Source organism: Tenacibaculum litoreum (assembly GCF_964513915.1).
In the GTDB taxonomy this organism is placed as follows: domain Bacteria; phylum Bacteroidota; class Bacteroidia; order Flavobacteriales; family Flavobacteriaceae; genus Polaribacter; species Polaribacter litoreum.
The window spans coordinates 692,058-807,400 of the sequence record NZ_CAZEQS010000002.1 but is presented as its reverse complement, the minus strand read 5'-3'; the positions used below and the strand labels follow the sequence as shown (position 1 = coordinate 807,400).

Sequence of the window (115,343 nt, the reverse complement as noted above, 5' to 3'; positions counted from 1 at the left end):
TACAATTGTTTCTCATCTTCTGAAAAAGCATTTTCTCGTGTTACGTTTATAATCAGCATTACACCTTTTATCAGTAAAAACAAACCACTTAAAACATTTAATTACAGATAATTAAAATTTTTACTCAACTTTAATGTATAACTAATCGGGTTTGATTTATCAACTCCTCAAAACTTTATTATCATGAGTAAAACTTTTTATTTTTATAAAGGAGACATTAATTCTGTCTCTTACGACTTTGACCCTAGCACGAAATTAAACGATATAAGAAAAGAATTGGTAGCCAAGGGATTTATGACTGCTTCTGAAAGCACAAACAATTTTCGTTTTATCAATTACCAAAACTCAGGCCTTAAATATGAAGATATGGTTGTAGGTATTGGAACCGAACAATATATCCCTCTGAATGCCATCAGTGGAATAAACGATCAGGCATATCTTACTAATGTAAATAAAACGAAAGCAGTAGACCTTATTGGATTTAATACTAATTGGTGGTTTGATAGGTATATGTCTTGCAAAATGACTCTTAACACTATTGACCCTGAAGCTCAAACCGCTAACAAAGGGAAATTCCAGCCATTTATGTTAACAAACGTAAAAACAGCAAATCCTAATTTACCTGGAGTTACTATGGACAATGTAGTAGTATGTGAAAAAGATAGTATTGTTCAATTCAATATTAGTTCTTGGGGCTCGGCTGGATATGGATACAAGATTAAACCTATTTCAGGTGCTCCTATTAATAATGAAAACCTGTACATAACATTTACCTCATGCCCTACAAACGGAGGGAATTATGGTAGTAGTAGTTTGCGTCGTTATTTTTCAACAAACGAAAGTCAAAACAACAGTACTATCAAAGTTGTTGCCACTGAGAGCCTTAATTTAGGAGGAAAGACTCTTAATTACATGAAGTTTTCAATTAAAACATGGAAAGTTACTAGCTATAAATCGGGAGGAAAAACCTACAACTGTAATCTTCCTTTGCCTGTACCACAACAACAAAAAGCTCCTTCTAATTTAATGGCCAGATCTATTAAGACTGATGTAGGAACAGGATCTATTACCCCTTACAACAAACTGGTAAATGCAGATGAGTCTGTAGTACCTGGAGGCACAATTGAACCAGGAACTACAGTGCCTTCAGGGCAACAATCTACCCAAAACATCGGTACAATTTACAATGTAAAAGATAGTCAAGCCCCAGAAAATATAATAGGAGAAGTAATCTTCTACATTTTTGTTTTCAAATCTCATGAAGATGCTGTAGCTGTATTTGGAAAGATGAATGATATAAACCCATCTGTTTGGGGAAGTTAATACCTCTATTTATTTCTTTTTTTAACTTTTAAAACAAAAAAAATGACAACCAAGACTTTAACAAAAAAAAATGAAACAAAATTAATTGTATTTCAAAAATCAGGATCCACTTCAATTTCATATCCTTTTGATGTAAGTGACACTCTAGCTCAGGTAAGAAAAACTTTAGAGTCACCCAAGGCTGATAACTTTATGAATAAAGATGATTATTTTTTAAATCATGGAAGCAAGGTTTTAGTTTCTTCTGAAAAAACAATCACATTAAGCGTATTATTAGATGGTAGTAATACCGTAAACATAGGATCTCCCGAACATTCTGACCCTTTAGACCCAAAAGATGGTGTACAACACTATATGAATTTAAGTGACACAGAAAAAAACTCTCTTTTTAACAATGTTCAAATTTTTAATGGGTTAACTTTTGATCCTATAAGCGGGTTTCAAAAATCTTTTAAAAAGATATTCTCTTGGAAAAACGGTCAATTTCCAGATGCTGTAATCCCTAGAGTATTAACTGAAGTTGTATATACCGATTCTTTCTCAAAAGTTACACATTCGTTACAAGAAACAAGTACTGATAGTGGTTCTGTATCTCTGAACACTCCTTATGGTGGTGGAGAGGCTGAATTTAAACACGAAAAAAGCAAGGAAACTTCAAGTAGTAAAGTCACAGAATATATCACTGGAAAATACTTAGTTAGAAAGGTAGCTCTTCAAATGGATTTATCAAAATTCCAAAGCTCAGATGATTTTAATCAAGCTATTGACCAAGCGCTTCACGATCATATGGATAATGACTTTCAAGCTTGTAAAGCTGTACTAGAAGTACTGAATGAATACGGGTACTATGTTCCAAAACAATTTAATTTAGGAGGAGCTCTTTTTTCAAGTGATACCACCACTATAACCGAGTACAGCGAGTCAGAAACCAATAAACAAGAGTTTGGAGGTTCTTTTAAGGCTGCTTTTGATGGTATTGGAGGCGGAGCATCATACAACCACGCGCAAGGAAGCACCGAAAAAACAACGAAGTCTGACAAATTTCAGATCACCTCTTTTTCTCAAGTAGGCGGAAGAGCTGGTACTTCAAACGATTTTAATGAATGGGCTAAATCTTTAGACAAAGCTATTTATTGGGGAGTAGCAACTTTTGATAAAATGCTACCTTCTGTAGCCTTAATTAGCAATGTTCCTAACATGAATAAAATAATTCAGTTATTTGATAAATATAGCTCATACCCGGGTGTTATAGAAGTTCAACCTTATGTTAACTTACTAGACTACGCTACGTCTGTTCAAGACCTTTTTAATCCTTGGGGGTAATTACAAATCTTTAAGAGGCAGGTTATAAAGTATAACCTGTCTTTTTATACTTTAATTTTATGAGCAAATACACAATTTATATAGGCTATACGAATTGGTTACAACATTCCTTTCAACCCAACACTTTATTGAAAGATGTTAGAAAAGCACTTGGCAGTTCTATTACCAACAATCATCGCTTTTTAAACTATCAAGACACAAGCGTCAATTATACAGATATGATAGTAAGTCTTAGTGATGAAAATTTTTTGCCAATTTCTGCTATTACAGGACTTCTTAATCAAGTTTACCTTACAAATATAACTGCTACTATAAACACAGATATGTTAGGATTTAGGACCCCATGGTTTTGGGATCGAAAATTAGGGGTACAAATAGGATTTAATACAGAACAAAGCGCCAGAAATAGTAATAAAGGAAAAATGCCTCCTTTAATGCTTACAAATGTAAAGTTAGCCAATCCAGACATAAGAGGTATGGGAGCTATGAAAAATGTTTTGGTTTGCGAAAAAAACACTGTCATTCAGTTTCTCTTAAACTCTCCTGGTTCAATGGCATATGGCTATGATATAAGACCCGTATCTGGAACTCCTATAACACAAAACCCTTTATATATCTGCTTTAAATCTTGTAATTCAGGTAATAGGTCGACAGGATTACTTAGAAAATATTACACCCCGAATAGCTCTAGTGATGGAAAAATGATTCAAATCGTACCTACTACTAGTGTAAAATTGAGTAATCGAACTACATTATCTTACATGAAATTCACTGTAAAATCATGGAATGTGACGAGTTATACTGAAAAAAATGGAACGACTCATACTTGTAATAAAATACCATCTAAACTCTTGAGATCTTCAAAAGTTTCTCCTGGAACATCAACACCACATACTAAAGCTTCCGGGCAAGTTTTTAATGGTCCTATTCACCATGTAGTTCAGAACACTAGTCCAACTGGTATTTTTGGTGAAGTTGTTTTTTATGCTTTTGTATTTGATACACATGCTGATGCCATGAAAGCATTTACTGCCATTAACACTCCTGACCAAAGTTTATGGGTAGTATAGTATTAGTTACAATAATAGTTAAACTTTAAAATAAAACTTTTACCACTGGAGTTTTAAGGTAATAAATGTATTTTTGTCTCCTTGAAAACAGCAATTGTCATATTAAACTGGAACGGAAAAAAATTGCTTGAGCAGTTTTTACCTTCTGTCGTGAATTTTAGTTCTGAAGTAGCGGAAGTGTATGTAGCAGACAATGCTTCTACGGACGATTCTATTGCGTTTATCAAGCAACATCTTCCTTCTGTAAAAATTGTACAGAACTCAGAAAATGGTGGTTATGCTAAAGGCTACAACGATGCTTTAAAGCGTATTGATGCCGATGTATATTGTTTAGTAAACTCTGATATTGAGGTTACTAATAACTGGTTAACTCCTATTATTGATACTTTTAAGAAAGAAGCTAACACAGCTATTATTCAACCTAAGATTTTAGATTTTAAAGATAAATCGAAGTTTGAATATGCAGGTGCTGGTGGTGGATTTATCGATGCTTTTGGATATCCGTATTGCCGAGGTCGTTTGTTTAACGACTTGGAAACTGATAACGGACAGTTTAACGATACTACAGAAATATTTTGGGCTTCTGGAGCTTGTTTTTTTATACGTTCAGAAGTTTTTCATCAACTCAATGGTTTTGACGAAGATTTTTTTGCACATCAAGAAGAGATTGATTTATGCTGGCGTGCTAAAAATAGTGGACATATTATAAAATACGTTGGAGCTTCAACTGTCTATCATGTTGGTGGGGCTACATTGGACACTTTGAATCCGAGAAAAACGTTTTTAAATTTTAGGAATAGTTTACTCAACTTAGTTAAAAACTTACCTTCTGCTAAATTGTTTCCAATTATTTTTTCTCGTTTAATCTTAGACGGATTGGCAAGCATTAAATTTTTACTAGAAGGGAAACCTAACCACTTGTTTGCTATTTTAAAAGCTCATTTTAGTTTTTATGCGCACCTTTTTAAGTTCATAAAAAAGAGAAAAGAATCTCCCAAAAAATCAAATTACTACGAGCATAAATCTGTCGTTTGGCAGTATTATGTTAAAGGAAGAAAAAAGTTTACCGAATTACGTTAATTCTTGCTCGTCTTTATAGATGTAATAGAGTAAAAAGAAAACTGCTATTCCGCCAAAAGTATGCCATAGCCAATGTGTACCCATAGGTAATAACTCTACTTTTTTATCTAGAGTTCTAAATAATAAAGCTATTCCAAAAACCACTCCTCCGTATGCTATGTATTTTACATTTCTCCAATGTGTCTTATAAGCATACCATATTAACGGAGTTATTACAGCAAGTGCTGTTACTGCATACCCAAATGAGGTTTTATATCCTGAAGGAATTGGTAAAAATCTTGGTAAAATAGATATTAAAAGTATAGCGACAACTATTGCTGTTCGTTGCCACCATTTCTTTTTAATTTTTCCTATGAAATAAATAATAGCTCCTAAACATACAATCATGATAGGAATCCAATCTAACAACAACCAAAACTCATGACTTCTTGTACCGTGAAACATGGTACCTCCTATCCAGCTAATAAATATAACAGGAATGGCAAACAGAAAAAATGGGTGCTGTTTAGGTTTTTGATAAATTCTTCTTCCGAAGTAAATCAGTAGTGCAATAAAAATTAAGTTACTAAAAGTATTGAAAGGCTCTACAGGCAATCTGCCTGCTATGGTTTCTTGATATATTGGTCCGCTGTCGTTGGGAAATCTATCCAGTAAAAACATACATCCTTTTTCTATTCTTATACTATACTAAGATAGGAATTGTGTTTTTAATTAAAAAGTGGTTTTTAAGATTTCAACTAAGCTTACTATTATAAAATATCTAAGTTTCCTTTTCCTTCACGAATTACTTCTGGTTCATCGGTTGTTAAATCGATTACAGTAGATGCGTGGTTATCTCCGTAACCTCCATCAACCACTACATCAACAATATTTTGCCATTTTTCGAAGATTAATTCAGGATCAGTTGTATACTCTAATACTTCATCTTCATCATGAATAGATGTTGATACAATTGGATTTCCTAAAGCTGCTACAATGGCTCTTGCTATATTATTATCTGGCACACGAATACCTACTGTTTTTCGTTTTTTATAGGCTTTTGGTAGAGAATTACTACCTGGTAACACAAAAGTATATGGTCCTGGTAAGGCTCTTTTTAAAATTTTATAGGTTGTAGTATTAATTTGCTTTACGTAATCAGATAAATGACTTAAATCGTTACAAACAAACGAAAAATTGGCTTTTTCTGGCTTTACTTTTTTTATTCTTGCTACTTTTTCTAGTGCTTTAGTATTGGTTATATCGCAACCTAAACCGTATACAGTATCAGTTGGATAGATAATCAACCCTCCATTTTGTAAAACTTTTACAATTTTTTCAATCTCTTTTGGATTGGGATTGTCGTTATACAATTTTATAAATTGTGCCATAGCTTAGTAATTATCAAAGTCAAAATCGTCTAGGCTTTCAAAGTTATTAAATTCATCATCAATTTCATCATCTATATTTTTTGAAATATCTTCTGCCTTAAATTCTTTTTCTGGGGCTTGCTCTGGGATTTCTCCTACAGATAAAACCATTTTCGTTTCAGTTATCACTTCGTTTGATTGCTCTATCAATTCAACATAAAACGTCCACATTTGTAAGAAATCGTACACATAAATTAACTTATCGTGTTGGTTTGGTAGGGTTTCATGTAAAATACATGTTGCCATTGAAATTCCTTCTCCTGCTTCTGACATATTGAATAAAGGAATTTCTTCACCTTGATTCCAATCTTCATCGGTACGGTAAAAAGATGCCATTTCTTGTCCATTAAAACCAAACGCTTTTGCGATATCAAAGTGTAAGTTTTCTAACGAAGCTTTTTCGTTTACTAACAGGGTTCGTATTACATCTTCTTTCGTATCTAAAATTACGCGTACTTTATACATTCTATCATTTTTTGTCAGTACAAAAATACGTATTTTTGGGTGATAATTTTTAGTTCCCATGAATAAGCAAGCATCTCTTACAGTCTTAAACAATTACAACAAAAATACCTTGATGGAAACTTTAGAAATAGAGTTTGTTGATGTAGGTGATGATTTTATTACTGCTAAAATGCCTGTAACACCTAAAGTACATCAACCTTATGGACTACTACATGGTGGAGCAACGGCTGCTTTGGCAGAATCGGTTGGTAGTTGTGCTTCTGCATTTTTTTTAAGAGACTCTAATAAAATTATTAAAGGAATTGAGCTCAGCATCAATCATGTAAAAAGTAAGAAAGAAGGACATGTTTTTGCTACTGCAAAAGCGATTCATAAAGGTAGAACAACACATTTATGGGAAGTGAGAATTGTTGATGAAAATGATAATTTAATTTCACTTTGTAAGATTACCAATATTGTTTTAGACAAACAATAGCATGAAATTGCTAAAAAAAATCTTGAAATTTGTTGGAATTGCTTTCTTTGTGCTTTTCCTTGTTTTATATTATTTATTCTGGAATTTTTCTGCTCCTAAATCTGACATAAAAGTACTTGAAAAATTTTCGGGCAGTTCTGTTACTCCTATCCTCACTTATGAAAACTTTAAAGGGTTTGAATACAGAAAACTTTCCATTATAAAAGATACTACTTTACCTACACTTGTTTTTGTTCATGGGACGATAGGTTCTTCTACCGATTTTGTAAAATATATGAAGGATAGCGCATTGCTTAGCAAAGCTAATATGATTTCATATGACAGAATTGGCTACAATTATCAAGACAAAAATCCGGTTCAAGAAAGTATTGCTTTTGAACGTGATATGTTGAAGAATATTTTCAAAGATATTAAACCCAATAAAACGATTCTTGTAGGTTATTCTTATGGCGGCCCCATTGCCTTAGCTATACAAGAAAAAGTTAGAAAAGTAATTTTGCTGGCTCCTGCTGTGTACAGTAAGGTAGAACCCATGCCATGGTCTTTAAATTTATACAAATGGAAAGTTACTCGATGGTTGGTTCCTCCAATATGGCAAGAAGCAAGTAAAGAAAAGTTATCTCATAAACAAGATTTACAAGTTTTTGAAAACAATTGGAAGTCTACACCAAACACTATAGTAAGTATTCATGGAACTAATGATTGGATTGTACCTTTTGAAAACTCTTTATTTTTAAAAGAACAGTTTCCTAAAAATCAATTTGAGTTAATTAGCATTCCTGATGCTGGTCATGGATTTATTTGGAGTAAATTTGACACGATTAAAGAACATTTAATACAACAATTAGATTGAGTATTTTTTCAAACATAAAAGAAGCTTTAAACAAAGAATTACCTTTTGTTACTTACAGAAAACCTAACTGTTCTAAAATTAAAGGATGGTTTCAACAAAACAATGACTTAATTACCTCTGAAAATTATGATGAGAGTGGATTTATTTTTGCTCCGTTTGACAGCAGAGAAAAAGCTATCTTAATTCCTAAAAATCAATCTACCTATATTGAAGAAGAAATTACTGTTGGAGATGCTCAAACTAACAATACTAATCATGCTCCTGATATAGCTTCTGAAGAAATCCACATTCAGCTGGTTGAAAAAGGAATAGTCGCTATTAAAAATCAACAGTTTAAAAAAGTAGTTCTTTCTAGAAAAGAAAAAATTGAGTTATCAGATTTCAGCCTTATTGATACTTTTCAAAAACTTTTGAGTAACTACCCTACTGCTTTTGTATATATTTGGCATCATCCTAAAATTGGGTTATGGTTAGGAGCTACACCAGAAACTTTAGTTAGTATTAAAGATAAAAGTTTTACAACTATGGCTTTGGCGGGAACACAAGTTTACAATGGCACAACTAATGTCACTTGGCAGCCAAAAGAATTAGAAGAACAACAATTTGTAACTGACTACATCACTGACAGGTTATCTGATATTTCTTCAGAGATTACAGCATCTGGTATTGAAACTATAAAAGCAGGAAAATTACTTCATTTAAGAACCATTCTTAATGGGAAATTAAAAACTAATACTGCTTCTTTAATCAAAAGCTTACATCCTACTCCTGCTGTTTGTGGAATGCCTTTAGAGGCTTCAAAACAATTTATTTTAGATAACGAAAACTATCATAGAAGCTTTTATACAGGTTTTTTAGGAGAATTAAACACTAATGATAAAGAAAGTAATTTATTTGTTAATCTTCGCTGTATGGAGGTTTCTAATAATACTGTATATATTTATGTTGGTGGTGGAATTACACACGACAGTAATGCTATAAAAGAATGGCAAGAAACGGTAGCAAAAACTACTACTATGAAAAAAGTTTTATAGGAAAAACACCTATCTTACAAAATACTTCAACCCAAAACATATATAACTCACTGAAATTCAGTTTTTTTTACTATATTTAGATAAACTCAAAACTCGCTTTCCTATGAAACAAAAATTACTTAGGATTAACCAGCGTGAAGATAAACTTAATAGTAGAGTAGGTAGAACTTTAACTTATAAGCAGCTGGTTGAATTCGCATCAAAACTACCAAACAAAATAAAATCACTTATATAAAGATTAAAAAACCACCAATTGCTGTGCAACAACTGGCGGTTTCTCTAGTGTAAATTGAATTTGAATTGATTTTTTTCTGCACAATCTAGTCTCTAAACACAAATTGTACAATTTGTGTTTAGAGCTATGCAAAACAGTTTCTTCTGTTTAAATATCGTCGAAAGAAACGTCAGTAAAACTTTCTGTTGAAGTTGCTTCTGTTGCTACGTTCTCTTCCTTTTTATAGTCTTTTTGATGGCGTTCACTGATTACCTCAGATCCTTTTTCGTTTACAATAAAGTCTGTTGCTTTATTCAACATTTCTTTAAAGTCACTAAAATCTTCTTTATATAAGTAAATTTTATGTTTTTGATAGTGGAAAGAACCATCATCGTGAGTAAACTTCTTACTCTCTGTCACTGTTAAATAATAATCATCTGCCTTTGTAGATCTAACATCAAAAAAATATGTTCTTCTTCCTGCTCTTAAAACCTGTGAAAAGATTTCTTCTTGTTCTACTCTCTCGCTCATAATTCGCTACTTAAAATAATAGTTGTTTACTTAAATTTTCTCAACAAATCTAACAAAATATTTGACTTGACAATACGAAATGCTATATTTCTTTTTCTAAAAGCTGCTGCTCATATAACTCTTTGTAATAACCTTCTTGTTTTACTAATTGATTATGAACACCTTGCTGAATTATCTTTCCGTTATCTAGTACAATTATTTTGTCTGCATTTTTTGCTGACGATACTCTATGACTTATTATTATTGTTGTTTTATCACTAGAAACTCGTTCTAAATTTGATAAAATTCTTTCTTCAGTCTCAGTATCAACTGCTGAAAGGCAATCGTCAAAAATTAAAATTTTAGGATCTTTTATAATGGCTCTTGCTATAGAAGTTCTTTGCTTTTGCCCTCCTGAAAGTGTAACACCACGTTCTCCTAAAATAGTTTTATAACCTTGTTTAAAATCGATAATATTATCGTGTATAACCGCATTTTTTGCTGCTTCAATAATTTCTTCTTCTGTAGCATCTTCTTTTCCAAATTTTATATTGTTTTCAATGGTATCTGAAAACAAAAACGGTTCTTGCGGTACAAAACCAATTTGGTTTCTTATATCATATAAGTTGCAAGTTTTAATATCTTTTCCGTCCATTAATACGGTCCCTCCTGTAGTATCATACAAACGTGAAACTAGGTTAATTATAGATGACTTACCACTTCCTGTTTTTCCTAAAATCGCTAATGTTTCTCCTTTTTCTACCTTAAAGCTTACATCTTTTAACGCAGTAATATTTGTATCTTCATAAGTTAAAGAAACATGATCAAACTCAATACCTCCTTCTATAATAGTTTCTTCTTCATTTGCATTTTCAATTTCGGGAACTTGCTCTAAAAATTCATTTATTCTTTCTTGAGAAGCTTCTGCCTGTTGTACCATTGAAGTTACCCAACCAACTACTGCTACTGGCCATGTTAAAATATTTACATACATAACAAAGGCTCCAATAGCTCCAACTTGAATTTCTCCATTAATATATAGTGTACCTCCTACATACAAAACGATGATATTACTAATACCTATTAATAAAATCATTAAAGGAAAAAACAACGCTTGTACTTTATATAGGTTAATGTTTTTATCTTTACTAGCATCAGCCAACGTATCAAAGTTTTTAATCACAGCACCTTCTATTGCATACGATTTCACCACATTAATACCAGAGAAAAATTCCTGATTAAACGTTGTTAGTTTTGAGAGGTATTGCTGAACTACTGTGCTTCGTTTGTTAATTTGCTTACTCAAAATAAATACTGATACTGATAAAACGGGAAAAGGTATCATTGTATACAAAGTAAGTTTTGGTGATATTGCATACATTTGAGTAAATCCAACAGCAAAAGAAACCAACATATTTAATGAATACATAATAGCTGGTCCAAAATACATACGAACTTTAGACACATCTTCGCTAATACGATTCATTAAATCACCCGTTCTATTTTGTTTATAAAAATTAAGTGATAATCGTTGGTATTGTTGGTAAATCTCATTTTTTAAATCAAACTCTATTAATCGAGACATTACAATTATAGTTTGACGCATTAAAAATGTAAAAAAACCACCTAACAGTGTTACTGCTACTATTAGTAAAATATTTGTTAAAAGAATACTTTTCACCTCTGACATTTCAGTTATTTTACCTAACTGATAATCTTCCACAACATTTAGTGAGTCTCCTACAAAATTTGGAATTTTAAGTGTTAATATTTTTGATAATATTGTAATTAAAATTCCTAGTAATAACCTCCATTTGTATTTAACAAAGTACTTGTTTAAGTATTGTAATGCTTTCAATTCTATCTTATTATAAAAATTAAACTTTATAAAGGGCTCTTGTTAAAGATACCTTAATTAAGACCTCTTTTTTTGCTTATGTTTTAACGATTTCTTATTTTTGCCCTCGAATTTTTGAGATTGTCCAAATCATCTCAAATTAAAAAACAAAACAAATGACATCAGAAATCATTGATACTAAAGATCTTAAGAATGACCCAGTGTTTGGTCAGTTATCTTTTGACAATCACGAGCAAATCGTTTTTTGCAACGACGAAGATACAGGTTTAAAAGCAATTATCGGTATCCATAACACAACTTTAGGACCTGCTTTAGGTGGTACTAGAATGTGGCAATATAAAAGTGAATGGGAGGCTTTAAATGATGTATTACGTTTGTCTCGTGGTATGACATACAAATCTGCTGTTACTGGATTAAATCTTGGTGGTGGTAAAGCAGTTATTATTGGTGATGCTAAAACTCAAAAGAACGACGCTTTAATGCGTAAATTTGGTGAGTTTGTTAATTCTTTAAGTGGAAAATATATTACTGCTGAAGATGTTGGTATGGAAACTCGTGACATGGACATTATCCGTGAAGTTACTCCACACGTAACAGGTGTTTCTGAAAGTATTGGAGGTTCTGGGAATCCTTCTCCTGTAACCGCTTATGGTGTTTACATGGGAATGAAAGCTGCTGCTAAATATAAGTTTGGAACTGACAACTTAGATGGGAAAAAAGTACTAGTTCAAGGTGTTGGTCATGTTGGAGAAACTTTAGTGAAGCACATAACTGATGAAGGAGCTCAAGTTATTTTAAATGATATTAACGAAGCTCGTTTGGAAGAGTTAAGTAAAAAATATGGTGCCAACGTAGTATTAGGAAATGACATTTTTGGATTAGATGTTGATATTTATGCTCCATGTGCTTTAGGTGCAACTATTAATGATGAAAGTATCGCTCAATTAAAAGCTAAGGTAATTGCAGGTGCTGCTAACAACCAATTAGCCAATGAGTTAAAACACGGTACAATGTTAAAAGATAAAGGAATTGCTTATGCTCCTGACTTCTTAATTAATGCTGGTGGAATTATTAATGTATATGCTGAAGTTGTTGGTTACGATAAAGCTGAGAGCTTAAAAAGAACTGAAAACATTTACAATACTACATTAGAGATTTTCAATTTATCAGAAAAAGAGAATATCACTACACATCAAGCTGCTTTCAATATTGCACAAGCAAGAATTGATGCTCGCAAAAAAGAGCAAAATAGCTAGATAAAAAATAAAAAAGTTTTACTTTTGCAGAGCGTTAGAAATAGTTTCTATCGCTCTTTTTTTTAAAGTTCTTTAGAATGATTAACAGAAGACATATTCGTGTTAAAGTAATGCAATCGGTTTATGCGATGCAACAATCGCATAGCGATGATTTAGTTAAGGAAGAAAAATTCTTAAAACATAGCATTCAAAAAATGTACGATTTGTACGTTTTAAACCTTCAATTATTAGTTGAAGTACAAAAATTAGCTCGTAAGAGAATAGAGCTTTCTAAAAAGAAAATACTAGCTACAAAAGAAGAACTCAACCCAAATACAAAATTTATAGACAATAAACTTTTAAATTCACTTAATGAAAGTGTAAGTTTAGAAGGCTATGTTGAGCTTAACAAGCTAAATTATTGGGATCTTGATGATGAGTATGTAAAAATCTTATTAGATGAATTACAAAAAAGTGACATTTACAAAAAGTACATGGACACTGTTGAAGATTCTTATAATGTAGACAGGGCGTTTGTTATTGACTTTTTTAGAGAAATAGTAGCCCCTAATGAAAAGCTAGCTGACTATTTTGAAGATAAAATGATTTCTTGGGTAGACGATATTCCATTTGTTAACACTTGGATTCTAAAATCTTTAAACAAACAAAAGGCTAGTAAACCTTTCATTTTAGGTAGTTTGTATAAAGATAATGACGATAAAACATTTGTTTCTGATTTATTTACAAAAACAGTGTTGCATCAACATAAGTACGAAGAAGATATTAAAGAAAAAACTCCTAACTGGGAAGCTGATAGAATTGCCGATATTGATATGATTATTATTAAAATGGCTATTACTGAGTTTTTACACTTCCCTTCTATTCCAAGTAGAGTTACCATTAATGAATATATTGAATTAGCTAAAGACTATTCAACTAATAAAAGTGGTTATTTTATTAATGGAGTTTTAGATAAATTAGCCAAAGACTATCTAAGTTCGAACAAGATGGTAAAAATTGGTAGAGGTTTATTATAATAAATTAGTATTTTTACAACAAATTAAAAATATTTTTACAATGAAGAAAATAGCAGTAGTAGTAGCATTTGTTGTTTCAGCAGGAATGTTAGTTTCTTGCGGGCAAGGAAATGCTTCATCAAAAGTTAAAAAAGAAAATGTTGAAAATGCAGAAAAAAGGGATAGCTCTATTGGTTTAGGCGCTCCTGTTATTTCTTTTGACAAGGAAGAGTTTGACTTTGGTACTGTTAACGAAGGAGACGTTGTTAAAACTACCTTCGTAGTAACAAATACTGGTAAAAGCGATTTAATCATTACAAATGCGCAAGCATCTTGTGGATGTACTGTTCCTGAATGGCCAAAAGAAGCTATTGCTCCTGGTAAAACAGGAGATATTAAAGTTAGTTTCAATACTAATGGAAGAGTTAATAAACAATCTAAGTCTATTACTTTAACTACTAATACTGAAAAAGGTAGAGAGGTTATTAAGATTTCTGGAATGGTAACCCCTAAAAAGACGAACTCATAATGTTTACAACCATTTTTTTACAAGCTAGCTCACAAGAAAGTTTAATGAACATGCTTCCTTTCGTGGCAATGATTGCTGTTTTTTACTTTTTAATTATTCGTCCACAAATGAGACGTCAAAAAAAGGAAAAACAATTTCAAACAGAAATTAAAAAAGGAGCTAAAGTAATTACAACTAGCGGTATTCATGGTAAAATTGTAGAAATCAACGATACCGACAACACTGTTACTATTGAAACAGGTGCTGGTAAGATAAAGTTTGAACGTTCTGCCATTTCTATGGAAATGAGTAAAAAATACACTACTGAAACTAAAAAATAACAGTATACAATTTTATAAAAAAGTGAGCTCATGGGCTCACTTTTTTGTTTTTTACGTAGATTGCATCAATAAACTATTTCTTGAAAACAAAATTTAACATACCTAAAACTTTCTTTGGTTTTTTAACTGCTTCTATATTTTTTTGGTTACTTATTAACCTATCAAAAGAATATGACACAACAATAGTATATGATGTTGAATATACTCAACTACCACAACAAAAAACATTAATAGAAACACCTATTAACACCCTCTCTTTAAAGCTAAAAAGTAGTGGATATAACTTACTAGTTACAAGTATAACACATAAACCTATTAAATTGGACCTTAATAAGGCTTCTAAAAAAACTGGGAATAGTTATTATTTTTTATCTAAAAACCTAACTTCAGAAGTTCAAGAACAACTAAAATCTAGTATTGAATTACTTAAGATTGAAGAAGATACCATTCCTTTAAAAATTGGTACACTTAGTTCAAAAAAAGTTCCTTTAAAACCTAACCTTAGCTTGTCTTTTCAGCTAGGTTATGATCTTTCAAAACCAGTAACTATTATTCCTGATAGTGTTTTAATTTCTGGTGATGAAGCCTATATTGCTAAAACCGATTTTTTAAATTTAGAGAGCACTACTTTAGAAAACTTATCAAAAAGCACAAATATCTCCATTCCTATTGTTTTTCCAGAAAACACTCAGCTTAAATCAAGTCATTCTACAGCTGAAATTAATATTGACGTTGATAAGTTTACAGAAGGGGAAATAGAAGTGCCTGTATTTGTTAAAAACGCTCCTAAGGGAATTAATGTTTTCCCTAAAAAAGTTAAAATTATTTACAAAGTAGGTTTACAAAACTTTAATGAAGTAACCCCAGATTTATTTAAAGTAGAATGTGATTACTTGCAATCTAAAAATAAAGAAGTTAATTACCTTACACCACAAATAAAAGGTCTTCCTGACATGGTAACCTTAGTAAGAATAGTTCCTAATAAGATTGATTTTTTAATATATAAATAAAATGGTAATAGGTTTAACAGGAGGAATTGGTAGTGGAAAATCTACTGTAGTTAATATATTTTCGGAATTTGAAAATATTGCCATTTATATTGCTGATGATGAAGCTAAAAAGTTAATGAACACATCGGCTAAAATAAAAACTCAATTAATTACTGAATTTGGTGAAGAAGCTTACATCAATAATGAACTGAACAGACCCTACTTAGCTTCAATCGTTTTTAATAACAAAGAAAAATTAACTACTCTTAACGCCATTGTACATCCTATTGTTAATGAACATTTACAACGCTTTATAAAAGAAAACAATGGTAAAGATTATGTATTATATGAAAACGCAATTCTTTTTGAAAACGGAAGCGATTCTTTTTGCGATAAAATCATTACAGTTACCGCTCCTGAAAATGTAAGAATCAACCGAGTTATAAAAAGAGATAACTCAACAATTGAAGATGTAAAAAGTAGAATAAAAAACCAATGGAGCGAAACAAAAAAAACACTTCAATCAAACTACTTAATTGAAAATCTTACACTTACAAAAACAAAAGAACAAGTCTTAAAAATCCACAATTCTTTAACAAAAAAGAGAAGCTAATTTACGCTTTGTTAATGTTTTCTGTTAAAATTATCTTAATTTTATAGTAACTTTGTTAATCTAAGTTAAAAGATTATACCCCTAAATTTTATTAATTTATTTTTGAATAATGGGTAAGAAAATTTTTATTCTCATTGTTGTTTTAATGAGCATTTCTTTAATTGGAATCATCTCTATTCAAGTATATTGGATTAACGATGCTATTAAAAATAAAAAGGAACAATTTAAAAACAATGTAAAAATTGCTTTAGCTCGTACCTCTGAAAATATAAAAGAGAGAGAGTATCTAGAGTTTCAGCAAAACTATAAAGACTATTTTGAAAACGACAAGTTTAGAACTGATGCAGAAATAACAACTTTTCTTTTTCAGCAAGTTGATACAGTAAGTAAAAAAAAGTTTTCTTTTGGTAGTACCATATTAGAAGAGAGTATTAAAATGCCCAATGAATTCGTTGATAATGACTCCATCATTATAAAACGTTACTCTGGAAAAGAAGACATTTACTTTTCCCAAATAATAAAATCTGAAAGTAAAGATTTTAAGCCTTTTTTAGATGAAAGCCGCCATTCTTCTTTCAGAATATACAGTACATGGAATGACGAAGTAATGGAACATGCTTTTAGACGAAGTAAAGCTGTGTTTCCTATTAATCAAAGAATAAGTAATAAAGAATTGAGTAATACACTTAAAGAAGAGTTTGCTAAAATGAATATTACACAAGATTTTAAATATGTTGTTTATGAAGATGGATTAGCAACACAGTTAAAGTCTGGATATTTTAACATACAGCCACAAGATATTAACTATCCGTTATTGGAAGATGAAAATGGAAATAGTAAATATAAATTGTATGTTAAATTTCCTAACGAAAAAAAGAACCTGCTATCAGGTATGATGAAAGTACTAATACTTTCTTTATTTTTTATAGGAATTATCATCGCTGCTTTTTCAACATCGTTATATCAGCTTATTCGTCAAAAAAAGATCTCTGAAATAAAAACAGACTTCATTAACAATATGACACATGAGTTTAAAACACCTATTGCTACCATAAACCTAGCCTTAGATGCAATTAAAAACCCAAAAATCATATCAGATGAAGAAAAGGTTAAAAGATATGTTCAAATGATTCGTGATGAAAACAAGCGAATGCATGGACAGGTAGAAAATGTGTTACGAATTTCAAGACTTGAAAAGAACCAGATTGAAATTAGTAAGGATGCTGTGGATATGCACGACATAATTGAGGAGGCCATTGAACACATTCAACTCTTAACCGATGATAAAAAAGGAAGTGTTACAACTCATTTTGAAGCTATTTCAACAGAAGTTCTTGGAAATCAGTTTCACCTAACAAATGTTGTTGTTAATATGCTAGAAAACGCATTAAAATACTCAGAAAATGCACCTAAAATAGATGTATTTACTGAAAACACAAATAAATACTTTATCTTTAAGATTAAAGATGAAGGGATAGGAATGAGCAGAAATGCTCAAAAGTATGTGTTCGACAAATTTTATAGAGAACATAAAGGGAATATACACAATGTAAAAGGTCATGGGTTAGGCTTAGCTTATGTAAAAGAAATTATAGACAGTCACCAAGGTACCGTTTATGTTGAAAGTGAAAAAGGTAAAGGAAGCACATTTACAGTTAAATTACCATTAATATAAAATATTAAGAAATGGGGAGTAAAAAAATATTATTAGTAGAAGATGATCCTAATTTTGGAACAGTTCTGAAAGATTATTTAGCATTAAATGATTATAATGTTACACATGCTAAAGATGGAATAGATGGTTTAATTATGTTTAAAAATGCAGAATACGACTTATGTATTTTAGATGTAATGATGCCTCGTAAAGATGGTTTTTCTTTAGCTGAAGACATTCGTGCAACTAACAAAGAAATTCCTATCATTTTCTTAACAGCTAAAACACTAAAAGAAGATGTTTTAAAAGGATACCAAGTAGGAGCTGATGATTACCTAAATAAACCTTTTGACTCAGAGGTTTTATTACATAAAATCAAAGCTATTTTACAACGTAAAGAAACTGAAAAGACAAACGACAGTGACGAGTTTGAATTTAAAATTGGAGCTTTTGATTTTAACTCAAAACTACGTCATTTGACCTATAAAGGAGGAGAAGCTCAAAAGTTATCTCCAAAAGAAAGTAAACTTTTACGAATGTTAGCTATTCATAAAAACGACTTAATGCCTCGCGAATTAGCTTTAACTAAAATATGGAGGGATGATAATTATTTCACTTCTCGTAGTATGGATGTTTACATTGCAAAACTTCGTAAATATTTAAAAAGTGATGAAAATGTTGAAATCTTAAACATTCATGGTGAAGGGTTTAGATTAATAGACAATAAATAAAAACACACATACATTCTTAACAACAGTAAAAGACTTCTTGAATTCAAGAAGTCTTTTCTTTTTTATACATTGTAACAATAATTTATATCAATCGTCAAATACATATAATCAACAAAAACCAAAATAGCTTGGAAACAATTTTATCTATTCGAAACCTCGATAAAAAATACGGAAAAGTTCATGCCGTAAACAATCTTTCTTTCGATATTCAAAAAGGCACTGTTTATGGAATTTTAGGTCCTAACGGAAGTGGTAAATCTACTACTTTAGGTATTATTTTAAATGTAGTAAACAAAACCTCTGGGAGTTTTAGCTGGTTTAATGGAAACTTATCTACCCACGAGGCATTAAAAAAAGTAGGAGCTATTATAGAACGTCCTAATTTTTACCCATACATGAGCGCTGTTCAAAACTTGCAGTTAATTTGTAAAATTAAAGGAGTTTCGTACGATAAAATTGAAGAAAAACTTAAGACTGTTAATCTCTTTGAGCGTAGAAACAGTAAGTTTAAAACTTACTCTTTGGGAATGAAACAACGTTTGGCCATCGCTTCTGCTCTATTAAATGATCCAGAAATTTTAATTTTAGACGAACCTACAAACGGACTTGACCCACAGGGAATACACGAAATTCGTCAAATAATTAAAGAAATTGCCCAAAACGGTACTACAATTTTACTAGCCTCTCACCTACTCGATGAAGTAGAAAAAGTGTGTTCGCATGTAGTCGTTATAAGAAATGGTATAAAGTTATACAGTGGTAGAGTTGATGAGATGACTGCTTCTAATGGATTTTTTGAGCTTCAAGCAGATAATCAAGAAATACTTACTCAGCTATTAGAAAATCATCCAGCAATAGGGAATATCAAAGAAGAAAATGGAATTTTAATAGCTAATCTTGACTCTGAATTGTCTGCTTCTGAAATTAATACATTTTTATTTAACAAAGGAATTTCTCTTTCTCACTTAGTAAAACGTAAACCTAGCTTAGAGCAACAATTCTTAGACCTTACCAACAACCAATAAACTTACACCATGTTACGACTTTTAAATATAGAAATTCATAAATTAAAATATAACAGAGCTAGTAAAGTTCTTTCAATTATCTACTTCGCATTATTAACCTCTATTGCTTTAATTGCAGCAATAAAGTTTGATATTGGTCCCATTAAATTTCATTTAGCTGAACAAGGAATTTTTAATTTTCCATATATCTGGCACTTTAACACATATATGGCAGCCATATTTAAATTCTTTTTACTATTAGTTATTGTTTCTATGATGGCAAACGAGTACAGTTATAAAACTTTAAAACAAAACTTAATAGACGGTTTAAGTAAAAAAGAATTTATTCTATCAAAATTCTATACTGTTATAGCCTTTGCTTTTATTTCAACCATCTTTGTTTTTGTTGTCTCATTAATTCTTGGAGCTATATATTCTGACTTTAATGAAATAGCTATCATATTTTCAGACTTAGATTATTTATTCGCTTTCTTCATTAAGTTATTAGGCTTTTTCTCTTTCGGATTATTTTTAGGTGTCCTAATTAAACGGTCTGCCTTTGCTGTAGCTGCTATGATTGTTTGGCTAATTGTAGAAAGTTTAATTAAAGGATATTTATACTGGACTTTTAGAAATGTAAAAACAGGTGTTGATGAAGCTGTAAATTCAATCATGCAGTTCTTTCCTCTAGAATCTATGGCTAATTTAATTAAAGAACCATTTACAAGGTTAGGTGCAGTAAAATCAGTAGCCAATCAAATAGGAGAAAACTTCACTAAAGATTATTCTGTTAGCCTCTTCAATATAACTATTGTATTAATTTGGACTGCTATTTTTATTTACTCATCATATGCCTTGTTAAAAAAACGAGATTTATAGAGGGTTTTATGTAGTTTAGTTGTTTTATTTGTATAAATAAATTCATTTTAATGAAAAAACAACTACTTCTAGCATTTTTAATTACAGCCTCTATTTCTCTTTATAGCCAAAAGGAAGCAAATGTTTGGTATTTTGGAAATAATGCAGGTCTTGATTTTAACTCAGGAAATGCAGTAGCTTTGAATGAGGGGGTATTGAGAACTCAAGAAGGTTGTTCATCTATTTCTGACGAAAACGGGAACCTATTATTTTATTCAGACGGAATTAATGTTTGGACAAAGAAGCATGAACTAATGCGTTACTCGAATGGTAATCTAGCTAATGACTTACAAGGTAATCCCTCAAGTTCACAATCTGGATTAATTGTTCCAAACCCTGAAGATAAAAACCTTTACTATATTTTTACAGTAGGTACTGATTTTATTGGCTATCAACCTTATCCTAATAACCCTGGGTTTAAATTTTACACTATTGATGTTTCTAAAGGAAATGGAGGTGAGGTTATTTCTGGGCCAATTAACCTTTCCAATGGGCGAGATAAAGAATGGTCTGAAAAAGTTACTGCTGTTCAAGGAAAAGACTGTAAAGAAATATGGGTTTTGTCTATCGTACAAGATACTTTTTACGCCTATAAAATTGATAAAAACGGAGTGGATTCAACAACTCCTATAACCTCATCTTCATCTTACTATTTAAGAGACAAAAGAGGGTATTTAAAAGCATCTCCTGATGGAAGTAAAGTAGCACTCGCTGACTTTACTAATGACGGAATTGGAAGATTAGTTTTATACGATTTTGATAATGTTACAGGTAAAGTAAGCTCTAACGGTATAACTCTTACAGATGAGCCTACCGATGGTTCTCCTTATGGTGTTGAATTTTCACAACAATCAACAAAACTGTATACTTCTTTATATCATGAAAACAGTAATTCTTTCAGAGTTTTTCAATACAATTTATTAGATGCTAACATCGCACAAACTAAAACTCAAGTTCATCAAGAGCAAGGTTATAGAGGAGCTTTACAATTAGCTCCAAACGGAAAGATATATGCTTCCATTCCAGATAGAGCTTATTTAGGAGCTATAGAGAATCCAGAAGATAATGCTACTGATATTCAATTTACTTCAAACGCTGTAGACCTAAGTGGAGCCATGTCTTCACAAGGATTACCACCTTTTATTCAGTCATTTTTTGCACCTGTTAAATTAGTCAACCTCGCTAATAATGAAGTTCTAAACAATAGCAACCAGATTTTTTGTATTGGAGAAAGTTACCAAATTCAACCAGAAAAAAACAACCCTAACGATACCTATACATGGTTTAAAGAAAGAAAAGAAATAGCCAAGACAAGAATATTAACTGTTGATAACACTAATTTTGGTAGTGGTTTATATGAAATAAAAATAGAATCTAATTCTTATTGTAAAAAAACATACACTGGTAAAGTTCAAATTACGTTTGAACCAAAACCTACAATCAATTCAATTCAACCTTATATACAATGTGATTTCGACAGTAATCCTATTGACGGTTTTACAACTTTTAACCTAGAAGTATTAGAAAATGCTTTGGTAAATAACCTTTCTGAAGTTACAATTGATTTTTTTGAAACGTATGACACTAGTTTTTCATCACCAATTAACAAAAATAATTACACTAATTTAACGGCAACAAATCACTCTATAACTGTAAAAGTTACAAATAACGCTACCCAATGCTATCAAACGGACACTATTAATTTACAAGTAAACCCAACAGGATTAACTTCCTATAGCAATGAATACATCCATGAATTAGATCAAAATGCATCCAACCCTGGTGCTAAATTTAGCATTGGTACTAACAACGGTTTTCTTGACTTCTCTTTGAAGACGCAACAAATAATTAATAATTCAGGAGGATCGCTATCAGAAATTACTCACGATTTTCAATACTACAGAACAGCAGAAGATGCTTCCTTACAAATAAATCAAATTATTCCCCCATACGAAGATGACTTATTTACCAACAATTCTGATGTGTATGTTAGAATTTCAAATAAAGGAGCTGCATCTTGTGAAGCAGTAGGTAATTTTAAAATTTTTGTAGAAAAAATCCCTATCCCTCAAGGTAACTTAAATAACATTATCCTATGTGTTGATAACCCAAGGCTAAGCCCTCAACCTCATACAACTCCTTTAAATGCTGATACAGGAAATGTTACTGACACATATAAATGGTATCTAGATGGTAAATTAATACCTAGAGAAACATCAGCTATTTACTATGCTAATACGACAGGTGAATATAAAGTTGAAGCTTATAGAACTCATCCAAACATCACTTCCCTTTTTATGGGATATAATACATTTTTTGTTAAAGAATCTAACCAAACATTAATTGTAAATATTAAATCAGTAGATGACCAAGATAATCCAAACAATAATAAAATTGAAATTGTAGTAGACGGAATTGGGGATTATGAATATGCCTTAAATAGTACAAACCTTAGTGACTTTACTAAAGGAGACGAAAATTTCTCATATACCTTCACTAACATTCCTCCAGGATTAAATTCTATTTCGATTAGAGATCGTAACGGTTGTGGAATTGTAACATCCAACCAAATTTCAACTATTTATTTTCAACGTCACTTTACACCAAATGGAGATGGGCATTTTGACACATGGAAAGTTTTAGGGGTAAACAACAATTATTATGATGTGATCAAGGTTCAGATATTTAATCGTTTTGGAAAATTGATTAATGAGATTACCGATAAAAATCATTCAGGTTGGGATGGTATTTATAATGGTACTTCCCTACCTTCTAACGATTACTGGTACAATGCTGAGTTAATAAATTCCAATGGAAAAATCCGAAAAAAAACTGGGCATTTCTCTTTACTGAGAAAATAATTTACACATTATGAAAAAGACATTTTTTTTTATTTTATTTTTTACTTGCTTACACGTATTTGCTCAAAATGATTGCTCAGATGCAATCGTAGTTTGTGGTAACAGTGGTTTTCAAAACTTAAATGCTACCGGTGTAGGTATTCAAGAGCTTTCAGGCTCAAACACATGTTCTAGTCAAGAAAATAATAGTTTATGGGTTAAAATTAAAATTGACAAAGGAGGAACATTAGGTTTTACACTTACTCCTACCAACTCAGATGGTAGTCATAATACAGACATTAATATCGATTTTGATTTTTTTATATTTGGTCCAAATGTAAACTGTGCCAACATCGGTCAAGCTATTCGCTGTTCAACTACAAATCCAGCTGCCAGTAACCAAGGAAATAACTTGACAGGACTTAAAAATTCTGAAACTGATATTTCTGAAGGTCCAGGTCCTCAAGGCAATAGTTTTGTTCGTTCATTAAATGTAAACGATAACGATTCTTATTTTCTGGTTATTGATAGACCTATAGGTAATAGTAGTTTTAAAATCGATTGGACAGGTACTGCTACTTTTAATAATCCTCCCGCAATTAATCCCCCAACTTATGGTCAGTCTTATGACTTAAAAGAATGTGATAGTGATGGTATTTTTGATGATAGTACACTCTTTGACCTAACCACTAACAGCAATTCAATACTAAATGGACAAACAGATGTAAAAATTAGTTACCATCTAAGCAATAATGATGCTCAAACCAATACAAACCCTATAGTAACTCCAAATGCTTTTAAAAACACAAGTAACCCTCAAAAAATATTTGTACGATTAACGAACATAAACTCTGAATGTTTCTCTGTAACCGATTATGATATTATTGTAAACAATAATATTAATATTACTCAACCATCAGATTATGTTGTATGTGATGATACTGATAGTGGAAGTAATACTGATGGTTTATATAGTTCTTTTTTATTTTCTTCAAAAGACAGTGAAATTTTAGGTACATTAGATTCAAATACGCATATCGTAAACTACTATCAAAGCCTTTCAGATGCGCAAAACGACTTAAACCCTATTAACAAAAATTCTCTTTTTACTAATGTTACAAAAAATACTCAAACTGTTTTTGTTAGAGTTGAGAATAATGTTGGATGCTTAAATACATCAACTAGTTTTAATCTAGTTATAAATCCTGTTCCTTCATTTATTATGTTACCTCCTTATCAGCAATGTGATTTTGACAACAATCCTACTGATGGTTTTACTACATTTAACTTACAGAGTAGAGAAGCAGAATTATCAAATAACGATACAAATGTGACTGTTCTCTTTTTTAAAAATCAAACTGATTTTGACAATAACATATCAATAACATCACCACAAAACTACACTAACACTTCACCTTTCAACCAAACACTACTTGTAAAAATTATAAATAATACAACACAGTGTTTTAATACAGGAAGCATAGATTTAACTGTTAACTCATCTGGTCTAGATACTTTTGACGACATGTATTCTTGTGAACTAGACATTAATGCTTCTATCTCTAATGCTATTCAAAGTATAGGTAGTCAAAACACATTCTTTGATTTTGATATAAAGAGGGATGATATTATTACAAAATCTAATGGAGCGTTAACCAATAACACCCATTCTATTGAGTTTTATAGAACAGCTAACGATGCCTCATTACAAACAAACAAAATTCTACCTCCATATGATGATGACTTATTTACTGATAACACAGAAGTATTTGTAAGAATTATATCAAAAAATAACAACGCTTGTGAAAGTGTCGGTAAGTTTAATCTACATGTTATAGATTTGCCTGTTCCTCAAGGAAACCCCGATAATATTATTCTTTGCGTTGATAACCCTAGGCTAACCCCTCAACCTTATACAGTTCCCTTAAATGCTGATACTGGAAATCCAACAGATACTTACAAGTGGTATTTAAATGGTAGTTTACTCTCTGGAGAAATATCTTCTATTCATAATGCTAACACTGAAGGAGAATATAAAGTTGAAGCTTATAGAAGTCATCCTAATCTTTCGGAAGATTGTATGGGGTATAATACGTTTTTTGTAAAAGAATCGAATCATGCGTTAATTGTTAACATAAAATCTGTTGATGATCAAGATAACCCTCAAAACAATAAAATCGAAATTACAATTGACGGAATTGGTGACTATGAATATGCCTTAAACAGTACTGACCTTAGTGATTTTGTAAAAGGTAATGAAAACCTTTCGTATACCTTTACTAATATTCCTCCTGGGTTAAACGCTGTTTCAATTAGAGACCGAAATGGTTGCGGTATTGTAACATCTAATAAGATTTCAATTATTTACTTCCAACGCCATTTTACTCCTAACGGAGATGGACATTTTGATACATGGAAAGTTTTAGGTGTTGATAATGATTTTTATGATGTTGTTAAAGTTCAAATTTTTAATCGTTTCGGAAAACTAATTAACGAAATTACTGATAAAAACAGCCAAGGTTGGAATGGTATCTACAACGGTACTGACCTTCCTTCTAATGATTATTGGTACAATGCTGAATTAATTGATAAAAGTGGAAGAACCCGAAAAAAGACAGGGCATTTTTCTTTACTGAGGAAATAACTCTCTTTTTAAGAAAAAACTTTAACATATAAATTCCATAGTTTTTCCTAAATTGCATGTTAGCAAATAGTTAATAAGCTATGAATAAATTACTACCTTGTTTTTTCTTTTTTATCTCTCTTTATTGCTTTTCACAAAGAGAAACTGATAACTGGTTTTTTGGAAATAAAGCAGGGCTTAACTTTGGTATTGATGTAGTCAATACTCTTACCGATGGTCAAATGATTGCTCCTGCAGGTTGCTCTAGTATATCCGATAGTAATGGAAAATTATTATTTTACACCAATGGTAGTACTGTATGGAACAGCAACCATGAAATTATGAAAAATGGTGAAGGCTTAGTAGGTGAAGTTGATTTAGCACAATCTTCAATTATCATACCTAAGCCTAACAATGATAATATATATTATATTTTCATGAATAGGAAAACCAAAACTAATAGCCCTACTTTATTTTCCGGGATTTATTTTTCTGAAGTTGAAATCTCTAGTGAATACCCTTTAGGAAAAATAATTAGGAAAAATACTAGACTTGCAAACTCAACGGCTCAAAGAATTACTGCTGTACATCACAAAAACGGTAAGGACATTTGGGTAATAACATATGGAAGTAACTATTATAATGGTCCAGATAATATTTTTTTTGCATTTAAAGTGACTCAAAAAGGTGTTACGTTCACTCCTATAAAAACTAAACTAAATAAAATAGACAAAAACTCATACGGAGGGGAGATGAAAGCCTCTCCTGATGGAAGTAAAGTTGCTTTATCTATAGGCTCTAAGCTTTATATCTATAAATTTGATAATACAGTAGGAACCTTTTCAAGATTTAAAGCTTTTAACTTACAACTTAATTTTACTGATGGGTACATCTGTAATGGATTAACTTTTTCTCCTAACTCTAAAATCTTATACTATTCTGCTTTTTATTATGAAAGCGGAAATAATGATAGTTATAATATCATGCAGTTGAATATAGAAAATGCTCCTCGTTTTTTTTTAGGAACTCCTATTTTTACCATTCCTCCTAGCAGAGCTAGTGCTTCTGCTCAATTAGCATCTGATGGTAAAATTTATATTGCTCAAATAAACTCAGACGGAAGCCCTACCAAAACTTTGGGAATTATTCAAAACCCTAATAAAATAGGAGTTGAATGTAACTATACACAGGATGTAATAAACCTAGAAAATGGATTGTCTTATTTTGGTTTACCCAATTTTATTCAATCCTATTTTAGAAATAGAATTATTACCGAAAATCAATGTGTCTTTGACATGTTTAACTTTGCTCTTGATTCGTATGCTCCTATTGATAGTGTAACGTGGGATTTTGGTGATGGAAACACAAGCAACCTAATCAATCCTGAACACGCATATACTGCTCCAGGAGATTATATTGTCACTGCTACTATTAACATCAATAATCAAGACATTCCTCTTTATAAAAAAGTTACTGTTTACCCTCTACCCAAATTGATACCTAACCAAGAAATTATTCAATGTGACGATGATAATGATGGCGTAAACTTATTTAACCTATATACTATTGCTGATAAAATTACTACCGATACTACACATATCTATAAGTTTTACAGAAGTTTAACCGACGCTCAAAATGATACCAATCAAATATCGGATCCAGAAAACTTCTACAATGAAACAAATCCTCAAACCATTTATACAAAGGTTACCTCTGTAAATGGTTGCTCTGATATCGAAAGCTTTTCTATTGAAGCCTTATTTAGACCTGCACTTACCATTAACCCCATAACTGTTTGTAGAAACCCCGAAAATAGTATAGATGAAGATAAAGGTCTTTTTGACTTGAGGGTTAAAAAAAGTCAAATAATAAGTGATTTAGGCTTAAGCAAACTTGAAAAAGTATCTTTTTTTGATTCGGTAGAAAATGCTCAAAAATCAATCAACCCTCTTCCTTTTGAATACATTTCAGGTTCTACTACTATTTGGGTAAAAATAGAAAATGAAAACGGATGCTTTGGTATATCTCCTATCGATTTAATTGTTAACCATCCTCAAATTAATCTACAGGACAATTATACTATTTGTATTAGCCCTTCAGATCACCCCGCTATTATATTAAATGCAGACTCTTCTAACGATCGGTTTGAATGGAAAGATGAAAACAACAATACAATTAGTACCAGTAATAGTTTCACTTTAACCAAAGAAGGTGGGTTTTCTTTAACCATTTACAAAATAGTAAACGGTATAGAATGTTCAAACTCTAAAAATTTTACAGTTAACTATCCTCCACCTCCAGAGATTTTAAATGTTGAAGTAAATGTTCAAAGTGAAACCGACAACAGTGTTTATATTAGTATTGATGGAGATAGTAGTTATGAATTTTCTTTAGATGATACTACTTATGTTGGAAATGGAACCTCTCACTCTTTCAACAATGTGCAACCTGGTATTGCCACTATTTATATAAGAGATATTAATAAATGTGAAACTCCTACTAAAGCCTCAGCTAGTATAATTGGCTACCCTAAGTTTTTAACTCCTAATGCTGATGGATTTAACGATTATTGGAAAGTTTATGGAGTAAGCTCTAATTTCTTTAAAGAAATAGATATTAAAATATTTAATCGCTTTGGTAAAATTCTATATGTCATAAATGATAATAATTCGGAATTTGGTTGGGATGGAACTTATAACAACATTAAACTCCCTTCTAATGACTACTGGTTCCATGCCAAACTAAAAGACCTTAATGATAATACAATAGATAAAAAAGGACATTTTACACTCAAAAGAAATTAAAATTCATCACATAAATAACTATCCGTATTTTTGTTGAATGAACTTCGAATTAAACTCAGAATTTAAACCAACAGGGGATCAACCTCAAGCAATTAAACAACTTTCAAATGGTATTTTAGCCGATGAAAAGTATCAAACACTTTTAGGTGTTACAGGTTCTGGTAAAACATTCTCGGTAGCTAATGTTGTAGCCGAAGTACAACGACCAACACTTGTTTTGGCTCATAACAAAACCTTAGCTGCCCAATTGTATTCTGAGTTCAAACAGTTCTTTCCAAACAACGCTGTAGAATATTTCGTTTCATACTATGATTACTATCAACCCGAAGCCTATATTCCTGTTACAGGAACGTATATTGAGAAAGACTTATCCATCAACGATGAAATAGAACGCTTACGAATTAGCACCTCCTCTTCCCTACTTTCAGGACGTCGAGATGTATTGGTTGTAGCATCAGTCTCTTGTTTATACGGTATTGGTAACCCCACAGAGTTTAAAAAGAATGTGATTACTATTGAAGTTGACCAACAAGTTTCTCGCACAAAGTTTTTACATCGTTTAGTAACGAGTTTATATGCCCGTACCGAAGTTGAAATAAAAAGTGGAACTTTCAAAGTGAAAGGTGATGTGGTTACCATTTATCCATCCTATGGAGATAACGGATATAAAATTCACTTTTTTGGAGATGAGATAGAAGAAATTGAAACCTTCGATATTGAAACCAATCAAACGATTACTCGATTAGAAAAGCTAAATATTTATCCTGCCAACCTTTTTGTAACTTCTCCTGACATATTACAAAATGCCATTCATCAAATTCAAGAAGATATGGTAAAACAAGTAGATTATTTCAAGGAAATCGGGAAACATTTAGAAGCAAAACGTTTGCAAGAACGTACTGAATTCGACTTAGAAATGATTCGAGAATTGGGCTACTGTTCAGGAATTGAGAACTACTCTCGTTATTTAGACGGACGTGAAGCGGGTACACGACCGTTCTGCTTATTAGATTACTTTCCTGATGATTACTTAATGGTGATTGATGAAAGTCACGTAACCGTACCACAAGTTCATGCGATGTACGGTGGAGATAGAAGCCGTAAAGAAAACTTGGTGGAATACGGATTCCGTTTACCAGCTGCAATGGATAACCGTCCGTTAAAGTTTGAAGAATTTGAAGCGCTACAAAATCAAGTAATTTATGTTTCAGCAACTCCTGCGGATTACGAATTACAAAAAACGGAAGGGTTGTTTGTAGAACAAGTTATTCGACCTACTGGACTATTAGATCCAGAAATTGAAGTTCGACCTAGTTTGAATCAAATTGATGATTTAATTGAAGAAATTCAAATTCGTGTAGAAAAAGATGAACGTACCTTGGTTACTACCTTGACCAAACGTATGGCTGAAGAATTAGCTAAATACTTAACTAGAATTCAAGTACGTTGTAGATACATTCACTCAGATGTTGACACATTAGAACGCGTTGAAATCATGCAAGATTTGCGTAAAGGCTTGTTTGATGTACTGATTGGAGTTAACCTACTTAGAGAAGGATTAGACCTTCCAGAAGTATCGTTAGTGGCTATTTTAGATGCTGATAAAGAAGGTTTTTTACGTTCACATCGTTCATTAACACAAACCGTAGGTCGTGCTGCACGTAACGTAAATGGTAAGGCAATTATGTATGCGGACAAAATTACCAATAGCATGCAACTCACCATTGACGAGACCAATCGTAGACGTGAAAAGCAAATTAATTACAATACCGCTCACGGAATTACTCCAACACAAATCAATAAAAAGATAGACAATACGTTATCTAAAAACGCGATTACTTCATATCATTATGACAATGCTACGCAAAAAGCTGCGGAACAAGAGTTAGAATACTTACCTAAACAAGAAATAGAAAAACGCATACGTACTAAACGCAAACAAATGGAAGAAGCTGCTAAAGCACTAGACTTTTTAGTAGCTGCACAATTGCGTGATGAAATTGAAGTTTTGAAAGAGAATTTGTAAATAAGTTTGGTTTGACTCTTATATTCAAAATCAGTAACTTCGTTATCAAATGATATCCAACATTAAAATAATGGATATTTTAACCCTCTTTTAAAATTAATATGACGCAGGTTTTAAAACTATGGACTATTTCTTAAAAAGCTTAATTGATTTCATAATTTCTAATCCCGAAAAACAGATTTGATTCTAAATAAAAATTAATTCTCACTTCCCTAGGGAGCAGTTGGAGCCTCTATTTCCCTAGTTAAATCAAACTTTACAGAAAACAATCTATTCGTTCCTATTCTACGTAAATTATATGTAAAACTTGTTTCATCAATCGTAACCCACCAAACATTATTAGAAGCATACGAAATTAAATCGGCTGTATATTTATCCGCAGGAAAAAACTGAATATTAGGTAATCCCATATTAGGGTTGATTCCTCCGTATTGCGTAACTTTATCCTCAGTACCATCTTTATGTCGGTGATCGTGTTTTAGCTTAATTAATTTATCGGTACTTATAGTAAAAACCCAAGTACGAGATTTATCTTCACCTACAAAAAAAGGTATTCTAATCGTATTCTCTTCACAAGAGCGAATATGCATTACTAATTTTTCTCCTGTAAAACCATCTCCTTCTTTTCCTCCTGCTAGTATTGTTCCTTCAAAAGCTTTTCCACAATAAGTTTTTAGTTTATTCCAAAATAATTCAGAATTCGTTTCTTCTTGTGCTATTAACTGTAAAGGAAGTAAAATAAGGATTAATAATTTTCTCATTGTATGCTATTTATCTTTTAGCAAGATAAAACAAAAAACCTCACTATAACAGTGAGGTTTTTTAAATATATTACTAAGAATTAATTAAAAAAAGTTTTAAGCACTTAAAACTTCTCCTACTTTATCAGCAGCCTCTTGGAACTCAGTAGCTGAGATAATTTCCATTCCGCTGTTGTCAATTAATTCTTTTGCTTCTTTAGCGTTTGTTCCTTGTAAACGACAAATAATAGGCACATTAATTTTGTCTCCCATATTTTTATAAGCATCTACAACACCTTGAGCAACACGATCACAACGAACGATTCCTCCAAAAATGTTTACTAAGATAGCTTTTACATTAGGATCTTTTAAAATGATTCCGAAAGCAGTTTCAACACGTTGCGCATCTGCAGTACCACCAACATCTAAAAAGTTAGCTGGATCTCCACCTGCTTGCTTAATTAAATCCATAGTTCCCATTGCTAAACCAGCTCCGTTTACCATACATCCAACATTACCATCTAAGTCTACATAGTTTAATCCTGCAGCTTTAGCTTCTACTTCAATTGGATTTTCTTCACGTAAATCACGCATTGCAGCATAATCTTTATGACGGTATAATGCATTCTCATCTAACGATACTTTAGCATCTACTGCCATAATTTTATCATCAGATGTTTTTAATACTGGGTTAATTTCAAACATCGAAGAATCAGACTTGATGTATGCAGTATATAAAGCAGTAACAAACTTTACCATTTCTTTTAAAGCCCCACCGCTTAAACCTAAGTTAAAAGCAATTTTACGAGCTTGGAAAGGTAATAATCCTGTTCCTGGATCAATTTCTTCTGTAAAAATTAAGTGTGGAGTTTCTTCTGCCACAGTTTCAATATCCATACCTCCTTCTGTAGAATACATAATCATGTTTCTACCTGTAGCACGGTTTAATAAAACTGACATATAAAATTCATCTGGCTCACTATCACCAGGATAATATACATCCTCAGCAATTAACACTTGGTTAACTAACTTACCTTCTGCTGAAGTTTGAGGTGTTACTAACATCATTCCTAAAATGTCATCAGCAATACTTTTTACCTCATCTAAGTTTTTAGCTAACTTAACACCACCACCTTTTCCACGACCACCTGCGTGTACTTGAGCTTTGATTACATGCCAACCAGTACCTGTTTCTTCTGTTAATTTCTTCGCTGCTTCAACAGCTTCTTCTGGAGTATTTGCAACAATTCCACGTTGAATACGAACGCCAAAACTGCTTAATATTTCTTTACCTTGATATTCGTGTAAGTTCATTAGATATGAATTTTTAAAGTCGAACAAAAATACAAATTCAATTCATAATACCTTATAAATTGTACTTTAATTTATAATTAAAATCAATTTTATTTAATTTCTATTTTTACATTTTTTTAACATTTAAACGTGTAACATTCTTTTTTTTAACAGGTCTTTACCGTAATTAACATGATTTTGTGATTTATTTATCCTAATCATAATAATTTAGCCCAACAACTAATACTATATCTCAATCAACTATGCTTAAAGTTTTAGCATTTATTACAACCTGTTTCTTCTTTATAGGAGTTACAAATGCCCAAACCATTAACCAAAACAGAAAAAAACTAGACGTAATACGTGTAGATTCACCTCCAAAAATTGACGGAAAATTAGATGATGCTGCTTGGAAAAATGTTCCTGCCGCAAAAGATTTTGTGATGATGCGTCCCGACAATGGAAAAGCGGAACCTGACACCCATAAAACAGTAGTTAAATTAGTATACGATAATAATGCTATTTACATCAGTGCTAAAATGTACGATCCTGAACCTTCAAAAATACCTGCTGAGTTTACTAACAGAGACAATATTGGTAACAGTGATTTCTTTTTAATAACTATTAACCCTAACGACGACGGACAAAATCCTTTTGAATTTATTGTAACCAGTTCAGGTGCACAAGCAGACTCAAAAGTATCTAACGGAAATGAAGATTTTAATTGGAGTGCCGTATGGGAAAGTGATTTTAGCATTAATGAAGACTCTTGGGTTGTAGAAATGAAAATTCCATATAGAGCTTTACGTTTTGCTAATGTACCTGTTCAATCGTGGGGAATCAACTATCACAGAAAAGTACTGAATTTAAATGCTCAATTCACTTGGAATCATATTGATAATCAACAAGGAAATTGGACTCAATATGATGGCTTGTATGAAAACTTCACCAACATAAAACCTCCTACTCGATTAAACTTTTATCCGTATGCATCCGCAACGACAACCACTAAAGATGGTAATACTGACTTTGATTGGAGTGTAGGTATGGATGTAAAATATGGAATTACCGAAAACTTTACGTTAGACGCTACCTTAATTCCTGATTTTAGCCAAGTAGGTTTTGACAATGTTACCTTAAACTTGGGACCTTTTGAACAGCAATTTACAGAACAACGTCAGTTTTTTACTGAAGGAACTGAACTATTTAGTAAAGGACGTTTATTTTATTCAAGAAGAATTGGAGGAAGACCAATAGATCAATTTTCTGGTGAACGAAAAGATGATGATGAATTTATTGATGGTAAGAAAGTAAATGATGAAGTTATAGATGTTCCTGATAAAGTTCAAATGCTAAATGCTATAAAAGTATCAGGAAGAACCAAAGGAGGTTTAGGGGTAGGATTCTTTAATGCTATTACCGAAAAAACAGAAGCTACGGTTGAAAGAACTGAGCAAACAATTAATGGCTTAGATACTATTAGCAATGTCAGTACTTACAAAACTACGGTTAATCCATTTTCTAACTATAATATTATGGTACTAGATCAGCAGTTCAATCAAAACTCATCTATTACCTTAATCAACACCAACGTAACTCGTGACGGACGATTTAGAGATGCGAATGTTACTGGATTACTATGGCATGTTGAAGATAAAAAAAGTAGGTATAATATCGACGGAAGTTTTAAAACGAGTAATATTTCTGACGACGAAGATGATCCAAATACAGGATACACTTTTGATACCAGTATAGGAAAGCAATCAGGAAATTGGCGTGGAGAAATTGGGTATAATTTTGAAAACAAAGATTTTAACCCTAACGATATGGGAATTCTCTTTCGTAACAATCAACAAAGAATTTATGGTTTTGTTGGTTATCGATTGTTAAAACCTAAAGGAATATTCAACAACTACGGAGCTAACATATACTATAACTTTAACTTCTTGCACAACCCAGGAACCTATGTAGGTACTAATACTGGTTTATCTTTTTGGGCTGATACCAAAAAACGTTTCAGCTTTGGAGGAAACTTAAATTATAGTACTGAAAGAAGAGATTTTTTTGAACCAAGACAAGGAACTACTAGTGGTATTTACTTTAACAACCCTGAAAGGCTAAACATAAATCATTGGGGGTCGACCGATTATAGAAAAAAGTTTGCAATAGATTATGGTTGGTATTATACCTTTTATAATGACAACCCTAAAGAAGACTATGGCTTTAGATTTTCACCTAGATACCGTTTTACCAACAAATTTTCTTTAATTTATGGTTTCAGGTATGGAAAAACCAATAACGATCAAGGATATGTTACAAAAGTTGATGAAGACGACGTAGAAGAAAAACCTTCATTGGCTCCTTTAAAAGATCATATTATTTTCGGACAGCGCGATTGGGCTACTTACGACAATTCTTTAACAGGAAAATATACTTTCAGTACAAAATCGGCTGTATCATTATCATTTAGACATAACTGGAGTAAAGTTCCATATCAAGGAAAATATTTTAGCTTAAATGAAGAAAATGGAGAACTTACAGAAAATAACTATCAAGGAGAACACGACAGAAACTTTAATAGTTGGAACTTAGACCTAAACTACCAATGGCAATTTGCTCCAGGTAGTCAATTAATCTTTTTCTATAGAAACTCTATAAGACCAGATCACGATTTTGCCCCTGCAAATATTGATTTTAAAAACAACATCTCAAAACTTTTTGATCAAAGCATGCAACATAGATTTTCTGTTCGATTAGTTTATTTTATCGATTACAACAACATCAAAAACATAATTTAAATACACGTTTATTTATTGTTTGAAATCAGGTAAGCATTAAAGTTTATCTGATTTCTTTTTTATACATTCGTTACTTAGAAAATATCACTATGATTGTTGCTAAAAATATCCACAAACATTACGGAGAGGTAGAAATTTTAAAAGGCGTTGATCTTCATATAAAAAAAGGAGAAATTGTAGCTATTGTTGGACCTTCAGGAGCAGGAAAAACAACCTTACTACAAATTTTAGGAACCTTAGATAAGCCCTTAAAAGATCAGAGCTACGAATTATTAGTTGATGGTGTTTCTATCAAAGATTTAAACGATACCAAAGTTTCTGCTTTCCGAAATAAACACATCGGATTCATTTTTCAATTTCACCAGTTATTACCAGAATTTACAGCATTAGAAAATGTTTGTATTCCTGCCTTTATAGGAGGAAAAACAAAAGCAGAAACTGAAAAAAGAGCCAAAGAATTACTAGCCTTTTTAGGATTGTCACACAGAGAAAACCATAAACCTAACGAACTTTCTGGAGGAGAGCAACAACGTGTTGCCGTTGCTAGAGCTTTGATTAATGAACCTTCTGTTATTTTTGCCGATGAACCTTCAGGAAATCTAGATTCTACTTCGGCTAAAAACTTACATGAGTTATTTTTTAAGCTACGTGATGAATTTGGGCAAACCTTTGTACTAGTTACACACAACAAAGAATTAGCTAAAATGGCTGATAGAACACTTACAATGAAAGACGGAATTATTGTTGAATAGTGTAACTATTTAAAGTTTCTAGCTACTAACTAATAAATCATTTCCATGAAAGAAACTTTTCAAGAACTTGTTACCTATTTAAAAAATCCCGTTTTAGAAAAAGATACCAACCAAAACATTTCGTATCGTTTTCAAAAATTCTTTCACCTCCTTTTTATAAGTATTATTACAGGAGCTTTATTATCTCCCCTTTTTCTTCTTGTTGAAGAGTTAGGTTTAATAAATATGAATGAGCACGCTGTGGAAGATTTACTAAAGGCTCATACCAAATGGTTCATTGCTTTTCTTACCATTATTTTAGCTCCTTTGCTTGAAGAGCTGTTTTTTAGAGCGCCAATTACCTTATTTCATGGGAAGAAAAACTTCAAAATAGCATTTTATGTGTTTGCACTACTTTTTGGCTTAGTACATTTAACTAACTTTACTATTACTACTAATGTACTTTTATTAGCCCCAATACTAGTAGCTCCACAAACTATTTTAGGTGGTTATTTAGGGTTTATTAGGGTTCGTTTTGGGCTCGAATGGAGTATCTTATTACACGCTTGCTATAATGCTTTCTTTGTTTTGCTTAGTTTTGCAGGAGATTTAGCATAAAATGAACAAAAAGGAGCTTAAAGAGTTTTTAGACGAAAAAGTAATACAGTACAATAACCCTGATTTTATTGATAGTGATCCTATTCAAATTCCACATCAATTTTCGGTAAAAGAAGATATTGAAATCGCTGGCTTTTTAGCAGCAACCATTGCTTGGGGAAATCGTAAAATGATTATTAACAACTCTCATAAAATGATAGATTTAATGGGGAATTCTCCTTATGATTTTGTTCTCAATCATTCTGAAGAAGATTTAGCTAATTTTGACGGATTTGTGCACAGAACATTTAATGCAGATGATTTTAAGTTTTTTGTTCAATCATTAAAAAACATCTATCAAAATCATGGTGGATTAGAAGCTGTTTTACAACCAAAAGATAAAGCAAATAATTACCAACATGCTATTCATCATTTCAAACAAATATTTTTTGAAATTCCTCACCAACCAAGAACATTAAAACATGTTTCTGACCCTTTAAAAGGTTCTGCTTCCAAAAGGATTAATATGTTTTTACGTTGGATGGTTCGTGATAATACTACTGGAGTCGATTTAGGTATATGGAAAACACACTCACCTGCACATTTACATTGTCCGTTAGATGTACACACAGGAAACATTGCCAGAAAACTAAAAATACTTACTCGAAAACAAAATGATTGGAAAGCGATTCAAGAACTTGATCTAACTTTAAGAAAATTTGATAAAAAAGACCCTGTTAAATATGATTTTGCCTTATTTGGTCTAGGTGTTTTTGAAAAATTTTAATTTCTCTAAAAAAAGTAGTTACTTAGTAGGTATGAAAAATAGCTTTGATAAAATGATGTCTTTAGATATTTATATATCAAATTTAGACAAAGAAGAATACACCAAAATTGCTGATGACCTTAAACTCATTTCAAAAAAAAGTGTAAACCTTTTAAGTTGGGGAATCCAAGATTTGTTTACTGAAAAAGAACTATACAGTGATTTAAAACTTATAAAAACATTTTCTAAAAACTTCAACTGGAAAAATAACATTACATCTATTATAGAAGAAAACGACTATGAATCTTTAGTCCTTACCGATGCACAAAAGAAAATAATTTGGGTAAGCGATGGTTTTACAAAAATGACTGGCTACGAAAAAGAGTTTGCTTTAAACAGAACCCCACGCTTTTTACAAGGAGAAAAAACTAAGGAAACAACTAGAAAAAGAATTCAATCAAAACTTTTAAAAGGAAAACCATTTAAAGATGTAATTATTAATTACAGAAAAGATAAATCTACCTACAAATGTGAGCTGTACATAATTCCGCTGCAAAACAATGATAGTTCAGAAATCACACATTTTTTAGCTTTAGAAAAAGAAGTAGTTTAATCGTTAGATAAATGCAAACATTTACTCACTACTTTTTACATTTTGGCTTTCCTATAATTTTAGCCTATTTATTTTTTAGAAAAAATTGGAAAAAAGTTTCTCTAATACTACTCGCTACCATGCTAGTGGATATAGATCATTTATTGGCTACCCCTGTATTTGATCCTAACCGATGTAGCTTTGGTTTTCATATACTCCACTCCTACTACGCAATAATATTGTATACTATCTTGCTCTTTTTAAAAAGACCTTATAATATTATAGGGTTAGGGCTCTTACTACACATGCTAACCGATTTTATCGACTGTTTATTTATGTACAACACATGTAATTCTTGCCTAGAAAATGCTCCTGCTAAAGGATTATTAGAATCAATAAGTAAGTTATTTTTTTAGCTGTAAATCACAGTACCAAAAACTTCTATCGTAGTTTTTAGTGGTCGTTTCTTCTGATTTCTTAGTTTTCTTTGAATCTTGATAACAGTTATCATCATCACTTTTATGTAAAGTATATGATTTTAACACCTTCTCTCCTATTTCAAACTCCACAGGTTTCTTAAAAATAGGACCATCATAGCAAAACGTATGAAACTCACCATTCTCTCCACAAACATCTACTCCTTCAGGAAGCTCATTGATAAAATCTTCATCAATAACTCTCCCTACAAATTCTTCTCCTAACAATTTTGCATTCACACAAACAGTTATTGTTTTAAAACCTAGGGCTAAAAACTCACGAAGTAACTCTTTAGTATCTTGCTTCCATAACGGATATACTCCGGTAATCCCAACCTCTTGTAATTTCGAATCACGATACGCTCTTAAATCCTCTAAAAAGATATCACCAAAAATGCCATTTACAAGTCCTGCTTCTTTTAACTCAGCAGTTTTTTCTTTCATTCTTTGGTTATATAAATCCATCGTAACCTCAGCCGGAAAATATATTTTTTCTAACGGAATACCAATGCTTTCTGCCTGTGCATCCAGTAAATCCTCATGTAAACCATGCATTGAAACACGCTGGTAATCTTGATTTACATTCGTAATCAATTTTTGTACATCGTACTCTTTTTGTTGTAATATTTTATACAATGCTAACGACGAGTCTTTTCCTGAACTCCAGTTAAAATAGGCTTTTTTCATGTGACAAATATGCATAAAAAAAACTGCATTTTGCAGGTTTGATTTTATTTCCTCTTCTGATTTAAAGGAACTGGTCTTTCTTGTTTTACTACAGGCTTTCCATGTAAGTCAAAATCACCCGCGTCAAAAATTTCGATATCTATAAATTCTCCTAGTTTGATATAATACTCACGAGCATCTACAATGACATCGTTATCTACATCTGGTGAATCAAATTCAGTACGTCCGTAATAGTACTCTCCATCTTTTCTATCAAACAAACATTTGAATGTCTTTCCTATTTTTTCTTGATTCAATTCCCAAGAAATTTGCGATTGCACTTCCATGATTTCATTTACTCGTCTGAACTTAACATCTGCAGGCACATCATCTTCTAAAACATATGCTCCTGTGTTCTCTTCATGTGAGTATTCAAAAGCTCCTAAACGTTCAAAACGCATCTCCTCTACCCAATCTTTCAACTCTTGGAATTGCTCTTCTGTTTCTCCTGGATATCCAACAATTAACGTTGTACGGATTGCCATATTTGGCACAGCCTCACGGAATTTGTGAATCAATGCAGTCGTTTTCTCATGTGTCGTACCACGCTTCATCGATTTTAAAATCTCGGTATTGATGTGCTGTAACGGAATGTCTAAATAATTACAAACCTTTGGTTCGTTTTTCATGACTTCCAACACATCCATTGGGAAACCTGTTGGGAAGGCATAGTGCAAACGAATCCATTCAATTCCATCAACTTTTGCCAATTCTTTTAATAAATCTGCTAAAGCACGCTTTTTATAAATATCTAACCCATAATAAGTTAAATCTTGCGCAATTAGCATGATTTCTTTAATTCCTTTTTCTGCCAGCTTGGTAGCTTCTGTAACCAAATCTTCAATTGGAGTAGAAACATGTTTACCACGCATTAACGGAATAGCACAAAATGAACATGGACGGTCACAACCTTCAGCTATTTTTAAATACGCATAATGATCTGGAGTCGTTGTTAAACGCTCACCTATTAACTCATGTTTATAATCTGCTTCTAAAACTTTTAACAAGTTTGGTAAATCGTGTGTACCAAAATACTGATCTACATTGGTAATTTCAGCTTCTAAATCTGGCTTATAACGCTCGCTTAAACAACCGGTTACAAACACTTTATCTACTTCACCTTCCTCTTTCTTTTGTGCGTAGTGTAAAATAGTTTCCACACTTTCTTCTTTCGCTTTACCTATAAAACCACACGTATTGATTACTACAATATTTCCATCGTCATTTTCATCTTCATGAACTACTTCTTTACCATTGGCTTTTAACTGCCCCATTAACACTTCACTATCGTAAACGTTTTTAGAGCAACCTAAAGTAACTACATTGATTTTGTTTTGTTTTGTTGTTTTAGTACGCATATTCTTGAAAAAATTCGGAGTGCAAATATACGCTTTAATTCAGCTTTTTAGCTAGTTTATGCCCTTAAAAATTAGTTTGATTTTTAAGCTTTAAAAAGTTAACTTCGTTATTAGTAAACTTGTATGTTTACAAACTACATTAATCATTATTAAAAAATGACCGAACTCAAAAGATTGCTAAACGACTTAATTGGACTTACTGAAAATGAGTTTCAAATATTTTACAATCAATTAGAAAGAAAAGAATACAAAGCAAAAACGTTAGTAATTGAAGAAGGAAAGACCACTAAGGATTTATACTTTATAGAATCTGGTTTTTTTAGAACATTTAAAAATATTGAAGATAAAGAGTTTACCACCTACTTTGCTTGTGACAAGCAGTTTATAACAGTTTTTGATAGTTTTATATACCAAATCCCTTCTCACGAATTTTTAGAAGTTATTGAAGATAGTACTGTATATAAAATATCTTTTAAAAGTTTAACCCAATTATATAAAGAATCTCCCAATTTTGAGAAGTTTGGAAGAATTTTAGCAGAGAGAAATCATCTTTGTGCACAACAAAGAGCTTTAACTATGCAAACAAAATCCGCCAAGAAAAAGTATTTAGATTTTATAAAGAACTACGATAAAAAAATTGTTTTAAGAGCTCCTCAATACCAAATCGCTAGCTTTCTTGGTATAGCTGCTGAATCACTCAGTAGAATTCGAAAAGAAGTTGTCATTTCCTAACATTTGTCAAGATAAAAATAGTTTCCTCTCATTTTCTTTGTCCTTATAAATTATAAAATAAATACAATGAAAATCGTATCGATAGCAAAATATGCTATTCTCTTATGCTTGGCTATTTTTATAGCTAGTGTTACATTTAAATCTTGTTCAATTAGCCCTGAAGCTTGGTCTCCAGCAGCTCCTCCAAAATTAGAAGGTGTGCTCCTTGAAAATGAACTACTAAGTTCCACCAAACATATCAATTTAGACGGTTGGTATGGTCCTGAGGACATTGCAGTAGATAATCAAGGAAATCTATATTGTGGAGTTCATATTTCTGAAACAGATTTTTCAGATGGTCGAATTTTAAAGATTGACCCATCAGGAAAAGTTTCTGTCTTTTGTAATACGGGATCTTGGGTTGCTGGACTGCATTTTGACAGCAATCAAAACCTAATTGCATGTGACTTAGAAAGAGGTTTAATTAGTGTTGACAAAAACGGAAAGATCACAACTTTAGCAAGCGAAGATGAAAACGGAAACAAATTTCTTATCCCCAATGATGTAGACATTGCTTCGGATGGAATTATATATTTTACCAATACTTCTTCAAAAATACCTTTTAGCAGAACACATATTTGGAAGCTTTTAATGGAATCGAAACCCGATGGAGGTCTTTATAGTTACAATCCTAAGACCAAGCAAATTAAAACACTTATAGATGGTACTTATTTCGGAAACGGTGTTGCTGTTTCTCAAAATGATGACTTTGTTCTAATGGTAGATTTAGTGAAATACAGAATACTAAGATACTGGTTAAAAGGAAGTCAAAAAGGAACAACAGATGTATTCTTAGACAACTTACCTGGTTTTCCTAATGGAGTTTCTAGAAGGTCTGATGGTAGCTTTTGGCTTGGTTTTTCAACTAAAAGGGATTCTTCTTTGGATGAAATACATCCTAAACCACTTGTAAAAAAGTTAGTTTATGGTCTCCCACTATTTTTACAACCTAAAGTAGCTCCTTATGGAATGATAATGCATTTGAGTAGTGATGGGAAAATCTTAAAAACTTATTATGATACTACTGGTAAAGTTGTATCAGAAGCAAGTTCTGTTGAAGAACATAATGGATATCTTTATCTTGGTGGAGATGTATCTGGTTATATTGGAAAATACAAGTTAGAGAATTAAAATAAAAACTCCCAAATTGGGAGTTTTTCATATATTGTCTATTAGTTATAATCAACTGGTGCCTTTCTTACTTTCTTTATTTGTTCAAATGCATGTCCTAGTTCTAGTAACTCTTTTTCTGTAAAAGGTTTTCCTATAAATGTTAAACTAACAGGTTCGCCAGAACTTTTATACCCCATAGGAACTGTTAAAGTTGGGTATTTCGCTACCGCTGCAATACCAGAATGATAATTATTAATCGATAAAATAGCATCTAAATTTTGAGTCTTTAAATCTTGTAAAAATTTCTTTCCATTAAAACTTAGACTATCTTTTACCACCTCTAACTGTGTTAAACTAGTAGTGTCTTTTAATATTCCTTCAAATAACTGTTGTCCGTAAGAAGCTCTTTTTGTAGAATCTTTTTTATTAAACTCAACTACATCTTGTATATTTTTCACTGTTAGCTTTTTGTTTCCGTAAGTAGATAAGTATTTAGGTAAATCATGTTTCATATCTATATTCAACAGCGTAATAAATCCATCAAACGAAATTTCTGGTGGAGTTATCTCTATAATTTCTGCACCAGCTTCTTGTAACTTTTCTACACTTGCTTTATAAATAGAATCTGTTAGAATAGGTTTTAGTACTCCTATTCTTTTTCCTTGAATTGTATAGTTTTTATTGAGTAATTCTTTAGGATTAAAATCTTCTATTCCTAAAGAAGAAGCGTCCTCATTATCTTTCCCTAGCATAGCTTCAAACAAAATAATATTGTCTATAACACTTTTAGTCATCGGACCTGGAGTATCTAATGTACTTGAAATAGGAACAATTCCTGATCGACTTAAAACACCAATCGTTGGTTTTAATCCAACCACCGAGTTTTGGCTAGAAGGTGATGTTATTGATCCTGCTGTTTCCGTACCCACTGCAGCTACTGCATAATTTGCCGCAACTGATACTCCGCTACCAGAACTAGAGCCTCCTGTTTCAAAAACCTTTCTACCATAAGGGTTTAAGGTTTGTCCTCCAGTAGCACTATAACCTAACGGACAATCTTCACAAAAGAAGTACGCCCATTCACTCAAGTTTACTTTTCCTAAAATTAATGCTCCCGCTTCTCTTAATTTTTTGACGATAAAAGCATCGTTATCAGTTGAATTATCTTGTAAAGCTACAGCTCCTGCAGTAGTTATCATTCCAGCTGCATCAATATTATCTTTTATCAAAATTGGAATTCCATTCAAAGAGAACTCTTTTACCTCTTTTGATTCTTTATCTTTTGCTCTCGCCTCTTCTAACACCTTTGGATTTAGAGATATAATTGCATTCAAATACTTTGTACTATCACTTTCAAACTTTCGTATTCTGTACAAATAAAACAAGGTTAATTTTTCGTAACTAAGTTTCTTTTCTGCAATGCTCTTTTGAATAGACGGAATATCTTTTTCTAACACCAATGGTTTTAATTCATTATACTGCTCTTCAGAAAAATTTGATAATTCCTTTTCAAAAGGCTTAAACTCTTTGTTTAAATCTAAATATTTAGATTGAAGTAGTTTAAACTGCATTCTCTTTTTCTCGTGATCTTGCTGTTTTTGTATTTCTGATGATTCATCATAGATTTTAAAATATACCTTTACAGCTTTTTGCTTACATGCACTTATAAATAGAACAGTTAATAATAAAAATATTGCTTTTCTCATTGGTCAAATATTTGATACTCAAATGTAATTATAAAAATTGAAAAGCTTCTTTTAGCATAACAAAACTACCCTGCTGTCTAAACTCTAATTGCTAATCACGCGCAGGCACTATTATTTGGAATGATTTTTTACAGCAAAATCTCCCCAGTCTGCGATAGACTGAATTATAGGAATTAAACTTTGTCCTAAATCAGTTAAAGAGTATTCTACTTTTAAAGGTGGTTTTGATGTGTATACTTTTCTTTTAATTACACCATCTTCTTCCAGGGCTTTCAACTGTAAACTTAAAGTTCGTTCTGTAACCATTGGAATCTCTTTTCTTAATTCGCTATAGCGAAGTGTTCCTTTTATTAAATGAAAAAGAATTACTGTTTTCCATTTCCCCCCAATGACTCCCATAGTAAGACTTGTACAGCAAGGAAACTCTCTTCCTTTAAATTTAAATGTTTTAGATGTTTGTGTTTCCATAATTTATACTATCCTTTTTGACCGTTATTGCAAAGATAAAACACTATACTTACTTTTGTTACTATAATTTTTATAGTTTAATTAAAAAAATAAAATATGAGCTTTATAACATCAATGCAGCAACGTTATACAACTAAAAATTACGATGCTTCGAAAAAAATTGAATCTGAAAAAATTAAAGAGTTACAACAGATTTTACAATTAAGTCCTTCTTCAATCAATAGTCAACCATGGAAATTTATTTTTGTTTCTGACTCCAATACTAAAAAACAACTTTCAGAAGTATCTTGGTTAAATACTAGCAAGGTTCTTGAGAGTGATACTATTGTAGTTTTTAACCGAATTAATAACATCGCTTTATTTGAAAAACAAATTGAAGAGGAGCTCCCTGAAGGGGCCGTTGGTTATTATAAAGAATTTATAAAACCCAAATCTGAAAAAGAGATTAAAGCTTGGTTCGACAAACAAGTATATTTAGCATTAGGGATATTTTTAAGTGCTTGTGCAGAAATGGGAATAGACGCAACACCTATGGAGGGAATTGAACCTGCGAATTACGATAAAATTTTAAAAAACAAAGAATATGCTACCCTCGTAGCTGTGGCTATTGGTTATAGAGATAACGAAGATTTTAATCAACCAGACAGAAAACCTAAATCGAGATTAGCTTTTGATAAGGTTATTGAAACAGTTTAAAAATAAAAAACTCCCAAATTGGGAGTTTTTTATTATATTTTTTATTTAAAAAACGAATCTACAAATTCATGTTTATTAAATACTTGTAAATCATCTATACCTTCTCCTACTCCAATATATTTTACAGGTATTTGAAATTGATCTGAAATTCCGATAACAACTCCTCCTTTTGCAGTACCATCTAATTTTGTTACTGCTAATGAAGTTACCTCTGTTGCTTTAGTAAACTGTTTTGCCTGTTCAAAAGCATTTTGACCTGTAGAACCGTCTAACACTAGCAATACATCATGTGGTGAATCTGGTACTACTTTTTGCATTACTCGTTTAATCTTTGTCAACTCATTCATTAAGTTAACCTTGTTATGCAAACGTCCTGCTGTATCAATAATAATTACATCTGCATCTTGATTAACTCCTGATTGTACCGTATCAAAAGCTACTGAAGCAGGATCAGACCCCATTTCTTGTCGTACTATCGGTACGTCTGTTCTATCTGCCCAAACTTGTAATTGATCAATTGCTGCTGCTCTAAACGTGTCAGCAGCTCCTAAAACAACTTTTAAACCTTTCTTTTTAAATTGTGAAGCTAACTTACCAATCGTAGTTGTTTTTCCTACTCCGTTAACCCCAACAACCATTAACACATAAGGTTTAGTATTTGCTGGAATAGTAAAATCTGTTTCATCACCAGTATTTGTTTCTGATAATAAACCAGCAATCTCTTCACGTAAAATTTGGTTTAGCTCTTCAGTTCCTAAATACTTGTCACGAGATACACGCTCTTCAATTCTATCTATTATTTTCAGGGTAGTTTCTACTCCTACATCAGACGACACCAATACTTCTTCTAAATTATCTAACACATCATCATCAACCTTTGCTTTACCTGCAACTGCCTTTGATAATTTAGAGAAAAAACTTGATTTGGTTTTTTCTAACCCTTTGTCTAAGGTTTCCTTTTTCTCTTTCGAGAAGATTTTCTTAAAAAAACTCATTCTTAAATATTATAATCGCTTACATAGGTTAAAAACTATACCGTTTTACAAATACGGTCAAATTGTCATTATACCATAACTTTTGCGTTAGGGATTGAGGCATTTGTTGAAGCTCTCCCGATACTTCGGGAAGCGACTGCTGAAAGCCCGACCTGCTAAGGTAACGCCCAAATTTTTAAATTCAACTAAAAACTTGAGACTGTCAAATATAAAAAAAGCTACTCTCTAATGAAAGTAGCTTTTCTTTAAACTGTATACAAGAATTACTTTTTTGCTAAAAAGTCGCTTACTTGTGTTGGATCCATAATAGCTTCAACAAATGTATAAGCTCCAGATTTAGGAGACTTTACCATTTTGATAGCTTTGGTTAATCTTTTCGAACCTGTTTGTAACGATGCTACTGATTTCTTTGCCATTTTATATTAAAGTTTACGCCGTAGCTTATTATTTAATTTCTTTATGAACTGTCATCTTCTTTAAGATTGGATTAAATTTCTTTAATTCCATTCTATCAGGAGTATTTTTTTTGTTCTTTGTTGTAATATAACGAGAAGTTCCTGGTTGACCAGAAGCTTTGTGCTCAGTACACTCTAAAATTACTTGAACTCTGTTTCCTTTTTTTGCCATCTCTCTAAAATTTTATCTAGTAAGGAATTATTTAGTTAAGAAACCTTTTTCTCTAGCTTCTTTAATAACCGCAGAGATTCCTTTTTTATTAATATTTTTTAATGCAGAAGCAGATACTTTTAAAGTTACCCATTTATCTTCTTCTGGAATATAAAAACGCTTATTCATTAAATTAGCGTTAAATCTTCTTTTAGTTCTATTTAAAGCGTGAGATACATTGTTACCTACCATCGCTTTTTTTCCTGTTAATTCACAAACTCTAGACATCTTCTTGACAGTTTTTAGTGTTATTTCTAAACGAGGTGCAAATTTATGCATTTTAATTTACTGCACAAAAATATTCTCGATTAAATTTTTAATTAATTTTAATCTTTTCAAAACTAGGTTCAGCATCTAACCTATTTGGAAGCGTAACGGCGGCAAAAATACTAATTTATTTTAATATTACAGCCTGTAGTAGTTCTAAAGATTTGGTTACCGTTCTATTAATCACCTTTTCTCTTGGTTGTCCGAAGTTAAACTCATGAACCTCTACTCCGCTTTTTGTTGCTATACCGATGTACACCAAGCCTACACTTTTATCGTTATGATCAGTTGTTGGCCCTGCGTTTCCTGTAACTGCTATTGCATAATCTGTTTGTAGCTTTTCCCTACATCCTTTTGCCATTGCTAAAGCTACTTCTTTACTTACTACCGTATATTGATCAATAGTTTCTTTAGAAACATCTAGTAATTGTTGTTTTAAAGCTGCTGTATACGTAACAAATCCCCCCATAAAGTATGATGATGCTCCTGGAACGGAAACAATTGTTGATGCTATTTTTCCTCCTGTTAAGCTTTCTGCAGTGGCAACTGTTTTTCTATGTTCTTTTAACAATTTACCTACTTCTTTTTCTAATGATGTTTCTTTATCATCTCCAACGATAATCTCTGGAATTAGCTTATATAGTGCTACAACTTGCTTTTCCATCTCTTTTGCTAACAATTCTTCATCATTTCCTTTTGCAGATAATCGTAAACGGACACTTCCGTAAGATGGTAAATAGGCTAGTTTTATAAAATCAGGTAAGTTATCTTCCCAATCAGAAATTCTTTCTGCAATAATTGTTTCCCCTGTACCTACCGTCATAATTGTCCTATGCAAAATAAAAGGCAATTTAAAAGTAGATTGAAGCTTTGGCAATACGTCATACTTCATCAATCCTTTCATTTCGTAAGGAACTCCTGGAAGTGATACAAAAACAGTATTATTTTCATAAAACCACATTCCTGGTGCTGTTCCTAAACGATTCATTAATAGTATTGCTTTAGAAGGAAGTTGCGCTTGATACTTCTGAATTTCGTTAAATGGATGATTAACTTTTTTGAATAAGTATTTGATATTATCAATCACCTCTGGATACTCAATAATCTTTTCGTCTTTGAAATATTCGGCTATTGTTTTTTTAGTGATATCGTCTTTCGTAGGCCCTAATCCTCCTGTAACAATAACAATATCTGCTCTACTTTCTGCTTCTTTTAACGCATTTAAAATGTGTTGTTTTTCGTCTTGTATTGATGATATTTGATAGACTGAAATACCTATTTTATTTAATTCTTGACCAATCCATTGTGAATTAGTATCTACAATTTGTCCGATAAGAATTTCATCTCCTATCGTAATGATTTCTGCATTCATTTATATATCTAAAAAAGAATCCCGCCGAAGCGGGATATATTTTATTTTACTTTAATTTGAAAAGCTTGCTTTCCTTCAATAGTTCCTGTTAAAATGTCATTTTCTGCTACTTTTCCAACTCCTGCTGGTGTTCCAGTAAAAATAATATCTCCTTTTTTCAAAGTAAAATATTGTGACACATAACTAATCAACTCATCAATTTTCCACAACATACTTGAAGTATTTCCATCTTGTACAACCTCATCATTCTTCTGTAATTGAAATGATAAGTTTTCTAAGTCAAAATCTTCCTTTGGAAAAAACTCTCCAACAATAGCACTACCATCAAAGGCTTTCGCTTTTTCCCAAGGCAATCCTTTTTCTTTACATTGTGCTTGCACATCACGCGCAGTAAAATCAATTCCTAAGCCTATAGTGTCATAATATTTATGGGCAAATTTTGGAGAAATATGTTTTCCTACTTTGTTTATTTTTACCAATACTTCAACCTCATAATGAATATCATTTGAAAACGGAGGAATAAAAAATGGCATTTTTTTAGGAAGAATAGCTGAATCTGGCTTTAAGAAAACTACTGGATTTTCTGGTTTTTCATTTGCTAATTCTTCTATATGTTTTGCGTAATTACGCCCTATACAAATTATTTTCATTTCTTTAATTACGAATTATGATTTTAGATTTACGAATTAAAAAATCTCCAATTCGTAATTCTTAATTTATCAATCTGTTATGGTATCCAAGTTTTAGGGAAGTTTGGTTTACGTTTCTCTAAAAACGCATCACGTCCTTCTTTAGCCTCATCAGTCATATATGCTAAACGAGTAACCTCACCTGCAAATACTTGTTGACCAACCATTCCATCATCCGTTAAGTTCATTGCAAACTTTAACATTTTAATTGATGTTGGTGATTTTGCTAAGATTTCTTGTGCCCAATCAAAAGCTGTTTGTTCTAATTCATCATGAGGAATTACTGCATTTACCATTCCCATTTCATAAGCTTCTTGTGCTGAGTAATTTCTTCCTAAGAAAAAGATTTCACGAGCTTTTTTTTGTCCCACCATTTTAGCTAAATATGCTGAACCGTAACCTGCATCAAACGAAGTAACATCGGCATCTGTTTGCTTAAAAATAGCATGTTCTTTACTCGCCAAGGTTAAATCACAAGTTACATGTAAACTGTGTCCTCCACCTACTGCCCAACCTGGAACAACACAAATTACTGCTTTTGGCATAAAGCGAATTAAACGTTGTACTTCTAAAATATTTAATCGGTGATACCCGTCTTCTCCAACATATCCTTGGTGTCCACGTGCATTTTGATCTCCTCCGGAACAAAAACTCCAAACTCCATCTTTAGTTGATGGTCCTTCAGCAGATAATAATACAACTCCAATATTAGTATCTTCATGTGCGTCATGAAATGCATCTAATAACTCTGAAGTAGTTTTTGGTCGAAACGCATTACGTACATTAGGTCTATTAAATGCTATTCTCGCAACGTTGTGTGACTTTTTATAAGTAATATCTTCGTACTCTTTGGCAACTTTCCAGTCTGGTTGTATCATAATTTTAAAATATTGTCGTTATTTAGTTGTACAAAAATAACATAATAACTTTATTTTTCTTTTCTATATTTGAACGATATAATTTACCCCTAATATGAAACAAGTATATTTATTATTTACCTTATTAATTAGCGCTAGTCTTTTTTCTCAAGAAGTTGTTACTCAAAAAGTCAACTCGAAGGAGTTAGGAAAAGATAGAAACATTAAAGTCTACCTTCCTAAAGGATATGATGTAGATGAAACCACTAATTATCCTCTAGCTATTGTTTTAGGTGATGAGTACCTTTTTGATTTATATGTAGGAAATGCTAAGCTTTATGCTAATGTTGATAAAGCCCCAAGACAAATTGTTGTAGGTATTGATATGAAGAACACTTACGGAAAAGATATTTCTATTATACCTTCTAATAATTCCTTAACAAGTTCTGGAGTACATTTTTTTAATTTTATTAAACATGAATTGATTCCTTTTATGGAAGGGAACTTTAGGACTTCTCCTTTTATGACAATTGTAGGTGAAGGGAAAGCTGCTAATTTCATCACTCATTATTTAAAAGATGAAAAGCCTGTTTTTAACTCATATATCTGTATTACTCCTGATTTTCCGCAATTTGCTCCTGCAATTATGGAGTCTTACTCTCTTAACAGACTTGGCTCTATAGATAACACTTACTTCTTGTATACAAGTAATAATAAAAAGTACATTGACACTAATCAATATAATAGATTTAGTGATATTAGAACTTTGTTAACATCATATGAAGCTAAAAACTTTAATGTCATTTTTGATGAGTTTGATTCTTCTCCAAGCTATTTAGCTATGATTGGAGAAACTATTCCTAGAGCTTTTACACAAATGTTTAGTTTATACTCTAAAATTACTAAGGAGGAATATGAAGCTAATGTTAAAGATTTAGCTCCTTTAGATGCTATTAAGTATGTGGAGAAAAAGTATTTAGATATTCAGTATTTATACGGTTCTAACTTAAATGTTCGTTTGGATGATATTTTTGTTATTGAAGATATTGTAATAGACCGACAAGATGGTGATTACTTAAGAGTTTTAGGTGATTTTGTAATGATAAAATACCCTGATTCTCATATGGGTGACTTTTACATAGGTAAATACCATGAACTAGGAAAAGACTACGAAAAAGCAGACTTTTATTACAAAGCTGCTTACGGTAAAATGGATCCTTCTGATCCTAACGCCAATGCTTTTTACGAAAATATTAAACGTGTAAACGATTTAATGGGAAGTAAAAAGAAAGAAGAAATTAAGACTAAGACTAATGATGAGGAGATTATTGAAAAACAAGATGAAGAAGGACAAGAATAGGTTATTTTAACACTATTCTGTCTTCTTGTAATTCTATTTTTTTACTCTTATACAAGCTGCCAATAGCTCTCTTGAATGCTTTTTTACTCATTTGTAAGTGAAATTTAATTGATTCAGGAGAGCTTTTATCTGTTAATAATAAAAAGCCTTTTTCTTCTAACTTTTTAAGTATTTTATCTATATCTGAATCAATTACATTTTTAAATCCTTGTGGACGTAGTGATACATCTATTTTTTCGTCTTCACGTATCTTTTTAATATAGCCTACCGTTCGCATTCCTTCTTCTACATCACTAAAAACTTCATTGTTATACAACAAGCCTTCATATGCTTCATTAATTAATACTGAATAACCTAAAGCGGTTTGAACCCCAATTACTAAATCTACCTTATCACCTTCTTTTAATTCCATCTTATAAGTTTTTAAAATAGTTTTTTAAAACTACGTCATTTATTTCTTTTGGAGTAAAAACCTCCATTATTTTTGGTTGATTTGATTCTTCATAAAACGAAGTCAAACTATTTTGTAAGTTCTTTAAATCTTTTGTTTGAACATATTCAAAACCATACATTTTTGATAAATGTTCTGCAGTTAAACCATGCGGTGTTTCAAAGTACTCCGCAGCATTTGTTGTTAAAGGTCCTGGGATGTATCTAAAAATACCACCTCCTGCATTGTTTAAAATAATAATTCTAAAATTCTTCGGAATATTTGTATTCCACAACGCATTGCTATCGTAAAAGAAACTTAAATCCCCTGTTATAAATATTGTTTGATTTTCTGAAGCGTATGCTGCTCCTACAGCTGTACTTGTACTTCCATCAATTCCACTTGTCCCTCTATTACAAAATACTTTCAAAGTAGGGTTCACATCAAACAATTGTGAATATCGAATGATTGAGCTGTTACTTATTTGTACTTGCGAATTATCTGGAATACTTTCTAAAATAACTTCAAAAGATTTTAAATCCGAATATTCACAACTTTTCAAATACTCTTCGTGTTTTACAGCTCTTTGTTCTTTTTCTTGTAACCATGCTTGTTGATAATTACTTTCAACATTTTTCTTCTCCTTAGAAAGACTTGTTAAAAAAGGTACCGGATTTATTTGTAAAAATTCTGACAAGCAGTGATACGTATCCATTGCCTTTAACTCATCAACATGCCAGTGATGTTTTGGCTGTAATTTTCGTAAAAACTGTTTAATTCTTTTAGAAATCACCATTCCTCCTAAAGTAATTAATACTTCAGGTTGCAACTCTTTATATTCTTCTTCAGTTAATTTAGATATTAATTTATCAATGCTACTGATAAACTTAGGGTGATATATATTTGAAGTAGTTTCTGTTAACACTAAAACAGAAGTATCTTCCGAATATACATTCAATATTTTTTGAAGTTCAGTATCTGGAAAATGACTTCCTACCAAAATCATTTTTTTGATTGAAGAATTCCAAACAGGAATTAACTCATCTAAATTAATAGGCTTTTTTGCTTTACTCGCTATGACACTTGAAAAATCAAAAGGCTTTAGTTTTTCTACTGTTTCATATAAAGGTTCATCAAACGGAACATTGATATGGACTGGTCCTTTTTGAGTGATTGAAGTTTGTAATGCCTCTATTAATAAACTGATATTATTTTTTAACTGACTCTCTTCTTCTATCAAATTAGCCGAGAACAAAATATGGTTCTCAAACACATTCTCTTGACGAATGGTTTGTCCGTCTCCAATATCAATCAGGTGCTTGGGTCTGTCTGCTGAAATTACAACTAGCGGAATATTACTATAAAAAGCTTCTGCTATCGCAGGATAATAGTTCAACAAAGCCGAACCAGAAGAGCATACAATAGCTACAGGTTGTTGCTTTTGTTGTGCTATTCCCATTGCAAAAAAGGCTGCACAACGCTCATCTACCACACTTAATGTTTTTATTTCTGGGTGATTTGAAAATCCGACAGTAAGTGGTGCATTACGAGAGCCTGGAGAAATTACAACAGTATCAATATTGAATTGATTACATGCTGAAACTACTAATTGCGCGAGTTCTTTTTTTGGGAACATTTCTTTTTAAGTTAAAAAATGTCATTTCGAAAAAACGAAAAACCTTTTTGATTAAGTAGGTTTCTCACTTCTGTCGAAATGACATTGTATTTTTTCCAACTAAAGTTGGTTAGTTTCCTTTTTTATAATCTGCTAAAAATTTAGCTAAACCGATATCTGTTAAAGGGTGTTTTAATAATCCTTCAATAGCACTTAGAGGTCCTGTCATAACATCAGCACCAATCTTAGCACAATCAATAATATGCATAGTGTGACGTACAGATGCTGCTAAAATCTCTGTTTCAAATGCATAGTTATCAAAAATCTGACGGATTTCAGCTATTAGATTTAAACCGTCTGTAGAAATATCATCTAAACGACCAATAAACGGAGACACATACGTTGCTCCTGCTTTTGCTGCTAATAATGCTTGACCCGCTGAGAACACTAAAGTTACGTTTGTTTTAATTCCTTTATCAGAAAAATATTTACATGCTTTTATTCCATCTTTAATCATAGGTAATTTAACTACGATCTGAGGATTTAAAGCAGCTAACGCTTCTCCTTCCTTCACCATTCCGTCAAAATCAGTAGAGATTACCTCAGCAGAAACATCTCCCTCTACTATTTCGCAAATTGCTTTATAGTGATTGATAATCTTATCTTCTCCTGTTATTCCTTCTTTAGCCATTAATGACGGGTTTGTTGTTACCCCATCTAAAATACCTAAAGCCTGCGCTTCTCTAATTTGATCTAAGTTAGCTGTATCAATAAAAAATTTCATCTGTATATTTATTATGTAGTTGTGTTCTAATTCTTGAATTCTACGAGAGTACAACTCTCTTTAAAACAACGCATAAAACAATATTTTATGCCGTAATTTTCTTTAATTACTAATCTTCTGCGAATTTACAATTTATAATGATTCATTAGTAATTTTTCATAAACTTTATCAGGCAATATTCTTTTTAATACAATTGAAAATTTCTCCATAAATCCACCTACTTTATAGTGAATTTTAGGGTTCTTATTTTCAATAATTTTATAGATTGCTTCTGCCATTAGTATTGGATCTGCTCCAGAATCAACATGATCATCCATCAACGCTAAGTTTTCAGCATATTTTTCTTTGTAGGCAGAATCTTCAAAAACAGGTGTATGGTATCTTCCTGCTGCAATATTCGTAGCAAAATCTCCTGGAGCTACGTTCACAACTTTAATACCGAAGTTTTTTACCTCCATACTCAATGCTTCTGTCACCAACTCTAACGCTCCTTTACTTGCAGAATAAATTCCTCTAAAAGGCAATCCCATGTATCCTGCTATTGAAGTTGTATTGATAATCGTACCCGATTGTTGCTTTCTCATGTGAGGCAATACTTCTTTAACAACATCAATTACTCCAAAAAAGTTTGTATTAAAATTATCTTTCATTTCTTTTGTTGGAGTATCTTCAATTGGACCAGTAATTCCTTTTCCTGCATTATTTATCAACACATCAATCTTTCCTTCAGCAGTGATTACTTCTTCTATAGCTTTCTTAATAGACTCTTGATTGGTTACATCTAATGCTACCATTTGAAATGGAGTAGTTACTTTTTGTGGATCTCTACTTGTTCCGTAAACTTTAAACCCTCTGTCGTGTAAATAGGTAGCTATTGATTTCCCTATTCCTGAAGAAGCTCCTGTAATGAAAACTGTTTTTGACATTGTTCTTATTTTAAGCAAATATCTTAAAGTTAGCTTCAATAAAAAAACTTTAAAACTTATCTTAGCATTTTATCTTTCAAGAACAAATACTATGCATAAAAAAACATTTTCTTTATCTGTTTTTATGACATCTTTAGCAATTTTAATTGCTGGATGTTCTTCTTCAACTGCTCAAAAAAGCACCTCATTATTTTCAAAAAGTGAAACGTTTACGCGTCAAGATTCTTTACGTGGATCTATCACTCTTGAAAGATCTTGGTGGGATTTAACGTATTACCATCTTAATGTAACCGTTAATCCTGACAAAAAGTTTATTAAAGGAAAAAACACAGTACAATATAAAGTTTTAAAACCTCATCAGGTTTTACAAATAGACTTACAACCTCCTTTAAAAATTACTAAAGCCACTCAAAACAATAAAGAACTGCAAGTTATCTCTGAAGGTAATGCACACTTTATTCAACTACAGTCTCCTCAAAAGAAAGGAGCCATAAATTCTGTTGATGTATATTATGAAGGAAAACCTAAAGAAGCCATCAGAGCTCCTTGGGATGGTGGTTTTTCTTGGAAAAAAGACAGTAATGGAAATCATTTTGTTGCTACTTCTTGCCAAGGATTAGGTGCTAGTGTTTGGTGGCCAAATAAAGACCATATGTACGATGAAGTAGATAGTATGGCGATTAGTGTTCGTGTACCTAAAAACTTAATGGATGTTTCTAATGGTCGTTTACGTAACATTGAACAACATAATGATAACACGACTACCTACCATTGGTTTGTAGACAATCCAATTAACAACTACGGGGTAAATGTTAACATTGGAGATTATGTACATTTTTCTGAAAAATATAAAGGTGAAGATGGAGTGTTAGACATGAATTATTATGTGCTACGTGACAACCTTAAAAAAGCCAAAAAGCAATTTAAAGATGCTCCTAAAATGATGAAAGCATTTGAACATTGGTTTGGCAAATATCCTTTTTATGAAGATGGTTTTAAACTAGTAGAAGTTCCATATTTAGGAATGGAGCATCAAAGCTCTGTTACTTATGGAAATCAATATAAAAATGGGTATTTAGGTAGAGATTTGTCTGGAACTGGTTGGGGATTAAAATTTGATTTTATTATTATTCACGAAGCTGGTCATGAATGGTTCGCTAACAATATTACCAATGTAGATATTGCTGATATGTGGATTCATGAAAGCTTTACAGCTTATTCTGAAAATTTATTTTTAGATTATTACTATGGTAAAAAAGCTTCTGCTGAATATGTTATTGGAACACGAAGTTCTATTCAAAATGACAAACCAATTATTGGTCATTACGATGTTAATAATGAAGGTTCTGGAGACATGTATTACAAAGGAGCTAATATGCTACATACGATTCGTCAATTAGTAAACAATGATGAAAAATGGCGTCAAATTTTACGTGGTTTGAATGCTGATTTTTACCATAAAACAGTAACTACTCAAGAAATTGAAAAATATATGATTGAAAAATCAGGTATTGATTTAAGTAAAGTATTCGATCAATATTTACGTACAGTGAAGATTCCTGAGTTAGAGTATACAATTGAAAACAACACCTTAAAATATCGTTGGAATAATGTTGTAAAAGGTTTTAATATGCCTATAAAAGTAACTATTGATGGAAAAGATGAATTATTAAATCCTACTGAGAATTGGCAAACAAAAACTATTAAAGGAAATTCTATTGAAGTTGACCAGAATTATTATGTTAACTCTAAATCCGTTTAAAATAACTGTATCCTATCTTTTATGATTAAACGGTTACTAAAAAGTTTTACACTTAATCCTAAGAAACTGTTCTTAATTGACGGATTAGGAGCAGTTCTATCAGCTTTTTTATTAAGTGTTGTATTAGTAAACTTTGAAAGTATTATTGGGATACCTACTTCTTCCCTTTATTTACTAGCTATTTTTCCAATAATTTTTACCTTCTATGATTTTTACTGCTATCAAAAAACACATCACAAACTAAAACCTTTCTTAAAAGGAATTGCGATGGCAAATCTGCTCTATTCTTGTTTTTCTATCGGACTAGGATTCTATCATTCAAAAACCGTCACTAATTTAGGCTGGGCTTATATTTTAGTTGAAGTTTTAATTATTATTATTCTATCAATTTTTGAACTTTTAGTAGCGAAACAACTTGCTAAAAATTAAATAAAAAAAAACTCGAACCTTAAAAGGTTCGAGTTTTTAATGATTATTATATAATTTTTAATAATCTAATCTTTTTAAGTAGTCTAGTTTTTCTTGCCAAAGGTCTAATTGGTCTTTAAACTCTTGGATTCCTTTACGTACATTTTGCACTAAAGGATTATCTTTTGTAGCGTTTGAAATAAAACTTAAGTTATTTTCTAACTGTTGCATTTCTCGTACAGTTTCATCTATTTTTTTTCTAATAAAGAACTGCTCGCTATCTAACTTTCTATAGTCTTCTTGTACTAAATACGTATCTATAACACCTTTAAACTTCATCATTTCAATATCAATTCTACTCATATCTAGTTTATCTAAATGAGCATCCATTGCTTTATTGAACTTTTCATCTAAGTAACGTGCATTCCTTGGTAATGCCCCTAGAGCTCTCCAGTCAGCTAACGTCTTTTCTACATCTTCTTCTGTAGAAATTTCAGCAGTTTTAATTTGCTCTATAAAATCTTTTTTAGCTTCTACTACTGCTAACTGCTCTTTATTTTCCTCATTTTTACGAGCATGTAATCTATCAAAAAAATGATTACAAGCATTTTTAAATCGTTTCCAAATATCATCAGAAAATTTTCTAGGTACGTGTCCTATTTTTTTCCAATCTGCTTGGATACGTTTCATGGTATTGGTAGTTTCACTCCAATCTTCACTATCCTTTAAGCTTTCTGCAAGCTCTACCAATTCCATTTTCTTTCTTAAGTTCTCATTTTGTGCACTTTTTTCATGCTTGTAAAAAGCATTTTTTGCTGAGTTAAACTTTTTGGTAGCTGCCTTAAACTCTTGCCAAACAGCTTCACTTTTACTGTAAGGTAACTTTCCTATATCAAAGTATTTTTTACGTAGTTTTTCTATCTCTACAATACTTTTTTGCCAGTCGTTGTGTGTTTTATTGTTTGATGTATCGTATGCGCTTATTTCTGCAGCAACTGCTAGTTTTGCATCAATCATTTCTTGATGCTTTGACTTTAATTCTCTGTAGTGCTGATGACGTCTGTCATGAATCTTTTTTGTTGCTTCACTAAATCTACCCCAAACATCTTCTCTGTGCTCTCTTGACACTGGGCCAATGTCTTCTTTCCACATACGATGTAATTCTTGCAACTCTTTAAAAGCTACATTAACATCTTCTACATCATTTAAAGCTTCTGCTCTTTCAATTAATCGTAATTTTTCTTCTAAATTATGTTTGAAGTCTAACTCTCTAAAATCTTTATTTAAGTGTAGTAAATCGTAAAAACGTTCTACGTGATGATGGTATGTTCTCCAAGTATCATTATACTTTGTTTTAGGTACAGCCCCTACACTTTTCCAACGATTTTGAATTTCTTGAAAATCATTATACATCGTTTTTGGGTCGGCTTCTTTAATTAAAGTCTTTAATTCTTCAATTAAATTATTTCTTCTATCTAAGTTTTCTTTTAATTGTTTTTCTAACTGAGAATAGTATGCGTCACGTTTAGTTTTATACTCCCCTAATAACTTATTGTATTCTGTTTTTATTGGGCTTGAGAATTGAAAGTCTATAGAATTTCCTCCATCTGCTAAAAAAGCCTCTTTTTTCTTCGCTAATAAAGCTCCAAACTTTGAATTAAATGCTGTTTTAATAGCATCTACATTTGACTTTAATTGTTGAATTGGATGGCTTTTTAGTAATTTTTTTAATTCATCTACCAATTTTTCTAACTCCATCGAAGCATAATCAAGCATAGGAATTTCGTGCTTTTCATCCGCTTTTTCAGATTCATTGGCTACTTCATTTTCAACCTCATTAACAGCATTTTCGGTTTCCTTACTTGTATTCGTTTGTTCTTCTGTAATTGGTTTTTCTACTTTCTCTTCGTTGTTTTCTAACATATCTACAATGTTTAAGTTCCTTTGATTTAGATTATAAAGATAAGGATTCTTAGAGAATAGCAAATTTTATTTTAGTTTTTAAAATTTTAGCTATTGTTCCATATTTTCCAAGCTTTTTCTGCTTGTAGCTCCAACATCTCTAATCCATTTTTTATAGTTGCTCCTTGCTCTTTCCCTCTACGTAAAAAAGTGGTTTCTGACGGATTGTATATTAAATCATACAATAAATGTTTGTCCGATAAAAATTTATACGGAATATCTGGACAATTCTCTACATTTGGATGTGTACCTAGTGGTGTACAATTTACAATGACAGAGTATGATTCGATAAGCTCCTTGTCAATATCTTGATATGAGATTTGCTTTTTTCCTTCAGGGGTTCTAGATACATATTTATATTTCACTCCCAAACTTTCAAGCACATAAGCTACTGCTTTTGACGCTCCACCTGTTCCCAATATCAAGGCTTTTTTGTGATGCTTTTTCAATAATGGTTTTAGTGATTTTTTAAATCCATATACATCAGTATTATATCCTTTTAACCTTCCTTTCTTGGTTATTTTAATAGTATTAACTGCTCCTACCTTTAGAGCTTTCTTATCTATTCTGTCTAAAAAATTAAAAACATCTAGTTTATATGGAATCGTAACATTCATTCCTTTTAGTTGTTTTTTATTTTCTTTTATTCTTTGAGGAAGTTCTTGTATTGATTGAATATCAAAATTAATATACTCATGATTTTTTAAGTCTAATTTTTCAAACTTTTCGGTAAAATATCCACGAGAAAATGAGTACGAAATGTTCTTTCCTACTAAAGCATATAAATGCTTATTTTCTTTTTTGGTCATAAAAATCAATAATTAGTATTAATGCAATTCCAATAATAATGAATCCTATAGAAACCCATGTTTCTTGATTGTTAAAATTGGGTATAAATCTCTGGTAGTTTTCTATAATTTTGTTTCCGCTTTGATCTAGCAAAAACACACCTTCTTCTTTTTTATAAATGGTTTCTTTCCATGGCCAAACAACACCCAATGACCCAGTAATAAAACCTATAATAATTGCTGTTACAATTTGATGCCATCTTTTTAAAACATACCCTAAAACATGTGAAATAGACACAAGCCCAAAAGCTGAACCTGCTGTAAAAACTCCTATAATTTTTAAGTAACGAACTTTTACTTGATCAGTCAGTACTTCAAAGTTTCCAGACAACAGATTTGTAATTACATTTCCTAACACGTTTACACTGTCTACTAACAACAAAACATAGTTCCCTAACAATATGAGAATAAATGAACCCGAAAGCCCTGGTAGTGTCATTCCAGAAACCCCAATAATACCACACAAGAACACAAACCAAAGGTTATCATTTTCTGTAGCGGGTGTCATAAAACTAATAGAAATACCCACTGAAGCTCCAATAACCAGTCCTAAAATAGTTTTAGGTTTCCAATCTCCAAAATCTTTTGAAATATAATAGATAGAGCCTATAATCATTCCAAAAAACCATGACCACACATATAGTTGGTAGTTTCTCAAGAAGTAATCTAAAATAAGAGACACACTGAAGTAGCTAAACATACTTCCTGCCATTACCCAAACTAAAAATTGTAAGTTGGTATAGCTCGCAAAACTTTTAAAACGCCCATTAAATAACAACTTAAAAGCTTTACCATTTATTCTTTGAAAAGTATAAATAAGTTCTTCGTAAAACCCCATCACAAAAGCCACCATACCACCTGAAACTCCTGGTACTTTATTAGCTCCTCCCATTATTAATCCTTTTAAAAAAAGGTTTATCTTTTGTGATAGCGTGCGCTCTTTATACATGCGGTTTGATTAGAACGCTAAGTTAGTTATTTTCTAGTGCTTTTTTACCGCTAATTTTTCAAGTAATAAAATAAGTGCGAAACCAATTAAGGCTAACATAGTTGCATACATTAATTGAGGATTTCCATCGTAAGAAAATGGTGAAATAGATAACTCATTAAAAGGAACTTGTTCTCCGTGTGAATTGGTTCTGTATGTCAATACTTTCTTCCATGGCCAAATTTTATTTAATGAACCTATTATAAATCCTGTTAACACAACAAGAGTATAGTTTTTATAATTTTCAAATAGGTATTTTAAAACTCTTGAGAACGTTAACAAACCTACTATTGCTCCTAAACCAACGAATGCTATAGTTGTAAAATCACGGTTATTTACAGCTGCTAAAACTGGTTTATAAGCTCCTAATAAAACCAAAATAAAAGACCCTGAAATACCAGGTAAAATCATAGCGCAAATTGCTATAGCCCCTGCTAAGAACATAAATGACATTGAAGAGTGTTCTGAAACCAATGGATTTAGCGTTGTGATATAATAAGCTAGTATAGCTCCTAATATTAGTAAAATTCCTGAAGTGAGATTCCATTGAGTAACTTGTTTTGCTATATAAATAACGCTTGCTAATACCAACCCAAAGAAAAAAGACCATACTAAAATTGGGTGGTGTATTAATAACCAAGAAATCATTTTTGCTAATGAAACGATACTAATGAAAATCCCAACAAAAAGAGCTGCTAAAAAATTACCATTTACTTGTTTCCAAGCTGATTTAAGACCTTCATTTTTTAAAGCTTTAAGCAACTTTAAATTAATATTACTAATAGAACCTAATAGCTCTTCATAAATTCCTGAAATAAATGCAATAGTACCTCCTGAAACACCTGGAACTACATCAGCAGCTCCCATAGCCATTCCTTTCAATGTGATTACAAGGTAATCCTTATTTGTTCTATTCATAAAATAGTTTGGTTATTATTTTTCTTCTTTAGATTTAAAGTTTATCAGCCCCTTCTTTTTCTTTAGTTTTAGCGTGTCTTTTTTAACTTCTTTCTTCTTTTCTTTTTTATTTAAGCCTAATTTTTTTCCTAAGTCGCGTAAGTTATTAAAATTAACTTGATATGAAATACCTACTCCTTGTGTATAACCTTCCTCTTCAGTAGAATATTGCACTTCATTTTGACGGTTAAAGACTGTACCTCTTAGACTACCTTCTTCATTTAAAAGCACCTCTACTTTAACTTCTCCAACTACACTGGTTTGGGTGTTAGTACCCACTGGAACTCCTACTTTTCCATTAACCAATACTCTATCACTTAACTGTGTTGATACAGATACATCTACTTGGTCGTCTGAGTTAAGATTATCTACATTTCCTCTATCTCCTTGCGTATAACCTACTCCTAACTGAAATTTATTCCCATCACTATTTAACATGTTTGTTAAAATACTTGAAGCTATTTCAGAAGCTGTTCCTGTAATTCCTGAACTAGCACTGCTACCAATGGCATCTGGATTATAAAATGTACCAAAGGCTAATAAGAAAGAGAAGTGCTGCATTTTGGTGTTTAAATCATTCTCATTCAAAATAAACTCTAACTCAGAACTTACTGTTGAGTTTGCGTTTGGTATTTTAATATCAAATTCTTGTTTTGAACTAAATAATCCTCCCGTAATTTTCGTGTATAAATCAATTGGAATCTTTCGATTTGAATTGATATTGTCTAGTAACTGTGCTGGGTTTGCTTTAGTTCTATATACTGCAGTTATATCTAAATCGGCTTCATAAGGATCTCCATTCCAAGAAATAGTTCCTCCTTTTTGTACAATAAAAGGTTTTGTTATTCCTGCATATTTAAAGTTATAGAAACCATTATCTACGGTAAAGTCTCCAAACATATTAAACTTTCCTCTTGTATCAATATCTATTCTAAGGTTTCCTTCTCCACTCCCTTTTAACTCACTTCCTGAAACCTTGTCAATTACAACTTGAGCTACAGCATCTTTTGTTACGGCTAAATTAAGTCTTAAGTCAAGACCTTTAATATCTCCTATAACTTTTCCTTTTGTTTCCTCTTCTTCCTCCCCTGTTTTAAATCTGATTAACTTGTAATTATCTATTGTTTTAACATCACTTAACGGAATTACAAATAAGGTTCCTTTGTTTGTTTTTCCGTTAACCTCAATATCTAAATAACTTGTAAGTCCTCTAATTTTAGCTTCTCCATTTAAAAAACCTGTTCCGTAGTATTGAGATTCTTCAGTTTCTTGTGTGTCTAAAATCAGTAAATTCTGTGTATTAATATCAAAGTTTAAAAACCAGTCTTTAAAGTTTTGATGTACAATACTTCCTGATAAGTCTCCTTGTGTAAGGTATTTTGTATCCTCCAGAATTATGTCTTTAAAAATAAATTCTTGTTTGTCTAAAACAACACTTGTATTTCCTTTTAAATCAAAATCAACATTTAAATATGGAAAGGCTAATCCTGCATTTTCAAAATTTAAAACTCCATTAAAATCAGGATTTCTCAAATATCCTTTTGCTGTAAAGTCTCCTGTTACTTTCCCTCTTAGTTTAGACAATACATCTTCTCCTAGTGGACTGAAAGCAGCAATATCATACTCTTTTAAATAAATATCTAAATCTATTATTGGTCTTTCTTCTGAAAAATCAATTTCCCCTGTAGCAGATATATTTTTTGCGTTTTCATTTTCCAGAGATAAGTTAACATTATATTTTTCGTAAGAATTATCTCCTGTAACATTCAGCGCTAAATTACCTTGTGAGTAATCATTAATGTAAAAATTCTCCACATATAAATTTCCTTCTGGTGCTACAGTTTCATTTTCTTGCTTAAATTCTAATCGCCCATTTAATTTCCCATCTAATTTTAAACTATCGATAGGAGGTAAAAAGCTAGCTAGTTTAACTTTATTAAAATCTGCTTGAATATCTTTATAAGTACTATCTCTTACAATTCCTTTAAAATCGATTCTTTGCTCTCCAGATTTAAAAACAAATGGACTAATTGTAAAATCATCTTTTTGTAAATCAAATGTTACCTTATTATTTTTATCATCGTTAGGATTTACCACCCAATCAAAACCTTTATAATGCAGCTTGGATTTTTGAATTCCTACAACAGATTTTTGAAACTCATTAATTGTGTAAAAGAAATCTAAACTAAAGCTCTCTGCATAATCTTTTCCTCCCTTAAAAAGGGATTTAAAAAATAGTGTATCATTCTGTGTACGGTTTAACAAGTTTAATTTTTCAATGTTATAATACTTTGTATTAACTTTATTTGCTGTTAAGTGAGTGCTATATAATGGGTTTTTATTATCCAACCTTAACACTACTCCTTCTATTATATTTTTATACGCATTTATTTGTGGAGACTCAAATGTAAGTTTTAACGAGTTTTTATCTGAGTTAATACGTCCCTTTAATCGTGTGTTTTTTCCAATTGAAATACTTGGTAAAAAAACATCTATAATTTGGTTATAAATTGTGAAATCAAAATCTAAAAACTGATTTGGTGCTACTTCATGCGGACGATAGTTTGTATACACACTACCTAAAGCGTTTTGAGTAATTGGTAACAATTCTTCAAAAGAAAACTTACCTTTTAAATATCCTTTTACAATATCTGATGAATTTACTTCAATAGTTTTTATACTATCTTTTACTGATGAGTTTACTTCAAAACTTTTGAAAGGATAGCTTTGTTTTTGATTTGTGTAGATTAAGTTTTTAAACGTTGCTTTTCCAATGATATCATCAAATGTATTTCCTGAAATATTTAAATTGATATTCCCTTTTAGTTCAGAAATACTATCACGGGTAAATAAATTTGTCTTTTTTAAGTCAATTCTATCAACATCAGCGATAAAATCAAATTTGTTAATCTCTGATGAAAAATCTGCTAATCCCTCAAATTTCAACTTGAAGTTATCATCATCTGCATTTAATAAACCGTCAAACTTTTTATTTTGAAACTGTCCGTTTACTTGTAAATTTTTATACTCATATTTATTAAAAAATAAACTATTTACTCTTCCTATAATTATGGTATTAACATTATCTACATTAAACCCACTACCATTAACATCAGCTTTTAATGAAACAGTTCCTAATACAGGGTCATTTGCAAAAACACCAAGATCAAAGTTTTTAAACTCTACCTCTCCTGTATACTCTGCTTTATCTATATTATCAATATTTGTTAATTGAAGATCAGAAATTGCAGTTCCGATTTCTGATTTTACTGATACAGTAGCATCCATTTGTTGTGGAGTCACTCTCACTATTCCATTCAAAGTAAAATTGCCTAATCTTTGAAATTCCGTTGGTAATGTTCTCCCTAATAAGTTTGGTAGTACATTTCTTAATTGATAGTAATTTGCTGTAAGGTTATCTAAGTCTGCATCGAACACAAAACCTCTACTGGTTTTAACGGCATTAACAAATCCCATATTTCCAATAATTCTCATCCCTCCCCTTGAATGTACTCTTACATTATTGACACTAAAGTTATTCAAAACACCATCAATATCTCCGCTTATATACAGAAAATCATGCCCTCCTATTTCGTTGTATAACTTATTTAAATCTTTTACTGAAACTACACTTTCTTGAAACTTAGCCTTGATCCTAACCTTATCATTAAAATTAACAAAGTCTTTTCGGTTATAAGTAAACTTAATTTTAGCTTGAAGTTTTGTTTTATTATCTGTTTCTAACGTTGTATTTTTAAAATCCATAAAGGATTTTGTGTACTTAAAATCAGTTGATAAATTTGACACATTAACACCTCTATTTCCTGTAAAAAACATATTCCTTATTTTCATAGAAACATCAGGTCCTATGATAGAGAAATCGTTTAATTCAGCTCCTGCTTTATACGCTGCAAACTCAAGAGGATCTTGCTTGTTTTCATCCATTAACTTAAAAGTTAAATCATCTAAAGAAATTTTATCACTTTTAAGAATAAATGGTGTAGCTAAACTATCTTTAGGTTTTCCATCTTCAAAACTATCTACAAAAATAGACATGTTATCATTCTTTTCACCTTTATATGTTTTCATATAAAAATGAACTCCACTTAAAGAAGCCTCTCCTAAATCTACTCTATTTTCTAATATCCGTTTGGCATTCTCTAAGGAAGTAGTTAGGTTATTTACAAATATTAAGGTGTCTTTATGGTGATCTCTAATCTCTATTTCTTTTAGTTGGACACTTCCTAACCAAGACAAATCAATTTTTTTTACAACAATATTGGTATTAAACTCTTTATTTACCCAATTCGTTGCTTGTTTGGCAAGTTGACTTTGTACAAAAGGTAGTGATAATAAAAGAAAAAGCAATAGCAGAAAAAGTACTGCGTACTTTATTATCCTACCTATTATGTTCCCTAATCTTTTAATAACTTCCCTTATTTATAATCCTATTAACAAAAGTAATCAGCAAACTGCAAAAATGCTGCCTTATTTTAAAGAAATGTTATTTTTAACGAAAATCTAACGTAATATCAATATTTTTGTAACCTAAATCCGAAAAGATTTGAGTACAGAAAACATCTATATTTTAGGTATTGAGAGCTCTTGTGACGACACAAGTGCTTCGGTAATTTGTAACGGAAAAGTGTTAAGTAATGTTGTAGCAAACCAAGAAGTGCATGCTAAATATGGTGGTGTGGTTCCTGAGTTAGCTTCAAGGGCACATCAACAAAACATTGTTCCTGTTGTACAACAAGCTATTGAACAAGCTGGTATAACTAAAAACAATTTAAATGCAATTGCTTTTACTCGTGGCCCAGGGTTAATGGGCTCATTATTAGTTGGTACTTCATTTGCTAAATCTTTAGCCTTAGGGTTAAACATTCCTTTGATAGATGTTAACCACATGCAAGCACATATTTTAGCTCATTTTATTGATGAAGAAGGAAGCAAAATACCTCCTTTTCCTTTTGTTTGTTTAACCATTAGTGGTGGACATACACAAATTGTAAAAATCACCAATCATTTTGAAATGGAAATCTTAGGTGAAACGATTGACGATGCAGTTGGTGAAGCTTTTGATAAATCTGCTAAAATTTTAGGTTTGCCTTACCCTGGTGGACCTTTAATTGATAAATATGCGCAATTAGGAAATCCTAAAGCTTTTAAGTTTACCAAGCCTAAAGTAGGCGATTTAGAATTTAGTTTTAGCGGATTAAAAACTGGAATCTTATACTTTATTCAAAAAAACGTAAAAGAAAACCCTAACTTCATTAATGAAAATCTCAATGACATCTGTGCTTCTATTCAATATACTATTATTGAAATTTTGATGGATAAGCTTAAAAATACTGTAAAACAAACTGGTATTAAACACATAGCTATTGCTGGTGGAGTTTCTGCTAACTCAGAAATACGAAAACGTTTAACTTTAGCAGAAAAACATTGGGGGTGGACAACTTACATTCCAAAGTTTGAGTATACCACAGATAATGCTGCAATGATTGCCATTGCAGGATATTTAAAATATTTGAACAACGATTATTCTGATATTTCTGTAACAGCTAAAGCTAGATTAAAAGTTACAGAATAAATCTCTTTTATACTACAATGACTAACTTTAAAAACAGATTTCTTTTTAGCATTACATATTACTTTTTATGGGTAGTATATTTTTTACTTGCCCGCTTTTTGTTTTTAATATATTACTTTGATAAAACTTCTGAATTAAGTTTTTTTACTGCTTTAAAAACATTTGTATACGGTATTCAATTAGATTTTTCTTTTGCTGCATACTTAGCTGCTATCCCTTTTTTAGTCATTTTGCTTTCAATATGGATTCCTAAAAAAGTTATTGGTTATATTATTAAAGGTTATACTTTCCCTGTTCTTTCAGTAATTAACCTGTTTATGCTAACGGATATTTCTTTGTATAAATTTTGGGGAGTTCGTATAGATGTAACAGTCTTAAATTATATTAATACACCTAAAGCAATGTTAGCTTCTGTAAGCACTTTACAATTAATTGGTGGACTATTTGCTTGGGTATTACTTTCTGGTATTGCTATTTACTGTTTTAATAAAGTTTTGAACAAAGCCCTTAATAAATTAAACAAAAGACATTTTTTAGAAGCTCCTATATTTTTACTGTTAATTGGTAGCTTAATAATTCCTATGCGAGGTGGTTTTGCTAACATTCCTATTAATCAAAGTAACGTATACTTCTCAAAAAACATGTTTGCTAATCATGCTGCTGTAAACTTTATTTGGAACTTTGCAAATACAATTAGTCATAAAACTGACGGTAAAAACCCGTACATTCACTATAAAAAAGAGATTGCTAAAAACATCATCAATAAAACTAAAAATCAACTTTTAACAGCCAATACAGATTCTATCTTAAATACTAAAAAACCTAACGTTATTTTACTTATTTGGGAAAGTCTCTCTGCTAAAGCGGTTGGTGCATTAGGAGGTGAACCTGATGTTACCGTAAACCTAAACAAACTAGCTAAAGAAGGTATTTTGTTTACTAATTTCTATGGAAATGGAGATAGAACAGACAAAGGGGTTCCTGCTATTTTAAGCGGCTATTACCCTCAGCCTACAAAAAGCATCATGAAAATTCCATATAAAGCAAGAAAGTTACCTATACTTACCAAAGAAATGAAAAGGCTAGGATACAACACTAGTTTCTATTACGGAGGTGATAGTAATTTTGGAAACATGATTACCTATTTGCGAAACGGTAAAATTGATAAAATTGTAGATGGAGCTGAATTTGACAAAGAAAACTGGAACTCAAAATGGGGAGCACATGATCACATTTTTTTAGATCGATTTATGAATGATTTATCTTCCCCTACCCTAAAAAAACCTTTTTTTGAGGTGGCTCTAACATTAACCAGTCATGAACCTTACGAATTCCCTGGTAAATATAAATTTGGTAAAAGCTCTGTAGAGAATTTATACAGAAGTGCACAAGCCTATACAGACAAAGCTGTAGGAAAGTTTATTGAAGAAGCTAAAAAACAACCTTGGTGGGATAATACATTAATCATCATTTTATCTGACCATGGACATCCATTACCTAAACACAAAGGTTACTTTAACTCCCCTAAAAGATTTCAAATTCCAATGGTTTGGTTAGGCGGTGCTCTTAATAAAACAGGAATTACTATTGATAATTTTAGTGCTCAAAGTGATTTAGCTTATACTTTAACTGACATTCTAGGAGGTGACCCAGAGCAATTTCAGTTTGGAAAAAATATTTTTAACGCCTCTGAAAATCAATATGCACATTATGTATTTAATAAAGGATTTGGTACAGTTTCTAAAAACGGAACCTTTGTATACGATTATGTAAGCAAAAAACCTGTAATACAAGAAGGTAATTATCAACCTTTAGATTCTTTAGGAAGAGCTATTAGTCAGGACGCTTATCAAGATTTTTTAGATAAATAAAAGTTAATCTTTCTTTAAGAAAGAAACTGTTAAAATCCATTTCATTACTTTTACCCTATGAAATGGATTTTAACGTTATTTTTACTTACTTCTTTAGCTATTCAATCTCAGAAATTACCTAAAGGTTTTTCATATATCAAAGACGTATCTCCTACAATACAAGGTGAATTAAGATACTGTTATAACAACAATTTTTTGGGGGTTCCAGTTAATGGATATGAAGAAAATATTCTTATAGTTACCACCCCAACTGCTAAAGCTTTAAAAAAAGTTCAAGATGAATTAGCTACTAAAAAATTAGGCTTAAAAATTTATGATGCTTATCGCCCGCAAACAGCAGTAAACCATTTTGTAAAATGGGCTCGAGTAATTAACGATACATTAATGAAACAACAATATTATCCTGAAGTTAATAAACGTCATTTGTTTAAACTAGGATATATTTCTTCAAAATCTGGTCATTCAAGAGGAAGTACTGTCGACTTAACAATTATACACTTAGAAACAGGTGAAGAATTAGACATGGGGAGTCCATATGATTTTTTTGGAGTTTCATCTCATATTACTTATGAAAACCTTACAGAACAGCAAAAAAAGAACAGACAATTACTACAAAAAATAATGCGTAAACATGGTTTTAGACCTTATAGTAAAGAATGGTGGCATTTTACCTTAAGAGGTGAGCCTTTTCCTAAAACCTTTTTTGATTTTCCTGTAAAATAACTAGTTTTAGTCCTTTATTTTAAAATCACTCAAAAATCGGCATTATATTTGCTTAGATTTATTTACAATGATGAAAATAATACCAACACTTGTAATCGTTTTTTTATGTAGCATAACATCCAATGTTTTTGCACAGATGGATGGTTCAATTGGTGGTAAAAAAAAGGGAAACTCTGCTTTTGGTATTATTACTGCACCTGCAAAAGAAGTAAAAAAACCTAAAGCGTTAGATTTTGACAATAACAATGGTTTTAAAACTGCGCATAAAGAACAACAAAAAGAACTTCAAAAAAAGCAAGCTCAAAAAGATTTAGAAAATAAAGGGATTTTAACTAAAGCTAAAATAGCAGAAGAACAATACTTAAAAAATTTCAAGCAAATTAATGGTATGTATCAATATCCTGTTATTGATCAGGATTTAGGTAGTTTCAGTACTAAATCAAAAAGTGTTAATATTATTTGTAGAGACTATCAATACCCAGATGGAGACAGGGTCACTATTTATATAAATGAAATACCAGTTGTTAGCAACCTTACACTGAAACAACGATATCAATCTTTTAATCTTCCTTTAGATGAAGGTATAAATACCATAAAAATTGTAGCCTTAAACCAAGGAACCTCTGGTCCTAATACAGCTGCTTTTAAAATTTATAATGATGCTGGTATGTTAATTTCATCTAATGAATGGAATTTAGCTACAGGCGCAAAAGCCACAATTATTGTAGCTAAAGAACAGTAATTATATCTCTTTTTTCAATATAAAACCTTTCTTCAACTTTTAGTAATAAGTTTTTTTAAATTACTAAAAACTACTTATTTTTGTAGCTACGTTTTGCTACAGGTAAAACAAACAAACATTTAAATAAACAACTAAAGTATATAATGAAGAAAATCACCAAAGAAACCTATATCAATTGGTATAGAGATATGCTATTTTGGAGAAAGTTTGAAGACAAGCTAGCAGCAGTTTACATTCAACAAAAAGTTAGAGGTTTTTTACACTTATATAACGGTCAAGAGGCTGTTTTAGCAGGTTCATTACATGCAATGGATTTGACTAAAGATAAAATGATTACTGCTTATCGTAATCACGTTCAACCAATTGGTATGGGAGAAGACCCAAAACGTGTTATGGCAGAATTATATGGTAAAGCTACTGGTACTTCTCATGGTATGGGAGGTTCTATGCATATCTTCTCTAAAGAATACCGTTTCTATGGTGGTCACGGAATTGTAGGAGGTCAAATTCCTTTAGGTGCTGGTATAGCTTTTGGAGATAAATACAAAGGTAGCGATGCTGTTACTTTATGTTATTTTGGTGATGGAGCTGCGCGTCAAGGTTCTTTACATGAAACTTTTAACATGGCTATGAACTGGAAATTACCAGTGGTATTTATTGTTGAAAATAACGGATATGCCATGGGAACTTCTGTTGAAAGAACAGCAAACCATACTGATATTTGGAAATTAGGATTAGGGTATGAAATGCCTTGTGGACCTGTTGACGGAATGAATCCTATCAAAGTTGCTGAAGCTGTAGATGAAGCTATTCAAAGAGCTCGTCGTGGTGACGGACCTACTTTCTTAGAAATGAAAACGTATCGTTATAGAGGTCACTCTATGTCTGATGCTCAACATTATCGTACCAAAGAAGAAGTTGAAGAGTACAAAAAAATAGATCCTATTACTCAAGTTTTAGATGTCATCAAAGAAAAAGAGTATGCTACAGAAGATGAGATCAAAGTAATTGATAAAGAAGTAAAAGATATGGTTAAAGAATGTGAAAAATTCGCAGAAGATTCTCCATATCCAGAGCTAAATCAATTATATGATATGGTATACGAACAAGAAGATTATCCATTTATAAAATCTAAGTAAACTATGGCTACAATTATAAACATGCCTCGCTTAAGCGATACGATGGAAGAAGGAGTGGTAGCTTCTTGGTTAAAAAAAGTAGGTGATAAAGTTGAAGAAGGTGATATTTTAGCTGAAATCGAAACTGATAAAGCTACTATGGAATTCGAATCTTTCCACGAAGGTACTCTATTACATATAGGTGTTCAAGAGGGTGAAACAGCTCCTGTTGATAGTTTATTAGCTATTATTGGTGAAGAAGGAGAAGATTTTTCAGCATTATTAAACGAAAATAATTCTGCTCCTGCTGAAACAAAATCAGAAGCTCCTAAAGCTGAAGAGTCAAAAGCAGCATCTACAAACACTTCTATTCCTGAAGGAGTAAAAGTGGTAACTATGCCTCGTTTAAGTGATACAATGACTGAAGGCACCGTTGCTTCTTGGTTAAAAAAAGTAGGTGATAAAGTTGAAGAAGGTGACATTTTAGCTGAAATCGAAACTGATAAAGCTACAATGGAGTTCGAATCTTTCAACGAAGGAACTTTATTACATATTGGAGTTCAAGAAGGTGAAAGTGCTCCTGTAGATAGCTTATTGGCTATTATTGGTGATGCTGGTACTGATGTTTCATCATTGGTGGAAGCTCATAAAGCCGGTACTTTGACAAATGCTGATGCATCTGAAAAACAAGAAGAAGCTCCTAAAGCTGTAGAAAACAAAACAGAAGCAGTTGCTACTCCAGTTGAAACAGTATCAAATAATAAAGGTGGTCGAATTTTCGCTTCACCTTTAGCTAAGAAAATAGCTAAAGACAAAGGAATTAATTTAGCGGATATTAAAGGATCTGGAGAAAATGGTCGTATCATCAAAAAAGATGTTGAAAACTATACTCCAGCTGCTAAAGTTGAAACTCGAGCTACCAGTACTACTACTCCATCAGCAGTAACTAATTTTGCAATTGCTGGAGAAGAAAACACTTCTGAAGTTAAGAATTCTCAAATGCGTAAAGCTATTGCTAAGGCATTAAGTAATTCTAAATTTTCTGCTCCTCACTTCTACTTAAATATCGAAGTAGATATGGATAATGCAATGGCTTCTCGTAAAACCATTAACGCAATTCCTGATACTAAAATATCTTTTAATGATATGGTTGTAAAGGCATGTGCAATGGCTTTGAAAAAGCACCCACAAGTTAATACTAGCTGGACAGATAACGACACTTTATTCCACAGTCACATTCACGTAGGTGTAGCTGTAGCTGTTGATGAAGGCTTAGTTGTACCTGTAGTAAAACATACAGATGCTTTAAGTTTAACACAAATTGGTGCTGCTGTACGTGATTTAGCTGGTAAAGCTAGGAACAAGAAAATTACTCCTGGAGAAATGCAAGGAAGTACCTTTACCGTTTCTAACTTAGGAATGTTTGGTATTGAGAGTTTTACTTCAATTATTAACCAACCTAACTCTGCAATTTTATCAGTAGGTGCAATTGTACAAAAACCAGTAGTTAAAAATGGAGAAATCGTTGTAGGCAATACAATGAAACTAACCTTAGCATGTGACCACAGAACGGTTGACGGTGCTGTTGGTGCTCAATTTTTACAAACATTAAAAACCTATATTGAAAACCCAGTTACAATGTTAGCTTAGTATTCAATAAAGTTATAAATAGAAAAAGCTCGCAATTTGCGAGCTTTTTTTGTTAATTAAATTAAGTGTTATTTTGAATTAATGATTTTGATTACCTCTTTTACCAATTTAGGAACCGATGCAGGATTTTGTCCTGTTACCAATCTTCCATCCACTTCAACATGTGCTTCAAGGGGAGAATTTGAGTGAAAGAATTTTCCACCGTGCTTTTCTATTGTTTCTCCAATTAAAAAAGGGAAACTTTTAAAATATGCTCTATCTTTTTTTTCATAATCTTCAGGAAACCCATTTACTCGTTTATTTTTTACCACATATTCTCCATTACTTTTCTTTAAAAAAACAATTCCAGCTGTACCATGACACACTGCACTGATAACACCATTTTGCTTTTCATAAATATTCATAGCTATCTTTTGAATTTCTTTATTTTTAGGTACGTTAAACATAGCACTTCCACCTCCTACATAGTAAATAGCTTTATAATCAGACGGACGAACTTGTTTTGGTGTTTTAGTATATTTTAAAGCATACATAAAATCACTATCATATAAATATTTCTTCTTCTTTTTCTCTGAAGTATTCAAATATTTTAAAGGAATATCGCCTCCTTCAGGACTTATAATATCTATGTTAAAACCAGCTTCTTTAAACATTTCATAAGCCACTATTATCTCGTCAAAACTATTACCTGTAGGAATATCAGTTCCTATATAATAATCAGTATTAGAGACAACAAATAAAATTTTATTCCCAGTTTCCTTTGATAGCTCTCTCGTTGCTGTTTTACTGATAATTTTCCATTCCTTAGCAAACTTCTTCAACAAAAAGAGGTCTATAAATCTCCATTTGCGATTAGGTATTAAAATTTCAACTTTAGCTGTAGCAATATCATTTGTAATATCTATTGAAATGATTTCTCCTATCCTACCATTAAACTCTCCTTTTTTATCAGATGAAAAAAAGCTTGTATACTGTTCTGGGGAATAACGCTTAAAGCCATCCTTTACAGTTAAATAAAGCGTAGCATCTTTTGAAAAAGAGTTTTTTAATATATGGAGTCTATTATATGAACTTCCTTTAATATAACTTTTAAGAGTTTCTTCTATAAGCTCTTTATCAGAAAGAGGTAAATTAGTATCTGGACGATCTAAACTTTCATAAAACAATCTATCGTCAGACACAAAACTTTTATCGTAATTAATTACTTTTTGTTGTTTGCCTCCATAGATATTAATTAGGAGTTCTTGTTTAACATCTTCTTTATCTTGTGAAAAGCACGATAAAGAAAAGAGTACTGAAATTAATGTCGCTATAATTTTCATATATATAAAAGATTTAAATTTTACTTCAAATCTCTTAAAACAACCTTCTTTCTTGATGAAATCTTATAATTTAGGTGTCCTAAATTATAATTGTGTACTAGTTACTCTTCTAAAAACTTCTTTTGATACTGAGCTGGCGTTAGCCCTACAACTTTCTTAAATGTAGCGTAAAAGTTTGATTTTGAAGAAAAACCAGCTTCAAAACCAATACTTTCTAAAGTAATTTTATGATTTTCTTTTAATAGTTTCTTCGCTTCCTCAATTCTATATTCATTCAAGAATGTTGCAAAGCTTTTTCCAAGATTATCATTTAGAAATTGTGATAATTTATGAGAAGACACCCCTATTTTAACTGAAATATCAGACAATTTTACATCGGTCTTTTTATACAATTCTTGTTCTTTCATTAAAACATCTAATTGCAATTTTAAAGAATCTGCTTCATCATTTTCAATCTTTTTTGCAGAGTATTTTTCTGGCAAGTCTCTAAAAATAGATTCTCTATTTTTCTTAGAAAGAAATAACAATATCAATCCATAAAAAACAATAGAAAAAGTAACAGTTCCTACAAAATAGAAATAAAAATAACCAATTATGTATGCCAAATAAATTAGTAGATTACTTACATAAACAGCCACCAACCATACTTCTGAAGTAGTAAAAGTTTCTTTTTTTGAAAATAGTTTTTTGAAAATATCTTTTAAGACTACCCCTGATAACACAACATAAATACCCCAAACCAAATAAATAAACTTAACAAAATAGGTATTCCAAAAAAGCATATCTATTGCATATGGCTTTATGATTCCTACTATAAGTAGTACTAGGAATAATATTAAAAAATGAATTTTCCAGTTTAACGGAATTTTCTTCGTTTTTGTAACAGATGATTTTAAATAGTAATACAACGAGATTCCTATTAAAAAACAAGCTGATAGTCCTATTTGTATAATCCATAAATTTCTCTCTTCCCTAGGGGTAAATATTGTGTAAACGGACTTCCCTATTCGTACTGTTAAAAAGAAAGTTAACAGCCCAAACAAAAAATTAGGGACTCTTGTCGTTTTATCTAGCAATAAAAAATATATACTCACCAAGAGACCATTAAAAACACCTAAAGAACATATGAAAAATAAAACTGCATTACCTAAACTCATTCTGTTTTTTATAAGACGTAAAGATTAAAAAACAAATTTCAATGTACAAATCTTCTTTACCCTAAAACTTCTTAAATTATTTAGTTATTTAAGACTCATACAACAACTATTAAAAGATATAAATCATGTTACCCTATAAAGAGTTTTAAAATAGTTTATTCCTCTTTTATTTACTTTCTTAAGGCTTTATAGAATATAATCTACCTCCTCTGTAAGAATTTAGGAGGTTAAAAAATTAGGTATAAAAAAAACCTCAATCTAATAAAAGATTGAGGTTTAAAAGAAAGGCAACGACCTACTCTCCCACCAGTGGCAGTACCATCGGCGCTAATGGGCTTAACTTCTCTGTTCGGAATGGTAAGAGGTGAGCCCCATTGCGATAATCACCTTAAATCGTTTCAGTATATTTCAACTGTATAAGTTAACATATTAGTAAAATCATATCATAAATTATCAAAGAGTTTGCTCCCGGCCACTAGGACCGGGATACGTACATAAGCCTATGGGTTATTAGTACTACTCAGCTACATACATTACTGCACTTACACTTATAGCCTATCAACGTGGTGATCTTCCACGACCCTTTAAAGAAATCTCATCTTGTGGTGGGTTTCGCGCTTATATGCTTTCAGCGCTTATCCCTTCCCGACGTAGCTACTCTGCAGTGCCCCTGGCGAGACAACAGATACACTAGAGGTCAGTCCAACTCGGTCCTCTCGTACTAAAGTCAGATCCACTCAAATTTCTAACGCCCACAGCAGATAGAGACCGAACTGTCTCACGACGTTCTGAACCCAGCTCGCGTGCCACTTTAATGGGCGAACAGCCCAACCCTTGGGACCTTCTCCAGCCCCAGGATGTGACGAGCCGACATCGAGGTGCCAAACCCCCCCGTCGATGTGAGCTCTTGGGGGAGATCAGCCTGTTATCCCCGGAGTACCTTTTATCCTTTGAGCGATGGCCCTTCCATGCGGAACCACCGGATCACTATGCTCTACTTTCGTACCTGATCGACCTGTATGTCTCTCAGTCAAGCTCCCTTATGCCATTGCACTCTACGCACGGTTACCAAGCGTGCTGAGGGAACCTTTAGAAGCCTCCGTTACTCTTTTGGAGGCGACCACCCCAGTCAAACTACCCACCACGCACTGTTCTCATTGCTGAGTTAGGCTCTAGATAAGCAAAGGGTGGTATTTCAAGGATGACTCCACAACGCCTAGCGACGCTGCTTCAAAGTCTCCCACCTATCCTACACATTACTTATCCAAAGTCAATACGAAGCTATAGTAAAGGTTCACGGGGTCTTTTCGTCCCGCTGCGGGTAATCGGCATCTTCACCGATACTACAATTTCACCGAGCTCATGGCTGAGACAGTATCCAGATCGTTGCACCATTCGTGCAGGTCGGAACTTACCCGACAAGGAATTTCGCTACCTTAGGACCGTTATAGTTACGGCCGCCGTTTACTGGGGCTTCATTTGATTGCTTCGCCGAAGCTAACAACTCCACTTAACCTTCCAGCACCGGGCAGGTGTCAGGCCTTATACATCATCTTTCAATTTAGCAAAGCCCTGTGTTTTTGATAAACAGTCGCCTGGATCTTTTCACTGCGGCCCTACCGGAGTAGGGCGACTCTTCTCCCGAAGTTACGAGTCTATTTTGCCTAGTTCCTTAGCCATGAATCTCTCGAGCACCTTAGAATTCTCATCCCAACTACCTGTGTCGGTTTACGGTACGGGTTCTTATAATCTGAAGCTTAGAGGTTTTTCTTGGAAGTTTTTAGGCACACTATCCACGCATCCGAAGACTTGTGGTACTATCACACTTCAGCTAAACCGGCGGATTTGCCTACCAGTCTAATACCTAAATGTTTCAACGAACTATTCCGTCAGTTCGCGGTGCTTTCACTACTCCGTCACCCCATCGCAATTATAAGAAGTACAGGAATATTAACCTGTTGTCCATCGACTACTCCCTTCGGATTCGCCTTAGGTCCCGACTAACCCTCAGCTGATTAGCATCGCTGAGGAAACCTTAGTCTTTCGGTGAGGGGGTTTCTCGCCCCCTTTATCGTTACTTATGCCTACATTTTCTTTTCTATACGTTCCAGCATGCCTCACAGCACACCTTCAGCACATATAGAATGCTCCCCTACCACTTTAATAAGTCCATAGCTTCGGTAATATGTTTATGCCCGATTATTATCCATGCTCGACCGCTCGACTAGTGAGCTGTTACGCACTCTTTAAATGAATGGCTGCTTCCAAGCCAACATCCTAGCTGTCTGGGCAGTCAAACCTCGTTTTTTCAACTTAACATATATTTGGGGACCTTAGCTGATGGTCTGGGTTCTTTCCCTCTCGGACATGGACCTTAGCACCCATGCCCTCACTGCTGAGAAACATTTTATAGCATTCGGAGTTTGTCAGGAATTGGTAGGCGGTGAAGCCCCCGCATCCAATCAGTAGCTCTACCTCTATAAAACTTTGTCTCAACGCTGCACCTAAATGCATTTCGGGGAGTACGAGCTATTTCCGAGTTTGATTGGCCTTTCACCCCTACCCACAGGTCATCCAAAGACTTTTCAACGTCAACTGGTTCGGTCCTCCACTATGTGTTACCACAGCTTCAACCTGCCCATGGGTAGATCACTCGGTTTCGCGTCTACTACTACTAACTATAGCGCCCTATTCAGACTCGCTTTCGCTACGGCTCCAGACCTTAAATCTTTAACCTTGCTAGCAACAGTAACTCGTAGGCTCATTATGCAAAAGGCACGCCGTCACACAGTAAATGTGCTTCGACCGCTTGTAGGCGTACGGTTTCAGGTTCTCTTTCACTCCCTTACTTAGGGTTCTTTTCACCTTTCCCTCACGGTACTAGTTCACTATCGGTCTTTCAGGAGTATTTAGCCTTACCGGATGGTCCCGGTGGATTCATACAGGATTACACGTGTCCCGCACTACTCAGGGTACTGCTATATTATCTTCGATTACCTATACGAGACTATCACTCTCTTCGGTTCGTCTTTCCAAACGATTCTAGTTCTCTAAGACTCTAATGTCGCAGCCCTACAACCCCAATATTGCCGTAACAACATTGGTTTGGGCTAATCCGCGTTCGCTCGCCACTACTAACGGAATCACTTTTGTTTTCTCTTCCTATGGTTACTTAGATGTTTCAGTTCACCACGTTTGCTCACCCGAAGGTGTGACATGTCTTCAACATGCCGGGTTGCCCCATTCGGAAATCTACGGATCATAAAATATGTGCTTCTCCCCGTAGCTTATCGCAGCTTATCGCGTCCTTCTTCGCCTCTGAAAGCCTAGGCATCCTCCATACGCCCTTATTTAGCTTATTGTACTTTTTGCTGTAGTATAAATACTACAACGAGCTCTTTATAATTCTTGTTCTTATAAAAATATTTTGTTAGATTTAATCTAACTCTCTATCTTGATTCTTTACGATATCATTTTACCAATATGTCAATGAACTTGTGGACCTTAGTCCTTGTGGAGAATATCGGAGTCGAACCGATGACCTCTTGCGTGCAAGGCAAGCGCTCTAGCCAGCTGAGCTAATCCCCCTTTTCTTTTCAGTAGTCGGTATCAGTTAACAGTTATCAGTTAATTGATGACCTATACGTCAACTTGGGATACCCAACTTCTAAAATTTCCTTTCAACTATTTATCTTAAAATTGTAGTCTCGGGCAGACTCGAACTGCCGACCTCTACATTATCAGTGTAGCGCTCTAACCAGCTGAGCTACGAGACTTTTTTTAGCCTCTAGACTTTAGCTCTTAATTATTAGATATAACACTAACAACTATCGACTAAATACTATTGACTTCTTAAGATCTTAGTCTATTTTTTTAAAATTAACAGCAAAGAGTAAAATAAAACCTCTTATGTAACTCACCATCTTTCTCTAGAAAGGAGGTGTTCCAGCCGCACCTTCCGGTACGGCTACCTTGTTACGACTTAGCCCTAGTTACCAGTTTTACCCTAGGCAGCTCCTTGCGGTAACCGACTTCAGGCACCCCCAGCTTCCATGGCTTGACGGGCGGTGTGTACAAGGCCCGGGAACGTATTCACCGGATCATGGCTGATATCCGATTACTAGCGATTCCAGCTTCACGGAGTCGAGTTGCAGACTCCGATCCGAACTGTGATATGGTTTGTAGATTCGCTCCAACTCGCGTTGTGGCTGCTCATTGTCCATACCATTGTAGCACGTGTGTAGCCCAGGACGTAAGGGCCGTGATGATTTGACGTCATCCCCACCTTCCTCACGGTTTGCACCGGCAGTCTCGCTAGAGTCCTCAGCTTTACCTGCTAGCAACTAACGATAGGGGTTGCGCTCGTTATAGGACTTAACCTGACACCTCACGGCACGAGCTGACGACAACCATGCAGCACCTTGTAAAGTGTCCGAAGAAAAACCGATCTCTCAGTCTGTCACTCTACATTTAAGCCCTGGTAAGGTTCCTCGCGTATCATCGAATTAAACCACATGCTCCACCGCTTGTGCGGGCCCCCGTCAATTCCTTTGAGTTTCAATCTTGCGATCGTACTCCCCAGGTGGGACACTTATCACTTTCGCTTAGTCACTGAATATAAACCCAACAACTAGTGTCCATCGTTTACGGCGTGGACTACCAGGGTATCTAATCCTGTTCGCTCCCCACGCTTTCGTCCATGAGCGTCAGTATATACGTAGTAGACTGCCTTCGCAATCGGTATTCTAAGTAATATCTATGCATTTCACCGCTACACTACTTATTCTATCTACTTCCGTATAACTCAAGTCAACCAGTATCAAAGGCAGTTCCATAGTTAAGCTATGGGATTTCACCTCTGACTTAATTGACCGCCTGCGGACCCTTTAAACCCAATGATTCCGGATAACGCTTGCACCCTCCGTATTACCGCGGCTGCTGGCACGGAGTTAGCCGGTGCTTATTCTTACAGTACCGTCAGTTAGTTACACGTAACTAAGTTTCTTCCTGTATAAAAGCAGTTTACAACCCATAGGGCAGTCTTCCTGCACGCGGCATGGCTGGTTCAGAGTTGCCTCCATTGACCAATATTCCTCACTGCTGCCTCCCGTAGGAGTCTGGTCCGTGTCTCAGTACCAGTGTGGGGGATAATCCTCTCAGACCCCCTACCTATCGTTGCCATGGTAAGCCGTTACCTTACCATCTAGCTAATAGGACGCATAGTCATCTTGTACCGATAAATCTTTAATTAAAAAATGATGCCATTTCTCAACATTATGGAGTATTAATCTTCATTTCTAAAGGCTATCCTCCTGTACAAGGCAGATTCTATACGCGTTACGCACCCGTTCGCCGGTCGTCAGCAAAAAAGCAAGCTTTTCCCTGTTACCCCTCGACTTGCATGTGTTAAGCCTGCCGCTAGCGTTCATCCTGAGCCAGGATCAAACTCTTCATTGTATAATCTTTAATATTATAAATGTTAAGTTCCAAAAGAATTTTTAACTTCGTAGAAGTTATGGTTATTCTACTCTTTGTTTTACGCTGTCAATTTCAATATTTTCAATGAACTTGGTGAATCTCTAACAATAAGCGTTAACTCATCTTTTCAATCCAACCTTTTGTAGAAATACTAGACTCGAACTAGTGACCTTACCGTCTTCCAAAATTTCTGTGATCGTGTCGCTTTCTCAAAGCGGATGCAAAACTACAAACTCTTTTTAATCTGACAAAACTTTTTTTAAAGTTTTTTTTCGTTTGTTTCGCTACACTATTTTAATGAACTGTTTCCCTAAAAATCGGACTGCAAAGATACTCACTTTATTTCTTATTAAACAAGAAAAATTTAAACTATTTTTTAACCTTTTCTTTAAATATCTTAAACCCTATTTTAATGAACTCTTACTAACTTCTTAGCTTACCGCTTCTCCGTTTGCGGGTGCAAATATAGATACCTTTTTCTTTACAACAATGACTTTTTTTACCTTTTTTCCAAACCTTTTTTTAACTCTTTGTCTTATACCTCTTTATACCTGAAAGTTTTTTCTAACCAATCAAAACAATACCTACTCTTGTACTCTAAATACATCTTTTAACTACTTCCCTTAACACTGAAGTGGCTTGTACATACTATATATATGGTAGCAAATCGCGTTAGGGATTAAAGCGAATAGGCTATTTAATTCTTTGTTTCGTTGAGTGTACTGCATTTAAAGCGACATCCTTTTACTTTTATTGAATTGTAATAGCAACCCAAAAGCAAAAGATACAACGAAAGGCCCGACTCTTTACAATGTTATTGCCTAGCGATAACTAAATTACAAAGTGAAACACACAACTAATAAAACCATATTCGAAATACATTATATATATTGTAGGTAATTGCCTTTTACAATATATTATTTAGAACAGTGTTGTTTGATTTGTTTGGTACTTATCAAATTTGGTATAATCTAGCGGAGGTAGTGTTTTGTCTTTTAAATATAGTTTTCTTGCTAGCTTGAATTGTGTATTTATTTGCTCTGCTATTTTTCCTTCTCCCCTCATTCTACTCCCATAACGTGAATCATTCAGCGAGCCTTTATGTGTGTCTTCTATTTGATGTAGTATTTTGTTTGCTCTATCGGGATAGGTTTTTCTTACCCAATTGGTAAAAATTTCTCCTATCGCTCCATTCAAACGCACTATTGTGTATGCAACTGATGTTGCTCCTAACTCACTTACTTTTTTTACTAATGGTAATATTTCGTGACTATTAATTGAAGGTATAATTGGCGCCATCATAACATTAACTGGAATATTATTTTCTGCTAACACCTTAACTGTTTCTAGTCTTTTTTTGATTGTTGTTGTTCTTGGCTCGACTACTCTTCTTGTTTCCTCTGATAACGATGTGATTGATATACTCACCCTCACTAAATTCAAAGCTGCCATTTCTTTTAAAATATCTAAATCACGAAGTATTAATGCATTTTTTGTTATCATACTTACTGGATGTTTTAATTTTAATAGCACTTGTAGCATTTTTCGTGTGATTTCAAGTTTCTTTTCTATCGGTTGATAACAGTCTGTATTTCCTGAAAACATAATATTTTTGGGGTGCCAATTACGACTTCGTAACTTTTTCTCTAATAATTCTGGTGCATTGGCTTTGTACAATATCTTTCGTTCAAAGTCTAACCCTGCTGAATACCCCCAGTATTCGTGCGTATTACGTGCATAGCAATATATACACCCATGTTCACAGCCTTGGTACGGATTCATAGAGTATGAGAACCCAATATCAGGACTCGTTACTTTATTCAAAATTGTTTTGGGGTAAATTTCCAAATAAGTTGTTTTATTATTGTCTGCTAATTCATTTTCAGCTTCGCAATAATTTAAAAAGTCATCTAACACCTCATGCTGATGCTGTATAAATTTATTATGTGTGTTGTGTTGTGCACCACGCCCTTTAATGTAGTCCATAATCATATCTAAATAAATATTATAAAATTGTCTTTAGAATGACTTTATCGAGAACAGGTTTGTATAAACTTCTCGATACAATTTCGATAGAGTATCGAAATCATCCGAAGTGACTTTGTAAAATTACAAAAAGTAACACAAAAGTTTTAACCTTAATCTTACTAATTAAAAAAACTTAAGGTTTTACTAGTATTTTCTTTACTGCTATTTGTTGCCCTTCTTTTAGTATACGAACAAACAGTAAACCTGTTTTAAAGTTGGGTATAGGAATGGTTTGCCTAATTTTTTGAATTTTGTTTGTATAAATTATTCTTCCTGCAACATCTACAATTTCTATTTCTAAATTATTCCCTCTTGAATACACAAACATTCCTTCTGAAGCTATTACAGGATTTGGATATATTTTTAAAGTATCATCAAAAGGGAACTCTATTTTTATACTGTCTGTATAAATCTCTGTTCCATCATCAAGAATAATTTTAGCCCTGTATTCATTTTCTCCACCTAAAACTTTTTCATCTTCTGTTTGAAGATCTTCTAAACTAGGCATTGTAAATGTTTCAATTACTTCTGTTTCTCCGTTACGTGTTTTTTCAAAGACAACTGAAGCTACATTGGTTAAAGTACTTAAACTTAATCGAACATCTACTACATTTTCATTTTTTACAAAGGCTAAAAAATTCTTGTAATAACAATTTACTCCTTGTGAATTGTAGTTTATTGTTTGCCCTTTAACCCCTACTCCACTATTAAAAACTGGCGTTACTGATATATAAGGTGTTTTAAATGTATTTTTTGGAATTACAATATTTGTTTCACTTACTGTTGAGTTGGTGTACATATAAGTATCTTCTAATAATTGTACATTATATGCTGTTACATTTGGAACTGACTCCCAGCTAAATTGAATATTTTCATCACAGTTAAAATCGACAATTGGTGTAATAATCTCAGAAATTATAAATTCTTCAGATATATAATACACTCCATTTACCAAAGCTCTTAATTGAGCTACCCCATTAACATCTGGAGTATTCCAAAGAAAAAATGGTTTTGTAATATTTGTAGCGTTTGCTATCTCTGTCCAACTTCCATTATTAATAGAATATTCAATTTTATTTACAGGAAAATCTAAGTTATTGGTCCATCGTACATATTTATCTGTTACTGCTGGTAGCTTATCCTCTTTATTAGGATAATTCCACATAAAGGTATCTTTGGGCTGATAGAAATAAGCGACAGAAAATGCTTGCGCCGCTGTTGCTAATGAATTTGCTTTTATCTTTATACTATAGGTTCCTATTTCAGGATTTTCAATTGTAATTAATTCTACATTATTTAAGTGATCTTCTCCTAGTGTAGCTTCCTTTTCTAACAAACTTTGAGAGGGTGACGCATCCAAAACCCAAGGTAACCACGAATTTACTCCGTTACTTATTTCTAAATCTAAATCGTTTACTAATGCTTTATCTTCATTAACATTAGCAGGAACATCATTCCAAACTAACACTACTCGTATTTCTTTTGCTGTCGTATTTATAGGAATTGAATATTCTTTTATTTCATTACTTGAGATTTCATCATTAATATACCTTCCGTTTTCTAAAATACTCATGCTTTGAAAACCGTTTATATTACCGTAACCACTTTTAAAGTCAATTCCTTTTGGACCAATATCGTCAGCTCCCGCAATTAATAGGGATTTTAATAATGCCGAAGATGGAGATTTGTTTGTTTTCTCTTTATATTTATGCTGTAGTAACGTTGCTACACCAGAAACTATCGCCGCTGCATCTGATGTTCCATCTGGACCGTGTGCTACCAGTTCTGGTTTTATTCTACCGTCATAAGTAGGTCCTTTTGAACTTCTCGTATTTACCATCAATTCTTTATTCACTCCTCCAACAACTAAAACATTTTTAGCCATTTTATAGTTTCCTGTCATATTAGCATATCCTTCTATTCCTTGGTAGGCTCCTTCATTAGATGCAGCTTCTCCTCTATTTCCGGAAGAAAAAACATGAAGTAGTTCAGGTATATCAATTGTACTTTGGTCGTAAGCATTTGCCTCTGCTCCATAGAAGTTTTCTATTTCTGTTCCGTAAGAATGGTTTTGAACAAATATATTATTGTTATTATAATAAGTATCATTATCAGGCAGCAGTGTACTGAAGTCTGAAGAAGATAAATGACTATGGTTAGCTACTCCTTTAGAGTTATACGCACTATTCCCTGCTCCTCCTATTATAGTGGCCATTGATGTTGCATGGCTAGAAACATCTTCTGCTTCACTTCCATATAATTTTACTCTATTTCTTAAATCTATATCTTCTACATCAAACAACAATTCTTTTACAGAAACAGTTACTCCTTCTCCATTGATAGTTTTGAAGTCATTTTGAAGCTTATATATATTATTGACACTTAAATCTACTTTTTCAATCGGTACTTTTTCTGGACGGGGAGCTATTTGAACATCTACATAAACAACCTGATACATGGAGGTTAATTTACTTATATCTGCCGAAGATACTTTAAGAGTTAGAATGTCCTTGTACTTATGTTGTACTTTAATACTTATATTTTTTTCTTTTGCTTCTTCTAAGAATAGTTTTGAATTAATTGTTTTAACAACAACCTTTACCAGTTTATTCTTTTTCTTTGACAATCGTGAAACTCTATATGATTGCTTCCAACTATCATTTATATCAAATAACTTTCCTTTAAAAGAAAAAGGTTTTTCTTTTTTTGTTATTATAAAAAAGTTTTTATCTAATTTTCGTACTACATTAATTTCTTTCTCATTGAAAATCAGATCTTTTTTATAAATTAAATAATATTTTTTTTTCAACTCTTTTTCCTGATTTTTTTTTGGTTCTATTTTTTTTACATAATCAGGAAAATCAACTTGCGAGTACATTTTTAATGTTAAAAACATTCCAAAAACAAAAAGAAAAAACAACCTCATAAAAATATATTATTAACGCAAATAAAACACTTTTTTTGCATATTCCATGATAAAAACATACATTCGTTGAAATTTTTTAATAAAAATCCTTTCAAAAAAATGAAAAATTTAAATTCACAACTATTAAGCCTTTTGGCTTTCGCAGTTATTTTATTTACTGCATGTAACTCTTCAGAAGAGACTATTCCAAACAACGAAACTAGCGAAATTACGCCTGAAATAGTTTCAAAACTACAAGCTGCTTATTTCGAAACTTCTTCAGCTAAAGTAACTACCTTTATGGGAGAAAAAGGTGTAGCTGTAGAAGACATGTTCTTTACTTTTGCTCAAATTGATGAGTTAGGTGAAGGGGCTAACATCCCTAACACTGAACATTACCGAACTACTAACTTAGTAACTGGTTTACCTAGAGTTATTACAGTAAGTGTTTCTCCTGATTTAGGAACTTTAGGTTCTGATGCTTTAGACAAAACTATTGTTATGTTAAACAATTTAGGTTCTCAATTAACTTACCAAAGAGTTTCTTATGGTGGTAAGGGTAAATCTAAAGCTGATATTGAAGTTAATGAGTTTTACGAATTAGAAAGTGGTGGATTTATCACTTTAGGTAGAGCTGCTGGTTTCCCAACTAGAAGAGGAGATCCTGCTAAAGGTTTCGGTATTAACAGTAGATGGTTTGAATTGTCTATTGCACCTACTTCTAGCGAGCTTGCTGGAACTATGGCTCATGAAATTGGACACTGTATTGGTTTCCGTCATACTGATTATCAAACACGTGAAAGCTGTGGACAAAATGTTAATGAAGGTAGTGCTGGTGTAGGAGCTATTCATATTGCTGGTACTCCAACTGGATCTGACAACACTTCAATTATGCAGTCTTGTGGACCTGCTACCACATTCAACAATAACGATAAAAATGCGATGTTAACTCTTTACTAGAAAGAGTCGTGTTTTTAAGATATTTAAAAGCCCAGATATATCTGGGCTTTTTATTTTTTATTTTTTTCTAGTTTTATTCATTAACCAAAAATCAGCAAGTACTAAAGCTGTTAATGCCTCTACAATGGGTACAGCTCTTGGTACTACACAAGGGTCGTGTCTTCCTTTTCCGTGTATCTCGGTAGCTTCACCTTTTGAGTTTGTCGTAGCTTGATTTTGCATTATTGTAGCTACAGGTTTGAATGCTACTCGAAAATAGATATCCATTCCGTTAGAAATCCCTCCTTGAATTCCTCCTGACAAGTTAGTTTGTGTTGTTCCATCTGGATTAAAAATATCATTATGTTCAGAACCTTGCATTTTTGCTCCACAGAAACCACTTCCAAATTCAAACCCTTTTACAGCATTGATAGACAACATGGCTTTTCCTAACTCTGCATGTAATTTATGAAAAATAGGTTCTCCTAAACCTACAGGTACATTTTGTGCTACACATGTTATTGTTCCTCCAATAGTATCACCTGCTTTACGTATTTCATGAATCTTATCAATCATCTTTTCAGCTGATGCTTCATCAGGACAACGGACAATGTTACTTTCAATTTTAGAAAAGTCTAAATCTTGATATGGCTTTACCATAAAAACATCTCCTACTGATGATGTAAATGCATTTATATTAATGTGATTGATTAATTGCTTTGCTAGAGCTCCTGCTACAACCCAATTGGCTGTTTCTCTTGCTGATGTTCGTCCACCACCTCTATGATCTCTAATTCCGTATTTTTTATCATACGTATAATCGGCATGTGAAGGACGGTACACATCTGTATTATGGTTATAATCTTTACTTTTTTGATTTGTATTCTTTATTACAAAACCTATTGATGCTCCAGTAGTCACCCCTTCAAAAATACCCGACAAAAACTCAACCGTATCTGGTTCTTTACGTTGTGTTACTATTTTAGATTGCCCTGGCTTACGACGATCTAATTCTTGCTGAATAGCATCAAAATCAACTTTTACTCCTGAAGGGAATCCATCAATCACACCTCCAATTGCTATTCCATGAGATTCACCAAACGTAGTTAGCTTTAAAATATTTCCAAATGAATTAAACATACCTTACTATTTAATAGGACGAAGGTAGAATTTATTTACTAAAAAATGATAATTTTCATTCTTATAATTATCGGTTAATCCATTATCACACCCTATTATATGTTTAGTTTATTTTTTTATTTAAATTTTTTAAAATTTTATTTTACACCAAACTTATTGATAGCAAAAGCATTACGTTTCACAACACTTTTAAAGCTTAAATTTTATTAAAAAAAGTATCAAAAAACTTTTTTTGAATTGAAAAAAGGTCATATATTTGCACCCGCAATCAGGAAATATCTGATGAGGCACTCAGGAGAAATGGCAGAGTGGTCGAATGCGGCGGTCTTGAAAACCGTTGTCTGTAACAGGACCGGGGGTTCGAATCCCTCTTTCTCCGCAAGTCCGAAGCGAAAGCTTCGGATTTTTTTTTAGGGGATTAAAGAAAAAAAGCTTACAAAATTGTAAGCTTTTTTTATTGATTAGAAACAGTAACGTTTCTTATAACCTTAACACTACTCTTTCCCTAACCTAATTCTCTTCTCTAGAGCTAAGTATCCAAAATAAAATAATGCTCCTAAAATTACACCTGAAACATACCCTGTAGTGACGTCTACTGGAAAATGCACACCTAGATATATTCTACTATACCCAAAAATTAAAGGAAATAAAATCATTAAGTAAATTAATCTAATGTGCTTTCTTAACAACAGAATCATAAAAGTTGTTATTGTAGTAGATAACGAAGCGTGACCAGACCAAAAACTATATCCTCTAGGCTTATATGTAAAATCTCTCAAATACTCTTTTAAACCTTCAGTATTACAAGGTCTAATTCTTTCTGTAGTATTTTTTATCAAGTTTGTAAATTGATCAGAAAAAGCAACAATAACCGCTATAAATAACACCGTAAATATTCCTTTTTTCCATCCAAACTGTTTAAACACTAAAAACAACACAAAAGCAAACAGTGGTGTCCAAGTAAATTGATTGGTTATTGTTAACCAAAAACTATCCCATTGCTCGCTTCCTAAATTGTTAAGATAAATTAAAAGCTCTTTATCTTTTTGTATAATATTTTCTATCACAATTACTTTCCTACTTTTAATACTTCTATTTCAAAAATTAAATCCGATTTTGGAGGTATTGGCCCTACTCTACGATCACCGTAACCTAAATAAGAAGGTATAAATAACCTTACTTTATCTCCTTCTCTCATTGTTTTCACCCCTTCTTTCCAGCCTGCTATTAGTGGAAGTTTTTCATCATCAACCGTAAATACAAAAGCCTCTCCTTTATCTAAACTAGAATCAATCTTTCTTCCATCTGCTAAATACAGCGTATAATGTGCTGTTGTTGGTAATGCTGGGTTTACTTTTTTCCCGCTTCCTTTTTGTAATGATAAAATTTTCAAACCAGAATCAGTTGTAATTGCATCATTAATTCCTTGTTCTTCTTGGTATTTTTGTTTTAACTCTTCTAGCATTTTCTTTCTCTCTTCTTCTTTCTTTTCAACGTTTGCTAATTCATTTTCAAAAACCGCAGGAGCATCAAACTTAGCCGCCTCTTCTCCTATTCTTAAAATTTCTACATGTTTTATATAGTCATTCTTTTGAATAGTATCCACTACTGCTTGTCCTTCTAAAACACGACCAAAAACAGAGTGCCCACCGTCTAACCAAGGTGTTGCTTTATGTGTTATAAAAAATTGACTCGAATTCGTAACTGGTCTTGAATAATTTGCCATAGACAATACTCCTGGGCCATCATGTTTATACAATAAATTACCTTCTTCATCCATTGGGAATTCATCAGCAAATGTATAACCTGCATCACCAGCACCTGTTCCTGTTCTATCCCCACCTTGTATCATAAAATCTTTAATAACCCTATGAAACTTCGTTCCATCATAAAACGGTGTTCCTTTTAATGAATCTATCATTTTAGGATGTGTTCCTTCACTCAAGGCTACAAAATTCGCCACCGTCATTGGAACTTTATCATAAAAAAACTTCACTAAAATATCACCTCGATTGGTTTGGATATCTACATATAATCCGTTTTCTAAATTAGGATATTTTGCTGATTTACATGATACAAATACTACCAATACAACAAGTACAATTTTAAATAATTTCATTTATTTCGTTTTATTTTCTCTTATAAACAATTAATTAGGTTAACAACAAGTGCTAACCTAATTAATTATCAACTATTTAAGTTTTATTTATTTTACTTCTAACAACTCTACTTCAAAAACTAAAGCTGAAAAAGGCTTAATATGTTGTCCTCTTTGTTGTGGACCATAAGCTAATTCTTGTGGAATAAAGAACTTATACTTTGCTCCTGGCTTCATTAACTGTAAGCCTTCTGTCCATCCTTTAATTACTTGCCCTACTCCAAACTCAGCTGGCTGTCCTTTTTCTACTGAACTATCAAACACAGTTCCATCAATTAAAGTACCGTGATAATGAACTTTAACTCTTGAGTTTGCTGTAGGAGCATCTCCTTCACCTTCTTTTAAAACAACATATTGTAAACCGCTTTCGGTAGTTTTTACTCCATCCTTTGCTTTATTTTCCGCTAAAAACTCTTCTCCTGCTTTTTTATTATCTCCAAACTCAGCCTCTGCTTTTTTAGCTTGCTCTTCTTGCATTTCTTTCATTTTTTCTTGTTGTTTTTTCTGAAAAAATGTTCTTAAGATATTGTTTATGTCTTTTGACTCTACTAATAGGTTTGTAGAATCCATTCCGTTTTTAAAACCTTGCACGAATAAATCTTGATCCATTTCATCAAAATTCGATTTGATTTTATTAGCCATATCTAAACCTAAAGCATAGCTCACAGAATCTACTTCTGTTGCTAATGAACTTTTTTGTTTAAACTGACCGTTACTGCATGAAACAATTGATAAACCTACAACTGTGGCTGCTAAAATGTTAGTTAATTTCATTCTTCTTTTTTTGATTTTATATCGATTAATGTTACTGTACTTTGTATTGGCTGATTTACAGCTATTTTATTTCCATCTCCCGTAACTCCGAAAGCTCTGTATGATGGAATGACAAATGTAATGGTTTCTCCTTTTTTCATCAACTTTATTCCATCTTGCAATGCAGGAATAAAATCTTCTTTATCTACTTTATAACTTCTCTCCCTTTTTTCATAAAGAATATCTCCATTAAGGTCAACTATATCATATGACAACATCACTAAGTCTTCGACTTGTGGAGAACTTGAATTTAAAGTATCTTTTGTTACATAGGTATACCAAAAACCATTAGGTGAACTTTTATATACTTTAACGGTGTCTTTAGCTACCCATTCTTCTAGACGTTTTTTCTCTAGGGTATTCAACCTCTTATTCTCTTTGAGAACTTCCTTATAAAAATTTGTAGTACCGTGTTGCTTTGGCCTTCTTGCTTCTGGTTCTTTACAGGAAACCATTACCAAGGTCATAAAAACAAAAAATGTTATTTTATGCTTCATACGAATTTTCTAACTCTTTTTGATATGTAGGTAATAACGACTTAAACCTCTCTATCGTATTTTCCATACTATCATCACTTCTCCCTCCTGCTGCATTATCATGTCCTCCTCCATTAAAATAATTACGTGCAAACTGATTTACTGAAAATTTCCCTTTTGAACGGAAAGACATTTTTACAATCCCTTGCTCTTCATCTTCTATAAATATGGCTGCAAATACAATTCCCTTCAAAGATAGTGCATAATTTACTACCCCTTCTGTATCTCCTTTTTCGTAATTAAATTTCTTTTTCTCTTCTTCAGTTAGGGTAATAAAAGCTGTTTTGTACTCTGGTAAAACTTTCATATTACTCAATGCTTGACCTAATAGTAGTAATCTGTTATATGAATTTGCATCATGAACATTACTATGAATTCTATCATTTTCTGCCCCTTTGTCTATTAAGTCTGCAATAATTCTATGGGTAGTACTAGTTGTAGATCTAAAACGGAAAGAACCTGTATCCGTCATAATACCCGTATATAAGCAAGTCGCTATATTTTTATCTATCAACTCAACATCTCCCATCATTTCAATAAAGTTGTATACCATTTGACATGTTGAAGACATAGATGTATCAGAATACATATACATGAAGTCATCTGGCTGTTGATGGTGATCTATCAAAGCAAAATCGTTTTCATATTGCTCTAATGTATTTTGCATATCATCTCCTACTCTATGCAACGCATTAAAATCTAATAAAAAAACTATATCAGACTTTTTTAAAGCTTTGACTGATTGACTATTCTGACGATCAAAACGTTTTACTGTCTTTGATCCTGGAATCCAGTGTAAAAAATCAGGATACTCATTTGGCATTAACACCTGAGTCTTATGTCCTTTTTTATCTAAATAATGTTTTAATCCTAACGTTGAACCTATTGCATCTCCATCAGGATTTCTATGCCCAATTATTACAACATTTCTAGGTTCTGACAAGAATTCTTGTAGTTCTGTAAAGTGTTTCAAAATCATAAAGGGCGAATATACAAATTAATGCTATATTAACCTTTTTATGTATTTCTTTTTGTTTCTTCGTTTAAAAATTAAAACTTAATGAAATCTAATAAATTTACCACTTTACTAATCTTTTCTCTAGGTATATCCTTTACCTCTTTTTCTCAAGAAACATTTACCATTGCTTTTGGATCTTGTAATAACCAAAGACTTAACAACCCTTTTTGGGAAGACATTCTTTCACTTCAACCAGATGTATGGGTATGGGGTGGAGATAATATTTATGCCGACACTAATAACATGCGTAAGATGGAACGTATGTATAAAACTCAAAAGAAAGTAAAAAGTTATAAAGAACTAACTAGTAAGGTTCCTGTTCTTGCTACATGGGATGATCATGATTATGGTAAAAATGATGCAGGAGTAGAATTTGAAATGAAGGATGAAAGTCAGCAACTATTTTTAGATTTTTTAGATGTACCTAAAAACTCTCTTAGAAGAAAGCAAAAAGGTGTTTATCACTCTCATACTTTTAATACAAAAGATGGTAGTGTTAAAATTATTGTTTTAGATACTCGCTACTTTAGAACTTCTCTTACCAAAGGAACAAATGGACAACGTTTTCAACCAAATCCATATAATGAAGGTACCGTTTTGGGTAAAATACAATGGAAGTGGCTTACCAACGAATTAACAAACTCTACCGCAACCTTTACTATAGTGGTTAGCAGCATCCAAATACTACCTAAAGAACACGGATTTGAAAAATGGGCTAACTTTCCACACGAAGTGGATAAATTGTTCAGCCTAATCAAAAAATCAACAAACACAAATGTTATTCTTCTTTCTGGAGACAGACATATTTCTGAGTTTTCTAAAACAACTATTGAAGGTCTTGCTTATCCTATTATAGATTTCACATCAAGTGGATTAACACATGCATATTCTTCATTTTCTTCAGAAGAAAACAACTTCAGAATAGGAAATGTTGTAAATTCTTTAAGCTATGGAACGTTGCTTTTAGACTTAAAAACTAAAAAAGTCACCTTTCAAATGCGCGGCAAAAACGAATCTATCTTACAAGAAATCAACCAAGTATACCCTTAACTTGCTAATAACATTAAAAAGTGTATTTTTGCGCCGATTTATGCGAAGTTTGCATAATCAACAACAATTAAGGAATTTATCATATACTGATATTTATTACATTTAATAATGGCAACAAATAGAACTTTTACAATGATTAAACCAGATGCTGTAGAAAACGGACATACTGGTGCAATTTTAGAAAAAATTAATGCTGCAGGTTTCAGAATCGTAGCTATGAAAAAAACACAAATGACTAAGCGTGATGCTGAGACTTTTTATGGAGTACACAGTGAACGTCCTTTCTTTGGTGAGTTAGTAGAGTTTATGACTCGCGGACCAATCATCGCTGCTATCTTAGAAAAAGACAACGCTGTTGAAGATTTTAGAACTTTAATTGGTGCTACAAACCCAGCTGAAGCTGCTGAAGGAACTATCCGTCAGTTATACGCTACTTCTATTGGAGAAAATGCTGTACACGGTTCTGATTCTGATGAAAACGCAGCTATCGAAGGTGCTTTCCACTTTTCTGGTAGAGAAATGTTTTAATTCTTAAAAAGAATAAACTTTATATATTAAACTCGTTACACAATCGTAACGAGTTTTTTTTTGCTTAACATTCTATTTAACGACTATAACACTTAGTTTTTATTATAAAAACAACCGCCCCCTTCCATTAAGAAACTATAAAACAAATACTTAACATTTAATCTTTCTTTTATTCAGCAACTTCCTTTTAAAAAGCTTTTATATTACCTAGTTTTGCCTTCCGCTAAAAAAAGCGAAAAATAATTCTACAACTTAAAAATTAAAAAAAATGGCAAAAGATCAAGATCCTAAACAAGCAATTCAACAAACAAAAAAAGTAATATCAGGAGGTATAGTTGGCTGGCTAACAAAATTATTCTTAGGTAAAAGTTTTGTTGATGAAACAAACGACATACTTGAAGCTTCTGAAGCTCAAATTGATTTAGTTGGTAAACAACAAAGATTAATTACAGAAGGAACACCTGCTAAAGCTAAAGTTTCTCTAGTACAAGACACAGGATCATTAGTAAATTTCGACCCTATTATTCTGTTAAGCCTTCATGTTGAATCAGAGTCTGGTGAAAAATTTGATATTAATACCACAACACATGTGTCTAAACTATCTATACCTAAAGTTGGAGAAACAATTAACATCAAATATGATTCTAATGAAAAATCATCAATCGTTATTGTTTAGCTTAAACTCAATGAGGAAACAACAATAAAAAAACTCGTTACTTAATTGTAGCGAGTTTTTTGTTTATAATTTAGCTTGAATCTTACTCTAATTTCTAATAACTTCGCTAACGTTGAATATAAATCATTAAAATCGATTCATATTCTTAAAAAAGTTATCAAACATATAAAGCAAACTATGAGAAGTTTGACATTTGTAATTTTATACATTCTTCTTTCAGGAATACAAAAGACTTTTGGACAGAATGAAACAGACATTATAATAGGAAGTAAGCTTGTTATTAAATCTAATATTTTAAATGAAGAAAGAACTTGTTTAATAAGTCTTCCTGATTCATACAATGATTCATCTGAAATTGACAAAAAATATCCAGTTATCATATTACTGGATGGATATACTCATTTTAAAACAACATCTGGAATATTACATTTTATGAGTTCTAATAGGACTCGAAACAATTTAATGCCTGAAAGTATTATTATAGCCGTAGAGAATGTTGACCGTGAACGAGATTTTACTGTTACAAAAATTAAGACCAAACGACCTAATAATATGGGAGGTGGAAGGAGTTTTTTGAATTTCATTGAGAAAGAACTAATACCTTATATTGATAAAAAATACAAGACAGAACCTTTTAGGACTCTCGTTGGACACTCTTTAGGAGGACTACTTACACTAAACTCCTATATGGATAAAAATAGCATATTCAATGCTTACATTTCTATAGACCCAAGTATTTGGTGGAATGAGGAGATGATGAAAAATAAGGTTGACTCTATTTCCTCGATATCATTAGACAAAAAACTTTATATCGCTACTGCCAATCAAGGAGAGGCTAATTACAAAAGGAATAAACAAAGACATGACTCTATCTATGCTTTAATAAAAAAGAAATCGGATAAACCTCTAAATATCGAAATAGAATATTTTGAAAATGAAAACCATCGCTCTGTACCATTAATAGCTTTGTATCAGGGATTAAAATACCTTAACCAAGAGAAATGATTTCGAAGGTATTAATATCAAAAAATACGTTTGGTAACACCGTATATAATTTATTGCTAGTACTCACCTACTCATAAAAATCCTCGCTAATTTTCTATTCGGTTTATATTTACTAAGAATTAGTTACTAAAACACGCAACGAAATCATACACAAGACCGTTAGCGAAGTTATTAACCGTTTTAGAACTACACCAACATCAACTTTTTAACAAGCTCCTCTCCTATCTCTTCATTAATCATGCGTATAATCTTATCCTTACCATAACTTAACTCTTCTCGCAATACAGAAGAAGATAAACGAACAATCAGCGTACCGTTTTGTAATTTAACCTCACTAGTATAAGAAGCTACTCCTGCACCCATCAATTTTTCCCAAGCTTCGTCAATATGAATTTTTTGAAATCCTTTTTTTAATTTATTGTTCTCTTGGATAAAACTTCCCATCAAGTCTTTTAATGAAAAACTATCATTTTCTCTTTTAGCCATTTGATTTACTTTTTGCTTTGCTTTCCTTTCTTACAATAAGATTATAATTTAAAAATCTGATATTCTTGATTACTCTTTTTTATCACTTCCTCTGTTCGATCGGCATGCGTATCTGTAATAAAAATTTGTCCAAATTCATCACTATTTACTAAATCAACGATTTGAGCAACTCGGTTTTCATCTAACTTATCAAAAATATCATCCAATAATAAAATTGGAGTAACGTTAGATTGCTTTTTAATAAATTCAAACTGTGCTAACTTTAATGCTATTAAATACGATTTTTGCTGTCCTTGTGAACCAAATTTTTTAATAGGATGTTCCTCTATTTCAAAATTTAAATCATCTTTATGAATTCCAACAGATGTATACTGCAGCATCTTATCTTTCTCTAAATTTTGTTGCAACAAAACTTCTAAAGACACATCGTGTAACTGACTTTTATAACGCAAATTTACTTCTTCATTTGCTCCAGAAATAATTTTATGCTTATCGTTAAAAATAGGCACAAACTCTTCTAAGAAAGCTTTTCTTTTGTTATAAATAACCGTTCCGTACTCAATTAGTTGCTCATCGTATACTTTTAAATTTAACGCATCAAATGTTCTATTTGCAGCAAAATACTTCAACAATGCATTTCGCTGACTCACAGTTTTAGTATACGAAATTAAAGTTTGTAAATACTTTTTGTCTTGTTGAGAAATTACTCCGTCAATAAATTTACGACGAGTTTCGCTTCCTTCAACAATTAAATCCCTATCCGCAGGAGAAATGATCACCAACGGCAACTGTCCTATATGTTCAGAAAACTTTTCATAGGCTTTCCCGTTACGTTTCAATACTTTTTTTTGACCTCTTTTTAAGTAGCAAATAATTTTTTCTTGTCGATTATTTAATAAATAATCTCCTTCAACCATAAAAAAATCTTGACCGTGTCGAATATTTTGCCCTGCAATCGAATTGAAGTAACTTTTAGCAAATGACAAATAATAAATTGCATCTAACACATTGGTTTTTCCAATACCGTTATTCCCAACAAAGCAGTTAATTTTCTTTTGAAAATCAAAAGTTTGCGATTCAATATTTTTAAAATTTACCAAAGATAGTTTTTGCAAATACATGAAAAAGCCCTATTACTAAAAGAAAGCGCAAATTATCGAAAATTTACGAAAAAACGACTTTTAAAATCCAATTAAAAAAACTATTTTTGTCGCCACTAATTTTTTAAGCAATTATGGCTACATACAAGAAAAGAGGTTACAAACCTAAGAAAGAAAAGGTTACACAAGAAGTAGAAGAAACATTTGATGAATCTCAAAGTACTACAGCTGAAGTGTTTAACACTTTAGATGATACTGCGAATAAATCAGAGGAATGGATTGAAAAAAATAGCAAGCCATTATTTTACGGATTGGTAGCTGTTGCAGCTTTAATTTTAGTATACTTAGCTTATAACAAATTTATTGCTGAGCCAACACAACAAGAAGCTTCAAACGAATTAGCATACCCTCGTACTTTCTTTGAAAAAGCAAATACCTCTGCAGGTGCTATTGCTGACTCATTATACACTTTAGGTTTAGAAGGTGGTGATGGAAAATACGGTTTTATTGATATTGCTGAGCAATTTAGTGGAACTAAAGCTGGGAACTTAGCTAACTACTATGCAGGTATTTCTTACTTAAAAATGAAAAAATACGAAGAAGCTATCGAGTATTTAAGTGACTTTAGTTCTGACGATGAGTTATTAGGACCTACTGCTTTAGGAGCTATTGGTGATGCTTTTGCTGATATTAACCAGCCAGAAGATGCTTTAGATTACTATCAAAAAGCAGCTAATAAAAAAGACAATCAATTTACTACTCCTCTATTTTTATTCAAAGCAGCTCAAATTGCAATGGATGTAAAGGAATATGGTAAAGCTGAAAAATTTTATACAACCATTAAAGAAAAATACGCTGATTCTGATCAAGGAAGAGATATTGAAAAATATATCAACAGTGCAAAATACGCTCAATAATGGCAACAACAAATTTATCTTATTACGATAAAGCAACAATCCCAAATGCGAAGTCTTTTCGATTTGGGATTGTTGTTTCAGAATGGAATCCTGAAATCACTAAAAATCTTCACAAAGGTGCTATTGAAACTTTACTAGATTGTGGTGCTACAGAAGAAAACATCGTCTCTTGGGATGTTCCTGGTAGTTTCGAATTAGTGTACGGATGTAAAAAAATGATTGAAACGCAAAAATTAGACGCTATCATAGCCGTTGGGAATGTGATTCAAGGTGAAACCAAACATTTCGATTTTGTATGTGAAGGAGTTACTCAAGGAATTGTAGATTTAAACATTAAGTACGATGTCCCTGTTATCTTCTGTGTATTGACCGACAACACCAAACAACAATCTCTTGATCGTTCTGGTGGTAAACTAGGTAACAAAGGAATTGAGTGTGCAGTAGCTGCAATTAAAATGGCAGCAATTAAAAATCAAGAACGTACCTCAAACTCTTTAGGTTTTTAGTTAAATCTTTTATAGAAAATAGTATTAAAAGCGTCAAGATTCAGTATAATCTTGACGCTTTTTAACTTTAATTTATACACTTTTTTTGACCACCTCTCTATAATTCAGTAACTTTGGGACTCGTCTTATTTGGTGTGATTTTTGTTCCACTTAAGCTATTAAAGAAGCAACAATTTTATGGGATTTATCAAAAGAGAAAATAAAAAGTTCGATTACAAACCTCGTTATTATAAAGGGGATAGTAATCCTTATCAAGTAAAGCATAAATTTGATGAGTATAGAACTACTGTTGGAAAAAGAAAAAGTTTAAAGGGAAAGTTTAATGCTGCTTTTGACGAGTTTAAAGATTCTGGTTACAAACTGAATAAAACTATAGTAATTATAGCGTTGGTTTTAACGCTTATTTTCTTGTTTATTATTGATTTTGACCTTACAATCTTTTTCCCAAAAAAATAATTAAATGTCAGATATTATACAGTTACTACCTGATCATGTTGCGAATCAAATTGCTGCTGGAGAAGTTGTGCAACGCCCTGCTTCTGTAGTAAAAGAATTGATTGAAAACTCTATTGATGCTGGTGCTACTTCTATTACCTTATTGTTAAAAGATGCTGGAAAAACTTTAATTCAAGTAATTGACGACGGTAAAGGAATGAGTGCTACCGATGCTCGTTTGAGTTTTGAACGTCATGCTACTTCAAAAATTAAAGATGCACAAGATTTATTCAACCTAAATACTAAAGGATTTCGTGGAGAAGCTTTAGCTTCTATAGCAGCCATTGCGCATGTTGAATTAAAAACAAAACAAGAAGATGATGAGTTAGGAACACAAATAAAAATTGAAGGAAGTGAAATTGTTTCGCAAGAAGTAGTTTCGACTTCTAAAGGAACTAGTATTGCTGTTAAAAACTTGTTTTTTAACATTCCTGCTCGTCGTAACTTTTTAAAATCTGACACTGTTGAAACGCGTCATATTGTTGATGAATTTCAACGTGTAGCCTTAGCGCATCCTAATATTTCTTTTTTATTACACCATAACAACAACGAGGTTTATCATTTAAAAAAGAGTAACTTACGTAAACGTATTGTAGCTATTTTTGGAACTAAAATGAACGAAAAATTAGTTCCTATTAATGAGCAAACAGACATTATTACTGTTAACGGATTTGTTGCTAAACCTGAATTTGCAAAGAAAAAACGTGGTGAACAATTCTTTTTTGTAAATAACCGCTTTATAAAAAGTTCTTATTTAAACCACGCTGTGGTAAATGCTTTTGAAGGGTTATTAGAGAGCGGTTCACATCCTTCTTATTTCTTGTATTTAGAAGTACCTCCTAATACAATCGATATCAACATTCACCCGACAAAAACGGAAATTAAGTTTGATAACGAAAAAGCATTGTATGCTATTTTACGTGCTACTGTAAAACATAGTTTGGGACAATATAATGTGGCTCCTGTATTGGATTTTGATAGAGATTCTACTTTAGATACTCCTTATGATTATAGCAAAAAAAATAATTCTTCTGTTCCTCCAATAACTGTTGACCCTACATTTAATCCTTTTAAAACGGAAACTAATTACAAAGAGCCAACTAATACAAGTAGCTCACCTAAAAGTAGCACAACACACAGTTATCAGTCTAATTTTAAAAAAGATACTGGAAGTTGGGAAGCTTTATATGCAAATACTGATACCATTGAACCTATTCAGCAAGAACAACTTTTTGAATCTGAACAAGAAACTGAAACTGGAAAAACCTTCCAAATTCAAAAAAAATACTTGTTGAGTTCTATAAAATCAGGCGTGGTATTAATTCACCAATCTTTAGCACATCAACGTGTTTTGTATGAAGAATTTTTAGAAAATATTACTGTTAAAGAAGCAAGCAGTCAGCAACTGCTGTTTCCTGTAAATATTTCTTTTTCTTCATCTGACATAGAAATGATATACAGTATAAAATCCGATTTAGAGAGTGCTGGTTTTATGTTTGACGAGTTCACTAAAGAAAGTGTGGTTATTGCAGGAATTCCAACATCTATAAGTGAAAGTCAAATTACCCTTATTTTAGAACAGCTATTAGACGATATTAAACTCGAAGTACCTGATACTAGTTTTAGTCACTTTGACGTGATGGCAAAATCATTTGCTAAATCACTAGCCATAAAAACAGGAACTTCTTTAAATGCAAAAGAACAAGAAAATTTAGTAAACAACTTGTTCTCTTGTAAAGAACCTAACATTTCACCTTTTGGCAAACCTACATTTAAAACATTAGCTTTAAATGAAATAGATGCCATTTTTAATAAATAAAAAGTAATATGCCAAGATTAACACAAGCCATAAAGCATTTAATAATCATTAACGTGATTATGTATTTTGCTCCGCAGTTATTAAACATGGATTTAACTAATCTATTTGCTTTACATTATCCAAAAAATGAACATTTTGGAGTTTGGCAATATATTACGCACATGTTTATGCATGGTGGACCTGCACATTTACTTTTTAACATGTATGGTTTATGGGCATTTGGTACCCCACTTGAACAAATGTGGGGACGAAATAAATTTTTATTTTTCTATTTTTCTGCAGGAATTGGAGCGGGTTTAATTTACACTTTGGCAAATTACTATCAATTCAATGGAATATACGAACAACTAATAGGAATGGGTGTTTCTCCTGCTGAAATTCAAAATATTTTAAGTTCAGGTCAGTATAACGATAGCTTAATAACTTTATCTAATAAAACTATGAGTGAGTTTTATAGCTTATATCATACTCCAGCCGTTGGTGCCTCTGGTGCTATTTACGGAATTTTAGTTGCATTCGGGTTAACCTATCCTGATGCAAAATTAGCGTTGATTTTCTTCCCTGTTCCTATTGCTGCTAAATACTTTATTCCTTTAATTATTTTAAGTGATTTATTCTTTGGTATGACAAGCTATTCTATTGGTAACATCGCACATTTTGCTCATATTGGTGGTGCTATTATTGGATTTATTATTGCTTGGTACTGGAAAAAAAAACAATTTAAATTTCATTAATTTAGTATCTAAAATTTTTATTCTTACTGAAGTCATACATCATGAATGTACTTGAAAACTTAAAATATAGATTTAAACATGCTGGAATTGTTGAGCAATTAATTTACGTAAACTTAGCTGTTTTCTTACTTGTTTTTGTTACCAATACTTTTGGGTTTCTTTTTCAATCAAAAACAAACCTTTTAGTAGAATGGCTTGCGTTACCTGCCAACTTTGATGATTTTATACTAAAACCGTGGACTATTATTACGTATGGTTTTTTACACACTAGTTTTTTACACATCCTATTCAATCTAATTGCTTTATTTTATATCGGGCATTTATTTCAACAATATTTCACTCCTAAACAATTACTTGGTTTTTATTTGCTAGGAACATTGTTTGGAGGAATTGTTTTTGTTGCGAGTTATAATTTTTTCCCTGCCTTACAAAATGTTGCACATAACAGTGTTTTGCTAGGTGCTTCAGCTGGTATTTCTGCTATCTTTATTGGTATTGCTACCTATATACCTAACTACGAATTAAAGTTTCCGCTAATTGGTTTTGTAAAACTATGGGTATTAGCTTGTATTTGGATTGCTATTGATATTATTCAAATTCCTGCTGGTAATGCTGGTGGACATTTAGCACATTTAGGTGGCGCTCTACTAGGTTTTTTCTATGTTCGTAATGCTAGTAATAAGGAGCTAGATATTTTTAAATCGGTAAACAAACTTTTTTCTAAAAAAGAAAGAAAACTCAAAACAGTTTATAAATCTGGTAATAAAACACCAAAACCTAACGTTGATAAGACTAGAAACCAAGAAGAAGTTGACGCTATTTTAGATAAAATTAGTAAATCTGGTTACGACACTTTAAGTAAAAGTGAAAAAGAGTTTTTATTTAAACAAGGAAAAAATTAGATGAAAAAGTTTTCGATAGCTCATAAGTTTATATTCTTTATCAATTCAGTTTTTGCAGCTGTTTTATTGCTATCATATGTACTTCCGTATGTATCTCCACAAACAATTCCTTTCCTTTCTGTTTTTGGTTTGTTTGTTCCGTTTTTAGTTATCGTAAACATTGCTTTTTTTGTGTATTGGCTTATTAAAATGCATAAGAATGCTTTTTTATCATTACTCGTTTTAGCTATAGGATGGTTTGTTTCTACTCCCTTAGTTAAATTTTCTAATAAGGAAGTAATTTTAAATGATGATTTAAAAATAATGAGCTACAATGTCCATTTGTTTAATCATTATAAACACGAAGAAGATGTAACTACTGAGCAGAAGATTTACGAGTTCATCAATAATGAGAATCCAGACGTTATTGCTGTACAGGAATTTTACAACTCTAAAATGTTAGACATTAAACTTCCTTATAAATACATCAAAACGAAAACAAAAACGAATAAATTTGGATTAGCTATTTATTCCAAACACCCAATCATAAACTCAGGTTCTCTTGATTTTAAACAGAGTGCTAACAACACTATTTTTGCTGATATTCTTGTAAAAAATGACACTATTCGTGTTTATAATGTACATTTAGAATCATTAAAGTTAAATCCGAAAAAAGAAAACTTTGGAGAAAAGAGTTCTGAGCGTTTATTTAAACGTTTAGAAAATGGTTTTGTAAAACAAGTAAATCAAGTTGAATTAATTCAACAACATGAGTATTCTTGGAAAGGTAAAAAAATTGTTTGTGGTGACTTTAATAACACTGCTTATTCTTGGGCTTATAAACAATTGGCTTCTGATAAAAAAGATGCTTTTATTGAATGTGGAATTGGCTTAGGTAAATCTTTTAGGTATATCTATCCTATGCGTATCGATTTTATTTTAACAGATAAAAAGGCCACTATTAATCAATTTAAAACTTACGGAGACATCAAACTTTCTGACCACTACCCTGTTATGGCTCGTTTACATTGGTAAATTTATTTTTAATTCGGTATAAAAGTGTATTTTTAACCGATTTAAAAACACACCTATGAAACAACACTACGATGTTGCTGTTATTGGCAGCGGACCATCAGGAGCTTCAACAGCTTTTTACTTAGCTCAAAAAGGAATTTCAACAGTTATTATTGAAAAAGAAACTTTACCCCGCTATAAAACATGTGGTGGAGGTTTTGTTTTTAGAGGTCGTAAAAACTTACCTTTTGATATTAAAGAAGTAGTTGAAAAAGAGTTCCATACTGTTGATATTTATTTGGGAGAGAAACTTCACTTTAAAACACATAGAGAAGAGCCAACTATTTCTATGATTATGCGTGATTCTTTTGACAATCTTATTACTCAAAAAGCAAAAGAATTTGGAGCTACTTTACTCGAAAATCACAAATTAAAAGGATTAACCTTTTCGAATGATATTATTACTTTAGAAACTTCTCAAGGTAATTTTACTGCTAATTTTGTTATCGCTGCAGATGGTGCGTTGAGTCCAACAGCTAAAATGGCAGGATGGAAAGAAGATACTCGTAAATTAATTCCTGCTCTAGAATATGAAGTAGAAGTTTCTGATGAAGATTTTGAACGTTTATCAAAAGAAGTTCGTTTTGACATTGATGCTATTCCTTATGGTTATGCTTGGAATTTTCCAAAGAAAAAACATTTATCTATTGGTGTTGCCTCAGCTAGAAGAACTAAAATTAACTTAAAAGAACACTATCAACAATATTTAAAAACTCTAAATATTACGAATATTGTTAGTGAATCTCAACATGGTTTTCAAATACCTGTTTCTCCTCGTACAGATGGTTTTGTTAAAAATAATGTGTTTTTAATTGGTGATGCTGCTGGCTTTGCTGATCCTATTACAGCTGAAGGAATTTCTAACGCTATTTACAGTGGTAAATTAGCTGCTGAAGCTATAATTGAAAGTAAAAAAGAACCTGAATTAGCTGAAAAATTATATTTAGAAAAAATATCTAAAAACTTACTTCCTGAAATAAAAACTGGTTTATGGCTTTCTAAATGGTTTTACGAACAAAAAAGTATTCGAAATATTGTATTAAAAAAATACGGTCAACAATTTAGCGAAGCTATGGCTGATGTTTTTCACGGAGATAGAAGTTATCCTAAAGACATTAAAAAAACAATTACGAAACGAATTAAAGATTTAGTTTCTTAAAAATGAAAAGCAGCCTCAAAAGGGTTGCTTTTTTATTTTGAATATTCTTCCATTCATACTTAAAAAATCAGCGCTTATTCTAAAAAAATATTTAATCTACAATTTTTCTAGTAACTTGCTGTAGAACTATTACAACATTAATCTTTACTTACAAGTGAAAGAAATTAAAACTACTTCGTCTTTAAAACTTCCTTTTCTTTTTGATATTAATAAGCTTTTATATGACTACTCTTTAGTTGTAAACCAACATTGGATTCCTCACTTTAATACATCGGGATATGAGGGAGAATGGAAAGCAATTCCTTTATATACTAGCAATGGTGATGCTTCTAATATTTTTGCTTTTCAAAACGATAACAATACTATTCTAGAAACTCCTATTATGAGTAACTGTAAGTATTTTAAAGAAGTAATTAGTTCTTTTAAATGTCCTATTTTGTCTGCTCGCTTATTACGTTTAGGTGTTGGTGCAGAGATAAAACCTCATCGTGATTACGAGCTAGGTTATGAAGATGGACATTTTCGTTTACATATTCCTATTGTTACGAATAACAAGGTTCAATTTATTTTAAATGATGAACAATTGAAGATGTTACCTGGTGAATGTTGGTATACGAATGTAAATTATATACATTCAGTTACTAATAAAGGAAATGAAGATCGTATTCATTTAGTTATAGATGCTGAAAGGAACGAATGGTCTGATACTTTATTTTTTTCGCTCGCTCCAAAAGAAAGCTTTCAACCTATACAAAAAGAGATTGACTCTCCTGAAACAATACGTCTTATTTTAAACGAGTTAAAACACCATAATGAACCTGCTTCTAAACAGCTTATTTATAAAATGGAGCAGAAGTTATTAAAACTTACATCAAAATAACAACTCTATCAATAACCTATAATGAATCTTAAAAAAGAGTTACTACGTATTACATCTCAATTCTTTGAGGAAATACCTGATTATTCTTCAGCTATAAATGAATATAAACAATTCCTACTTAGTGTTTCAAATGAAGATATAAACAATGAAGTGTATCTAAACAATATTCAACGTAAAAATGGTATTGCAATAGGTACTTTATGGGCTGCCAATTGTCTTGATGATTTAATAAGAACTCATAAGTTTATCAAAGGCATTGATATTGCAATTCAAGAGAAAATTCATCAAAAAGGCTCATTACATATTCTTTACGCAGGTACAGGTCCTTTTGCTTCACTTATACTTCCTTTTATATTAAAATATGCCGATTTTAAAATAACATATACGCTTTTAGAAATAAACCCTCTCAGTTTTGAGGCTTTAAAAAACACAATTAAAAAATTAGGTTTAGAAACACATGCCATCAATTTTATAAATGAAGATGCTACAAAATATAACATTCTAAAAAGCTTTTCTCCTGATATTATTGTAAGCGAAACCATGCAACGTGCTCTAGATAGTGAGCAACAAGTTTCTATCTTTTATAATTTAATGAAGCAAGCTAATTCCGATACTATTTTTATTCCAGAGAAAATAACATTATCTATTGGCACAAGCGCTTATGAAATTCAGAAACCTAATACTCTTCAAAAATACTATCGTAAACATCACAAGGTTTTTGAAGTTAGTAAAAAAGCCATGAACTCGGATAACTGGTTGTTTGATAAAACTACTACCCAGTTGAATTTTGCTAAAAAACAGACTATTTTAAAAATTGAAGAACTTTCTACAGCCAAAGAAATTGTAGTAATGACAGAAATTACAATTTATAAAAATGAGAAACTTCTTATAAATGAAAGTGGCTTAACCGCTCCTAAGTACATTGAAGATATTTCTAACAACAAAAAAGAGCCCTTAACTATCGAGTCTCGATATGTAATTGGCTCTGAACCCAAACTTGAAATAAAAAGTATTTAAACAAACTTTAACTTTACTCCTTTTTTCTCAGCATAAATTTTAGCCGCCTCATCTAGTTTAAGGTTTCTCTCTTTAAACTCCTCTAAACTTTTTGCTTTAAACTCTTTAATCAATTGATTAATTTCTTGTTGAGTTTTTCCCTCATCATACATATATGCTATTTCTGCATAGTCTTTTTTATATAAGTCTATACAATACTCAAACAACTCTATAGAAGTGCTAATTAACTCTTTTGAGTCTTCGTTTACTTCTAACTTCTGAATATCTCTTAAACTTCTTTCAAGATCTGGTATTGTAACTCTGTGAAGGTATTGAGAATATGTTGCTGCATATTCTTCTCCATCATTATCATAATACTTTAGATATTCATTCTTTTGTAATTCTTTAAGTTGCTCAAAATATCCTATACCATAATTGGCCGTGAGCAAGTTGGCTTTTAATACTGTTTTTTCGACAACTTTTTGAGGAGTTTCTTTCTGACAGCTTACAAATAGCATCAATACTACAATTATCTTTAAAATATTTTTTATCCTTTTCATTTCTAGTATCTTTTATCAGGTTATAAAATAATTTTTTGACTTTTTGCAAAAAACATTGCAAACAAGGCTTTTTGATTTTTTGATAGAAACCCCACACCCCTACCTTATTTTAAGCCTTAGTTTACAATGCTATATTTTTCTCTTTCTTTTCTTAGTTAGCTTATATAAAGATGAATGAAGCAATAATCATCCATACTCCAACAGCTATTCCTAATAACCCTAATTTTCCTTGTTTCGGTGCAATCTTCCCTCTCAATATTTCTGCTTTTTCTCTAGCTTCAGGATTTTTTGATAATAATAATTTGTTTATCATTCCGTATCCTAACATAAAACCTAATCCTGCTTCAACAATACTACCTGCTAAAAATGTTCCCCACCATATTGGTGCTGTAGTTAACCAGCCTATGTTTAAAACTGCTGAAATAATTCCCCAAATACCCCAAATACAGAAGATAAGACCAATCCATCCTTGGTAAGGCTCTATTTTTTCTAGCAATTCTTTAGCGTTTGGTTTTTTTGATAAAATTAAAGATGGCACTGCCACAATACTTAAAAATACTAATGAGATTCCGTAAATCATGTTTAATTAAAATTTAAATGGTTTGTATATTGATTTTTATTATTTATGAATTAAAAAGTGCTGAAGAAAACATAAACAGCATTAAAAAAGTTACGATGATAAGTCCTGAAAACATCCACCAAGGAGTTTTACTGGTTTGCTTATATTCTTTGGCTTTTCGTTGTAAATCTGGTGGCATTTGACTTTTGCTCATTTCTAATTTACAATGCCCACAAATACTGTATGTTTTTTTGAATAAAGGAAAAACAGGAATCCAAAATATGTGTAGGTACAATCTGTTTACTTGAATAAATAAACGTTCTTGTGTATTGCAATAACTGCAACTATGATTGTTTACTGGTTGTATATTTATTTTGGCTTCTCGCCATCCAAAAATGACCATAACTTTATTACTTAATAATTACGGTACAAAGATGCGAGAGTATCTATTATTTAAATAGACTGAAACTAGTGAAAGTTATTACCCTGTTTTCAGGGGTAAGCTAAATTATTACTCTACAAGTCCTAATTTTATCGCGTATTTTGTTAATCCAGCTAGGTTTTTTACGTTAAGTTTAGATATTAAATTCTTTCTATAACTTTCAATAGTATGTTTACTTAAAAAGAGTTTATCTGCTATTTCTTGTGTCGTATATTCTTCTGCAATTAGTTTAAGTACATCTTTTTCTCTTGCTGTTAGCATTACAGAGGTTTCTTTTCTTTTATTAAAAACATTTTCCATATAAGCTTCTCGTACAGATTGTGAGAAATACTTTTCACCTTTAAGAATAGTTTGTACAGCTTGTAGCAATTCAGATTGTGTTGCATTTTTAGATAGGTATCCGTCAACATTATTCTTTATCAATGCATCTATCATCCCTGTATCAGTATGCATACTTACTATTAATGTTTTGATATCTGAGCGTTCTCTTTTTATATAATCGTTCAATGTAATACCATCTATATCTGGCATAGAAATATCACTAATAACAATATCTATATGTTGATCTGGATTTGTTTTTATGTATTTTATTACATTTTCACCACTGTTTGCCGTTAATAAGATATTGTAAACATCTTCATTATTAAAAATGTTCAACAATCCATCTAAAAACATCTTATGGTCATCAACTAAAATAATATTATAAGTCATCATATATTAATTTAAAGGTACATCAATATCTATCACTGTTCCTCTGCTAGGAAAAGAGTTAATTAAAATATTTCCCCTAATTGTTTTTAATCTATCTTTTAAATTTTGAAACCCTAATCCGTATTTTACTTTTTCTTGATCAAACCCAACACCATCATCTTCAAAAAGTAGTTGTATGGTATTATTAAATACAGAAAGCTGAATATCTATTTGTCTTGCCTTGGCATGTTTTAATGCGTTGGTCAATAATTCTTGAATTATTTTATAGAGTTCTACTTTTAAGTTCTCATCAATTTGATTCACCTCTTCTGCTGGATGAATTTGTAACGTTATTTGTTCTTTAGATAATGCTTTGACATTATTTATATACTCTGTTATAATTGTTGTAAAAGCAGAATCTTTAAACTTTTTAGGCATTAAGTTGTGAGACAACTCTCTTACCTGATTATACGTTTCATCTACTTGTTTAATGAGGCTTTCTTGTTCTAACTTGCTCTTATTTGATAATTGTAATTTTATCGTTGCTAAGTTTCCTCCAATACTATCGTGTAACTCTCTGGCAATACGTTTTCTTTCATTATTCTGCCCTTCTAGTGAAGCTTTTACCAACTTTAACTCTTGGTCTTTAAGTAACGTAGTTATTTTTTGTTGATTTACTTCTTCTAAAGTCTTATTAAGTTTACTTTGTGTTTGTAATTTTTGATAGTACATATACAACAAAGCTAGTACAGGTATTAATACAATAAGAAAGGCTATTAGTATGTATGCCTTCACTGTTTTTTGTCGCTCTATCTCTTGCTTTTGCTCTAGAGTTTTATACTGTACTTCTAGCTCATTGACTTGCTGTTTATTTTGACTTACTAAAATTTCATTATTTACACGATTTAATTGTGTCATTAAAGCATGTGCATTTTTATAATCTCCAGTTTCAGCATAAGCATTTTGAAGACCTAAAATAGCTCTTCTTTCTATTTCTAAATTTCTCCACTGAATAGAGTTTATATATACTGTAGATAATATAGTTTTGGCGTTTTCATAGTCTTTCTCTTTTAAATAAAAATTACCTATTACATTTCCTGCCTTAGCATATAAGGTATAGAAGCCTCTGGATAACGATTCGTTAAAAACATTGTAACAAAGATCTAATGCCTCATCTATTTTACCTTCTTTTTGTAATATTCTACCAAGCCATAAGTCAATTTTTAATGCCTCTTTTACAAAGCCATCTGATACATAAAATAGTTTTGCTTTCTCATAATTTTCTTTTGCTTTTTCAAACTCTTTTCTTGTATAATAAATGAAACCAAGCTCAAAAAGAGCATCGTGTTTTAGTTTTTCGTTTGGAGCATCTTCAACACACTTTTCTATGATTGCTTTTCCTTCTTCTTCTTTTCCTCTAACATACTTTACAACCCCAAGCCCTATTCTATTTTTAATAAACAATTCATCATTTGGTTTACTGTTTGAATGCTCTATTCCTTTAAAAAACCACTTCAAAGCCTCATCAAAAAGTCCTTTTTCTAACTTTCCTTCAGCAACTATACTAGAAACCTTTGATAAATGATTTTCTTTATCTATCAATTTATTCTTAGTTGTTTCCGTATACAGTTTATTTCCATAGTATATAATGGAATCTAAATTTCCTTTTTCTCTATGAAACTCTATAAGATCAAATGTGGCATCATATTTAGCTTTGAAGTTTTTAGCCGTATTAATTTTTGAAAAAAGAGAATCATTAGGTATTGTAGGGTTTACACCAAAAGCCTTAAATCCTTGCACTCCTCCCGACTGCGACATTCCTCTTAAAGCAAAAAACAAAAGAACTGTGATTATAGCTTGCTTTACAAATAATAATCTCATTTCTTTTTTTAAGTAACCTATTCTCATCCCAATTATTAAATCTTTTCTATAAACAATAAGAACCGCTAAAATTACATAACATTTTTATTTCTTAATTAACTATTAACAACTTTATTATACACAACCCATCTCTAAAACAGGAACAGTTTTTATAAAAAAAATCAAAATTATTTTTTATAGTTAGGAAACCTAACTACATTTGTATCAAAATTTAAAATAAATATAATTATGAGTAAATCTATTTTTTATCACGCAGGTTGTCCTGTTTGTGTAAGCGCAGAACAAGACATTATTAACTTAATTGGTTCTGATAATGTTGAAGTTGTTCATTTTGGAGAAGACAAAAGTCGAATTTTAGAAGCCGAAAATGCCGGTGTTAAATCTGTACCTGCTCTAGTTACTCCAACAGGAAATGTACTTCACATTAATTTTGGAGCTTCAATGGACGAAGTAAAAGGATAATTTTTTTGCTCTATAAAGTTAGGATTCCTAATTTTATAGAGCTTTTCAATATTATAAACTAAATAAAATGAAAGTAGCTGTTTGGGATACATATGTAACAAAGAAAGATAATACAATAATGCATTTTGATATTATTGTTCCTTCAAACAATAAAGACACTAACATAATTTTTAATTATGGTACGGAATATTTAAAAACTAAAGGCCTAGAAAACCTTGAACTATCTTCAAAAGAATGTGTATTTTGCCATATTGAAATACTCAAACCTGAATGGGAAGACTCTATACATAAAAAAGGGTATTTTATATACGAAATGGAAAACTGTAATTAATGAAATCTCCTTTTGACTTAGATCAGCAAAACAATAAAATTGAAAGCAAAATAGTTGTGGCTTTAGAACGAATTTCTGAAGCTTTTAGGGTACTTCTTTGGAATGAAAGCAAGGAGAACTCTTTAAGCCCTATTCAAATTCAACTTCTGATTTTTTTACTGTTTCATTCAGAAGAAAAATGTAAAGTGAGTTATTTAGCTGAAGAGTTTAACATGACTAAAGCTACTATTAGTGATAGTATTAGGGTCTTATTAAAAAAAGAATTAGTTCAAAAGTTTCATAACCCTAGCGATACTAGAAGTTATATTATTGGTCTAACTGAGCTAGGAAAACAAATAGCAGAGAAATCCGCTAATTTTACTTTCAATATTGAGAAACCTTTAAGTTCATTGCCTGAAAAGCAGAAAAAAGACATTTTAACTGGACTTTTGAAAGTTATATACCAGTTAAATCAAGCAGGAGTAATAACCATACAACGAATGTGTTTTACTTGTTCTTATTATCAAAATGAAAACAATGAACATTTTTGCAAACTTTTACAATCTAAACTAGCCTCTAAAGAGTTAAGAATTGATTGTCCTGAACATGAATTTAAGAGTTAATATTTTAAAGCATCAACCCTACTACTTCTTAACGGTATGTTAAAAGGTTTAATTTATTACGTACAACCTTTTATTTTTGACAAAAAAATATAAAATGGCTATACATAACTTGATTCTTCAATCGAAAGAAACAACTATTGAACTACACGAAGTTCATCTAAGTGATAAAAACAAAAACACATTACTACAACTATTAAAAGAATTTAAACACGTTGCTGTTTTAGATAAATACAAACTGCCTGTTGATAATAAAATTTTATTGTTTGGACATACTGGCTGTGGTAAAACTACCACTGCAAAGGCTATTGCTAAAAAGCTCAATAAAAAAATCATCACACTTAATTTAGGAAGTATCGTCTCTTCAAAATTAGGAGAAACTGCCAAGAACATATCTGAGGTTTTTAAAAAAGCCACTAGAGAAAGTGCTGTCTTATTTTTAGATGAGTTTGATTACATCGGTAAAGCTCGAGATTATGATAGTAAAGATTCTAGTGAGATGAAACGATTGGTTAATACTGTTATTCAACTTGTAGATCAACTTCCAAATGACGTTTTATTAATTGCTGCTACGAATCACTCTAGTGTTATTGACACTGCTCTTTTAAGACGTTTTCAACTGAAGCTTAAATTCGAAGCCCCTAATGAATCAGATTTAGATAATTATTATGAAACTTTACTACAACAGTTTCCCGAAGAATTTAGAGAAGTGAATCGTATCTATGGTATATCTTATGCAGAAGCAAAAGACATTACTTTTAGAGCTGTAAAAAATAAAATTATTGAAAAAGAAGAACTTAATAGTCAATTAATAAATGGATAATATTCAAAACAACCTCAACATTATTCATCAAAGAATACAATTTGCGTGTAAAAAAGCTAATAGAAACCCAAAAGATGTTCGTTTATTATTAGCTACAAAAACGGTAAATACAGACAAAATAAATTTTGCTTTAGAGCAAGGTGAATCTCTTGTTGGTGAAAACAAAGTACAAGAACTAAAACAAAAATGTAGTGCAATAAAACACCTGCAACCTGAAGTACATTTTATAGGTCATTTACAAAGTAACAAGATTAAAGAAGTTATAAAGTGGGCTAGTTGTATTGAATCTATTGATCGCTTATCTGTTGCTCAAAAATTGCATCAACGATTAACTTTAGAGGAAAAAGAAATAGATGTATACATACAAGTAAACACCTCTTTTGAAGAAAGCAAATTTGGTGCTAATCCAGAGGAAACTATTGAGCTTGTAAAAGAAATTTCAAAGTTTACAAACATCCATATAAAAGGATTAATGACTATTGGTCTACTAAGCTCAGAGTCAAATGAAGTTCGAAAATGCTTTCAACTTTTAAAACAACTTCAAGAAGAAATTAAAGCACTTCAAATTCCTAATGTTGCTATAGAAGAGCTTTCAATGGGAATGAGTGGTGATTTAGAAATTGCTATTGAAGAAGGTGCTACTATTGTACGAGTTGGAACAGCTATATTTGGAGAACGAATATACCCTGACAGCTATTACTGGAACGAAACAAAAAATAACGCTTAGTTTTTCTGTACTCTTTTTAAGTTTAACAAATCAATCGGATTAATTCCTAAACCTGTAACATTTTTCTGTGTAAAACGAATTACCTCATCGTAATATAACGGTACAATTGGTGCTTCAGTAATTACAATGCTATCCATTT

Annotated in this window: 104 protein-coding genes, 3 tRNA genes and 3 rRNA genes (1 of these 110 only partly in view); 60 read left to right on the top strand and 50 right to left on the bottom strand. The window is 32.0% G+C overall.

Translation table 11 applies throughout. From position 1 onward, the window contains the following. The first annotated feature begins 183 nt into the window (after positions 1-183). From ACKTTR_RS05135 to ACKTTR_RS05120, 4 genes are all read left to right on the top strand, one after another. Complete coding sequence (locus ACKTTR_RS05135; RefSeq protein WP_408026810.1) at positions 184-1,323, top strand: hypothetical protein; 1,140 nt, start codon at positions 184-186, stop codon at positions 1,321-1,323. 42 nt (positions 1,324-1,365) lie between these two features. Beyond that, entirely contained in the window at positions 1,366-2,646 is a 1,281-nt protein-coding gene (locus ACKTTR_RS05130; RefSeq protein WP_408026809.1) for an MAC/perforin domain-containing protein, read from the top strand. Positions 2,647-2,705: 59 nt separating this feature from the next. After that, on the top strand, positions 2,706-3,716 hold the full coding sequence (locus ACKTTR_RS05125) for a hypothetical protein (protein ID WP_408026808.1): 1,011 nt from the start codon (positions 2,706-2,708) through the stop codon (positions 3,714-3,716). 81 nt (positions 3,717-3,797) lie between these two features. Further along, positions 3,798-4,796, top strand: coding sequence for a glycosyltransferase family 2 protein (locus ACKTTR_RS05120; RefSeq protein WP_408026807.1), 999 nt, complete (start codon positions 3,798-3,800; stop codon positions 4,794-4,796). Here ACKTTR_RS05120 and ACKTTR_RS05115 read toward each other — a convergent pair. From ACKTTR_RS05115 to ACKTTR_RS05105, 3 genes are all read right to left on the bottom strand, one after another. Then, positions 4,788-5,456, bottom strand: a complete 669-nt coding sequence (locus ACKTTR_RS05115; protein ID WP_408026806.1) for a hypothetical protein — start codon at positions 5,454-5,456, stop codon at positions 4,788-4,790. The genes ACKTTR_RS05120 and ACKTTR_RS05115 overlap by 9 nt on opposite strands. Before the next feature lie 89 nt (positions 5,457-5,545). Continuing rightward, positions 5,546-6,166 carry an L-threonylcarbamoyladenylate synthase gene (locus ACKTTR_RS05110; protein WP_408026805.1) on the bottom strand — a complete coding sequence of 207 codons (621 nt, stop codon included), beginning with the start codon at positions 6,164-6,166 and terminating at the stop codon, positions 5,546-5,548. Between the two features lie 3 nt (positions 6,167-6,169). Then, positions 6,170-6,670, bottom strand: a complete 501-nt coding sequence (locus ACKTTR_RS05105; RefSeq protein WP_408026804.1) for an IS1096 element passenger TnpR family protein — start codon at positions 6,668-6,670, stop codon at positions 6,170-6,172. 58 nt (positions 6,671-6,728) lie between these two features. On the opposite strand from ACKTTR_RS05105, the gene ACKTTR_RS05100 reads away from it, so the two are divergent. The 3 genes from ACKTTR_RS05100 to ACKTTR_RS05090 are packed head-to-tail and all read left to right on the top strand — an operon-like array spanning position 6,729 to position 9,032. After that, entirely contained in the window at positions 6,729-7,145 is a 417-nt protein-coding gene (locus ACKTTR_RS05100) for a PaaI family thioesterase (RefSeq protein WP_408026803.1), read from the top strand. Position 7,146: 1 nt separating this feature from the next. Next, positions 7,147-7,998, top strand: coding sequence for an alpha/beta fold hydrolase (locus ACKTTR_RS05095; protein WP_408026802.1), 852 nt, complete (start codon positions 7,147-7,149; stop codon positions 7,996-7,998). Further along, a complete protein-coding gene (locus ACKTTR_RS05090; protein WP_408026801.1) occupies positions 7,995-9,032 on the top strand; it encodes a chorismate-binding protein in 1,038 nt (345 codons plus the stop codon). Before ACKTTR_RS05095 ends, ACKTTR_RS05090 begins: the two co-directional genes overlap by 4 nt. Before the next feature lie 382 nt (positions 9,033-9,414). Here the strand turns inward: ACKTTR_RS05090 and ACKTTR_RS05085 are convergent, their stop codons facing one another. After that, positions 9,415-9,777: a PUR family DNA/RNA-binding protein gene (locus tag ACKTTR_RS05085; protein ID WP_125068090.1), complete on the bottom strand. Its 363-nt coding sequence runs from the start codon at positions 9,775-9,777 to the stop codon at positions 9,415-9,417. 82 nt (positions 9,778-9,859) lie between these two features. Next, a complete protein-coding gene (locus tag ACKTTR_RS05080) occupies positions 9,860-11,614 on the bottom strand; it encodes an ABC transporter ATP-binding protein (RefSeq protein ID WP_408026800.1) in 1,755 nt (584 codons plus the stop codon). Positions 11,615-11,769: 155 nt separating this feature from the next. Between ACKTTR_RS05080 and ACKTTR_RS05075 the strand changes: the two genes are divergently transcribed. The 14 genes from ACKTTR_RS05075 (at position 11,770) to uvrB (ending at position 30,916) form a co-directional block, all read left to right on the top strand. Continuing rightward, positions 11,770-12,870 (top strand): Glu/Leu/Phe/Val family dehydrogenase, encoded by a 1,101-nt coding sequence (locus ACKTTR_RS05075; RefSeq protein WP_408026799.1) that lies wholly within the window; start codon positions 11,770-11,772, stop codon positions 12,868-12,870. Positions 12,871-12,947: 77 nt separating this feature from the next. Then, complete coding sequence (gene nusB / locus ACKTTR_RS05070; protein ID WP_408026798.1) at positions 12,948-13,886, top strand: transcription antitermination factor NusB; 939 nt, start codon at positions 12,948-12,950, stop codon at positions 13,884-13,886. Between the two features lie 40 nt (positions 13,887-13,926). Beyond that, the gene (locus ACKTTR_RS05065) at positions 13,927-14,394 is read left to right on the top strand and encodes a DUF1573 domain-containing protein (protein ID WP_408026797.1); all 468 of its coding nucleotides are present in this window, start codon (positions 13,927-13,929) and stop codon (positions 14,392-14,394) included. Beyond that, positions 14,394-14,714 carry a preprotein translocase subunit YajC gene (gene yajC, locus ACKTTR_RS05060; RefSeq protein ID WP_408026796.1) on the top strand — a complete coding sequence of 107 codons (321 nt, stop codon included), beginning with the start codon at positions 14,394-14,396 and terminating at the stop codon, positions 14,712-14,714. The genes ACKTTR_RS05065 and yajC overlap by 1 nt, the downstream gene beginning before the upstream one ends. An 80-nt stretch (positions 14,715-14,794) precedes the next feature. Further along, positions 14,795-15,724 (top strand): YbbR-like domain-containing protein, encoded by a 930-nt coding sequence (locus tag ACKTTR_RS05055; protein ID WP_408026795.1) that lies wholly within the window; start codon positions 14,795-14,797, stop codon positions 15,722-15,724. A 1-nt stretch (position 15,725) separates the two neighbouring features. Further along, entirely contained in the window at positions 15,726-16,316 is a 591-nt protein-coding gene (gene coaE, locus ACKTTR_RS05050) for a dephospho-CoA kinase (protein WP_408026794.1), read from the top strand. 145 nt (positions 16,317-16,461) lie between these two features. Then, entirely contained in the window at positions 16,462-17,991 is a 1,530-nt protein-coding gene (locus ACKTTR_RS05045) for a sensor histidine kinase (protein WP_408026793.1), read from the top strand. A gap of 11 nt (positions 17,992-18,002) precedes the next feature. After that, the gene (locus tag ACKTTR_RS05040; protein ID WP_125068104.1) at positions 18,003-18,701 is read left to right on the top strand and encodes a response regulator transcription factor; all 699 of its coding nucleotides are present in this window, start codon (positions 18,003-18,005) and stop codon (positions 18,699-18,701) included. Positions 18,702-18,829: 128 nt separating this feature from the next. Continuing rightward, positions 18,830-19,726, top strand: coding sequence for an ABC transporter ATP-binding protein (locus tag ACKTTR_RS05035; RefSeq protein ID WP_408026792.1), 897 nt, complete (start codon positions 18,830-18,832; stop codon positions 19,724-19,726). Positions 19,727-19,735: 9 nt separating this feature from the next. After that, positions 19,736-20,584: an ABC transporter permease gene (locus ACKTTR_RS05030; RefSeq protein ID WP_408026791.1), complete on the top strand. Its 849-nt coding sequence runs from the start codon at positions 19,736-19,738 to the stop codon at positions 20,582-20,584. Positions 20,585-20,634: 50 nt separating this feature from the next. After that, on the top strand, positions 20,635-23,484 hold the full coding sequence (locus ACKTTR_RS05025) for a T9SS type B sorting domain-containing protein (RefSeq protein ID WP_408026790.1): 2,850 nt from the start codon (positions 20,635-20,637) through the stop codon (positions 23,482-23,484). Between the two features lie 10 nt (positions 23,485-23,494). After that, complete coding sequence (locus ACKTTR_RS05020) at positions 23,495-26,107, top strand: T9SS type B sorting domain-containing protein (protein ID WP_408026789.1); 2,613 nt, start codon at positions 23,495-23,497, stop codon at positions 26,105-26,107. A gap of 80 nt (positions 26,108-26,187) precedes the next feature. Then, a complete protein-coding gene (locus ACKTTR_RS05015; protein WP_408026788.1) occupies positions 26,188-28,890 on the top strand; it encodes a T9SS type B sorting domain-containing protein in 2,703 nt (900 codons plus the stop codon). Positions 28,891-28,927: 37 nt separating this feature from the next. After that, the gene (gene uvrB / locus ACKTTR_RS05010; RefSeq protein WP_408026787.1) at positions 28,928-30,916 is read left to right on the top strand and encodes an excinuclease ABC subunit UvrB; all 1,989 of its coding nucleotides are present in this window, start codon (positions 28,928-28,930) and stop codon (positions 30,914-30,916) included. Between the two features lie 212 nt (positions 30,917-31,128). Here the strand turns inward: uvrB and ACKTTR_RS05005 are convergent, their stop codons facing one another. Both ACKTTR_RS05005 and sucC read right to left on the bottom strand, forming a co-directional pair. After that, complete coding sequence (locus ACKTTR_RS05005) at positions 31,129-31,677, bottom strand: hypothetical protein (protein ID WP_408026786.1); 549 nt, start codon at positions 31,675-31,677, stop codon at positions 31,129-31,131. Between the two features lie 96 nt (positions 31,678-31,773). Beyond that, the gene (gene sucC / locus ACKTTR_RS05000; protein WP_099216529.1) at positions 31,774-32,970 is read right to left on the bottom strand and encodes an ADP-forming succinate--CoA ligase subunit beta; all 1,197 of its coding nucleotides are present in this window, start codon (positions 32,968-32,970) and stop codon (positions 31,774-31,776) included. A 242-nt stretch (positions 32,971-33,212) separates the two neighbouring features. Here sucC and ACKTTR_RS04995 point away from each other — a divergent pair, with 242 nt between their 5' ends. The 6 genes from ACKTTR_RS04995 (at position 33,213) to ACKTTR_RS04970 (ending at position 38,849) form a co-directional block, all read left to right on the top strand. After that, positions 33,213-35,747 (top strand): DUF5916 domain-containing protein, encoded by a 2,535-nt coding sequence (locus ACKTTR_RS04995; protein WP_408026785.1) that lies wholly within the window; start codon positions 33,213-33,215, stop codon positions 35,745-35,747. Positions 35,748-35,836: 89 nt separating this feature from the next. Beyond that, the gene (locus tag ACKTTR_RS04990) at positions 35,837-36,499 is read left to right on the top strand and encodes an ABC transporter ATP-binding protein (RefSeq protein ID WP_408026784.1); all 663 of its coding nucleotides are present in this window, start codon (positions 35,837-35,839) and stop codon (positions 36,497-36,499) included. 45 nt (positions 36,500-36,544) lie between these two features. Beyond that, positions 36,545-37,096, top strand: coding sequence for a CPBP family intramembrane glutamic endopeptidase (locus ACKTTR_RS04985; RefSeq protein ID WP_408026783.1), 552 nt, complete (start codon positions 36,545-36,547; stop codon positions 37,094-37,096). A 1-nt stretch (position 37,097) separates the two neighbouring features. After that, on the top strand, positions 37,098-37,862 hold the full coding sequence (locus tag ACKTTR_RS04980; RefSeq protein ID WP_408026782.1) for a TIGR02757 family protein: 765 nt from the start codon (positions 37,098-37,100) through the stop codon (positions 37,860-37,862). Positions 37,863-37,893: 31 nt separating this feature from the next. Then, the gene (locus tag ACKTTR_RS04975; RefSeq protein ID WP_408026781.1) at positions 37,894-38,454 is read left to right on the top strand and encodes a PAS domain-containing protein; all 561 of its coding nucleotides are present in this window, start codon (positions 37,894-37,896) and stop codon (positions 38,452-38,454) included. Between the two features lie 11 nt (positions 38,455-38,465). Then, positions 38,466-38,849, top strand: a complete 384-nt coding sequence (locus tag ACKTTR_RS04970) for a DUF6122 family protein (RefSeq protein WP_408026780.1) — start codon at positions 38,466-38,468, stop codon at positions 38,847-38,849. Here ACKTTR_RS04970 and ACKTTR_RS04965 read toward each other — a convergent pair. Together ACKTTR_RS04965 and rimO are read right to left on the bottom strand one after the other, a co-directional pair. Beyond that, on the bottom strand, positions 38,838-39,596 hold the full coding sequence (locus ACKTTR_RS04965; RefSeq protein ID WP_408026779.1) for a Dph6-related ATP pyrophosphatase: 759 nt from the start codon (positions 39,594-39,596) through the stop codon (positions 38,838-38,840). The two genes, ACKTTR_RS04970 and ACKTTR_RS04965, sit on opposite strands and share 12 nt — an antisense overlap. A gap of 44 nt (positions 39,597-39,640) precedes the next feature. Next, on the bottom strand, positions 39,641-40,993 hold the full coding sequence (gene rimO, locus ACKTTR_RS04960) for a 30S ribosomal protein S12 methylthiotransferase RimO (RefSeq protein ID WP_408026778.1): 1,353 nt from the start codon (positions 40,991-40,993) through the stop codon (positions 39,641-39,643). 156 nt (positions 40,994-41,149) lie between these two features. Between rimO and ACKTTR_RS04955 the strand changes: the two genes are divergently transcribed. Further along, positions 41,150-41,725 carry a Crp/Fnr family transcriptional regulator gene (locus tag ACKTTR_RS04955; RefSeq protein WP_408026777.1) on the top strand — a complete coding sequence of 192 codons (576 nt, stop codon included), beginning with the start codon at positions 41,150-41,152 and terminating at the stop codon, positions 41,723-41,725. Positions 41,726-41,791: 66 nt separating this feature from the next. Beyond that, entirely contained in the window at positions 41,792-42,895 is a 1,104-nt protein-coding gene (locus ACKTTR_RS04950; protein WP_408026776.1) for an SMP-30/gluconolactonase/LRE family protein, read from the top strand. 41 nt (positions 42,896-42,936) lie between these two features. Here the strand turns inward: ACKTTR_RS04950 and ACKTTR_RS04945 are convergent, their stop codons facing one another. Together ACKTTR_RS04945 and ACKTTR_RS04940 are read right to left on the bottom strand one after the other, a co-directional pair. Next, entirely contained in the window at positions 42,937-44,583 is a 1,647-nt protein-coding gene (locus tag ACKTTR_RS04945; RefSeq protein WP_408026775.1) for an amidase family protein, read from the bottom strand. A 111-nt stretch (positions 44,584-44,694) separates the two neighbouring features. Further along, positions 44,695-45,051, bottom strand: a complete 357-nt coding sequence (locus tag ACKTTR_RS04940; protein WP_408026774.1) for a winged helix-turn-helix transcriptional regulator — start codon at positions 45,049-45,051, stop codon at positions 44,695-44,697. Positions 45,052-45,147: 96 nt separating this feature from the next. Between ACKTTR_RS04940 and ACKTTR_RS04935 the strand changes: the two genes are divergently transcribed. Next, entirely contained in the window at positions 45,148-45,747 is a 600-nt protein-coding gene (locus ACKTTR_RS04935) for a nitroreductase family protein (protein ID WP_408026773.1), read from the top strand. 41 nt (positions 45,748-45,788) lie between these two features. On the opposite strand, the gene ftsY is transcribed toward ACKTTR_RS04935, so the two are convergent. The 7 genes from ftsY to ACKTTR_RS04900 form a co-directional block, all read right to left on the bottom strand. Then, the gene (gene ftsY / locus ACKTTR_RS04930) at positions 45,789-46,742 is read right to left on the bottom strand and encodes a signal recognition particle-docking protein FtsY (RefSeq protein ID WP_408026772.1); all 954 of its coding nucleotides are present in this window, start codon (positions 46,740-46,742) and stop codon (positions 45,789-45,791) included. Between the two features lie 263 nt (positions 46,743-47,005). Next, positions 47,006-47,158, bottom strand: a complete 153-nt coding sequence (locus ACKTTR_RS04925; RefSeq protein ID WP_274641185.1) for a DUF4295 domain-containing protein — start codon at positions 47,156-47,158, stop codon at positions 47,006-47,008. Between the two features lie 28 nt (positions 47,159-47,186). Beyond that, on the bottom strand, positions 47,187-47,369 hold the full coding sequence (gene rpmG, locus ACKTTR_RS04920) for a 50S ribosomal protein L33 (RefSeq protein WP_013070733.1): 183 nt from the start codon (positions 47,367-47,369) through the stop codon (positions 47,187-47,189). A 27-nt stretch (positions 47,370-47,396) separates the two neighbouring features. Further along, positions 47,397-47,636 carry a 50S ribosomal protein L28 gene (rpmB, locus tag ACKTTR_RS04915; RefSeq protein ID WP_115902236.1) on the bottom strand — a complete coding sequence of 80 codons (240 nt, stop codon included), beginning with the start codon at positions 47,634-47,636 and terminating at the stop codon, positions 47,397-47,399. Between the two features lie 166 nt (positions 47,637-47,802). Then, positions 47,803-49,047: a competence/damage-inducible protein A gene (locus ACKTTR_RS04910; protein ID WP_408026771.1), complete on the bottom strand. Its 1,245-nt coding sequence runs from the start codon at positions 49,045-49,047 to the stop codon at positions 47,803-47,805. Between the two features lie 41 nt (positions 49,048-49,088). Beyond that, positions 49,089-49,697: a fumarylacetoacetate hydrolase family protein gene (locus tag ACKTTR_RS04905; RefSeq protein ID WP_408026770.1), complete on the bottom strand. Its 609-nt coding sequence runs from the start codon at positions 49,695-49,697 to the stop codon at positions 49,089-49,091. A gap of 77 nt (positions 49,698-49,774) precedes the next feature. Next, positions 49,775-50,614: a 1,4-dihydroxy-2-naphthoyl-CoA synthase gene (locus ACKTTR_RS04900; RefSeq protein WP_125068180.1), complete on the bottom strand. Its 840-nt coding sequence runs from the start codon at positions 50,612-50,614 to the stop codon at positions 49,775-49,777. A 94-nt stretch (positions 50,615-50,708) separates the two neighbouring features. On the opposite strand from ACKTTR_RS04900, the gene ACKTTR_RS04895 reads away from it, so the two are divergent. Continuing rightward, a complete protein-coding gene (locus ACKTTR_RS04895) occupies positions 50,709-51,953 on the top strand; it encodes an alpha/beta hydrolase-fold protein (protein WP_408026769.1) in 1,245 nt (414 codons plus the stop codon). 1 nt (position 51,954) lies between these two features. Here the strand turns inward: ACKTTR_RS04895 and ACKTTR_RS04890 are convergent, their stop codons facing one another. The 4 genes from ACKTTR_RS04890 to ACKTTR_RS04875 all read right to left on the bottom strand — a co-directional run bounded on the left by ACKTTR_RS04890 (position 51,955) and on the right by ACKTTR_RS04875 (position 55,708). Next, positions 51,955-52,365, bottom strand: a complete 411-nt coding sequence (locus ACKTTR_RS04890) for a S1 RNA-binding domain-containing protein (RefSeq protein ID WP_408026768.1) — start codon at positions 52,363-52,365, stop codon at positions 51,955-51,957. Between the two features lies 1 nt (position 52,366). Beyond that, on the bottom strand, positions 52,367-54,019 hold the full coding sequence (gene menD / locus ACKTTR_RS04885; protein ID WP_408026767.1) for a 2-succinyl-5-enolpyruvyl-6-hydroxy-3-cyclohexene-1-carboxylic-acid synthase: 1,653 nt from the start codon (positions 54,017-54,019) through the stop codon (positions 52,367-52,369). A gap of 109 nt (positions 54,020-54,128) precedes the next feature. Then, positions 54,129-54,782: a fructose-6-phosphate aldolase gene (gene fsa / locus ACKTTR_RS04880; RefSeq protein WP_408026766.1), complete on the bottom strand. Its 654-nt coding sequence runs from the start codon at positions 54,780-54,782 to the stop codon at positions 54,129-54,131. Between the two features lie 125 nt (positions 54,783-54,907). After that, the gene (locus tag ACKTTR_RS04875) at positions 54,908-55,708 is read right to left on the bottom strand and encodes an SDR family oxidoreductase (protein WP_408026765.1); all 801 of its coding nucleotides are present in this window, start codon (positions 55,706-55,708) and stop codon (positions 54,908-54,910) included. Positions 55,709-55,832: 124 nt separating this feature from the next. On the opposite strand from ACKTTR_RS04875, the gene ACKTTR_RS04870 reads away from it, so the two are divergent. Beyond that, on the top strand, positions 55,833-57,470 hold the full coding sequence (locus ACKTTR_RS04870; protein ID WP_408026999.1) for a M1 family metallopeptidase: 1,638 nt from the start codon (positions 55,833-55,835) through the stop codon (positions 57,468-57,470). 21 nt (positions 57,471-57,491) lie between these two features. Further along, positions 57,492-57,899 (top strand): hypothetical protein, encoded by a 408-nt coding sequence (locus tag ACKTTR_RS04865; RefSeq protein ID WP_408026764.1) that lies wholly within the window; start codon positions 57,492-57,494, stop codon positions 57,897-57,899. Positions 57,900-57,956: 57 nt separating this feature from the next. Here ACKTTR_RS04865 and ACKTTR_RS04860 read toward each other — a convergent pair whose 3' ends face one another. From ACKTTR_RS04860 to ACKTTR_RS04840, 5 genes are all read right to left on the bottom strand, one after another. Further along, complete coding sequence (locus ACKTTR_RS04860) at positions 57,957-59,801, bottom strand: DUF349 domain-containing protein (RefSeq protein WP_408026763.1); 1,845 nt, start codon at positions 59,799-59,801, stop codon at positions 57,957-57,959. 86 nt (positions 59,802-59,887) lie between these two features. Then, positions 59,888-60,649, bottom strand: coding sequence for a shikimate dehydrogenase family protein (locus tag ACKTTR_RS04855; RefSeq protein ID WP_408026762.1), 762 nt, complete (start codon positions 60,647-60,649; stop codon positions 59,888-59,890). After that, positions 60,630-61,637: a DUF368 domain-containing protein gene (locus tag ACKTTR_RS04850; RefSeq protein ID WP_408026761.1), complete on the bottom strand. Its 1,008-nt coding sequence runs from the start codon at positions 61,635-61,637 to the stop codon at positions 60,630-60,632. The genes ACKTTR_RS04855 and ACKTTR_RS04850 overlap by 20 nt, the downstream gene beginning before the upstream one ends. A gap of 33 nt (positions 61,638-61,670) precedes the next feature. Beyond that, positions 61,671-62,594, bottom strand: a complete 924-nt coding sequence (locus ACKTTR_RS04845) for a DUF368 domain-containing protein (RefSeq protein ID WP_408026760.1) — start codon at positions 62,592-62,594, stop codon at positions 61,671-61,673. A 15-nt stretch (positions 62,595-62,609) separates the two neighbouring features. Continuing rightward, on the bottom strand, positions 62,610-67,001 hold the full coding sequence (locus tag ACKTTR_RS04840; RefSeq protein WP_408026759.1) for a translocation/assembly module TamB domain-containing protein: 4,392 nt from the start codon (positions 66,999-67,001) through the stop codon (positions 62,610-62,612). A gap of 196 nt (positions 67,002-67,197) precedes the next feature. Between ACKTTR_RS04840 and tsaD the strand changes: the two genes are divergently transcribed. From tsaD to ACKTTR_RS04810, 6 genes are all read left to right on the top strand, one after another. After that, positions 67,198-68,226 carry a tRNA (adenosine(37)-N6)-threonylcarbamoyltransferase complex transferase subunit TsaD gene (gene tsaD, locus ACKTTR_RS04835; protein ID WP_408026758.1) on the top strand — a complete coding sequence of 343 codons (1,029 nt, stop codon included), beginning with the start codon at positions 67,198-67,200 and terminating at the stop codon, positions 68,224-68,226. Positions 68,227-68,324: 98 nt separating this feature from the next. Further along, the gene (locus ACKTTR_RS04830) at positions 68,325-70,097 is read left to right on the top strand and encodes an LTA synthase family protein (protein WP_408026757.1); all 1,773 of its coding nucleotides are present in this window, start codon (positions 68,325-68,327) and stop codon (positions 70,095-70,097) included. A gap of 57 nt (positions 70,098-70,154) precedes the next feature. Beyond that, a complete protein-coding gene (locus tag ACKTTR_RS04825; RefSeq protein ID WP_408026756.1) occupies positions 70,155-70,820 on the top strand; it encodes a M15 family metallopeptidase in 666 nt (221 codons plus the stop codon). 67 nt (positions 70,821-70,887) lie between these two features. Then, positions 70,888-71,562 (top strand): hypothetical protein, encoded by a 675-nt coding sequence (locus tag ACKTTR_RS04820; protein ID WP_408026755.1) that lies wholly within the window; start codon positions 70,888-70,890, stop codon positions 71,560-71,562. Between the two features lie 143 nt (positions 71,563-71,705). Then, positions 71,706-72,701 carry a pyruvate dehydrogenase (acetyl-transferring) E1 component subunit alpha gene (gene pdhA / locus ACKTTR_RS04815; protein WP_408026754.1) on the top strand — a complete coding sequence of 332 codons (996 nt, stop codon included), beginning with the start codon at positions 71,706-71,708 and terminating at the stop codon, positions 72,699-72,701. Positions 72,702-72,704: 3 nt separating this feature from the next. Continuing rightward, on the top strand, positions 72,705-74,330 hold the full coding sequence (locus ACKTTR_RS04810; RefSeq protein ID WP_408026753.1) for a pyruvate dehydrogenase complex dihydrolipoamide acetyltransferase: 1,626 nt from the start codon (positions 72,705-72,707) through the stop codon (positions 74,328-74,330). Positions 74,331-74,398: 68 nt separating this feature from the next. Here ACKTTR_RS04810 and ACKTTR_RS04805 read toward each other — a convergent pair whose 3' ends face one another. The 9 genes from ACKTTR_RS04805 to ACKTTR_RS04765 form a co-directional block, all read right to left on the bottom strand. Next, on the bottom strand, positions 74,399-75,652 hold the full coding sequence (locus tag ACKTTR_RS04805) for a nuclear transport factor 2 family protein (RefSeq protein ID WP_408026752.1): 1,254 nt from the start codon (positions 75,650-75,652) through the stop codon (positions 74,399-74,401). 101 nt (positions 75,653-75,753) lie between these two features. After that, the gene (locus ACKTTR_RS04800; RefSeq protein ID WP_408026751.1) at positions 75,754-76,809 is read right to left on the bottom strand and encodes an AraC family transcriptional regulator; all 1,056 of its coding nucleotides are present in this window, start codon (positions 76,807-76,809) and stop codon (positions 75,754-75,756) included. A 282-nt stretch (positions 76,810-77,091) separates the two neighbouring features. Further along, positions 77,092-77,200, bottom strand: a 5S ribosomal RNA gene (gene rrf, locus ACKTTR_RS04795). A gap of 99 nt (positions 77,201-77,299) precedes the next feature. Next, positions 77,300-80,171 (bottom strand): 23S ribosomal RNA (locus tag ACKTTR_RS04790). A gap of 152 nt (positions 80,172-80,323) precedes the next feature. Then, positions 80,324-80,397 (bottom strand) — tRNA-Ala (locus ACKTTR_RS04785). Between the two features lie 114 nt (positions 80,398-80,511). Continuing rightward, positions 80,512-80,585: transfer RNA gene (locus tag ACKTTR_RS04780), tRNA-Ile, on the bottom strand. A 157-nt stretch (positions 80,586-80,742) separates the two neighbouring features. Beyond that, a 16S ribosomal RNA gene (locus ACKTTR_RS04775) occupies positions 80,743-82,266 on the bottom strand. The 16S, 23S and 5S rRNA genes sit together here with 2 tRNA genes alongside, the layout of an rRNA operon. A 942-nt stretch (positions 82,267-83,208) precedes the next feature. Further along, a complete protein-coding gene (locus tag ACKTTR_RS04770; protein ID WP_408026750.1) occupies positions 83,209-84,273 on the bottom strand; it encodes a PA0069 family radical SAM protein in 1,065 nt (354 codons plus the stop codon). 175 nt (positions 84,274-84,448) lie between these two features. Beyond that, on the bottom strand, positions 84,449-87,193 hold the full coding sequence (locus ACKTTR_RS04765; RefSeq protein ID WP_408026749.1) for a S8 family peptidase: 2,745 nt from the start codon (positions 87,191-87,193) through the stop codon (positions 84,449-84,451). Between the two features lie 147 nt (positions 87,194-87,340). Between ACKTTR_RS04765 and ACKTTR_RS04760 the strand changes: the two genes are divergently transcribed. After that, entirely contained in the window at positions 87,341-88,180 is an 840-nt protein-coding gene (locus ACKTTR_RS04760) for a M57 family metalloprotease (RefSeq protein WP_408026748.1), read from the top strand. Between the two features lie 57 nt (positions 88,181-88,237). Here the strand turns inward: ACKTTR_RS04760 and aroC are convergent, their stop codons facing one another. Further along, positions 88,238-89,299, bottom strand: a complete 1,062-nt coding sequence (gene aroC / locus ACKTTR_RS04755) for a chorismate synthase (protein WP_408026747.1) — start codon at positions 89,297-89,299, stop codon at positions 88,238-88,240. Between the two features lie 294 nt (positions 89,300-89,593). Between aroC and ACKTTR_RS04750 the strand changes: the two genes are divergently transcribed. Then, a tRNA-Ser gene (locus tag ACKTTR_RS04750) sits at positions 89,594-89,678 on the top strand. 115 nt (positions 89,679-89,793) lie between these two features. Here ACKTTR_RS04750 and ACKTTR_RS04745 read toward each other — a convergent pair. The 5 genes from ACKTTR_RS04745 to ACKTTR_RS04725 form a co-directional block, all read right to left on the bottom strand. Next, positions 89,794-90,366, bottom strand: a complete 573-nt coding sequence (locus ACKTTR_RS04745; RefSeq protein ID WP_408026746.1) for a phosphatase PAP2 family protein — start codon at positions 90,364-90,366, stop codon at positions 89,794-89,796. Between the two features lie 2 nt (positions 90,367-90,368). Further along, positions 90,369-91,418, bottom strand: a complete 1,050-nt coding sequence (locus ACKTTR_RS04740) for a peptidylprolyl isomerase (protein ID WP_408026745.1) — start codon at positions 91,416-91,418, stop codon at positions 90,369-90,371. Positions 91,419-91,505: 87 nt separating this feature from the next. Further along, positions 91,506-92,231 carry an FKBP-type peptidyl-prolyl cis-trans isomerase gene (locus tag ACKTTR_RS04735; RefSeq protein ID WP_408026744.1) on the bottom strand — a complete coding sequence of 242 codons (726 nt, stop codon included), beginning with the start codon at positions 92,229-92,231 and terminating at the stop codon, positions 91,506-91,508. Further along, on the bottom strand, positions 92,228-92,767 hold the full coding sequence (gene gldI, locus ACKTTR_RS04730; RefSeq protein ID WP_408026743.1) for a gliding motility-associated peptidyl-prolyl isomerase GldI: 540 nt from the start codon (positions 92,765-92,767) through the stop codon (positions 92,228-92,230). Before gldI ends, ACKTTR_RS04735 begins: the two co-directional genes overlap by 4 nt. Continuing rightward, entirely contained in the window at positions 92,757-93,785 is a 1,029-nt protein-coding gene (locus tag ACKTTR_RS04725; RefSeq protein WP_408026742.1) for a DHH family phosphoesterase, read from the bottom strand. The genes gldI and ACKTTR_RS04725 overlap by 11 nt, the downstream gene beginning before the upstream one ends. An 81-nt stretch (positions 93,786-93,866) precedes the next feature. On the opposite strand from ACKTTR_RS04725, the gene ACKTTR_RS04720 reads away from it, so the two are divergent. From ACKTTR_RS04720 to ACKTTR_RS04705, 4 genes are all read left to right on the top strand, one after another. Then, complete coding sequence (locus ACKTTR_RS04720) at positions 93,867-94,874, top strand: alkaline phosphatase D family protein (RefSeq protein ID WP_408026741.1); 1,008 nt, start codon at positions 93,867-93,869, stop codon at positions 94,872-94,874. 108 nt (positions 94,875-94,982) lie between these two features. Then, positions 94,983-95,402: a nucleoside-diphosphate kinase gene (locus tag ACKTTR_RS04715; protein ID WP_028892988.1), complete on the top strand. Its 420-nt coding sequence runs from the start codon at positions 94,983-94,985 to the stop codon at positions 95,400-95,402. 268 nt (positions 95,403-95,670) lie between these two features. Next, positions 95,671-96,078: a hypothetical protein gene (locus tag ACKTTR_RS04710; RefSeq protein WP_408026740.1), complete on the top strand. Its 408-nt coding sequence runs from the start codon at positions 95,671-95,673 to the stop codon at positions 96,076-96,078. A gap of 177 nt (positions 96,079-96,255) precedes the next feature. Continuing rightward, complete coding sequence (locus ACKTTR_RS04705; RefSeq protein WP_408026739.1) at positions 96,256-97,083, top strand: alpha/beta hydrolase; 828 nt, start codon at positions 96,256-96,258, stop codon at positions 97,081-97,083. 186 nt (positions 97,084-97,269) lie between these two features. Here the strand turns inward: ACKTTR_RS04705 and ACKTTR_RS04700 are convergent, their stop codons facing one another. Then, positions 97,270-97,569: a DUF721 domain-containing protein gene (locus ACKTTR_RS04700; protein ID WP_099215390.1), complete on the bottom strand. Its 300-nt coding sequence runs from the start codon at positions 97,567-97,569 to the stop codon at positions 97,270-97,272. A 41-nt stretch (positions 97,570-97,610) separates the two neighbouring features. Next, entirely contained in the window at positions 97,611-98,690 is a 1,080-nt protein-coding gene (gene recF / locus ACKTTR_RS04695; protein ID WP_408026738.1) for a DNA replication/repair protein RecF, read from the bottom strand. A gap of 113 nt (positions 98,691-98,803) precedes the next feature. Between recF and ACKTTR_RS04690 the strand changes: the two genes are divergently transcribed. From ACKTTR_RS04690 to ACKTTR_RS04645, 10 genes are all read left to right on the top strand, one after another. Continuing rightward, positions 98,804-99,586 (top strand): tetratricopeptide repeat protein, encoded by a 783-nt coding sequence (locus tag ACKTTR_RS04690; RefSeq protein ID WP_408026737.1) that lies wholly within the window; start codon positions 98,804-98,806, stop codon positions 99,584-99,586. Continuing rightward, entirely contained in the window at positions 99,586-100,092 is a 507-nt protein-coding gene (gene ribH / locus ACKTTR_RS04685; protein ID WP_408026736.1) for a 6,7-dimethyl-8-ribityllumazine synthase, read from the top strand. Before ACKTTR_RS04690 ends, ribH begins: the two co-directional genes overlap by 1 nt. A gap of 177 nt (positions 100,093-100,269) precedes the next feature. Beyond that, the gene (locus ACKTTR_RS04680; RefSeq protein WP_408026735.1) at positions 100,270-100,548 is read left to right on the top strand and encodes a riboflavin synthase subunit beta; all 279 of its coding nucleotides are present in this window, start codon (positions 100,270-100,272) and stop codon (positions 100,546-100,548) included. A gap of 4 nt (positions 100,549-100,552) precedes the next feature. Next, entirely contained in the window at positions 100,553-102,406 is a 1,854-nt protein-coding gene (gene mutL, locus ACKTTR_RS04675) for a DNA mismatch repair endonuclease MutL (protein ID WP_408026734.1), read from the top strand. 8 nt (positions 102,407-102,414) lie between these two features. Beyond that, positions 102,415-103,140, top strand: coding sequence for a rhomboid family intramembrane serine protease (locus ACKTTR_RS04670; protein WP_408026733.1), 726 nt, complete (start codon positions 102,415-102,417; stop codon positions 103,138-103,140). Positions 103,141-103,181: 41 nt separating this feature from the next. Beyond that, positions 103,182-104,042, top strand: coding sequence for a rhomboid family intramembrane serine protease (locus ACKTTR_RS04665; RefSeq protein ID WP_408026732.1), 861 nt, complete (start codon positions 103,182-103,184; stop codon positions 104,040-104,042). Next, positions 104,043-105,056, top strand: a complete 1,014-nt coding sequence (locus tag ACKTTR_RS04660) for an endonuclease/exonuclease/phosphatase family protein (RefSeq protein ID WP_408026731.1) — start codon at positions 104,043-104,045, stop codon at positions 105,054-105,056. A gap of 55 nt (positions 105,057-105,111) precedes the next feature. After that, on the top strand, positions 105,112-106,254 hold the full coding sequence (locus tag ACKTTR_RS04655; protein WP_408026730.1) for a geranylgeranyl reductase family protein: 1,143 nt from the start codon (positions 105,112-105,114) through the stop codon (positions 106,252-106,254). Between the two features lie 154 nt (positions 106,255-106,408). After that, on the top strand, positions 106,409-107,134 hold the full coding sequence (locus ACKTTR_RS04650; RefSeq protein ID WP_408026729.1) for an aspartyl/asparaginyl beta-hydroxylase domain-containing protein: 726 nt from the start codon (positions 106,409-106,411) through the stop codon (positions 107,132-107,134). 21 nt (positions 107,135-107,155) lie between these two features. Continuing rightward, positions 107,156-108,151 carry an SAM-dependent methyltransferase gene (locus ACKTTR_RS04645; RefSeq protein ID WP_408026728.1) on the top strand — a complete coding sequence of 332 codons (996 nt, stop codon included), beginning with the start codon at positions 107,156-107,158 and terminating at the stop codon, positions 108,149-108,151. On the opposite strand, the gene ACKTTR_RS04640 is transcribed toward ACKTTR_RS04645, so the two are convergent. From ACKTTR_RS04640 to ACKTTR_RS04620, 5 genes are all read right to left on the bottom strand, one after another. Continuing rightward, entirely contained in the window at positions 108,148-108,690 is a 543-nt protein-coding gene (locus ACKTTR_RS04640; protein WP_408026727.1) for a hypothetical protein, read from the bottom strand. The genes ACKTTR_RS04645 and ACKTTR_RS04640 overlap by 4 nt on opposite strands. Positions 108,691-108,850: 160 nt before the next feature. Beyond that, on the bottom strand, positions 108,851-109,270 hold the full coding sequence (locus ACKTTR_RS04635) for a hypothetical protein (protein WP_408026726.1): 420 nt from the start codon (positions 109,268-109,270) through the stop codon (positions 108,851-108,853). A gap of 43 nt (positions 109,271-109,313) precedes the next feature. Continuing rightward, positions 109,314-109,652, bottom strand: a complete 339-nt coding sequence (locus tag ACKTTR_RS04630) for a zinc-ribbon domain-containing protein (protein WP_408026725.1) — start codon at positions 109,650-109,652, stop codon at positions 109,314-109,316. A 108-nt stretch (positions 109,653-109,760) separates the two neighbouring features. Then, positions 109,761-110,402, bottom strand: coding sequence for a response regulator (locus tag ACKTTR_RS04625; RefSeq protein ID WP_408026724.1), 642 nt, complete (start codon positions 110,400-110,402; stop codon positions 109,761-109,763). A 6-nt stretch (positions 110,403-110,408) separates the two neighbouring features. Beyond that, a complete protein-coding gene (locus tag ACKTTR_RS04620; RefSeq protein WP_408026723.1) occupies positions 110,409-112,262 on the bottom strand; it encodes a tetratricopeptide repeat-containing sensor histidine kinase in 1,854 nt (617 codons plus the stop codon). Between the two features lie 228 nt (positions 112,263-112,490). On the opposite strand from ACKTTR_RS04620, the gene ACKTTR_RS04615 reads away from it, so the two are divergent. The 5 genes from ACKTTR_RS04615 (at position 112,491) to ACKTTR_RS04595 (ending at position 115,204) form a co-directional block, all read left to right on the top strand. Then, positions 112,491-112,724 carry a thioredoxin domain-containing protein gene (locus ACKTTR_RS04615; RefSeq protein WP_073184826.1) on the top strand — a complete coding sequence of 78 codons (234 nt, stop codon included), beginning with the start codon at positions 112,491-112,493 and terminating at the stop codon, positions 112,722-112,724. A 67-nt stretch (positions 112,725-112,791) separates the two neighbouring features. Then, the gene (locus ACKTTR_RS04610; RefSeq protein WP_408026722.1) at positions 112,792-113,055 is read left to right on the top strand and encodes a DUF2024 family protein; all 264 of its coding nucleotides are present in this window, start codon (positions 112,792-112,794) and stop codon (positions 113,053-113,055) included. After that, positions 113,055-113,657, top strand: a complete 603-nt coding sequence (locus ACKTTR_RS04605) for a MarR family winged helix-turn-helix transcriptional regulator (protein ID WP_408026721.1) — start codon at positions 113,055-113,057, stop codon at positions 113,655-113,657. Before ACKTTR_RS04610 ends, ACKTTR_RS04605 begins: the two co-directional genes overlap by 1 nt. Positions 113,658-113,751: 94 nt before the next feature. Continuing rightward, positions 113,752-114,477 (top strand): AAA family ATPase, encoded by a 726-nt coding sequence (locus tag ACKTTR_RS04600; protein WP_408026720.1) that lies wholly within the window; start codon positions 113,752-113,754, stop codon positions 114,475-114,477. Then, positions 114,470-115,204 (top strand): YggS family pyridoxal phosphate-dependent enzyme, encoded by a 735-nt coding sequence (locus tag ACKTTR_RS04595; protein ID WP_408026719.1) that lies wholly within the window; start codon positions 114,470-114,472, stop codon positions 115,202-115,204. Before ACKTTR_RS04600 ends, ACKTTR_RS04595 begins: the two co-directional genes overlap by 8 nt. On the opposite strand, the gene ACKTTR_RS04590 is transcribed toward ACKTTR_RS04595, so the two are convergent. Next, on the bottom strand, positions 115,201-115,343 hold the 3' portion of the coding sequence (locus ACKTTR_RS04590) for an ABC transporter substrate-binding protein (protein ID WP_408026718.1). 1,492 nt of this gene lie beyond the right edge of the window; 143 of the gene's 1,635 nt are visible here — the last part of the coding sequence; the start codon falls outside the window, past its right edge; it ends in the stop codon at positions 115,201-115,203. The genes ACKTTR_RS04595 and ACKTTR_RS04590 overlap by 4 nt on opposite strands.

What these genes read in the sequence shown, in the direction of transcription:
- ACKTTR_RS05135 (WP_408026810.1), top strand. Translation starts at nt 184, where the DNA reads ATGAGTAAAACTTTTTATTTTTATAAAGGAGACATTAATTCTGTCTCT.
- ACKTTR_RS05130 (WP_408026809.1), top strand. Translation starts at nt 1,366, where the DNA reads ATGACAACCAAGACTTTAACAAAAAAAAATGAAACAAAATTAATTGTA.
- ACKTTR_RS05125 (WP_408026808.1), top strand. Translation starts at nt 2,706, where the DNA reads ATGAGCAAATACACAATTTATATAGGCTATACGAATTGGTTACAACAT.
- ACKTTR_RS05115 (WP_408026806.1), bottom strand. Translation starts at nt 5,456, where the DNA reads ATGTTTTTACTGGATAGATTTCCCAACGACAGCGGACCAATATATCAA.
- ACKTTR_RS05110 (WP_408026805.1), bottom strand. Translation starts at nt 6,166, where the DNA reads ATGGCACAATTTATAAAATTGTATAACGACAATCCCAATCCAAAAGAG.
- ACKTTR_RS05105 (WP_408026804.1), bottom strand. Translation starts at nt 6,670, where the DNA reads ATGTATAAAGTACGCGTAATTTTAGATACGAAAGAAGATGTAATACGA.
- ACKTTR_RS05100 (WP_408026803.1), top strand. Translation starts at nt 6,729, where the DNA reads ATGAATAAGCAAGCATCTCTTACAGTCTTAAACAATTACAACAAAAAT.
- ACKTTR_RS05095 (WP_408026802.1), top strand. Translation starts at nt 7,147, where the DNA reads ATGAAATTGCTAAAAAAAATCTTGAAATTTGTTGGAATTGCTTTCTTT.
- ACKTTR_RS05085 (WP_125068090.1), bottom strand. Translation starts at nt 9,777, where the DNA reads ATGAGCGAGAGAGTAGAACAAGAAGAAATCTTTTCACAGGTTTTAAGA.
- ACKTTR_RS05075 (WP_408026799.1), top strand. Translation starts at nt 11,770, where the DNA reads ATGACATCAGAAATCATTGATACTAAAGATCTTAAGAATGACCCAGTG.
- nusB (WP_408026798.1), top strand. Translation starts at nt 12,948, where the DNA reads ATGATTAACAGAAGACATATTCGTGTTAAAGTAATGCAATCGGTTTAT.
- ACKTTR_RS05065 (WP_408026797.1), top strand. Translation starts at nt 13,927, where the DNA reads ATGAAGAAAATAGCAGTAGTAGTAGCATTTGTTGTTTCAGCAGGAATG.
- yajC (WP_408026796.1), top strand. Translation starts at nt 14,394, where the DNA reads ATGTTTACAACCATTTTTTTACAAGCTAGCTCACAAGAAAGTTTAATG.
- coaE (WP_408026794.1), top strand. Translation starts at nt 15,726, where the DNA reads ATGGTAATAGGTTTAACAGGAGGAATTGGTAGTGGAAAATCTACTGTA.
- ACKTTR_RS05045 (WP_408026793.1), top strand. Translation starts at nt 16,462, where the DNA reads ATGAGCATTTCTTTAATTGGAATCATCTCTATTCAAGTATATTGGATT.
- ACKTTR_RS05040 (WP_125068104.1), top strand. Translation starts at nt 18,003, where the DNA reads ATGGGGAGTAAAAAAATATTATTAGTAGAAGATGATCCTAATTTTGGA.
- ACKTTR_RS05030 (WP_408026791.1), top strand. Translation starts at nt 19,736, where the DNA reads ATGTTACGACTTTTAAATATAGAAATTCATAAATTAAAATATAACAGA.
- ACKTTR_RS05025 (WP_408026790.1), top strand. Translation starts at nt 20,635, where the DNA reads ATGAAAAAACAACTACTTCTAGCATTTTTAATTACAGCCTCTATTTCT.
- ACKTTR_RS05020 (WP_408026789.1), top strand. Translation starts at nt 23,495, where the DNA reads ATGAAAAAGACATTTTTTTTTATTTTATTTTTTACTTGCTTACACGTA.
- ACKTTR_RS05015 (WP_408026788.1), top strand. Translation starts at nt 26,188, where the DNA reads ATGAATAAATTACTACCTTGTTTTTTCTTTTTTATCTCTCTTTATTGC.
- uvrB (WP_408026787.1), top strand. Translation starts at nt 28,928, where the DNA reads ATGAACTTCGAATTAAACTCAGAATTTAAACCAACAGGGGATCAACCT.
- ACKTTR_RS05005 (WP_408026786.1), bottom strand. Translation starts at nt 31,677, where the DNA reads ATGAGAAAATTATTAATCCTTATTTTACTTCCTTTACAGTTAATAGCA.
- sucC (WP_099216529.1), bottom strand. Translation starts at nt 32,970, where the DNA reads ATGAACTTACACGAATATCAAGGTAAAGAAATATTAAGCAGTTTTGGC.
- ACKTTR_RS04995 (WP_408026785.1), top strand. Translation starts at nt 33,213, where the DNA reads ATGCTTAAAGTTTTAGCATTTATTACAACCTGTTTCTTCTTTATAGGA.
- ACKTTR_RS04990 (WP_408026784.1), top strand. Translation starts at nt 35,837, where the DNA reads ATGATTGTTGCTAAAAATATCCACAAACATTACGGAGAGGTAGAAATT.
- ACKTTR_RS04985 (WP_408026783.1), top strand. Translation starts at nt 36,545, where the DNA reads ATGAAAGAAACTTTTCAAGAACTTGTTACCTATTTAAAAAATCCCGTT.
- ACKTTR_RS04980 (WP_408026782.1), top strand. Translation starts at nt 37,098, where the DNA reads ATGAACAAAAAGGAGCTTAAAGAGTTTTTAGACGAAAAAGTAATACAG.
- ACKTTR_RS04975 (WP_408026781.1), top strand. Translation starts at nt 37,894, where the DNA reads ATGAAAAATAGCTTTGATAAAATGATGTCTTTAGATATTTATATATCA.
- ACKTTR_RS04970 (WP_408026780.1), top strand. Translation starts at nt 38,466, where the DNA reads ATGCAAACATTTACTCACTACTTTTTACATTTTGGCTTTCCTATAATT.
- ACKTTR_RS04965 (WP_408026779.1), bottom strand. Translation starts at nt 39,596, where the DNA reads ATGAAAAAAGCCTATTTTAACTGGAGTTCAGGAAAAGACTCGTCGTTA.
- rimO (WP_408026778.1), bottom strand. Translation starts at nt 40,993, where the DNA reads ATGCGTACTAAAACAACAAAACAAAACAAAATCAATGTAGTTACTTTA.
- ACKTTR_RS04955 (WP_408026777.1), top strand. Translation starts at nt 41,150, where the DNA reads ATGACCGAACTCAAAAGATTGCTAAACGACTTAATTGGACTTACTGAA.
- ACKTTR_RS04950 (WP_408026776.1), top strand. Translation starts at nt 41,792, where the DNA reads ATGAAAATCGTATCGATAGCAAAATATGCTATTCTCTTATGCTTGGCT.
- ACKTTR_RS04945 (WP_408026775.1), bottom strand. Translation starts at nt 44,583, where the DNA reads ATGAGAAAAGCAATATTTTTATTATTAACTGTTCTATTTATAAGTGCA.
- ACKTTR_RS04940 (WP_408026774.1), bottom strand. Translation starts at nt 45,051, where the DNA reads ATGGAAACACAAACATCTAAAACATTTAAATTTAAAGGAAGAGAGTTT.
- ACKTTR_RS04935 (WP_408026773.1), top strand. Translation starts at nt 45,148, where the DNA reads ATGAGCTTTATAACATCAATGCAGCAACGTTATACAACTAAAAATTAC.
- ftsY (WP_408026772.1), bottom strand. Translation starts at nt 46,742, where the DNA reads ATGAGTTTTTTTAAGAAAATCTTCTCGAAAGAGAAAAAGGAAACCTTA.
- ACKTTR_RS04925 (WP_274641185.1), bottom strand. Translation starts at nt 47,158, where the DNA reads ATGGCAAAGAAATCAGTAGCATCGTTACAAACAGGTTCGAAAAGATTA.
- rpmG (WP_013070733.1), bottom strand. Translation starts at nt 47,369, where the DNA reads ATGGCAAAAAAAGGAAACAGAGTTCAAGTAATTTTAGAGTGTACTGAG.
- rpmB (WP_115902236.1), bottom strand. Translation starts at nt 47,636, where the DNA reads ATGTCTAGAGTTTGTGAATTAACAGGAAAAAAAGCGATGGTAGGTAAC.
- ACKTTR_RS04910 (WP_408026771.1), bottom strand. Translation starts at nt 49,047, where the DNA reads ATGAATGCAGAAATCATTACGATAGGAGATGAAATTCTTATCGGACAA.
- ACKTTR_RS04905 (WP_408026770.1), bottom strand. Translation starts at nt 49,697, where the DNA reads ATGAAAATAATTTGTATAGGGCGTAATTACGCAAAACATATAGAAGAA.
- ACKTTR_RS04900 (WP_125068180.1), bottom strand. Translation starts at nt 50,614, where the DNA reads ATGATACAACCAGACTGGAAAGTTGCCAAAGAGTACGAAGATATTACT.
- ACKTTR_RS04895 (WP_408026769.1), top strand. Translation starts at nt 50,709, where the DNA reads ATGAAACAAGTATATTTATTATTTACCTTATTAATTAGCGCTAGTCTT.
- ACKTTR_RS04890 (WP_408026768.1), bottom strand. Translation starts at nt 52,365, where the DNA reads ATGGAATTAAAAGAAGGTGATAAGGTAGATTTAGTAATTGGGGTTCAA.
- menD (WP_408026767.1), bottom strand. Translation starts at nt 54,019, where the DNA reads ATGTTCCCAAAAAAAGAACTCGCGCAATTAGTAGTTTCAGCATGTAAT.
- fsa (WP_408026766.1), bottom strand. Translation starts at nt 54,782, where the DNA reads ATGAAATTTTTTATTGATACAGCTAACTTAGATCAAATTAGAGAAGCG.
- ACKTTR_RS04875 (WP_408026765.1), bottom strand. Translation starts at nt 55,708, where the DNA reads ATGTCAAAAACAGTTTTCATTACAGGAGCTTCTTCAGGAATAGGGAAA.
- ACKTTR_RS04870 (WP_408026999.1), top strand. Translation starts at nt 55,833, where the DNA reads ATGACATCTTTAGCAATTTTAATTGCTGGATGTTCTTCTTCAACTGCT.
- ACKTTR_RS04865 (WP_408026764.1), top strand. Translation starts at nt 57,492, where the DNA reads ATGATTAAACGGTTACTAAAAAGTTTTACACTTAATCCTAAGAAACTG.
- ACKTTR_RS04860 (WP_408026763.1), bottom strand. Translation starts at nt 59,801, where the DNA reads ATGTTAGAAAACAACGAAGAGAAAGTAGAAAAACCAATTACAGAAGAA.
- ACKTTR_RS04855 (WP_408026762.1), bottom strand. Translation starts at nt 60,649, where the DNA reads ATGACCAAAAAAGAAAATAAGCATTTATATGCTTTAGTAGGAAAGAAC.
- ACKTTR_RS04850 (WP_408026761.1), bottom strand. Translation starts at nt 61,637, where the DNA reads ATGTATAAAGAGCGCACGCTATCACAAAAGATAAACCTTTTTTTAAAA.
- ACKTTR_RS04845 (WP_408026760.1), bottom strand. Translation starts at nt 62,594, where the DNA reads ATGAATAGAACAAATAAGGATTACCTTGTAATCACATTGAAAGGAATG.
- ACKTTR_RS04825 (WP_408026756.1), top strand. Translation starts at nt 70,155, where the DNA reads ATGAAATGGATTTTAACGTTATTTTTACTTACTTCTTTAGCTATTCAA.
- ACKTTR_RS04820 (WP_408026755.1), top strand. Translation starts at nt 70,888, where the DNA reads ATGATGAAAATAATACCAACACTTGTAATCGTTTTTTTATGTAGCATA.
- pdhA (WP_408026754.1), top strand. Translation starts at nt 71,706, where the DNA reads ATGAAGAAAATCACCAAAGAAACCTATATCAATTGGTATAGAGATATG.
- ACKTTR_RS04810 (WP_408026753.1), top strand. Translation starts at nt 72,705, where the DNA reads ATGGCTACAATTATAAACATGCCTCGCTTAAGCGATACGATGGAAGAA.
- ACKTTR_RS04805 (WP_408026752.1), bottom strand. Translation starts at nt 75,652, where the DNA reads ATGAAAATTATAGCGACATTAATTTCAGTACTCTTTTCTTTATCGTGC.
- ACKTTR_RS04800 (WP_408026751.1), bottom strand. Translation starts at nt 76,809, where the DNA reads ATGAGTTTAGGTAATGCAGTTTTATTTTTCATATGTTCTTTAGGTGTT.
- ACKTTR_RS04770 (WP_408026750.1), bottom strand. Translation starts at nt 84,273, where the DNA reads ATGGACTACATTAAAGGGCGTGGTGCACAACACAACACACATAATAAA.
- ACKTTR_RS04765 (WP_408026749.1), bottom strand. Translation starts at nt 87,193, where the DNA reads ATGTACTCGCAAGTTGATTTTCCTGATTATGTAAAAAAAATAGAACCA.
- ACKTTR_RS04760 (WP_408026748.1), top strand. Translation starts at nt 87,341, where the DNA reads ATGAAAAATTTAAATTCACAACTATTAAGCCTTTTGGCTTTCGCAGTT.
- aroC (WP_408026747.1), bottom strand. Translation starts at nt 89,299, where the DNA reads ATGTTTAATTCATTTGGAAATATTTTAAAGCTAACTACGTTTGGTGAA.
- ACKTTR_RS04740 (WP_408026745.1), bottom strand. Translation starts at nt 91,418, where the DNA reads ATGAAATTATTTAAAATTGTACTTGTTGTATTGGTAGTATTTGTATCA.
- ACKTTR_RS04735 (WP_408026744.1), bottom strand. Translation starts at nt 92,231, where the DNA reads ATGAAATTAACTAACATTTTAGCAGCCACAGTTGTAGGTTTATCAATT.
- gldI (WP_408026743.1), bottom strand. Translation starts at nt 92,767, where the DNA reads ATGAAGCATAAAATAACATTTTTTGTTTTTATGACCTTGGTAATGGTT.
- ACKTTR_RS04725 (WP_408026742.1), bottom strand. Translation starts at nt 93,785, where the DNA reads ATGATTTTGAAACACTTTACAGAACTACAAGAATTCTTGTCAGAACCT.
- ACKTTR_RS04720 (WP_408026741.1), top strand. Translation starts at nt 93,867, where the DNA reads ATGAAATCTAATAAATTTACCACTTTACTAATCTTTTCTCTAGGTATA.
- ACKTTR_RS04715 (WP_028892988.1), top strand. Translation starts at nt 94,983, where the DNA reads ATGGCAACAAATAGAACTTTTACAATGATTAAACCAGATGCTGTAGAA.
- ACKTTR_RS04710 (WP_408026740.1), top strand. Translation starts at nt 95,671, where the DNA reads ATGGCAAAAGATCAAGATCCTAAACAAGCAATTCAACAAACAAAAAAA.
- ACKTTR_RS04705 (WP_408026739.1), top strand. Translation starts at nt 96,256, where the DNA reads ATGAGAAGTTTGACATTTGTAATTTTATACATTCTTCTTTCAGGAATA.
- ACKTTR_RS04700 (WP_099215390.1), bottom strand. Translation starts at nt 97,569, where the DNA reads ATGGCTAAAAGAGAAAATGATAGTTTTTCATTAAAAGACTTGATGGGA.
- recF (WP_408026738.1), bottom strand. Translation starts at nt 98,690, where the DNA reads ATGTATTTGCAAAAACTATCTTTGGTAAATTTTAAAAATATTGAATCG.
- ACKTTR_RS04690 (WP_408026737.1), top strand. Translation starts at nt 98,804, where the DNA reads ATGGCTACATACAAGAAAAGAGGTTACAAACCTAAGAAAGAAAAGGTT.
- ribH (WP_408026736.1), top strand. Translation starts at nt 99,586, where the DNA reads ATGGCAACAACAAATTTATCTTATTACGATAAAGCAACAATCCCAAAT.
- ACKTTR_RS04680 (WP_408026735.1), top strand. Translation starts at nt 100,270, where the DNA reads ATGGGATTTATCAAAAGAGAAAATAAAAAGTTCGATTACAAACCTCGT.
- mutL (WP_408026734.1), top strand. Translation starts at nt 100,553, where the DNA reads ATGTCAGATATTATACAGTTACTACCTGATCATGTTGCGAATCAAATT.
- ACKTTR_RS04670 (WP_408026733.1), top strand. Translation starts at nt 102,415, where the DNA reads ATGCCAAGATTAACACAAGCCATAAAGCATTTAATAATCATTAACGTG.
- ACKTTR_RS04665 (WP_408026732.1), top strand. Translation starts at nt 103,182, where the DNA reads ATGAATGTACTTGAAAACTTAAAATATAGATTTAAACATGCTGGAATT.
- ACKTTR_RS04660 (WP_408026731.1), top strand. Translation starts at nt 104,043, where the DNA reads ATGAAAAAGTTTTCGATAGCTCATAAGTTTATATTCTTTATCAATTCA.
- ACKTTR_RS04655 (WP_408026730.1), top strand. Translation starts at nt 105,112, where the DNA reads ATGAAACAACACTACGATGTTGCTGTTATTGGCAGCGGACCATCAGGA.
- ACKTTR_RS04645 (WP_408026728.1), top strand. Translation starts at nt 107,156, where the DNA reads ATGAATCTTAAAAAAGAGTTACTACGTATTACATCTCAATTCTTTGAG.
- ACKTTR_RS04640 (WP_408026727.1), bottom strand. Translation starts at nt 108,690, where the DNA reads ATGAAAAGGATAAAAAATATTTTAAAGATAATTGTAGTATTGATGCTA.
- ACKTTR_RS04635 (WP_408026726.1), bottom strand. Translation starts at nt 109,270, where the DNA reads ATGATTTACGGAATCTCATTAGTATTTTTAAGTATTGTGGCAGTGCCA.
- ACKTTR_RS04630 (WP_408026725.1), bottom strand. Translation starts at nt 109,652, where the DNA reads ATGGTCATTTTTGGATGGCGAGAAGCCAAAATAAATATACAACCAGTA.
- ACKTTR_RS04625 (WP_408026724.1), bottom strand. Translation starts at nt 110,402, where the DNA reads ATGACTTATAATATTATTTTAGTTGATGACCATAAGATGTTTTTAGAT.
- ACKTTR_RS04620 (WP_408026723.1), bottom strand. Translation starts at nt 112,262, where the DNA reads ATGAGATTATTATTTGTAAAGCAAGCTATAATCACAGTTCTTTTGTTT.
- ACKTTR_RS04615 (WP_073184826.1), top strand. Translation starts at nt 112,491, where the DNA reads ATGAGTAAATCTATTTTTTATCACGCAGGTTGTCCTGTTTGTGTAAGC.
- ACKTTR_RS04610 (WP_408026722.1), top strand. Translation starts at nt 112,792, where the DNA reads ATGAAAGTAGCTGTTTGGGATACATATGTAACAAAGAAAGATAATACA.
- ACKTTR_RS04605 (WP_408026721.1), top strand. Translation starts at nt 113,055, where the DNA reads ATGAAATCTCCTTTTGACTTAGATCAGCAAAACAATAAAATTGAAAGC.
- ACKTTR_RS04600 (WP_408026720.1), top strand. Translation starts at nt 113,752, where the DNA reads ATGGCTATACATAACTTGATTCTTCAATCGAAAGAAACAACTATTGAA.
- ACKTTR_RS04595 (WP_408026719.1), top strand. Translation starts at nt 114,470, where the DNA reads ATGGATAATATTCAAAACAACCTCAACATTATTCATCAAAGAATACAA.